Annotated in this window: 102 protein-coding genes, 2 pseudogenes and 1 riboswitch (2 of these 105 only partly in view); of the genes and pseudogenes, 68 read left to right on the plus strand and 36 right to left on the minus strand. The window is 72.5% G+C overall.

The window, feature by feature from the left end; genetic code table 11:
* Positions 1–276, plus strand: the 3' portion of a protein-coding gene (locus tag BS75_RS30685; protein WP_042439748.1) for a hypothetical protein. It extends 216 nt beyond the left edge of the window; the window shows 276 of its 492 coding nt (coding positions 217–492); the start codon falls outside the window, past its left edge; the stop codon is at positions 274–276.
* Between the two features lie 81 nt (positions 277–357).
* On the opposite strand, the gene BS75_RS30690 is transcribed toward BS75_RS30685, so the two are convergent.
* A complete protein-coding gene (locus BS75_RS30690; protein WP_042439772.1) occupies positions 358–981 on the minus strand; it encodes a chloramphenicol phosphotransferase CPT family protein in 624 nt (207 codons plus the stop codon).
* 274 nt (positions 982–1,255) lie between these two features.
* On the opposite strand from BS75_RS30690, the gene BS75_RS50730 reads away from it, so the two are divergent.
* The 3 genes from BS75_RS50730 to BS75_RS30700 are packed head-to-tail and all read left to right on the plus strand — an operon-like array spanning position 1,256 to position 2,232.
* A complete protein-coding gene (locus BS75_RS50730; protein ID WP_231607932.1) occupies positions 1,256–1,450 on the plus strand; it encodes a helix-turn-helix domain-containing protein in 195 nt (64 codons plus the stop codon).
* A 24-nt stretch (positions 1,451–1,474) separates the two neighbouring features.
* Complete coding sequence (locus BS75_RS50735; protein WP_231607933.1) at positions 1,475–1,762, plus strand: RNA polymerase sigma factor; 288 nt, start codon at positions 1,475–1,477, stop codon at positions 1,760–1,762.
* Positions 1,759–2,232: an SRPBCC family protein gene (locus tag BS75_RS30700; RefSeq protein WP_081982729.1), complete on the plus strand. Its 474-nt coding sequence runs from the start codon at positions 1,759–1,761 to the stop codon at positions 2,230–2,232. Before BS75_RS50735 ends, BS75_RS30700 begins: the two co-directional genes overlap by 4 nt.
* Positions 2,233–2,248: 16 nt before the next feature.
* Here the strand turns inward: BS75_RS30700 and BS75_RS30705 are convergent, their stop codons facing one another.
* On the minus strand, positions 2,249–3,151 hold the full coding sequence (locus BS75_RS30705) for a M56 family metallopeptidase (protein ID WP_042439746.1): 903 nt from the start codon (positions 3,149–3,151) through the stop codon (positions 2,249–2,251).
* Positions 3,152–3,155: 4 nt separating this feature from the next.
* On the minus strand, positions 3,156–3,524 hold the full coding sequence (locus BS75_RS30710) for a BlaI/MecI/CopY family transcriptional regulator (RefSeq protein ID WP_034090588.1): 369 nt from the start codon (positions 3,522–3,524) through the stop codon (positions 3,156–3,158).
* Positions 3,525–4,061: 537 nt separating this feature from the next.
* Here BS75_RS30710 and BS75_RS44960 point away from each other — a divergent pair.
* Positions 4,062–4,763: an ATP-binding protein gene (locus BS75_RS44960; RefSeq protein WP_052069803.1), complete on the plus strand. Its 702-nt coding sequence runs from the start codon at positions 4,062–4,064 to the stop codon at positions 4,761–4,763.
* An 80-nt stretch (positions 4,764–4,843) separates the two neighbouring features.
* Here the strand turns inward: BS75_RS44960 and BS75_RS30720 are convergent, their stop codons facing one another.
* Genes BS75_RS30720 through BS75_RS30730 form a run of 3 tightly spaced genes read right to left on the minus strand, consistent with a single transcriptional unit; the run spans position 4,844 to position 6,857 of the window.
* The gene (locus BS75_RS30720) at positions 4,844–5,749 is read right to left on the minus strand and encodes an RNA polymerase sigma-70 factor (RefSeq protein ID WP_034090589.1); all 906 of its coding nucleotides are present in this window, start codon (positions 5,747–5,749) and stop codon (positions 4,844–4,846) included.
* A 5-nt stretch (positions 5,750–5,754) separates the two neighbouring features.
* On the minus strand, positions 5,755–6,216 hold the full coding sequence (locus BS75_RS30725; protein WP_034090590.1) for a hypothetical protein: 462 nt from the start codon (positions 6,214–6,216) through the stop codon (positions 5,755–5,757).
* Positions 6,216–6,857 carry a MarR family winged helix-turn-helix transcriptional regulator gene (locus tag BS75_RS30730; protein WP_081982731.1) on the minus strand — a complete coding sequence of 214 codons (642 nt, stop codon included), beginning with the start codon at positions 6,855–6,857 and terminating at the stop codon, positions 6,216–6,218. The genes BS75_RS30725 and BS75_RS30730 overlap by 1 nt, the downstream gene beginning before the upstream one ends.
* Before the next feature lie 62 nt (positions 6,858–6,919).
* On the opposite strand from BS75_RS30730, the gene BS75_RS30735 reads away from it, so the two are divergent.
* On the plus strand, positions 6,920–7,651 hold the full coding sequence (locus BS75_RS30735; RefSeq protein ID WP_034090591.1) for an SDR family NAD(P)-dependent oxidoreductase: 732 nt from the start codon (positions 6,920–6,922) through the stop codon (positions 7,649–7,651).
* Positions 7,652–7,778: 127 nt separating this feature from the next.
* Here BS75_RS30735 and BS75_RS30740 read toward each other — a convergent pair whose 3' ends face one another.
* From BS75_RS30740 to BS75_RS30760, 5 genes are all read right to left on the minus strand, one after another.
* Positions 7,779–9,296: a carbohydrate binding domain-containing protein gene (locus tag BS75_RS30740; protein ID WP_052069804.1), complete on the minus strand. Its 1,518-nt coding sequence runs from the start codon at positions 9,294–9,296 to the stop codon at positions 7,779–7,781.
* A 340-nt stretch (positions 9,297–9,636) separates the two neighbouring features.
* On the minus strand, positions 9,637–10,038 hold the full coding sequence (locus BS75_RS30745; RefSeq protein WP_034090592.1) for an ACT domain-containing protein: 402 nt from the start codon (positions 10,036–10,038) through the stop codon (positions 9,637–9,639).
* Between the two features lie 43 nt (positions 10,039–10,081).
* A complete protein-coding gene (locus BS75_RS30750; protein WP_034090593.1) occupies positions 10,082–10,606 on the minus strand; it encodes a hypothetical protein in 525 nt (174 codons plus the stop codon).
* 199 nt (positions 10,607–10,805) lie between these two features.
* Positions 10,806–11,963: a phosphoribosylaminoimidazolecarboxamide formyltransferase gene (locus BS75_RS30755; protein WP_034090594.1), complete on the minus strand. Its 1,158-nt coding sequence runs from the start codon at positions 11,961–11,963 to the stop codon at positions 10,806–10,808.
* A 29-nt stretch (positions 11,964–11,992) separates the two neighbouring features.
* Positions 11,993–12,077, minus strand: a riboswitch (ZMP/ZTP riboswitch).
* A gap of 205 nt (positions 12,078–12,282) precedes the next feature.
* The gene (locus BS75_RS30760; protein WP_034090595.1) at positions 12,283–12,474 is read right to left on the minus strand and encodes an aroma-sacti cluster domain-containing protein; all 192 of its coding nucleotides are present in this window, start codon (positions 12,472–12,474) and stop codon (positions 12,283–12,285) included.
* A 613-nt stretch (positions 12,475–13,087) separates the two neighbouring features.
* On the opposite strand from BS75_RS30760, the gene BS75_RS30765 reads away from it, so the two are divergent.
* The 10 genes from BS75_RS30765 to BS75_RS30810 all read left to right on the plus strand — a co-directional run bounded on the left by BS75_RS30765 (position 13,088) and on the right by BS75_RS30810 (position 23,505).
* Positions 13,088–13,279, plus strand: coding sequence for an aroma-sacti cluster domain-containing protein (locus BS75_RS30765; RefSeq protein WP_052069805.1), 192 nt, complete (start codon positions 13,088–13,090; stop codon positions 13,277–13,279).
* Between the two features lie 143 nt (positions 13,280–13,422).
* Positions 13,423–14,568 (plus strand): radical SAM protein, encoded by a 1,146-nt coding sequence (locus BS75_RS30770; protein ID WP_231608200.1) that lies wholly within the window; start codon positions 13,423–13,425, stop codon positions 14,566–14,568.
* Complete coding sequence (locus tag BS75_RS30775; RefSeq protein WP_034090596.1) at positions 14,568–15,596, plus strand: radical SAM protein; 1,029 nt, start codon at positions 14,568–14,570, stop codon at positions 15,594–15,596. The genes BS75_RS30770 and BS75_RS30775 overlap by 1 nt, the downstream gene beginning before the upstream one ends.
* Before the next feature lie 5 nt (positions 15,597–15,601).
* Positions 15,602–16,417, plus strand: coding sequence for an iron-containing redox enzyme family protein (locus BS75_RS48645; protein ID WP_063771558.1), 816 nt, complete (start codon positions 15,602–15,604; stop codon positions 16,415–16,417).
* Positions 16,418–16,424: 7 nt separating this feature from the next.
* Positions 16,425–17,171: an adenylate/guanylate cyclase domain-containing protein gene (locus BS75_RS30785; RefSeq protein ID WP_034090597.1), complete on the plus strand. Its 747-nt coding sequence runs from the start codon at positions 16,425–16,427 to the stop codon at positions 17,169–17,171.
* A gap of 26 nt (positions 17,172–17,197) precedes the next feature.
* Positions 17,198–19,696 (plus strand): AAA family ATPase, encoded by a 2,499-nt coding sequence (locus BS75_RS30790; protein ID WP_231608201.1) that lies wholly within the window; start codon positions 17,198–17,200, stop codon positions 19,694–19,696.
* 2 nt (positions 19,697–19,698) lie between these two features.
* The gene (locus tag BS75_RS30795) at positions 19,699–20,532 is read left to right on the plus strand and encodes a S8 family serine peptidase (protein WP_042439736.1); all 834 of its coding nucleotides are present in this window, start codon (positions 19,699–19,701) and stop codon (positions 20,530–20,532) included.
* Complete coding sequence (locus BS75_RS30800) at positions 20,519–21,079, plus strand: GAF domain-containing protein (RefSeq protein ID WP_042439734.1); 561 nt, start codon at positions 20,519–20,521, stop codon at positions 21,077–21,079. Before BS75_RS30795 ends, BS75_RS30800 begins: the two co-directional genes overlap by 14 nt.
* An 83-nt stretch (positions 21,080–21,162) precedes the next feature.
* A complete protein-coding gene (locus tag BS75_RS30805; protein ID WP_052069808.1) occupies positions 21,163–22,545 on the plus strand; it encodes an MFS transporter in 1,383 nt (460 codons plus the stop codon).
* Positions 22,546–22,605: 60 nt separating this feature from the next.
* Positions 22,606–23,505, plus strand: coding sequence for a hypothetical protein (locus BS75_RS30810; RefSeq protein WP_034090599.1), 900 nt, complete (start codon positions 22,606–22,608; stop codon positions 23,503–23,505).
* A 27-nt stretch (positions 23,506–23,532) separates the two neighbouring features.
* On the opposite strand, the gene BS75_RS30815 is transcribed toward BS75_RS30810, so the two are convergent.
* Positions 23,533–24,771, minus strand: coding sequence for an MFS transporter (locus BS75_RS30815; RefSeq protein WP_042439729.1), 1,239 nt, complete (start codon positions 24,769–24,771; stop codon positions 23,533–23,535).
* A gap of 142 nt (positions 24,772–24,913) precedes the next feature.
* Here BS75_RS30815 and BS75_RS30820 point away from each other — a divergent pair, with 142 nt between their 5' ends.
* The 3 genes and pseudogenes from BS75_RS30820 (at position 24,914) to BS75_RS30830 (ending at position 27,400) form a co-directional block, all read left to right on the plus strand.
* Positions 24,914–25,387, plus strand: coding sequence for a MarR family winged helix-turn-helix transcriptional regulator (locus tag BS75_RS30820; RefSeq protein ID WP_034090600.1), 474 nt, complete (start codon positions 24,914–24,916; stop codon positions 25,385–25,387).
* 273 nt (positions 25,388–25,660) lie between these two features.
* Positions 25,661–27,026: pseudogene (locus BS75_RS43545) on the plus strand (enolase C-terminal domain-like protein).
* A gap of 62 nt (positions 27,027–27,088) precedes the next feature.
* The gene (locus BS75_RS30830; RefSeq protein ID WP_034090601.1) at positions 27,089–27,400 is read left to right on the plus strand and encodes an L-rhamnose mutarotase; all 312 of its coding nucleotides are present in this window, start codon (positions 27,089–27,091) and stop codon (positions 27,398–27,400) included.
* Positions 27,401–27,406: 6 nt separating this feature from the next.
* On the opposite strand, the gene BS75_RS30835 is transcribed toward BS75_RS30830, so the two are convergent.
* The 3 genes from BS75_RS30835 to BS75_RS30845 form a co-directional block, all read right to left on the minus strand.
* Positions 27,407–27,775, minus strand: coding sequence for an arsenate reductase family protein (locus tag BS75_RS30835; RefSeq protein WP_034090602.1), 369 nt, complete (start codon positions 27,773–27,775; stop codon positions 27,407–27,409).
* A gap of 105 nt (positions 27,776–27,880) precedes the next feature.
* Positions 27,881–28,747 carry an SAM-dependent methyltransferase gene (locus BS75_RS30840; RefSeq protein ID WP_042439948.1) on the minus strand — a complete coding sequence of 289 codons (867 nt, stop codon included), beginning with the start codon at positions 28,745–28,747 and terminating at the stop codon, positions 27,881–27,883.
* Between the two features lie 188 nt (positions 28,748–28,935).
* Positions 28,936–29,343, minus strand: a complete 408-nt coding sequence (locus BS75_RS30845) for a hypothetical protein (protein ID WP_034090603.1) — start codon at positions 29,341–29,343, stop codon at positions 28,936–28,938.
* 287 nt (positions 29,344–29,630) lie between these two features.
* Here BS75_RS30845 and BS75_RS52320 point away from each other — a divergent pair.
* Positions 29,631–30,353 (plus strand): annotated as a pseudogene (locus tag BS75_RS52320) (NUDIX hydrolase); the annotation flags it as partial.
* 38 nt (positions 30,354–30,391) lie between these two features.
* A complete protein-coding gene (locus BS75_RS47065; protein ID WP_052069810.1) occupies positions 30,392–30,607 on the plus strand; it encodes an NUDIX hydrolase in 216 nt (71 codons plus the stop codon).
* Between the two features lie 139 nt (positions 30,608–30,746).
* Here the strand turns inward: BS75_RS47065 and BS75_RS48655 are convergent, their stop codons facing one another.
* The 4 genes from BS75_RS48655 to BS75_RS30870 form a co-directional block, all read right to left on the minus strand.
* Positions 30,747–32,705 (minus strand): hypothetical protein, encoded by a 1,959-nt coding sequence (locus tag BS75_RS48655; RefSeq protein ID WP_052069811.1) that lies wholly within the window; start codon positions 32,703–32,705, stop codon positions 30,747–30,749.
* Between the two features lie 517 nt (positions 32,706–33,222).
* Positions 33,223–34,035 carry an ABC transporter permease gene (locus tag BS75_RS30860; protein ID WP_042439954.1) on the minus strand — a complete coding sequence of 271 codons (813 nt, stop codon included), beginning with the start codon at positions 34,033–34,035 and terminating at the stop codon, positions 33,223–33,225.
* A gap of 84 nt (positions 34,036–34,119) precedes the next feature.
* Positions 34,120–34,992 (minus strand): ABC transporter permease, encoded by an 873-nt coding sequence (locus tag BS75_RS30865; protein WP_081982735.1) that lies wholly within the window; start codon positions 34,990–34,992, stop codon positions 34,120–34,122.
* A 4-nt stretch (positions 34,993–34,996) separates the two neighbouring features.
* Positions 34,997–36,133: an ABC transporter ATP-binding protein gene (locus BS75_RS30870; RefSeq protein WP_042439947.1), complete on the minus strand. Its 1,137-nt coding sequence runs from the start codon at positions 36,131–36,133 to the stop codon at positions 34,997–34,999.
* Between the two features lie 163 nt (positions 36,134–36,296).
* Between BS75_RS30870 and fxlM the strand changes: the two genes are divergently transcribed.
* The gene (gene fxlM, locus BS75_RS30875) at positions 36,297–37,535 is read left to right on the plus strand and encodes a methyltransferase, FxLD system (protein ID WP_034090604.1); all 1,239 of its coding nucleotides are present in this window, start codon (positions 36,297–36,299) and stop codon (positions 37,533–37,535) included.
* Positions 37,536–37,562: 27 nt separating this feature from the next.
* Here fxlM and BS75_RS30880 read toward each other — a convergent pair whose 3' ends face one another.
* Positions 37,563–38,114 (minus strand): GNAT family N-acetyltransferase, encoded by a 552-nt coding sequence (locus BS75_RS30880; RefSeq protein WP_034090605.1) that lies wholly within the window; start codon positions 38,112–38,114, stop codon positions 37,563–37,565.
* A 48-nt stretch (positions 38,115–38,162) separates the two neighbouring features.
* Positions 38,163–38,717 carry a YceI family protein gene (locus tag BS75_RS30885; protein ID WP_042439946.1) on the minus strand — a complete coding sequence of 185 codons (555 nt, stop codon included), beginning with the start codon at positions 38,715–38,717 and terminating at the stop codon, positions 38,163–38,165.
* Between the two features lie 412 nt (positions 38,718–39,129).
* Between BS75_RS30885 and BS75_RS49545 the strand changes: the two genes are divergently transcribed.
* Positions 39,130–40,719, plus strand: a complete 1,590-nt coding sequence (locus BS75_RS49545) for a carbohydrate binding domain-containing protein (protein WP_081982737.1) — start codon at positions 39,130–39,132, stop codon at positions 40,717–40,719.
* Positions 40,720–40,780: 61 nt separating this feature from the next.
* Here BS75_RS49545 and BS75_RS50740 read toward each other — a convergent pair whose 3' ends face one another.
* Positions 40,781–41,893 carry an RIO1 family regulatory kinase/ATPase domain-containing protein gene (locus BS75_RS50740; protein WP_034090606.1) on the minus strand — a complete coding sequence of 371 codons (1,113 nt, stop codon included), beginning with the start codon at positions 41,891–41,893 and terminating at the stop codon, positions 40,781–40,783.
* Positions 41,894–42,165: 272 nt separating this feature from the next.
* Between BS75_RS50740 and BS75_RS30900 the strand changes: the two genes are divergently transcribed.
* The 15 genes from BS75_RS30900 to BS75_RS30970 all read left to right on the plus strand — a co-directional run bounded on the left by BS75_RS30900 (position 42,166) and on the right by BS75_RS30970 (position 62,405).
* Positions 42,166–43,215 carry a DUF2804 domain-containing protein gene (locus tag BS75_RS30900; RefSeq protein ID WP_034090607.1) on the plus strand — a complete coding sequence of 350 codons (1,050 nt, stop codon included), beginning with the start codon at positions 42,166–42,168 and terminating at the stop codon, positions 43,213–43,215.
* Between the two features lie 255 nt (positions 43,216–43,470).
* Positions 43,471–43,656, plus strand: coding sequence for a thiazolylpeptide-type bacteriocin (locus BS75_RS30905; RefSeq protein WP_034090608.1), 186 nt, complete (start codon positions 43,471–43,473; stop codon positions 43,654–43,656).
* Positions 43,657–43,718: 62 nt separating this feature from the next.
* On the plus strand, positions 43,719–43,904 hold the full coding sequence (locus BS75_RS30910) for a thiazolylpeptide-type bacteriocin (protein ID WP_034090609.1): 186 nt from the start codon (positions 43,719–43,721) through the stop codon (positions 43,902–43,904).
* A gap of 100 nt (positions 43,905–44,004) precedes the next feature.
* Positions 44,005–44,205: a thiazolylpeptide-type bacteriocin gene (locus BS75_RS30915; RefSeq protein WP_034090610.1), complete on the plus strand. Its 201-nt coding sequence runs from the start codon at positions 44,005–44,007 to the stop codon at positions 44,203–44,205.
* Positions 44,206–44,295: 90 nt separating this feature from the next.
* Positions 44,296–47,040 (plus strand): lantibiotic dehydratase, encoded by a 2,745-nt coding sequence (locus tag BS75_RS30920; RefSeq protein ID WP_034090611.1) that lies wholly within the window; start codon positions 44,296–44,298, stop codon positions 47,038–47,040.
* Positions 47,037–48,272 carry a lantibiotic dehydratase C-terminal domain-containing protein gene (locus tag BS75_RS30925; protein WP_034090612.1) on the plus strand — a complete coding sequence of 412 codons (1,236 nt, stop codon included), beginning with the start codon at positions 47,037–47,039 and terminating at the stop codon, positions 48,270–48,272. The genes BS75_RS30920 and BS75_RS30925 overlap by 4 nt, the downstream gene beginning before the upstream one ends.
* Entirely contained in the window at positions 48,269–50,140 is a 1,872-nt protein-coding gene (locus BS75_RS50745) for a hypothetical protein (protein ID WP_052069813.1), read from the plus strand. Before BS75_RS30925 ends, BS75_RS50745 begins: the two co-directional genes overlap by 4 nt.
* On the plus strand, positions 50,137–52,092 hold the full coding sequence (locus BS75_RS30935; RefSeq protein ID WP_231607934.1) for a TOMM precursor leader peptide-binding protein: 1,956 nt from the start codon (positions 50,137–50,139) through the stop codon (positions 52,090–52,092). The genes BS75_RS50745 and BS75_RS30935 overlap by 4 nt, the downstream gene beginning before the upstream one ends.
* 9 nt (positions 52,093–52,101) lie before the next feature.
* The gene (locus tag BS75_RS30940) at positions 52,102–53,889 is read left to right on the plus strand and encodes a thiopeptide-type bacteriocin biosynthesis protein (RefSeq protein WP_231607935.1); all 1,788 of its coding nucleotides are present in this window, start codon (positions 52,102–52,104) and stop codon (positions 53,887–53,889) included.
* 297 nt (positions 53,890–54,186) lie between these two features.
* Positions 54,187–54,951 (plus strand): nucleotidyl cyclase domain-containing protein, encoded by a 765-nt coding sequence (locus BS75_RS44985; protein ID WP_052069814.1) that lies wholly within the window; start codon positions 54,187–54,189, stop codon positions 54,949–54,951.
* Positions 54,948–57,230: a hypothetical protein gene (locus BS75_RS30950; RefSeq protein WP_034090613.1), complete on the plus strand. Its 2,283-nt coding sequence runs from the start codon at positions 54,948–54,950 to the stop codon at positions 57,228–57,230. Before BS75_RS44985 ends, BS75_RS30950 begins: the two co-directional genes overlap by 4 nt.
* Positions 57,230–58,966: a vWA domain-containing protein gene (locus BS75_RS30955; RefSeq protein WP_034090614.1), complete on the plus strand. Its 1,737-nt coding sequence runs from the start codon at positions 57,230–57,232 to the stop codon at positions 58,964–58,966. The genes BS75_RS30950 and BS75_RS30955 overlap by 1 nt, the downstream gene beginning before the upstream one ends.
* 92 nt (positions 58,967–59,058) lie before the next feature.
* Positions 59,059–59,742 carry a vWA domain-containing protein gene (locus tag BS75_RS30960; protein WP_034090615.1) on the plus strand — a complete coding sequence of 228 codons (684 nt, stop codon included), beginning with the start codon at positions 59,059–59,061 and terminating at the stop codon, positions 59,740–59,742.
* Positions 59,743–59,859: 117 nt separating this feature from the next.
* Positions 59,860–60,840 carry a protein phosphatase 2C domain-containing protein gene (locus BS75_RS30965; protein ID WP_152646149.1) on the plus strand — a complete coding sequence of 327 codons (981 nt, stop codon included), beginning with the start codon at positions 59,860–59,862 and terminating at the stop codon, positions 60,838–60,840.
* Positions 60,837–62,405, plus strand: a complete 1,569-nt coding sequence (locus BS75_RS30970; RefSeq protein ID WP_034090617.1) for a protein kinase family protein — start codon at positions 60,837–60,839, stop codon at positions 62,403–62,405. Before BS75_RS30965 ends, BS75_RS30970 begins: the two co-directional genes overlap by 4 nt.
* Here BS75_RS30970 and BS75_RS30975 read toward each other — a convergent pair.
* Together BS75_RS30975 and BS75_RS30980 are read right to left on the minus strand one after the other, a co-directional pair.
* A complete protein-coding gene (locus BS75_RS30975; protein ID WP_042439945.1) occupies positions 62,383–63,102 on the minus strand; it encodes a Crp/Fnr family transcriptional regulator in 720 nt (239 codons plus the stop codon). The two genes, BS75_RS30970 and BS75_RS30975, sit on opposite strands and share 23 nt — an antisense overlap.
* A complete protein-coding gene (locus BS75_RS30980) occupies positions 63,099–63,593 on the minus strand; it encodes a Pycsar system effector family protein (protein WP_052069815.1) in 495 nt (164 codons plus the stop codon). Before BS75_RS30980 ends, BS75_RS30975 begins: the two co-directional genes overlap by 4 nt.
* Before the next feature lie 452 nt (positions 63,594–64,045).
* On the opposite strand from BS75_RS30980, the gene BS75_RS30985 reads away from it, so the two are divergent.
* Complete coding sequence (locus BS75_RS30985) at positions 64,046–64,795, plus strand: maleylpyruvate isomerase family mycothiol-dependent enzyme (RefSeq protein WP_042439944.1); 750 nt, start codon at positions 64,046–64,048, stop codon at positions 64,793–64,795.
* Between the two features lie 236 nt (positions 64,796–65,031).
* Here BS75_RS30985 and BS75_RS30990 read toward each other — a convergent pair whose 3' ends face one another.
* Entirely contained in the window at positions 65,032–65,499 is a 468-nt protein-coding gene (locus BS75_RS30990; RefSeq protein WP_081982742.1) for a DUF4345 domain-containing protein, read from the minus strand.
* A 101-nt stretch (positions 65,500–65,600) separates the two neighbouring features.
* Here BS75_RS30990 and BS75_RS30995 point away from each other — a divergent pair, with 101 nt between their 5' ends.
* From BS75_RS30995 to BS75_RS31040, 10 genes are all read left to right on the plus strand, one after another.
* Complete coding sequence (locus tag BS75_RS30995) at positions 65,601–66,278, plus strand: TetR/AcrR family transcriptional regulator (RefSeq protein WP_042439943.1); 678 nt, start codon at positions 65,601–65,603, stop codon at positions 66,276–66,278.
* 41 nt (positions 66,279–66,319) lie between these two features.
* Positions 66,320–67,186: an alpha/beta fold hydrolase gene (locus BS75_RS31000; protein ID WP_034090618.1), complete on the plus strand. Its 867-nt coding sequence runs from the start codon at positions 66,320–66,322 to the stop codon at positions 67,184–67,186.
* Positions 67,187–67,812: 626 nt separating this feature from the next.
* Positions 67,813–68,277: a PNPOx family protein gene (locus tag BS75_RS31005; RefSeq protein WP_156164304.1), complete on the plus strand. Its 465-nt coding sequence runs from the start codon at positions 67,813–67,815 to the stop codon at positions 68,275–68,277.
* A 17-nt stretch (positions 68,278–68,294) separates the two neighbouring features.
* Positions 68,295–69,590: a radical SAM protein gene (locus tag BS75_RS31010; protein ID WP_174515080.1), complete on the plus strand. Its 1,296-nt coding sequence runs from the start codon at positions 68,295–68,297 to the stop codon at positions 69,588–69,590.
* A gap of 263 nt (positions 69,591–69,853) precedes the next feature.
* Positions 69,854–70,384 (plus strand): hypothetical protein, encoded by a 531-nt coding sequence (locus BS75_RS31015; protein ID WP_034090619.1) that lies wholly within the window; start codon positions 69,854–69,856, stop codon positions 70,382–70,384.
* Positions 70,381–71,691, plus strand: coding sequence for a HEAT repeat domain-containing protein (locus BS75_RS50755; protein ID WP_052069817.1), 1,311 nt, complete (start codon positions 70,381–70,383; stop codon positions 71,689–71,691). The genes BS75_RS31015 and BS75_RS50755 overlap by 4 nt, the downstream gene beginning before the upstream one ends.
* Positions 71,692–71,768: 77 nt before the next feature.
* On the plus strand, positions 71,769–72,530 hold the full coding sequence (locus BS75_RS31025) for a hypothetical protein (RefSeq protein ID WP_152646148.1): 762 nt from the start codon (positions 71,769–71,771) through the stop codon (positions 72,528–72,530).
* A 353-nt stretch (positions 72,531–72,883) separates the two neighbouring features.
* Positions 72,884–73,447: an SMI1/KNR4 family protein gene (locus BS75_RS31030; RefSeq protein ID WP_231607936.1), complete on the plus strand. Its 564-nt coding sequence runs from the start codon at positions 72,884–72,886 to the stop codon at positions 73,445–73,447.
* 42 nt (positions 73,448–73,489) lie between these two features.
* Positions 73,490–73,759, plus strand: coding sequence for a type II toxin-antitoxin system Phd/YefM family antitoxin (locus BS75_RS31035; RefSeq protein WP_231607937.1), 270 nt, complete (start codon positions 73,490–73,492; stop codon positions 73,757–73,759).
* Positions 73,756–74,022 (plus strand): Txe/YoeB family addiction module toxin, encoded by a 267-nt coding sequence (locus BS75_RS31040; protein ID WP_034090621.1) that lies wholly within the window; start codon positions 73,756–73,758, stop codon positions 74,020–74,022. The genes BS75_RS31035 and BS75_RS31040 overlap by 4 nt, the downstream gene beginning before the upstream one ends.
* 387 nt (positions 74,023–74,409) lie before the next feature.
* Here BS75_RS31040 and BS75_RS31045 read toward each other — a convergent pair whose 3' ends face one another.
* A complete protein-coding gene (locus tag BS75_RS31045) occupies positions 74,410–75,096 on the minus strand; it encodes a TerD family protein (RefSeq protein WP_034090622.1) in 687 nt (228 codons plus the stop codon).
* A gap of 590 nt (positions 75,097–75,686) precedes the next feature.
* On the opposite strand from BS75_RS31045, the gene BS75_RS31050 reads away from it, so the two are divergent.
* The 4 genes from BS75_RS31050 (at position 75,687) to BS75_RS31065 (ending at position 79,817) form a co-directional block, all read left to right on the plus strand.
* Complete coding sequence (locus tag BS75_RS31050) at positions 75,687–75,965, plus strand: ribbon-helix-helix domain-containing protein (protein WP_034094116.1); 279 nt, start codon at positions 75,687–75,689, stop codon at positions 75,963–75,965.
* Positions 75,962–76,384 carry a PIN domain-containing protein gene (locus BS75_RS31055; RefSeq protein ID WP_034090623.1) on the plus strand — a complete coding sequence of 141 codons (423 nt, stop codon included), beginning with the start codon at positions 75,962–75,964 and terminating at the stop codon, positions 76,382–76,384. The genes BS75_RS31050 and BS75_RS31055 overlap by 4 nt, the downstream gene beginning before the upstream one ends.
* Before the next feature lie 1,348 nt (positions 76,385–77,732).
* Positions 77,733–78,653 (plus strand): cytochrome P450, encoded by a 921-nt coding sequence (locus BS75_RS31060; protein ID WP_152646146.1) that lies wholly within the window; start codon positions 77,733–77,735, stop codon positions 78,651–78,653.
* 156 nt (positions 78,654–78,809) lie between these two features.
* Positions 78,810–79,817 (plus strand): JmjC domain-containing protein, encoded by a 1,008-nt coding sequence (locus BS75_RS31065; protein WP_052069820.1) that lies wholly within the window; start codon positions 78,810–78,812, stop codon positions 79,815–79,817.
* 45 nt (positions 79,818–79,862) lie between these two features.
* Here the strand turns inward: BS75_RS31065 and BS75_RS31070 are convergent, their stop codons facing one another.
* From BS75_RS31070 to BS75_RS31085, 4 genes are all read right to left on the minus strand, one after another.
* On the minus strand, positions 79,863–80,267 hold the full coding sequence (locus tag BS75_RS31070) for a type II toxin-antitoxin system VapC family toxin (protein WP_034094119.1): 405 nt from the start codon (positions 80,265–80,267) through the stop codon (positions 79,863–79,865).
* A complete protein-coding gene (locus BS75_RS31075) occupies positions 80,264–80,542 on the minus strand; it encodes a type II toxin-antitoxin system Phd/YefM family antitoxin (protein WP_034090624.1) in 279 nt (92 codons plus the stop codon). The genes BS75_RS31070 and BS75_RS31075 overlap by 4 nt, the downstream gene beginning before the upstream one ends.
* Before the next feature lie 393 nt (positions 80,543–80,935).
* Positions 80,936–81,217, minus strand: coding sequence for a type II toxin-antitoxin system RelE family toxin (locus tag BS75_RS31080; protein ID WP_034090625.1), 282 nt, complete (start codon positions 81,215–81,217; stop codon positions 80,936–80,938).
* 6 nt (positions 81,218–81,223) lie between these two features.
* Positions 81,224–81,493 (minus strand): type II toxin-antitoxin system Phd/YefM family antitoxin, encoded by a 270-nt coding sequence (locus tag BS75_RS31085; RefSeq protein WP_034094120.1) that lies wholly within the window; start codon positions 81,491–81,493, stop codon positions 81,224–81,226.
* Positions 81,494–81,941: 448 nt separating this feature from the next.
* Here BS75_RS31085 and BS75_RS31090 point away from each other — a divergent pair, with 448 nt between their 5' ends.
* A complete protein-coding gene (locus BS75_RS31090; protein WP_034090626.1) occupies positions 81,942–82,637 on the plus strand; it encodes a hypothetical protein in 696 nt (231 codons plus the stop codon).
* Between the two features lie 56 nt (positions 82,638–82,693).
* Here BS75_RS31090 and BS75_RS31095 read toward each other — a convergent pair whose 3' ends face one another.
* Together BS75_RS31095 and BS75_RS51655 are read right to left on the minus strand one after the other, a co-directional pair.
* Positions 82,694–83,338: a dihydrofolate reductase family protein gene (locus tag BS75_RS31095; RefSeq protein ID WP_034090627.1), complete on the minus strand. Its 645-nt coding sequence runs from the start codon at positions 83,336–83,338 to the stop codon at positions 82,694–82,696.
* 242 nt (positions 83,339–83,580) lie between these two features.
* The gene (locus BS75_RS51655) at positions 83,581–87,129 is read right to left on the minus strand and encodes an NEW3 domain-containing protein (protein WP_052069821.1); all 3,549 of its coding nucleotides are present in this window, start codon (positions 87,127–87,129) and stop codon (positions 83,581–83,583) included.
* A 331-nt stretch (positions 87,130–87,460) separates the two neighbouring features.
* Here BS75_RS51655 and BS75_RS31105 point away from each other — a divergent pair, with 331 nt between their 5' ends.
* Positions 87,461–88,351: a TIGR02452 family protein gene (locus tag BS75_RS31105; RefSeq protein ID WP_034090628.1), complete on the plus strand. Its 891-nt coding sequence runs from the start codon at positions 87,461–87,463 to the stop codon at positions 88,349–88,351.
* An 18-nt stretch (positions 88,352–88,369) separates the two neighbouring features.
* Here BS75_RS31105 and BS75_RS31110 read toward each other — a convergent pair whose 3' ends face one another.
* Positions 88,370–89,629, minus strand: coding sequence for a cytochrome P450 family protein (locus tag BS75_RS31110; protein ID WP_034090629.1), 1,260 nt, complete (start codon positions 89,627–89,629; stop codon positions 88,370–88,372).
* Positions 89,630–89,898: 269 nt separating this feature from the next.
* Between BS75_RS31110 and BS75_RS31115 the strand changes: the two genes are divergently transcribed.
* The 3 genes from BS75_RS31115 to recQ all read left to right on the plus strand — a co-directional run bounded on the left by BS75_RS31115 (position 89,899) and on the right by recQ (position 93,933).
* Positions 89,899–90,639, plus strand: coding sequence for a class I SAM-dependent methyltransferase (locus tag BS75_RS31115; protein WP_034090630.1), 741 nt, complete (start codon positions 89,899–89,901; stop codon positions 90,637–90,639).
* Positions 90,640–90,714: 75 nt separating this feature from the next.
* On the plus strand, positions 90,715–91,662 hold the full coding sequence (locus tag BS75_RS31120) for an aminoglycoside phosphotransferase family protein (protein ID WP_034090631.1): 948 nt from the start codon (positions 90,715–90,717) through the stop codon (positions 91,660–91,662).
* Positions 91,663–91,761: 99 nt separating this feature from the next.
* Positions 91,762–93,933: a DNA helicase RecQ gene (recQ, locus tag BS75_RS31125; RefSeq protein ID WP_081982743.1), complete on the plus strand. Its 2,172-nt coding sequence runs from the start codon at positions 91,762–91,764 to the stop codon at positions 93,931–93,933.
* Positions 93,934–93,967: 34 nt separating this feature from the next.
* On the opposite strand, the gene BS75_RS31130 is transcribed toward recQ, so the two are convergent.
* The 3 genes from BS75_RS31130 to BS75_RS31140 form a co-directional block, all read right to left on the minus strand.
* Positions 93,968–95,191, minus strand: coding sequence for an MFS transporter (locus BS75_RS31130; RefSeq protein WP_052069822.1), 1,224 nt, complete (start codon positions 95,189–95,191; stop codon positions 93,968–93,970).
* 38 nt (positions 95,192–95,229) lie between these two features.
* A complete protein-coding gene (locus BS75_RS31135; RefSeq protein WP_034090632.1) occupies positions 95,230–96,432 on the minus strand; it encodes a cytochrome P450 in 1,203 nt (400 codons plus the stop codon).
* 172 nt (positions 96,433–96,604) lie between these two features.
* Positions 96,605–97,102 (minus strand): peptidylprolyl isomerase, encoded by a 498-nt coding sequence (locus BS75_RS31140; RefSeq protein WP_034094124.1) that lies wholly within the window; start codon positions 97,100–97,102, stop codon positions 96,605–96,607.
* 366 nt (positions 97,103–97,468) lie between these two features.
* Between BS75_RS31140 and BS75_RS31145 the strand changes: the two genes are divergently transcribed.
* The 10 genes from BS75_RS31145 to BS75_RS45005 all read left to right on the plus strand — a co-directional run.
* Positions 97,469–101,467, plus strand: coding sequence for a type VII secretion protein EccC (locus tag BS75_RS31145; protein ID WP_042441015.1), 3,999 nt, complete (start codon positions 97,469–97,471; stop codon positions 101,465–101,467).
* A gap of 80 nt (positions 101,468–101,547) precedes the next feature.
* Positions 101,548–102,963, plus strand: a complete 1,416-nt coding sequence (gene eccD, locus BS75_RS31150) for a type VII secretion integral membrane protein EccD (RefSeq protein WP_034090634.1) — start codon at positions 101,548–101,550, stop codon at positions 102,961–102,963.
* Positions 102,964–102,979: 16 nt separating this feature from the next.
* Complete coding sequence (gene eccB, locus BS75_RS31155; RefSeq protein WP_034090635.1) at positions 102,980–104,323, plus strand: type VII secretion protein EccB; 1,344 nt, start codon at positions 102,980–102,982, stop codon at positions 104,321–104,323.
* Between the two features lie 5 nt (positions 104,324–104,328).
* Positions 104,329–106,947, plus strand: coding sequence for a hypothetical protein (locus tag BS75_RS45000; protein WP_156164305.1), 2,619 nt, complete (start codon positions 104,329–104,331; stop codon positions 106,945–106,947).
* Complete coding sequence (locus BS75_RS48665; RefSeq protein ID WP_156164306.1) at positions 106,851–107,624, plus strand: hypothetical protein; 774 nt, start codon at positions 106,851–106,853, stop codon at positions 107,622–107,624. Before BS75_RS45000 ends, BS75_RS48665 begins: the two co-directional genes overlap by 97 nt.
* Positions 107,621–110,896 (plus strand): right-handed parallel beta-helix repeat-containing protein, encoded by a 3,276-nt coding sequence (locus tag BS75_RS31175; RefSeq protein WP_052069826.1) that lies wholly within the window; start codon positions 107,621–107,623, stop codon positions 110,894–110,896. Before BS75_RS48665 ends, BS75_RS31175 begins: the two co-directional genes overlap by 4 nt.
* Positions 110,897–110,987: 91 nt before the next feature.
* Positions 110,988–111,332 carry a WXG100 family type VII secretion target gene (locus BS75_RS31180; protein WP_042439904.1) on the plus strand — a complete coding sequence of 115 codons (345 nt, stop codon included), beginning with the start codon at positions 110,988–110,990 and terminating at the stop codon, positions 111,330–111,332.
* 61 nt (positions 111,333–111,393) lie between these two features.
* Positions 111,394–111,681: a WXG100 family type VII secretion target gene (locus BS75_RS31185; protein WP_034090638.1), complete on the plus strand. Its 288-nt coding sequence runs from the start codon at positions 111,394–111,396 to the stop codon at positions 111,679–111,681.
* 45 nt (positions 111,682–111,726) lie between these two features.
* Complete coding sequence (locus tag BS75_RS31190; protein WP_042439905.1) at positions 111,727–112,242, plus strand: hypothetical protein; 516 nt, start codon at positions 111,727–111,729, stop codon at positions 112,240–112,242.
* 113 nt (positions 112,243–112,355) lie between these two features.
* A protein-coding gene (locus tag BS75_RS45005; RefSeq protein WP_052069827.1) for a WXG100 family type VII secretion target crosses the window boundary here: on the plus strand, positions 112,356–113,332 show its start. It continues 1,963 nt past the right edge of the window; only the first 977 of its 2,940 coding nucleotides appear in the window; its start codon is at positions 112,356–112,358; its stop codon lies beyond the right edge, outside the window.

The following is a 113,332-nucleotide window of genomic DNA, read 5'->3' on the forward strand; positions in this document are numbered from 1 at the left end:
ATCCTCTCTGCGGCCTCGGCGGCGGTGTACGCGTTCATCCTGGTGACGCTGGTGCGCGGCGGTGCCTCCGCGCGGAAGCTCGCCTTCTTCTGCTGTGCCGCCGAGCTGGCCGGCGTGCTGATCGTCGGCACCCTGACGCTGGTGATCCCCTCGGCCTTCCCGGACCAGACGGTGTGGTCGTACTACGGGCTGGGCTATGTCTTCATCCCGCTGGTGCTGCCGGTGACCGGGATGCTCTGGCTTCGGCGGACCCCCGCCGACGAGCAGCAGGGCTGAGCCGGAGCGACCGGAGCGACCGGGCGGGAACGACCGGGTGGAACGCACGGAGTGGAACGAACGGTGTGGAACGGCTCGGCGTCAGCGACGCTGGGCCGTTTCCGCGTCCAGGGACACCGGCGCCCCCGTTGTCGGGCGCAGGGCCCGGAGCCGCTCGAAGGCGGTCGGAGTCGGCCGGTGGCAGAGGAACTCCCTGATCTGCCTCGCGCAGTCGAGCGGACCGGTGGTGCCGGAGTCGACCTCGACGTCGTAGGCGCCGTGGGCGTGGACCTGCTCGATCTGCCGGGCGGCGAGGCCCGGCGGGCGGTCGCCGCGGACGAGCTCCCGGCGCTCCAACTCCGGCAGCGCGCAGCGTATGCCGACCAGGACGACGCGCTGCGGGTCGAGCAGTTCCAGGCAGTCCAGCAGCCGCCACTCCTCACTGAGGATGTGGTCCACCACGATGTTGTTGCCGGCGGCGGCCATGCCGGCGACGGCCCGGTGGAAGCCCATCCAGGTCTTTCTGAGTACGGTCGGCAACTCGTCCGGCGTGATCTGCCGGCCGCCGCGGATGGCATGGAAGCTGTCGACCGCCATGCGGTAGTAGACGTCGTCGAGCAGTGGGAGCAGTTCCTGGGCGATGCTCGACTTCCCGGAACTCGACGTGCCGTTCAGGAAGATCACCAGTCCACCGGGCTCGCCGGGGAGGTCTGCTGCTGTGGTCATGTTCCACTGCCCGTTCGATCGGTACGACACCTGCAACTGATCATGATCCAGGGCGGAGCGGCCGCTGTCCACGGGGTGTGTCCGTGAGCGGGTGGTCGAGGAGTACGGGGGGACGGGGTGACCGCGGGGTGTGGCATGGTCGGCCTCTCGGTGTGTGCTGACACCTCGAAGAGCAGGCCGGCCGACTGTTCGTTCCTGTGATGAGCGTCACTTGGAGCCGATGGAACATTCGGTCCTCCGGTCGCCTCCTGCTGTGTGTCGGAAGGAGACCGTCGTGGAGATGACACCCGTTCGTACCGCCGAGTTGGTGCGGGCCGCGCAGCACGGCGATCAGCTCGCGGTGAGCCAACTGCTCGAACTGCTCACGCCGTACGTACGTCGGCTGTGCGGACCGATCGCCCTGGCGGACGGCGCGGACGCGACCCAGGAGGCGCTGATCGCGGTGTTCCGGAAGCTGCGGCAACTGTAGCAGCCCGAGGCGCTGTTCGGCTGGGTGCGCGCCATCGCGGTACGTGAGGCAGTGCGCCATGCCCAGCGGGTCTCCCGCTCCGAGCCGGCCGACCTCGGCGAGGTCCCGGCGCCGGGCGACCCGCAACTCGCCGCCGACATCCGCGATGTCCTGCGGCGGCTCTCACCGGAGCACCGGGCCGTGCTGGTGCTCCGCGACCTTGAGGGCCTGGACGAACAGCAGACCGCACAACTGCTCGGGGTGGCCGCCGGCACGGTCAAGTCCCGTCTGTCCCGGGCCCGGCTCAGTTTCCGAAGGGCGTGGCAGGTATGACGTACGAGGCAGGAGCAGTGCCCGAGGACTGGCCGGTGGCCGACTTCGACCCGGTGCGACAGCTGCGGGTGATAGCTGCGGTCACCCCCGGGGCCAGGATCCATGAGCGTGTCATCGACGCACCCTTCGCGGCGGTCTGGGAGGTCGCCGCCGACCTGGAGCGGATGCCGCAGTGGCTGTCCGACATCAGGTCGGTCCGCTACCGCGGGACGGAAGCCCTGGTCGTCGGCCACTCCCGGCTGCGCGCCAGGTTCGACGTCGAGAACAGTTCCGGGTGGTGTCTGATGCGCAGCCGGTTCCTGCTCGGGGGCATGGCCGCCCGGCCCGAGGAGGAGGGCACCCGGTTCGCCGTGCTGGGCGCCCTGCGGATACCGCTGGCCGGACTGGTGGAACCGCTGCTGGGTCCGATCGTCTCCCGCACCGAGCCCCGTTCGGCTCGTCGTTTCGAGGCGCTGGTGCGGGCGCGTTGACGGATCGGTCGTCGGCTCAGTCGACGGCGCGGTGGGCTGCGACGGCCCCGTGGAACAGGTGGAGGGCATCCGTGCCGGCGTCCCCGAGGCAGGCGCAGCACAGCGCCAGCAGCAGGGCGAAGGTCGCCAGCGCCAGCATCCGCTGAGCCGGGCGCGGTGCCAGGGGCGGCGCGAGCAGTGACCGCACCCGGCGCGGCACGGGGCCACCGGTGGCGGCGAGGGCCGCGTTCCGCCAAGGCCCTGCCGGACTGCTCCCCTGTGCGAGAGCGGCCCGGGCCACCGCACGCGCCACCAGGCCCCGGTCGCCGACCGCCTCGGCCGCGTCCTCGTCGGCCCAGCGCTCCACCGCGTAGGCGCCCTCCTTGGCCAGCGGGCGCAGCAACGGGCAGGCGGCGGCGGACAGATGCAGCACGAGCAGGAAGAAGTGGTGCCGTTCGCGCAGATGGGCACGCTCGTGGGCCATCAGGGCCTCCCGCTCGGCCGGTTCCAGCGCGTGGAGCATGCCGGTGGTCACCACCACCCGGCCGGGTATTCCAGGCGGACCGGGCAGGGCGAATGCCTCCACCTGCGGATCGTCGACCACCAGCAGGTCGCCGCCGTCCGCGTCGGTCGCGGGCGACCGACGGCACTCGGTGAACGCGGCCAGCAGGACCCGTCCGCGTCGACGGGCCGACACGACGATTCCGACCAGGGCGCACAGCAGCGCCGCCGCACCGGCCGAGGCGACGCCGACCGGGATGGAACGGAGTCCGCTGACCGCCAGTAGCCCCAGCGAGCCGAGCCAACCCACCGCCGCCACCAGAGCCGCACCGGTCAGCACCCAGGTCTCCGCGCGCGGAGACAGCCGCCGGGCCAGTGCCGGGCCCACCACCGCGAGCAACAGGGCAATCAGGAGGGGGACATAGACATTGATCCGCACCGGACTACGACCCTTCGTCGCCGCGCAGCAACTGCTGGACCAGGCGCTCGTCCTCGTCGCTGAGCCGGGAGACGAACCGGGCCAGCACCGCCCGGCGGTCGGAGCCCCGGTCGAGCAGACCGAACATCCGCTCGGCGGTGTCGGCGGCCTCGTCGCGCAGCGGCGCGTAGGCGTACCCGCGGCCGGAGCGAACCCGGGTGAGCTGCCCCTTGGCGTGCAGCCGCGACAGAATGGTCAGCACCGTGGTGTGGGCCAAGGCGTCGGGCAGTTGCGCGCCGACCTGGGCCACGGTCAGGTGGCTGTCCGCCGCCCACAGCACGGCCATCACCGCCGCCTCCAGCTCTCCGGCGGCCCGCCGCCTGCCCGCCTCCATGTCGGCCTCACTCTCTGTGATCGTCCCCCTGGTACCGGAGCCGACGCCTCGAAGCAGAGAAGGCAGGGAAGAGGGAGGAGCGCTCCACGTTACTGCACGGTCGAGGCCGGACACGGGGAGGGAACCGGGTGTGACTGGAGGCGGCGGGGGCGGCGGGGGCGGCGTGCAGGCGCTCGCACCGCCGGACCGCTGCGCCCCAGGTTCCGGAGGGTACTACCGAGGCGTCCGCCCCGACGCGGTATCGCTCGGAGAAAATCCTTGTGTTCACTCGTCCGGGAGTCTGTCGCCACTGGTCCGGCAGAAGTGGCTACGTTGAGTGAGTGGCACGTTCCACAGCCGGGCCGAGTCCCCGAACTCGCTCTGTCGATCACCCTCGACGGGCCTCGGGGTCCCACCCGAGCCGGTTCTTCCGGTCGGTCTCCGCCTCGGATCCGCCGCCGTTGAACCGGTACAGCTCCGCCCTGCGGCTCGCGCGGTCGGACTGCCCGGCCAGGGCGCCTCGGCGGACCCCGCCGCCAGAGCAGTGGAGGAAGAGTCATGCGATTCACCGAGGGGATGCTGAAGGACGACACGGCTCTGCTCGTCCTCCAGGCCGTCCCGGGACGGTGGGGGGTGCGGGATCTCCTGCGAGGGGAGGAGCGACGCGAGGAGGAACGGCGCGTGGAGGTGTGGCGGGGTGAGGGACGTCGGGTTGAGGACCCGCGGGGTGAGGACCAGCAGGGTGCGGATCGGCAGGGTGCGGATCGGCAGGGCGAGGAACGGCGGGGTGCGGCCTGGCGCGGTGCGGAGGGCTGTACGGCGGAGCGGTGCTGGAGCCGCTGCTTTCCCGGGCAGCCCTGCGAGATCTCCGCGGCGCGGGCCTACCTGGCGGAGGTGGTCGGACAGGCGGGCTGCCGGGAACTGGCCGACGACGCCTGCCTCCTGGTCAGCGAGTTGGCCGGAAACGCGGTCCTGCACACTCGCTCGGGCAGTCCCGGCGGCTTCTTCGTCGTCGCAGTGGAGAGCTGTTCGGACGGTCTGCGGATCAGCGTCACCGACCAGGGCGGCCAGGACGTTCCGCAGGTGCTGCACGAGGAGCGGGAGGAGAGCGGACGCGGCCTGTCCATCGTGGAGGCACTGGCCCGCCGCTGGGACGCCTACGGCGACCGCGAGAGCCGGACCGTCTGGTGCGAGCTGGGCTGTCCGCAGCCCTCCGCTGCTCCGCAGCCCTCCGCTGCCGGCTGCCCGGACTGCGGCTGAGCCACGAGCGGGTCACCACCAACGCCGGCCACCACCGTCAGCACCACAACCGTCAGCACAACCGTCAGCACCAACGCCGGTCACCAACTCGCGCCGCCGCCGGTGGGCGGGGCCACGGCCCGGAGCTTGTCGGGGTTGAGCTGCAGCCGCAAGCCCTGGATGCGCCCGTCCGCCAGATCGAGCACCAGCACCCCGGTGGGCTGGTCCGCCAGGCCGAACAGTACCCCCGACTGGCCGTTGACCTTGGTGAACTCCACGGCGTGGTCCCGCACTCCGGGCTTGGCCAGCACTCCCAGCAGCCAGCGGGCGACGTGGTCGGCGCCGTACAGCGGCCGACGGGCAGCCGTGACCTTGCCGCCGCCGTCGGACCAGGCGGTCACGTCCGGCGCCAGCAGCGCCATCACCTCGTTGAGGTCACCACCGGCGCAGGCGGCCAGGAACTTCTCGGTGACCTGTCGGCGCTCTGCGTCGTCCGTGTCGTAGCGGGGCCGGCGGGCCTGCACCTGCGCCTTGGCCCGGTGGGCGGTCTGCCGGACCGCCGCCTCGCTGCGGTCGAGCACCTCGGCGATCTCCGCATGGGAGTAGCCGAACACCTCGCGCAGGACGAAGACCGCCCGCTCGATGGGGCTGAGCGACTCCAGCACCACCAGCATCGCCAGCGAGACCGAGTCGGCCGTCTCCGCCTCCTCGGCGACGTCAGGTGCGGTCAGCAGCGGCTCCGGGAGCCACGGGCCGACATAGGACTCACGGGTGGCCCGGGCCGAGGTGAGCCGGTTCAACGACAGGTTGGTCACCGTGCGGACCAGATAGGACTTGGGGTGGACCACCGTTCCACGGTCCACCCCGGCCCACTTCAGCCAGGCGTCCTGCAGCACGTCCTCGGCGTCCGCGACGGTCCCCAACATCCGGTAGGCGGTCGCGAAGAGAAGCCGCCGGTACTCGGTGAAGGGATCGTCCTGTGCAGGGGCTCGGAAGGTGTCGACCATGGATGTCACGCTGCCAGGCGACCCTCCGCCTCGGCAAGCCCCCGCACTCCCCGCCGGCTGCCCGCCGAGCTCGGCTCCCAGCCGAGCTCGGCCTTGGCCCTGGTGTTGCCGAGCCGCAGATCGGTGCCCATGATGCCGTGGGCCGGCGGGGTGGCCCGCAGTACCCACATGGGCACGGACATCGGGCGCGGGGTGCCGAAGGCCTCCGCGACCGCCCGTACGTGGTCGGCGAAGCTGACCGGGGTGTCGTCGGTGATGTCCAACAGGTCGGCCCGGACGTCGTTGCCCGCGCCGAGGCCCAGCCGGGCGACGTCGTGGCCTTCGCCGGTGAGCCTCTCGGCGGTCCGCTGTCCCAGAACGCCGCTTCCGCCTGCGATCAGAATTCTCAGGGTGTCCGTCCTCCGTCGGCGCCGACCATCGATCCTGCCGATGCTCGTGGGACCGATGTCCGGGCCCGGATGTGACATCAGTCGGAAGTGGCCCGGATCACCCGCGCGTCCCTCCCGGCCGTGCGCTCGGCGGCACTGGTGGCCAGCTTGTCCAGCAGCCCGATGAGCATGGTGCGCTCGGCCGGGGAGAGCCCGTCGACCAGCGCGGCCTCGCGTCCGAGTACCGCGTCGACCGAGCTTTCGATCAGCGCCTGGCCGGCCGGGGTGAGCGAGACCAGGACGGTGCGCGTCCCGCCGGGCCCCGGCGCCCGGCGGACGAGCCCCTCCCGTTCGGCGCGGGCCACGCGTTGGGAGACGGCGCCCGCCGTCACCAGGGTGCGTCGGGCGATCTCCCTGGTGCTGAGGGTGTACGGCGAGCCGGAACGACGGATCACGGACAGCAGGTCGAGGGTGGCCGCGTCGATCCCTGCAGCGCGCAGGACCCGACCGCGATCGTCGGCGAACAGCTTCGCGAGGCGCCAGATCGGGGTGACGATCTCGATCGATGCGGTCGGCGTGCCCGGCCGCTCGCGCTGCCAGGCGGCGGCGATCTCCGCAGCCGGAGTGGGCGGACTCCCGGGCACGCGAGCAGGGTCCCGAGCAGGGTCCCGAGCAGGGGCGGGGTCGGCAGCGGGGTCGGGGGCAGGAGCGCGGTCGGGTTCGGTCGTGGGCACGGACATGCTGCGGGTCCCTGTGGCTCTCGGCTATGTTTAGACCTAAACGTACAGCAGTAGGAGGAGCCTTGTCCCGCATCGTGCTTGTCACCGGAGGTACCAGCGGCATCGGCCGTGCCGTCGCGGCCCGGTTCGCCGCTGACGGGGCCCGGGTCCTCGTCACCGGACGCCATGCCGACACGGTCGAGCAGGCCGTCGAGGAGCTGGCGGTGTACGGCAGCGTCCGCGGTGCCGTCTGCGACTCGACCGTGCCCGCGCAGGTCGCCGAACTGGGCGAGCTGGTGGGCCCGGACCTCGATGTGCTCGTCAACGCGGCCGGAGGACTGCCCGACGTGCCGTCGGACGGCATGGCGCCGCTCGACGCCCTGCTCGCCCAGTGGCAGGCCAATCTGGCGCAGAACCTGCTGGGGGCGGTGCTGACCACGGCCTCGGTCCAGGAGAAGCTCTCCGCGGGCGGCACGGTCGTCAGCATCGGGTCGATCGGCGCGGAGCGCCGGGGCGGCTCCTACGGCGCGTCGAAGGCGGCGCTCGCCGCGTGGAACGCCTCGCTCTCGGCGGAGTTCGGCCCGCGCGGCATCACCGCCAACGTCGTCTCGGCCGGATATGTCGCGGGGACCGGGTTCTTCCGCGGCGGGATGACGGACGACCGGCACCGGGCACTGGTCGAGGAGACCCACACCAAGCGCCCGGGAACGGTGGCCGACATCGCCGAGACCGTCCACTTCCTCGCCTCACCCGGCGCCGGCCACATCACCGGGCAGACCATCCATGTCAACGGCGGGGCCTTCACCACGCGCTGAGCGCAGAGGCGGACAGCGGGCGGCGGGCGAACAGCGGACGGGCGGCGGGTCGACCGTGTCGGAGCAGCGCCACTCCCCGGCGGTGGGGGTCCGCGGGGGAGTGGCGCAGGCCGGCTGCGGGGGAAGGTCAGCCGGTGTAGGAGTCGAAGATCTTGGTGAAGTCCAGCGGCTGCTGGCTGATCTCCGAGCAGGCCGGGAGGCCGGAGGCCGAGCCGGCGCAGGGCTGGTCGCGGTCGACGGACCAGAAGGCCAGTCGGCCGAGGTGCGCGGTGTCCGCCCAGGAGACCAGGGTCTGGGCGTCGGCCTCGCTGAAGATCTCACCGGAGGTGTCGTTCTGACCGATCATCGGGGTGACCCCGATGTTGGCGTAGGTGTCGGAGGGCCAGTCGGCCTGGGCCTGGGCCAGGGTGCTCTGGGCGGCCTGGATGGCCTCCTGGCCCATGTCGCCGGTGAACGAGCCGCCGTAGTCCATGGCCATCACGTTGATCAGGTCGATCCGGGTGCCGTCCTGCTTGGCCAGGTTGAGGAAGGCCACGCCGTCCGCCGCGAGGCCGGTGGGCAGCACGGGCAGGGTGACCGAGACGACCAGGCCGGGGTTGGCGGCCTCAAGGCCGTTGATGGCCTCGAACCGGAGGTTGTTGTCGGCGGTGTAGTCGAGCGGGGCGCCCTCGATGTCGAAGTCGATGTGGGTGACGCCGAGGCTGTTGATCACCTCCTGGTAGGCCGCCTGGAGACTGGCCTCGGTGGTGCAGGCCATCGCCAGCTCGGTGCCGCCGGCCCCGCCGAAGGAGACGATCGGGGTGGCGCCGTCGGCCTGGGCGGTGGCGATCTCCTGGGTCATCGCCGGGTCGTTGTTCACCGGCAGGGTGTCGCCCCAGATCGGGTTGCAGCCGGAGGAGATCACGAAGGCGGCGGTGTAGTTCTTCAGCCCGGCCTTGGCCGCCGAGTTGAGCATCGGCTCCTGGTCGTTGCTCATGTCGACGTAGGGCGCGACCTTGCCCACGCTGCCACCGCCGCCGCCCGAGGTGGCGGTCGAGGAGGGCGAGGCGGAGGCCGAGGCGCTGGCGGACGCGGACGCGCTGGCCGAGGCGCTGGCGCTGGCGGAGGCCGTCGGTGAGCTGCCGCCGCCGGGGCCGGTCAGCGAGAAGTCGTCGGCGTAGTAGGCGGGCTGGGCGTACCAGCCGTGGACGTACACCTGGAGCGAGGTCTGGGTGGAGCTGGTGGTGATCGAGGTGGACAACTGCTGCCAGCTGGTCGCCGACGGCGTCCAGCTGTCGGTTCCACCGGTGATCCCGACGTAGACGTACGAACCCTCGACATAGCCGCTGAACGTGTACGTGGTGTTGGGAGTGACCGTCACCGTCTGGGTGCACTGGGCGTCGTCGGAGCTGGTCGGCGTCGCCTGGAGGGCGTGCGAGCCGGAGTGCACCGGCGAGCCGACCACGGCGGCGGTGCCCGTGTCGCAGGTCCAGCCGGAGAGCGAGCCCGCTTCGAAGCCGGGGTTGGCCAGCAGGTTGGTGGACGCGGCCGAGGCGGGTGAGGCGAGCACGGCGCTGGCGGCGCCGCCGACCGCGGTCAGGGCCATGGCGGCCATGACCGCGGTGAGGCGTCGGCCGGAGCGGGGCGGTGTGGGGGTAGTGCGCACGGTGTCGTGCTCCTGTCTGCGGTACGGCGGCAGGGGGCTGACGACCGGTCACTCATCCTTGGGGGTGGCGGAGTCACAGGTCGGTGGGGGAGCGGTGCCTGCCGGTGCGGATGTAGCAGTGCCGAAGGAGCAGGCGCCTCGCGAGTGGCGGCTGCTCCGTACCTGCCAGTGAATGTGGTCCAGACCAATGAGGTTGTCAAGGCCATGAAGGAATCTGTGCGGGCCTGTTGGTCCGGAACGGGAGCAGCACGCCGGGGGACGGCAAGTGCCCTGCCCCGGAAGGGAACAGGGGCCCGGGCCGGGGGTGTGGTGACCGGACGGAACGGGGGCGGACCGTCGGTCAGGCGTGGCGCTCGGCCAGGCTGGTCAGCAGGGCGACCGCCTCCGCCGCGCGCTCGTGCGGGACGAAGAGGTGGTCGTGGTGGAATCCGGCCACCACATTGCAGCTCACCCCGGCCTCGGCGAGCACGTGGGAGACGGCGGCGGTGAGGCCGACCGCCGCCAGCGCCGAGTGGACGCGCAGGGTGATCCAGCCCGCGACGTAGTCGTAGCGGAGCCCTGCGCCGTCGGCCTCGGACTGGAGCGCGACCAGGGTCAGCCCCTCCGGCTCCGCGACGGTGACCACCGGCGTGACGCCGGGAGGGACGAGGGCGTCCTCGACCGTGGTGAAGACGAAGCGTCCCGGGTTCAGCTCCGGTCGCATGCCGCCCAGCAGTCGTTCCAGGTCCAGTTCGCCGCTCACGGGGCTCAGCGTAGGCGGTCGACGGCCCTGTGGCCGGGAGCGGTCAGCCGTGGCGTCGGCGGACGGCGGCGCCCAGCGGCACGATCTGTCCGCAGGCGGCCAGTAGCAGCCCGCCCACGGGAACAACCGCGATGCCGATCAGGATGGTGAGGAAGCCCACGACTCCGGCGAGGAGCAGGGCGGAGCCCAGCGCCCAGGCCGCCCGGCCGGCCCAGGGGCCGGAGCGTCCGGCGGCGGCCGAGCGGAGCAGCAGGCCCACGAGGAGTGTTGCCAGCAGCGGGATCGCGACCAGCAGCAGCACCAGGTATCCGCTGTCCGCCACCAGGGTCACCTGCGCCGTCGGCAGCAGGGTGGTGGACGCGTGGAGCGCGCCGGCGCCCGCGCCCACCGGTGCGGTCGCCGTCGCATAGGCCGGAGGGCTCTGCGGGGTGACGATCGGTAGCACCAGGGCGAGGATCAGCAGGGCGAGGCTCCACGCGGCCGCCAGGCCGACCAGGAAGGCGGCGACACGCTCCGGGCGCGGGGCCGAGGGCGCCGATGAGACGCTGCTGTTCAAACCGATCGCCATGACGACCCCCGTCGCTGTGGTGGGGAACAGGCCGTACTGCCCCCGTCACCTCCCATCTTCTCCCTCCTGGACCGCCGTTGGTACCCGTTCGGCGCCCCGTGTGCTGTGCCCCGCGCCACAGTGCCGCCGTGCCGGGACGCGGGGAAACCGGGCGGGCGACCGGGGCGGGGGACCTGGGCGGGGCACCAGTGCCCCGCGCTCAGTGGTGGAACAGCCGGAGGCCGGTGCGGACCAGGGTGATGCCGTGCTCGCGGCAGGCGGCCTCGACCTCCCCGGAGCGGATCGACCCTCCGGGTTCGGCGATGTGGTCCACGCCGTGGCGGCGGGCGTGGTCGACGTTGTCGCGGAACGGCAGTGCCCCGTCGGAGGCGAAGGCCACCCCGCGCAGCGAGCCCTGCCAGGACGCGCGCTGACCCTCCGTCAGTGACCGTGCCGGTGCGGTGAGAACCTCCCCGAACCGGGCCCGCTCGTCGGCGGTGAGGTCGCCCTCGACGAACCGGATCTGCCAGTTGATCCGGTCCTGTCGGCGAACCTCGGGGCGGAACGTCAGGGACCGGACGGCGGGATGGCGGCGCAGCCACCAGGTGTCCACCTTCGATCCGGCCAGCCGGGTGCAGTCGACCCGGGACTGCTGCCCGGCGCCGATGCCCAGGGTGACTCCGTCGCGCACGTAGCAGACCGCATTGGACTGGGTGTAGCGCAGGACGGAGAGTCCCAGCAGCAGGTCCTCGCGGGCGCGTTCGGTCAGTGGGCGACCGTCGGACGCCGTGGCCAGGGAGTCGGGAAGCGGAGCCAGGTCGCGTTCCTGGGTCAGTCGGAGGCCGAAGACCTCCCGGGTCTCGTGCCGGGGTGACACGAACGCCGGATCCGCCTCGATGACCAGGAAACGGCCCCGCTTCTTCCGGCCGAGAGTGGCGACCGTGCCCGGCTCGAAGCCCGGGGCGATGATGCCGTCGCAGACCAGTCCGCCGAGCAGGTCGGCCAGTTCGGCGTCGACCGGGTGCGACACGGCGGCGAAGTCGCCGTAGGAGGACTTCGGGTCCGCGTCCCTGGCTCGCAGATACGCGGAGGCCGGACCGCCGACCGCCGAGCCGGTGAGGCCGTGCAGTTCGGCGGTGACGGCGTCGAGCGGACCGGCGACGGCGGCGCCGGCCGGTGAGACGTGCTTGAACGAGGCGGCGGCGGGGCGGCCGAGCAGGCCGGACGCCTCCCGCACCAGCTGCCAACTGTTCAGCGCATCGAGCAGGTTGATGAGCGACGGTGACCCGTTCAGTACTCGCACCGGCCAACTTCCGGGGGTCACCGGCTCGGCCGGAGCCGCCGCCTGGTGCGGGTTGGTGCCGTAACGCAGTTCCATGACATGCCTCCTCAGCGGGACTTCGCTGATGGAGGCGCCCAGGCGGTCGACGCTCGCATCGGAACGGGACCGCTCCCCGGTGGTCGTCCACCCTCGCCAGTCGCGGCCCGGCCCCCACCCTAGTGGGTGCGGGGACGGAATCCGCTCCGCCTCGTCCTGCCGGACGCCGTCGGGCCGCCCCGGAGTGAGTGGAGGCGGCCCGACGGATGCCCCGTTCGGAGCGTTCGGAGCGTTCGGAGCGGACGGAGCGGACGGGTGGATAGGTGGACGTCGGGCCGGAGAGGCTGGGCCGGAGGGCGCTGGGCCGGAGGGCGTGGGTCTAGAAGATGCCGGCCCCGACGACGATCTGGCCCTCGACGTCGGGGGCCACCGCAGCGAGGCGGCTCTGGACCGACGTCAGGGTGGCGACCTCGGACTCGGACAGGGTCGCGATCACCGACTTCTGCTCATCGCTGAGCTGGTCCACCGGGGTGCCGGCGTCACGCAGCGACTGGAGTGCGTCAAAGGGCATGGCGGATTCCTTCCGAAAGGTCGGCGGCTGGCGACAACCATCGTGCGGACGCCTCCCGGGTCGGGCAAGGTGTGCCGGACAATCGAACCGAGAAATCGTGGCGTTGACGACTGATCAGAATTCCTGCCGTTCCGGTTCTCGCTCGCCGCACTTTCCGGGCGCGGCCGACCGGCCGATCGAATTCCGATGATCGGACCGTTGATTTGGCCGCTGATTCGTCAGTCGATCCGGCTGATAGCCAGTGAAGCGGCGGATCGGGAGCGGATAGGGAGCGGATCCGGCGTGGGTCAGGAATGGATCAGGAATGGATCGGGAATGGAGTGCGGCGCCTTCGGGGCGGGTCCGGGAGGAGCTCCGGTCCGCGGTCGCGCTCCTTCGCCCGCCGCTGTCGCGACGGCGGCCGGCGCCGTCCCGGGTGGCTCCGCGCGGGCGGACGGCGCCGCTGTCGCTGGGGCGTGGCGGGCGTGACGGTGCCCGGGAGTCGTAACTGTCCGTGATCAGTCGTCAACGCCACAGTTCCTCGTTGCCCGGGCCCTACGAGCCTTGTGCCGTCTGCCGAGGGCCCGCATCATGAACTCGCCCACCTCTCCTGCTCACGGTGAAGGATTCTGCGATGTCCTTTGACGCACTTCAGGCCCTGCGTGATGCCGGTACCCCGGTCGACCAGCTCAGCTCGGAGCAGCAGGCGGTGATCTCCACCTTCGCCGAGTCCGAGGTGGCCACCCTGATCTCGGTTCAGGGCCGGCTGGCCGACGTGGCCGGCGACGTCGAGGGTCAGACCGTGGTCGGCGTCGGCATCTTCTAATGCCCGAGCGAGGATTTCGGCCGTCCCCGTCGAGCAGTTCGGGGGCGGCTGATTGCGCCACTGTACATGCCGCCCCTGCTGCTTCGCCGGCCTGAACGGATGCCTACGTGGTTCATATCGCCGATGTCCTCGCCAGACGCCACGTGCCAGCTGCGGGCCTTTTTCTCTCGCTCACCCGAAGATGCCCGCTGAGTTGCGCGCACTGCTCCACCAATTCCACGATCCGCAGCGAGGAGCACGCGGCCGCGCCGTTCGTGCGGCTGGTCGAGAGTTTTACGCCGCAATCCCGTCCTGAGTTCGTCTTCCTCACCGGTGGGGAGGCGCTGCTGCGGCTGTCGACGGTGCGTCGGATCGCCCGGGTGGCACGGGAGCGGGGATCAAGGACGGTGCTGATCACCGGGCTGTTCTTCGCCCGGGCGCGAGGCACGGTACCGGCCCGGCTGGCCGAGGTGCTGCGGACGGTGGACCACGTGGTGGTGAGCCACGACCGCTTCCACGCCCCCGAGGTCCCTCGGGCGCACGCCCTCGACGTGGTCGCCGAACTCCTCGGTCTGGGCGTCGACACCAGCTTCCAGCTGGTCGCGGACGGTCCCGACGACCGCTACATCGCCGAGACCGTGGCCGAGATCCGGGCCCGCTTCGGCGATCGCGTGCCCGCTCTGGTCGCCCCCCTCGGTGCGGCGGGACGCGGAGCCGCGCTGCTGGACGCCGTCGAACTGATCGACACCCTCCAACCCGGTGTCCGGCCCGGCGGCCCGCCGCCACCGAGCGGCCCGCCCGCGCCCGTTGCCGCCTCTGCCCCTGCTGCCGCCGCACCCGCGCCCTGCGCGATGGCCGCCTGGCCCACCGTCGCCTACGACGGAACCGTGGTCGCCTGCTGCAGCCAGGACGTGGTGGACGGCCCGGCCCCCGAACACCTGGTCCTCGGCCACGCGGCCCGGGACCCGTGGTCGTTGATCGCCGAGCGCTGCGCGGAGAGCCCGACCCTGCGCGCGATCCGGACCTACGGGCCGGAGCTGCTGACCGACCGGTTCGCGCCCGGCTGCGCCTCCGGGGGCTACTGCACGAGCTGCCTCCGGATCGGCGGCCGGCCCGAGGTGCTCCGGGGCGCGGAGCAACTGGTCCGCGAGCCGGTGTTCCTGGCGACCGAGGCGTTGGTGGTGTTGGCGCAGACGGCCGCCGGTCCGGAGGCCTTCGCCCGGCGCTACGGGGTCCCCGAGTACGCCGGGCTGCTCACCCTCGGGCGACCGGGCGGGACCGACCGCGAACCGGTCGGGGAGGCGGGCTGATGCGCAGACTCAGGCTCGACGACGTGGACCGGATCCGCTACCGGCGCGGCAACGCGGTGCTGCTGTTCCTCACCGACCGCTGCCCGGTCGGCTGCCTCCACTGCTCGGTCGACTCCCGCCGGGACAGCCCCAGCGTCCGCGACCACGAGCTGCTCCGCGACATCGTCGGATCGCTCGCCGACTACCGGCGGCTGTCGATGGTGGGCATCTCCGGCGGCGAGCCCTTCATCGAACGCCGGGCGCTGAGCCACGCGGTGGAGACGCTGTCGGACGCCGGCAAGAGTGTCGTGCTCTACACCAGCGGGCTGTGGGCCAGGGCCGATCCGGTGCCGCCCTGGATCCGGCAGGTCCTCGCCCGCACCTCCTGCCTCTTCCTGAGCACGGACGCCTTCCACGCCAAGGCGATCGACGACGGCCGCTTCGTCGCCGCGCTGCGGGCGGCGGCGGACCAGGGGGCACCGGTCGTGGTCCAGGTGCTGGACCGGCCGGACGACGTGGCCGAGGCCAACCGTCTGCTGGGCGCGGCCTTCGGTGCGTCCTGGCCGAGCCATGTCGACCTCAATCTGCTGGTGCCGCTCCCGTACGGCCGGGGTGCGGCGGTCTTCGGCCGCCCCGCCGAGGCGCGCGGCGACTCCTTCCCCCGCTGCCGGATCGCCGCGACCCCCGTGGTCCGCTACGACGGTGCGGTCACCGCCTGCTGCAACGAGTCGCTGATCGTCGGGCACGGACCGGAGCGGCTGCGCGAGACCCACGCCGACGGCGCGGCGGTGGTCGACGCCCTGGAGCGGATCTGGGGCGACCCCTTCCTCCGGATCCTGAACAGCAGCGGTGCCGCCGCCGTGACCGCGCATCCCCGCTACGCCCCGCTCGCGGAGCAGAAGTTCCGCGGGATCTGCGACTTCTGCAAGCACGGGCAGGAGCTGACCCCGGCGCTCGGCGCCGACACCGACCCGCTGCTGGCGGGGATCGCCTCGGTGGCCGAACTGACCGCGGCGCGGCCGCAGGCCGCCGGAATCCGGAACAGGTGACCAAGGTGACGACGACCGACCGGCCCGCCCCCGCCCCGGCAGGCCCCGCCGCCGAGAGCCCGAGTACGCGGCTGCGCGCCGCGATGGGGCTGCTGCTGCCGGCGCTGAGCGGTGCGGGCACCCGGCTCTGGTACCGGCAGAACCTGGCCGAGGTGTATCCGCGCTACCTGGTGGCGATGCATCAGGTGATCAGGGCCAGCGTGCCGTTGATGGAGGACGCCGTGCGCGCCCTCCGCGCAGTCGGCGACCGGGGAGCGGCCGGCGACCGCGGAGCAGCCGGGCGAGGCGCCGGGGACCGACTGATCGTCGACTACCTCGAACGCCACATCCCGGAGGAGCGCGACCACGACGACTGGGTGCTGGAGGACCTGGAGCGGCTCGGCCACACCGTGGACGGCGTCCTCCGCGTCCACCCCTATCCCGCGGTCGCGACGCTGGCCGGTGCCCAGTACTACTACATCCGGCACCACGATCCGGCCGCGATCATCGGCTACATCGCCCAGTTGGAGGGCTACCCGCCGGACGAGGCGCTACTGGCCGCGGCAGCCGAGCGGACCGGACTGCCGTTCGCCGCGTTCCGGACCATGCGCAAGCACGCCCATCTCGACCCGTTCCACCGCCGGGACCTCGACCTGCTGGTCGACGCCCTGCCGCCGGATCCGCACCGCAGCGCGCTGATCACCGGTAGTGCGCTGGAGGCCGGAGCCGCGCTGGTCACCCTGATCGAGCAGGTCTGCGCGCGTCCGCCGATCGGCATGCCGGCCCCCGCCCCTGCCAACGCCCCTGCCGACGCCCGGGCCGACGCGGACGCGAGGGGCTGAGTGGCCGATGACGGAGAACCAGGTCCAGCGGGGCACCCGGCCGGACAACGCCGGTGGTCCGGCCGCCGTCCACTGCCCCACCTGCGCCTCCGTGGTGCTCCCGGGCAGCCGCTACTGCCCGATGTGCGGGATGCCGATCGCGGTCGCCCGGCCGGAGCCCGGGCGCGGCAGCCAGGCCCGCAAGAACGTGGTGGTGCTCTTCACCGACCTGGTCGGCTTCACCCGGCTCGGTGAGCGGCTGGACCCGGAGGCGCTGTCCCGGCTGCTGGACTGCTACTTCCGCGCCGCCACCGACGCGGTCGCCGAGCACGGCGGCGTGATCGAGAAGTTCATCGGGGACGCGGTGATGGCGGTCTTCGGGCTGCCGGTCTCGCACGGGGACGACGGCGTCCGCGCCGTCCATGCCGCGCTGCAGCTGCACGGTGAGATCGCCCGGCTCAACACCACCGCGATCGGCGACTACGGGGCGGCGCTCGAACTGCGCACCGGCATCGGCGCCGGTGAGGTCGCGGTGTCGACCGCGCCCGACGGGACGTACCGGGTCGTCGGCGACGCGGTCAACACCTCCGCCCGGCTGCAGCAGGCGGCCGACCCCGGGCAGATCGTGCTCGGCCACACCTCGGCCTGGCTGGTCCGCGGTGCGGTCGACCTGGAACCGGTCGCGGAGGTCATGGTCAAGGGCAAGGCGGAGCCGCAGCGCCGCTGGATGGTCCGGGGGCCGGTCGCCGCGCCGACGGCCCCCGGACCGCCCTGATCGGCCGTGAGCGGGAGCGGGCGCTGCTGGGCGCGGCCTTCCGCCGGGTCGGTGAGCGGCGCCGGGGCGGACTGCTGGTGCTGTCCGGCGACGCGGGGATCGGCAAGACCCGGCTGCTGGCCGAGGCTGCGGCCGACTGGACGGACGCCAGGGTGCTGTCGCTGCGCTGCGCGGCCTGGGGCAGCCCGGGACCGCTGGAACCGGTCCGGTCCGCGCTGGCGGAACTGCTGGGCGCCGACTGGATCGGGGAACTGCCGCGGCAGTTGCCCGATGCCGCCGACGCCGGGCTGGTCGCCGAGCAGCTGGGCCGTGCCCTCGGCCTGCGCGAGGGCGGCACCAGTCCGCAGGAGACCGCCTGGAGCCTGCGCCGGGTGCTGGAGGAGTCCGCCCGGCGGCAGCCGCTGGTGCTGCTCTGCGACGACTTCCAGCACGCCGGTCCGGCCCTGCTCGACCTGGTGCGCGACACCGTCCCCGAGACCCGGGCGCCACTGCTGTTCGTGGCCGCCGCCAGGCCGGAGTTCAACGAGTCGGTGCCCGGCTGGGCCGACGCCGCCGGGGGCGAGCTGGTGGAGGTCGGGCCGCTGGACGCGGTGGACTCGTACCGGCAGGCCGTGCTGCTCTGCGCCGCCGCCCGCGCCGAGGCTCCCGCCACCGGGGCCGCGGCGGAGGCGTGCAACGCGCTGCGGGCGGCGGAGGTGGCGGCGGCGGCCGAGGGCAACCCGCTCTTCGCCGAGCAGTTCGTCTCCGCGCTGCTGGACGACCCCGGTCTGGCGGTGCCGCCGACCGTGCAGGCCCTGCTGGAGGCGAGGTTCGACGGGCTGCCGAGCGCCGAGCGGCGGCTGCTGCAGCGCGCCTCGATCGTCGGACGCGATTTCGCCGCCGAGGAGTTGGAGGCCCTGGCCGGCTTCGATCCGGCCGTGCCGCTCTACCCCGGTCTGGACGGGCTGCTCCGCCGCTCCGCCCTGGGCCGGACCGGCTCCGCCGCGGCGGGCCCGGGCGGCGGCCAGGCGCTGCAGTTCGTCCCCGGGCTGCTGCACGACGTCGCCTACGGCAGCCTGCCGAAGGCCGAACGCTCCAGCATCCACCAGCAGTTCGCCCGCTGGCTGGACCGGTGCCCGGACAGCGAGCCGGAGGTGATCGGCCATCACCTGGAGACGGCCTACCTGCTCGGCCACGCGGCCGGCTCGGCCACGGTGACCCCCGCGCTGGCGGCGGCCGCTGCCGGGCGGCTGATCGAGTCGGCCCGCCAGGCGGACGCCAGGGGCGATGTCAGCACCGGCGCGGCCACCCTGCGACGGGCGCAGTCGCTGCTGCCAGCGGGCGATCCCCGGCAGCGGGCGGTCGGACTGCTGCTCTGCGACCTGGAGTCCGAGCTCGGCGACCAGGCCGGCGCCGAACGGGCGCTGGACGCCGCCGACGCCGCGATCGGCGCGGACCCCACCTGGCCGGCCGTGGTCGAGCTGCAGCGGACGCTGGTGGCGGTGCGCAGCGATCCGGGCCGGCTCCAGCGGGCGGCGGAGCTGGTGGCCGCGACGCCCGCGCCGGAGGCCGCCCGGGACCACGACTTCGCCTTCCGCCGCCATCTGCTGACGGCCCACCTCCGGGTCTCCGACATGCGCTACGGCGACGCCGGCGCGGAGCTGCTGGCCGCGCTGGCCCATGCGGCGGAGAACGGCCGGGACCGGGACCGGGTGCTCACCGGCCTGGCCGAACTCGCCCTGTGGGGTCCCGAGCCGGTGCCGGTCGCGCTCGCCCGCTGCGAGAACCTCACCCAGCGGCTGGGCGGGGACCGGGGCCGACTGCTGCCGGTGCAGGCCGCGCATGCGGGGCTGCTGGCGCTGAGCGGGGACGTCGACTCGGCGCGGCGGCTGGCGGCGGTGGCCTTCGCGGGCGCCGAGGAGCTGCGGCTGACCCACGCCAGGGTCGTCCTGCGGCAGATGGCCGGGCTGATCGAGGCGCTGGCCGGGGACCACACGGCCGCCGCCACCGAGTACCGTACGGCGGCGGCGACCTTCCAGGACCTGGGCCGGCGCGGCGTCGCGGCCTCACTGGACGTACTGGCGGCCCGTCAGCTGCTGGAGCAGGGGGACGCCGTGGCCTCCGGCGCGCTGCTGGGGGCCTGCCGGGGGATGATCGATCCCGGTGACGTCGCGGCGCAGGTCTGCGCGGCCTCGCTCGGCGCGCAGCTGAGCTCGGCGGCCGGACAGCCCGAGGGCGCCGTGGCCGAGGCGACGCGGGCCACGGAGTTGGCCGAGCGGACCGACGACCTGCGCGGGCAGGGCGACGCCTGGCTGGACCTGGCCCGGGTGCTGCGGGCGGCCCGGCGCCCGGCCGAGGCGGGTGCGGCGGTGCGGCGGGCCACCGAGCGCTACCGGGCCAAGGGCGCGGCGGTGCTGACGGAGCAGGCGCAGCGGTTCGAGCGAGCGCTGCGCCTTGAACAGACGGGGCGGTCCGAGCAGGCTGGGCGGTCCGAGCAGGCTGGGCGGCCCGGGAGCCTCAACGGGACCGGGCAGGTGCGGCCGTGACGATGCCCGGGTTCATGCCGGCGTGGAGCACGGCCACCGACCAGCCGGGGCTGTCCTCGGTCTGGCCCGGCGCCTTGGACCGTGACTGGGCCTGGGGCGGCGCGGACGGCACGGGGGTGCGGGTCTGCATCCTCGACAGCGGCGTCGACACCGGGCATCCCCGGGTCGGGCCGATCAGCGGCACCTACGGGGTGGTCACGCTCCCGGACGGGACCACCGGCATCGACCACGACGACAGCGGCGACGGCGCAGGACACGGCACCGCCTGCGCCGGGATCATCCGGGCGCTGGCCCCCGGCGCCGCGCTGACCAGCGTCAAGGTGCTGACCTCGGGCCTCAGCGGGGCGGGCGCCGCATTGGAGGCGGCGCTCGGCTGGGCCGTGGCCGAGGGCTTCGACGTGATCAACCTGAGCCTGTCCACCCGCAAGCCCCAGGTCCGCGACCGGCTGCGCGAACTCGCCGACTCGGCCTACTTCAAGGGCTCACTGCTGGTGGCCTCGGCGCACAACTTCCCGGTGCTCAGCTATCCGTGGACCTTCTCCTCGGTGATCTCGGTGGCCAGCCACAAGCACGCCGACCCCTGGCTGCACTACTACAACCCGGAGCCGCCGGCCGAGTTCCAGGCCCACGGCGTCCAGGTGGACGTGGCCTGGGCCGGCGGCACGAGCATGCGGGCCACCGGAAACAGCTTCGCCGCACCGCACATGTCGGCGCTGGCCGCGCTGATCCTTTCCAAGCACGGAAATCTGACGCCGTTCCACGTCAAGGCGATGCTTCACCTCACGGCAGCAAACGTCGGAAAGCACGGAGAGGAGCCCCCGCATGGGCGCAGTTGAGCCAGGACCGCCCACCTTCACGGGCAGCGCCTCGGGGCGTGCGGTCCTGCAGCACACCGTGGAAATCGCCCGTACCGTCTTCGACGCCTACAGCGCGTCCATCCTGTTCCTGGACGAGGACACCGACGAGCTGGTGTTCGAGGCGGTGGCGCACCCCCAGGAGCAGCACCTGATCGGGATGCGCTTCCCGGCCGGGGCGGGGGTGGCGGGCTGGGTGCTCCAGTCCGGCCAGTGCATGATGGTCGACGACCTGTCCGCCAATCCGGCCTTCTCGCTGGAGACGGCGCGGTCCACCGGGCACATCCCGACCTGCATGATGGCCGCGCCGATCGTCGGGGCCGACGGCTGGATGGGCGTGATGGAGGTCATCGACCGCTCGGACAGCTTCCGGGGCTGCCTCTCCGACGTGACCCTGCTCGCGCTGCTCGCCGAACAGGCTTCGGCAGCCATGGAGTCGATCGTTCAGATGCACCGGCTCGGCGCCGCCGCCAGGGAGCCGGCGGCCGAAGTCCGGCCGGCGCCGCAGCGCCCGCCGCAGCCGCAGTAGGAAAGTGGCGCAGTGTCAGTGCTGAGCTCCCGGAAAGGCCCGCCGAACGTCCGTTGTCCGCCGTCGCATCCAGGGAAGGCATCGTGACCGACACCTCCTCCGCCGTCGCCCCGCCGACCGGTTCCGACCTGCCCCGGCCGACGTCCTCCTCCTCGCCCCTGCGCCACCGGGGCATCCGCGGGCTGCTGCTGTCCGAGATCATCTCCTCGGCCGGCAGTCAGATGACGATGCTCGCGCTGCCCTGGTTCGTGCTCGCCACCACCGGCTCGATCTCGCGGATGGGCTTCGTCTTCGCCGCCGAACTGCTGCCGGTGGCCCTGCTCGGGATCCCGGCCGGCCTGCTGGTGGCCCGGACCGGGGTGCGCCGGATCATGCTGGCCGGCGACGCGCTGCGGGCGGTGCTGATCGCGGTGGTGCCGGTGCTGCGGCTGTTCGGCGCACTGAGCTTCCCGCTGCTGCTGGCCATGGTCGCCGTGGTGGGGGCGGTGTCCACCCCCTATGTCGCGGCCCAGCGCCTGGCCCTCCCCGAACTCGTGGGCGAGGACGAGCAGTTGATGCTGCGCGCCGGCGGGCTGCTGGAGGCCGCGATCCGAGGCGCCTCACTGATCGGCCCGGCGCTGGCGGGCCTGGTGATCGGGCTGGTCGGCGCGGTCAACGTGCTCTGGGTGGACGCCGCGACCTTCGTCATCTCCTTCGCCCTGCTGACCACCCTGCCCCGGCCGGCCGCCGACCTGTCCGCCGCCGCGCGCAGCGAGGGCGTGCTCACCGGGGCCCGGGCCGTCCTCGGCGACCGGGTCCTGGCGACGGTGACCGGGGCCTCGCTGCTCTACGGTTTCTTCTTCCCGTTCGTCATCGCCTCACTGCCGGTGATGGCCGAGCTGCGGTTCGGGCACAACCCGCACACGGCGGGCCTGCTGCTCGGCGCCTGGGGCGGCGGAGCGCTGCTCGGGGCGCTGACCACGGGACGGTTCGCGGACCGGCTGAACCCGCTGCGGATGGGCGCGTACGCGGCGCTGGCCCTGGACGCGGTGCTGTGGTTCCTGCCCTGGCACTTTCCGGCGGCGGTGGTCGTGGTGGTCCTGGTCAGCTCCGGGTTCTTCACCCCGCTGCTGAACACCCCGCTGCTGACGCTGCTGCTGAGCCGGACCGAGCCGGCGGTCCGGGCCCAGGCGGTGACCTTCGTGATGACCGCCAATCTGCTGGCGGGACCGGTGGCCTTCGCCGTCTCCGGCTTCGCCTTCAGCGGGTGGGGTGTCGAGCCGGTGCTGGCCGTGGTCGCGGCCGGACTGCTGGTCTGCGCGCTGCTGCTGACCCGGCTCGCCTTCACCGTGCCGCAGCCGGAGCAGGAGGAGCAGCCGGGGGAGGAACCCTCGACCCGTCAGGAACCGCAGTCGCACCAGGAACCGCAGTCGCACCAGGAACCGCAGTCGCACCAGGAGTCGAAGCCGCAACCACTGCCGGAGTGACGCGGCCCGGCCCGCGGAGTCCCGGACCACCGTCCCCTCACCTCTCCCGGAATGGCCCCCATGGACGAGTCGACGCACAGCCCCGCCACCTGCCCCGCGCACGGTGCTGCCCGCGTCGTCCGCAACGGCACGGTCGTCCAGGCCCATGCGCGGCTGCAGAAGTACCTCTGCCAGCAGCCGGACGGCTCCCGGCACAGCTTCACCGGGCCGGTCCTCGGCGCGGCGGCCGCCGCACCGGCCCCGGGACATCCGCCGCGCCATCGCTACGCCGCCGAGTCGATCGCCCGTGGCCTGCTGGCCGTCGCCCGGGGCGCCACCTACCGGCAGGCCAGGATCGCGGTGCTGGGGGCGGGTTCGGCCGCCGGCACCGCCGACGGACAGCTGATCGCCCGCTGGGTGCGGTCCTTCGGCCCGGTGGCCGCGCGGCGGCTCGCCGGCGGCGACGGCCCCAGGGTGGCGGCCGCCTGCCGGCACGCGGTCGAGGGCCCGGGGGAGCGCTGGCTGCTCGCGGTCGTGGACGGGGCCTCGGAACGGCCACGCGTCTGGCCGGTGTCGGTCGAGCGCACGGTCGACGAGGCGGCCTGGCTGCGGCTGTTCGCCGACTACCGCTCCCGTCCGGACCTGGTGCTCTGCGAGGAGCCCGCCCAGCGCGCGGCCGCCGTCCACCGCTGGGGCAGCCCGGACGCCGAGTTCGGGGCCACCGGGCGGAGGGTGCTCTGGTTCGACTCCGGGGACGAGGGAGCGGAGATCGTCGGCCACCTGCTGCCGACCGACCTGGCGGGCACCGACCGCACCGACCGTTCCGTCCGCGCCGCCGAGCCGCTGCTCCGCCGGCTGGCCGTCCGTGCCGGGGCGATCCGCTCCTGCGAGCAGGCCCGGCTGATCGTCAACCTGATGGCGCTGGAGGCCGGCGGCGCGGTCACGGTGGAGTCCTTGGCGGCCGTGGTCCGCGATCCCTGAGCGGAGCGGCGGGCATGCTCCGCGGACTCAGCTCGCCGACCGCGTCCCGGCCGATCCCACCGGAACCGGTGGGGCCGTCGGGACGGCCGCGCCCCGAACCGCGGCCGCCTCCTCCGATGATTGCGTGCGGCGTTCGAGTCGGGTTGCCAGCAGGGCCAGGCCCAGGGCGGCGCCGGCGAACAGCGCACCCAGCCAGTCCGGCGCGGTCCAGCCGAGGCCGGCCGAGACCACCAGGCCGCCGGCCCAGGCGGACAGGGCGTTCCCCAGGTTGAAGGCGCCGATATTGACCGCCGAGGCGAGCGTCGGGGCCGCTGCCGCGAGGTCCAGCACCCGCTTCTGCAACGGCGGGACGGTGGCGAAGCCCAGCGCGCCGATCAGGTAGACCGTGACCGCCGCCGCGATCCGGTCGTGCGAGGTGACCGTGAACAGCGCGAGCACCACGGCGAGGGCGCCGAGGGTGATCCGCAGCATCGGCATCAGCGCGCGGTCGGCGAACCGTCCGCCCACCAGGTTGCCGGTGACCATGCCCAGGCCGAACAGCACCAGCAGCCAGGTCACCGAGGTCTCGGCGAAGCCGGTGACGGCGGTCGCCATCGGGGCCAGATAGGTGATCGCGGCGAAGACCCCGCCGAACCCGAGCACGGTCATCGCCATGGCCAGCAGTACCTGCGGATTGCGGAACACCGCGATCTCGTGGCGCAGTCGGACGCCGGCCGGCCGGGGCTGCTCCGGGACCAGCCGGGCCACGCCGAGCAGGCCGAGCACCCCCAGCGCGGCGACCCCCAGGAAGGTCACCCGCCAGCCGAAGTGCTGCCCGACCAGCGTGCCGAGCGGGACACCGACGACATTGGCGACGGTCAGGCCGGTGAACATGGTGGCGATCGCCCCGGCCCGCCGCTCCGGGGCGACCAGGCCGGCGGCCACGATCGTGCCGATGCCGAAGAACGCGCCGTGGGCCAGCGAGGCGATGATCCGACCGGCGAGCATGACGCCGAAGACGGGTGCGAGCGCGGAGACGACATTGCCGAGCACGAACAGGCCCATCAGCAGGACCAGCATCCGCCGCCGGGGGACACGGGTGCCCAGCACGGTCATCAGCGGAGCGCCGAAGAGCACGCCCAGGGCGTAGCCGGTCACCAGCAGACCGGCCGTGGGGATGGGGACGCCGTAACTGCCGGCGATCTGCGGCAGCAGTCCCATGATGACGAATTCGGTGGTGCCGATCCCGAAGGATCCGATGGCCAAGGCAAGGAGCGCCAGTGGCATGAGTCTGCCTTCCAGTGAGATTGCAGGGGCAGCTTGTACTCGTCAACAATAATTGCAGACGCTTCATAGTTGCAACCGCGCACTATCTCGCAACGAGGGGTACTCTGGGGGCACGCGAGGCGAACGGACGGTGAGGGCGACGATGACGGCGACGGATGCGGAGCTCACTGCGCTGGCCCAGGGCTGGTGCTCGCTCTCCGTGCTGCACGGGCGGATCGAGATGCACATCGAGCAGGCTTTGCTCGCCGAGCACGGTCTCAGCGTGCGGGAGTACTCGCTGCTGGACGTGCTGAGCCGGCAGTACGCCGGGGAGGGCGGACACCTGCGGATGGCCCAGGTCGCCGACGCGGTCGTGCTCAGCAAGAGCGCCACCACCCGGCTGGTCTCCCGGATGGAGGACCGGGGCCTGCTGACCCGCTACCTCTGTCAGACCGACCGGCGCGGGATCTACACCGAGGTCACGGACTCCGGCCGCGAGCTGCTGGAAGCCGCCAGGCCCACCAATCAGCGCGCCCTGCGCGAGGCGCTGGACGCGGCCTCCGGCGATCCGGAGCTGCTGCCGCTGGTACGGGCCCTGGCCGGGGCGGACGCCAGCGCCACCGCCACCACTCGCTGAGCCCTGGCCGCTCCGGCGGCTCGGCGGCCCCGCTCAGTGGTCCGACCTTCGGCGACCCCATTGTGCGGAGCTGGCCCTGATCCTGAGCCAGTGATGGCCGGAACTCTGTCATACATCGGATGTCTTGCTTGCCAAGGATGAGGCCCGCCGCATACAGTCCCCTGCGTCGGCCTATTCATCCGATCTTTCAATGGATCTTGCCGGCGTTCCGTGGGCCGTTCCGGTCCCACGCGCCGTGCTCGGTCCCTCGCGTGCACCTGAGGGGGCCCCGCAATGCCCGGAACCGCTGCTCGGATCATCGCCATGGACACGTTCGATGTTCGTTTTCCGACGTCGCGTGAGTTGGACGGTTCGGATGCGATGAATCCTGATCCGGATTATTCGGCGGCGTATGTGGTGCTGCGGACGGACGCGGGGGACGGGTTGGAGGGGTACGGGTTCGCGTTCACGATCGGGCGTGGGAACGATGTGCAGGTGGCGGCGGTGGAGGCGTTGCGATCGTTCGTGGTGGGGCGTTCGGTGGGGGAGTTGTGTGCGGATCCGGGGTCGTTGAGCCGTGACTTGGTGGGGGACAGTCAGTTGCGGTGGCTGGGGCCGGAGAAGGGGGTGATGCATATGGCGATCGGTGCGGTGGTGAATGCGGTGTGGGATCTGGCGTCGCGTCGGGCGGGGAAGCCGTTGTGGCGGTTTCTGGCGGATGCGGAGCCGGAGTGGTTGGTGTCGCAGGTGGATTTCCGTTATATCGGTGATGCGTTGAGTCCGGAGCAGGCGTTGGGGTTGTTGCGGGGGGTGCGGGCGGGTCGGGGGGTGCGTGAGGGGGTGTTGTTGGAGCGGGGGTATCCGGGGTACACGACGTCGCCGGGGTGGTTGGGGTACAGCGACGAGAAGTTGGCGCGGTTGGCGCGGGAGGCGGTGGCGGCGGGGTTCACGCAGATCAAGTTGAAGGTGGGGGCTGATCTGGCGGACGATGTGCGGCGGTTGGGGGTGGCGCGGGCGGCGGTGGGTCCGGGTGTGCGGGTGGCGGTGGATGCGAACCAGCGGTGGGGTGTGGCGGAGGCGGTGGGGTGGGTGGGGGCGTTGGCGCGGTTCGATCCGTACTGGGTGGAGGAGCCGACGAGTCCGGACGATGTGTTGGGGCATGCGGCGATTCGGGCGGCGGTGGCGCCGGTGCGGGTGGCGACGGGTGAGCATGTGCAGAATCGGATCGTGTTCAAGCAGTTGTTGCAGGCGGGGGCGGTGGATGTGCTGCAGTTGGATGCGGCGCGGGTGGGTGGGGTGAACGAGAATCTGGCGGTGCTGTTGCTGGCGGCGCGGTTCGGGGTGCCGGTGTGTCCGCATGCGGGGGTGTGGGGTTGTGCGAGTTGGTGCAGCATCTGGCGATGTTCGATTTCCTGGCGGTGTCGGGGACGACGGAGGACCGGGTGGTGGAGTACGTGGACCATCTGCACGAGCACTTCACGGATCCGGTGGTGGTGGAGCGGGTCACTACCGGGCGCCGTCGGCGCCGGGGTTCTCGGCCCGGATGCGGCCGGAGTCCGTCGCCCGTTACACCTACCCCGACGGCGAGTTCTGGGCCGCCGACCTCGCAGCCGGAGCAGCCGCCCAGGTGCTCCCCCCGGTCCCGGAGCCGGCGGCCTGACCGCCGGCTCCCCCTGATACGCAGTCACCCCGGCACGCCGGTAGGGAAACAGAGGAGCCGATATGAGAGTCGCCCTGCACACCCGGGTCCGCGCCGACCGGATCGACGCCTACGAGGCCGCCCACCGCGAGGTCCCGGCCGAGCTGACCGCCGCGATCCGGGCGGCCGGCGCCACCGAGTGGACGATCTGGCGCAGCGGCACCGACCTCTTCCACCTGCTGGAGGTCGAGGACTACCCGGCGATGATCGCCGCCCTGGAGGAGCTCCCGGTCAACGCCGCCTGGCAGACCCGGATGGCCGACCTGCTGGAGGTCGTCCACGACTACTCCGCCGGCGGCGCGGACGCGACCCTGCCCGTCGTCTGGCAGCTCTGACCGCACCTAGCCGGGGAGGACCGAGCGCAGGGCCTCGGGGGTGCGGGCGACGACGGCGTGGCCGTCGTCGGCGGTGATGATGGGGCGCTGGATCAGGATCGGGTGCTCCGCCAGCGCGGCGATCCACTTCGTCCGCGCCGCCGGCTCCTGGGGCCAGCTCTGCCGGTCCTTCAGGCCGAGCTCCTTGGCGACCGGCTCGTCCAGCCGGGCGATGTCCCAGGGCTCCAGCGCCAGTCGTCCCAGCACCGCCTCCAACTCGGCAGGCGTGGGCGGGTCCTCCAGGTAGCGGCGCACGGTGTATTCGGCGCCGGACGCGTCGAGGGCTCCGACGGCGGTGCGGCACTTGCCGCAGCGCGGATTGATCCAGATCTCCATCCGTCCAGCCTACGCAACCGGGCCGGTGCCGGGCCTGTGGCTCACCCGGCCTCCGGGCCCGGCGCGGGTGGCCTGAGGCCAGATCCGGCCGGTTCGGCCGTCCGGTCAGAGCTTGCGGCCCACGGCGGCGTAGATGCCGACGCCGTCGACCCGCAGGTCGCTCTCGTTGCGCCAGGCGTGGACCGGGACCAGCCCGGGCTCCAGCAGGTCGAACCCGGTGAGCAGTTCGCGGATGCGCGGACCGGAACGGAAGGTCAGGGCCGAGGCGGAGCGGCTCCGGTAGACCCGGCTCGCCTCGGCGTTGGCCTCCGCGACCAGCCTCGGGTCGCCGTCGGGCGCCGTGTCGGTCGTGGCGTGCGAGAGCACCAGGTGGCTGCCGGGCGGCAGGACGCCGGTCAGCTGCTTGAGGATCCCGTCCGGGTCCTCGTCCTCGGCGACGAAGTGCAGGACGGCGGCCAGGATCAGGCCGACCGGGCGGTTGAAGTCGAGCGTGGCGCGGACGTCGGGGTGGCCGAGGATCCCGGCCGGGTCGCGCAGGTCCGCCTGGATGACGCTGGTGGCGCCCTGGTCGCTGCCCGACATCAGGGCCCGGGCGTGGGCCAGCACGATCGGGTCGTTGTCGACGTAGACGACCCGGGCGGCGGGATCGGCCCGCTGGGCGACCTGGTGGGTGTTGTCGGCGGTGGGAATGCCGGTGCCGATGTCCAGGAACTGGTCGACGCCCTGCTCGGCGAGCAGCCGCACGGCCCGTCCCAGGAAGGCCCGGTTGGCGCGGGCGAACTCACGCACCTCGGGCGCCAGGGCGATGATCTTCTCGGCCGCCTCGCGGTCGGCCGGGAAGTTGTCCTTCCCGTGCAAGTAGTAGTCGTACATCCTGGCCGGGTGCGCCACGCTGATGTCTATCTGCGTGGGCGGGTGGTCGCCTTCGGTGACCGATCCCAGTCTCCCCAGCGGGTATTCCTCGGCAGACATCGTCAACTCCCCCTAGCTGCACAGATGTTCGCTAGCGTCCCAGGTTCAGGGTAGGCGGCGGCGCCGCAGGCTGTGGAGAAACAGGCCAATTGACGCGGACCTGGCACATCGGAAGGGAGTCCGTGCTAGGGAGCGTGGCGTCACGCCGGCAGTGGAAGCGGCTGGTGGACGGCCCGGCAGCGACGGGGTCAGCGGGGGCGGCTGCTGTGGTGGGTGTCGCCGGTGTGTTCGCCGTCCTCGTCGGTGAAGGACACCTGGAGCGTCAGCCGCACCTCCCACTCGCCCTCGACCGGGCCGGGGACGCGGGCCCAGGAGGTGGCGTGGATCTCGGCCCCCGGCGCGTTCTCCCACCACCGGGCAGCCTCCCGGAACGCCTCGGCGGGATTGTCGGCGGTGATCACCGCCACCGTGTAGGCGTCGAGTTTCACGTCCGCGCGCGGCCGTCTTCGCGGCGGCATCGAGCGGGCCGCCGCAGCGGCCTGGGCCAGATCCCGCTGCAGCGCCTCGACCAGCCGAGGCGGCGCGAAGAGCACGGCCTCGGTCGGGACGGGCGACAGGCCCCCGTCGGTCGTAGGAGCTGGAAGGTTGTTGCTCATCGCGCGGACCTCGGCTCGCTGTCGTTCATTGCCGTCGGAGACCGGTTCGGGTGCGGTCTACCGGTCAGTGTGCCCGGACCGGAACCGTTCCAGCAGTGATTCGCCCGTCCCGGCATGTGCCGATTTTCCGGAGCGGCTGCCGGCGCTGTCTGGGATCATGGCGAAGGGCTCCGCGCCGCTTCGAATGGTGCGGACACCGGGAAGAGGGACGGCCGCTCGCCATGGACGAGGAGACAGCGCAGACCGGGGCCGACGCCAGGGCCTACTACGCGCAGGTTCCCGCGCCGATGGTCTGCGGCACGGCGCTGGTCACCGACGCGGAGGGCAGGATCCTGGTGGTCGAGCCCAGCTACAAGCCGGGGCTGGACCTCCCCGGCGGCCTGGTGCTCGACCAGGAGAGTCCACGGCAGGGACTGGCCCGGGAACTGGTCGAGGAGCTGGGCCTGAACCTGGAGGTCGGCCGACTGCTGGCGGTCGACACCACCCCGGCCGCCGTCCACGGCCGGGCGCTGGTCGCGCACGTCCACGCCGTCGGGCCGCTCACGGCGGCCCAGGTCGCGGACATCCGGTTCGCCGACGGGGAACTGAGCTCGGCGTCCTTCCTGCCGCCGGCGGAGGCGGTCCGTCGGCTCCCGGAGCGCCTGGGCCGCCGGGTGCGCGGGGCGCTGGAGGCGATGGCGGCCGGGTCGATCGCGTACCTGGACGACGGCCGCCCGCAGCCCGGTTCACCGGCCGGCCTCCCGGCCGAGGAGCGGATCCGGCTGGAGGAGTCGGGCACGATCGGGCGGGGCGCCCATCTGGCGATGCGTCCCAAGGCGCTGACCAGTGCCAACGTCCTGCTCCACGACGGGCGGGGACGCGCGTTGATCGTCCGTCCGACCTACCGTCAGGACGGCCGCTGGCTGCTGCCCGGCGGTGGGATCGACAGCGACACCGGGGAGACCCCGCGTGCGGCCGCGCAGCGCGAACTCCGCGAGGAGCTGGGCTTCGAACGGCCGTTGGGCAGCTTGCTCGCCACCGACTGGAGCCCCCGGCCGACCGCCCGGCGATGGTCGCCTTCGTCTACGACGGCGGCCCGGTCACCGCGGCCGAGCTGGACGCCGTCCGGCTGCCGCCGGGCGAGCTGGACGCGTGGCGGATGGTCACCGTCGAGGAGTCCCGCGGCCTGCTGCTGGATCCGCTGGTCGACCGGCTCGCAGCCTGCCTGGACGCGGTGGCCGCGGGTGCGCGCGGACTGGAGCTGGTACGGGGACTGCCGGTCTGACGGTGCGGCTCACCGGCCGGTCACGGTGAGCGCAGTCCGGTGGGGTGGGACGACGGAGGCCGTCCCCGCCGCTGAGGGCGGGGACGGCCTCCGATCTGCTGCTACCTCGTCAGCCGGCCTCCAGCGGCCGCCGGGCGTATCAGCCGCGAACCTGGTCGATCGCGGCGCCCAGGGCCTCCTTGATGCGCGGGCCGAGCCGGCTGAAGCCGAACTCCTTCATCGCCGCGCGGAGCAGTTCCTCGGCGGAGCGCTCGGTGCCGTCGCCGTCGAGCCAGCGCACGACCGCGACCAGCTCCTCGGCGGAGTAGGCGCTGACGGGGCGTCCGGGCGTGAAGTCCGGCTTGCCGGGGACCTCGGTGGCGGCGGTCTCGGCCGGCGCGGGGGCGGCGACCTCGACGGGAGCGGTGGCCTCGGCGGGGGCGGCGGCGACGGCCTCGGCGACCGGCTCGGCGACGGCTTCGGGCTCGGGCTCGGTGACGGGCTTCTCCTCCGTCACGGCCTCGGCTGCGGGCTCAATCTCCGCCACAGGCTCGGCGGCAGGCTCGACCTCGGGCTCGGCAGCCGACTCCGGCTCGACCTCGGGCTCGACTGCGGCCTCGACGACCTCGGCCTCGACGACCTCGACCTCGGCGACCACGACCTCGACCTCAGGCTCGGCGGCGGCCGTGGCCTCCTCGTCGACGGCGATCTCGCCGATGGCGATCTCGGCGACCGGCTCGGACTCGGCGGCCTCTTCGTCGGCGGCCTCGACCTCGACCTCTGCCTCGACCTCGACCTCTGCCTCGACCTCGACCTCTGCCTCGACCTCGACCTCTGCTTCGACCTCTGCCTCTGCTTCGACCAGCGCCTCGGCCTCGACGGCTTCCGCCTCAGCCTCGACCTCGGCCTCGACGGCTTCCGCCTCTGCCTCGGCTTCCACCTCGGCCTCGACCTCGATGGCCTCGGCCTCGACCGTCGCTGCCACGGGCGCCGCAGGCGGCGTGCTGCTGCCGCCGTCCCTCGGGGCCGGGACGAACTCGGTCCGCTCCTCCGGCTCGGCGGGCTTCTCGGGCTGGGCCTGGACCTCGGCGTCAGCTTCGGTGTCCACCTCGGCCGTGGCCTCTGCCTCGGGCTCGGCCTCCGGCTGCGTCGCCGGCTCGGCCCGGAAGAGCGCGTCGACGGCGGTGTTCACCGCGTCGCTGTCGGCCTGGCCGACCGTCAACTCCTTGAGCAGACTGCCGTATCCGCGTGCCTCGATGCTGTCGCGCAGCGCCCGCAGCGTGGGCAGGCGGAAGAGCGTGCCCTCGTCGGCGGTGAGGCGGTCCACCAGCTCGGCCAGCTGCTCGAAGGTCAGCGTGGTCGCATCGCAGCCCGGAAGGGCCACGCTCAGCTCGCGCAGGCCGGTGCCGATGGCGACGACCGCCTGCGCCGTGCCGTCGAGCAGCTCGGCGTCGGCGGCGACCGCCGGCAGGGCCGGCAGGGCGTTGGCGGGGGAGAGCGCGGCCCACTCGGTGCGCTCCAGCGAGGCCGACCTGAGCGCGGCGTGCAGCTCGCCCCGGCCGATCCGGGGTGTGACGGCGAGTCGCCGGGCCGCCCGGGTCAGGGTGAAACGACGTCCCCAGGACAGCTTCACCCCCTGCTCCTTGCGCCACGAGGCGTCAGCGGTGGCGGCGGCGAGGGCGTCCAGGTCGGCGGAGGCGTAGACCTCGGGGACCAGCGTGGACAGCGTCGCCTTGACCCGGAGCAGCAGCGCGACCGACTCGGCGACGGCGACCACGGTGGTCGGCTTGCCGAGCGTGGTCGCGGCGAGCAGCCGGTCCGCGTCGGCGCTGGTGGCGGGGAGGTCGCGGCTGCGCAGCTCGGCGAGGACGGTCGAGGCGGCGCGGGCCTCCTCGGGTCCGGCGATGGTGTCGGCGGCGGCGTACCAGGCGTGGGTGTCGGCAGTCAGGCTGAAGCCGCCGGCCGAGGCGTAGGCGAGCAGGTCCTCGCGGAGGCCGGCGCCGGCCGCGTCGGTCGGGTCGGCGGGCGAGGCCGGTGCCGGGACCGTGGTCTGGGCCGGGTCGGTGGTCGTGCTCGTCGGGGAGGTGTCATCGGTGCTGGAGGGGTGGATCGTGGTCATATGAAGTCCGATTCGTGGCAGGAAGGACTGCAGCGTCGGGGCTGGAGGCAGCGCGGCAAGGGACCTGCTGTCGGACGGGTCCGTCCTGACGGACTGCCCGGCACAGGATGAACGCCCACGATACGGGTGTGCGATGACGCCATGCACGTACCCTGCTCGTCCGTACCGCCCGCGCCCAAGCCCGTCCGCACCTGTCCCGCCGCTACCCGGCCCGCCCCGCCCGGCTCCGTCACGTGCCGACAGCACGGCACCACTGACGGATACAAACGTTCCCTTGCCCCGCGTGGATGAGGATAGCGGCACGTGGGGACCTCCCTCGCCCGGGCCGCTGTCCGCCCGGTCCGCCGGCGCGACCCGACCCGGCCCGGCCCGGACGTCGGCGGTCCCGGCCGGTCGCGCCCGACCCGTGAGCGGCCGTACGGGTGGATCTGCCGATCCTCACCCGTCCGGCGGGGGTACCATGCCGCCGATCGGCCCAGCTCGGCCCAGCTCGGCTCGGCCGGGGCCGCAGCCCGGCTCAGCCGTTGACGCCCTTGTAGCGGCGCAGCGAGGCGTTCCAGAGCAGCCGCGCGGCGACGAACGCCGCCAGGCCGACGGCCGGAGCGGCGGCGGCGAGCGCGACCGGCACCCCGAGCGAGGAGGAGTGGCCGGTCAGCACGCCGATCGGCAGGTACGCGATGAAGGCGAGCGGTAGCACGAAGGTCAGCGCACCGCTCGCCAGCCTCGGCATGATGCTGAGCGGGTAGCTGCCGAAGGTCGAGGTGAGCTCGTCGACCCAGGAGTCCCAGTAGGTGGTCGACGGGTAGTGCAGTCCGGCGGCCGAGATGGCGGTGAAGATCGCGCAGGTGACCAGGGTGGCCCCGATCACGGTGGCGACCAGGTACGCGGACCGCCCCGGGGTCCAGTCCAGGGTGGAGCGCTCCAGCGCGCCGACGAACAGGGCGATGCCGACGGTGACGTCGCCCAGCGCGTTCACCGGGAACCGGGAGAGCAGCACCTGCCGGTAGACCGGCATCGGGCGCAACAGGAAGCCGTCGATCCGTCCGGCCTGGGCCAGGTTGACGACCTGTCCGACATTGCCGCAGATCAGCACGGAGAGCCCGTTGCTGAGCATCCGGACGGCGACGCCGAGCAGGATGTCCGGGCTGCTCCAGCCGCCCATCCCGGAGAACCGCGACAGCAGCACGGTGGCGAAGACGATGACGGACATCTGCCAGACGATGCCGACGCAGACCTGGAGCAGGAACTCGCCCCGGTACTCCAGCTGCGCCCGGAAGTTGAGCGCGGTGATCCGGAGCCCGACCCGCCAGGCGTCGGTGTACCGGCGCAGGGCGGTCCGGGGCGGAGCCGTCGGCCGCGCGGGGCCGGGCAGTGGCGGGCGGGTGTCGGTCGGCAGCGGGGAGTCGGTCACGGGTCAGCCTCCCTGGGCCGAGACACGTTGCGCGGCGCGGTGCCACAGCAGTCGGGTGAGGAAGGCGAGACCGACGATCCAGCATGCCTGGAGCGCCAGCTGGGCGGGCGCGCCGGAGGCCGGGATGCGTCCGATGTAGAGGGACAGCGGGGTGTTGAGGGTGGACTGGAACGGCATGAACGAGCTGAGGGTGACGAACCAGCCGGGGAAGTACCAGAGCGGGGCGTAGGCGCCGGAGAGCAGGTTCTGGGCGAACCGGATGATCTGCAGGGTGCTGCTGTTCTGCATGGTCCAGAAGCAGAGCAGGTCGGTGAGCAGCGTGAGCTGGTAGAGCACGACCTGTCCCAGCAGCAGCGAGACCGTGGCCGCGAGCAGTGCCGTCCCCGACACCGGCGCCATCAGCACGCCGGTGGCCAGGCAGACCAGCCCGCCGGCCAGCACCCAGACGCAGCCGTAGAGCTGGTCGCCGAGGGCGCGCAGGGCGTAGTAGCGGCGCGGCGGGAGCGGCCGGAGGAACCAGAACACGATGGTGCCGTAGTAGAGGTGCTGGAAGACGGTGTCCCGTCCGGCGTAGCGGTCCAGCCCCCGGATCCGGGTGGCGAGCACGGCCAGGACGGCGTAGCTGACGGCCTGGTCCCGGTCGAGCCCGGCGGTGCTGCCGGGGTCGTGCGCATACAGGCCCCGCCACAGGCAGGTGACCAGGAAGACCTGCACCAGCAGCCGGAACGCCGTTGCGGTCATCCGGGGCGGGGAGAGGACCTCGCCGAGGGCGGTGATCCGCGCGGTGTGCCAGGAGCGGCCGACCGAGGCCAGCGCGCTGCGGGCGAGTGCGCCCCGGGCCGGGGCGGTGGCGGGTGGGAGTGCGTCGGCGGCCATCCGTTCACCGCGCCGCTTCGGCGGCGGGTGCGGCAGTCTGCTCGGCCATGGCCCCTGCCCCTGCCCCGGTTCCTGCTCCCGCCTCGGCTTCCTCGCCCAGGTAGGCGGCGCGCATCACGTCCTCCAGGTCGCTCTCGCTGATCGTCAGGTCCGATATGTGGTAGCGCGACACCAGCCGGCGCAGCGCCTCGGGGACGGTCGGCGGTGTCGTCCCGGCGGGTCCGAAGACGGCGCGGTCGCCCTCGCGGGACAGCAGCCGGATGCCGGGCAGCCCGGCGGGGTCCGCCCGGAGCCCGCCCTGCGGGTCGAGGTCGGCGTCCAGCTCGGCGCCGGCGACGGTCGCGTGGATCTGCCAGCTGCCGCCGAAGCGCTCCCGCAGCTCCTCCAGCCGGCCGTCGAGGACGATCCGGCCGTGGTTGATCAGCACACAGCGCTCGGCGAGGCGCTCGACCTCGGTCATGTCGTGCGTGGTCAGCAGCACGGCCCGGCCGCGCTGTTCCACCTGGTGCCGGAGGAATCCCCGGACCTGCTCCTTGACCACGACGTCCATGCCGATGGTCGGCTCGTCCAGGAAGACGATCGCGGGGTCGTGGAGCAGCGCCGCAGCGAGGTCGCAGCGCACCCGCTGGCCCAGCGAGAGGTGCCGCACCCGGGTGTCCCAGAACTCGGAGAGCTCCAGCAGCTCGTCGAACTCCTTCAGCCGGGACCGGTGCTCGTCGGCCGGGACGCCGAAGATGTCGCGCAGGATCGCGAAGGACTCCCGGGCCGGCAGGTCCCACCACAGCTGGGAGCGCTGGCCGAAGACCGCGCCGATGTTCCGGGCGTTGCGTTCGCGCTCCCGGTAGGGCACGACCCCGGCCACCAGCGCCTCGCCGGAGGTGGGTACCAGGATGCCGGTCAGCATCTTGATGGTGGTCGACTTCCCGGCTCCGTTCGGCCCCAGCAGGGCCAGCAGTTCACCGGGCGCGACCGAGAAGGAGACGTCCCGGACGGCGGTCTTCGACGAGCGCTCGGGCGCCACCAGCGCCCGCAGCGCACCGCGCAGCCCGGGGCTGCGCACCGTGGTGCGGAACGTCATCGTCAGTCCTTGCGCCACGATCCCGCCGGTCGCGGCGCTGCCACTGTCCCGCTGAGTCACCATCACGCGGGCATGCTCCCGCAGCCGCACCCCCGGGGCGACCCAGTTTCGCAGGCTGGGACGCGGAGCCGCGCCACCCCGGGCCGGGGTCGTTCACGCGGCGGGGTCGGCGGGGGACGATGGACTGCCCGTCAGCGGACGGGCGCAGCCTCCCGGAAGGACCACCATGGGCCGGCAGTCCGACGCCGACTTCGGCTACACCGACGAGCTGCGCGAACGGATGGTGCGTCAGCTGCTGGCGGTGGAAGCCATCCGCACGCCCCAGGTGGCGGCGGCGTTCCGGGCCGTGCCCCGGCACCTGTTCGTGCCCGAGGTGTCGGCCGCCCAGGCGTACCGGTCCGAGGACGCGCAGGTCGTCAAGCGGGCTGCGAACGGCAAGGTGACCAGCACCGTGTCGGCCGCGCGGATGCAGGCGATCATGCTGGAGCAGGCCGGTGTCCGCCCCGGGACGCGGGTGCTGGAGATCGGCTCCGGCGGTTGCAACGCCGCGCTGCTCGCCGAGCTGGTCGGCGCGGACGGGGAGGTCACCACCGTCGACATCGACCGCGACGTCACCGACCGGGCCCGCCGGCTGCTGGCGGAGACCGGCTACCCGCAGGTGCGGGTGGTCCAGGCGGACGGCGCGCTCGGGGAGGTGCTGCACGCCCCCTACGACTGCATCCTGGTCACCGTGGAGTCGGCCGACCTCCCTCCGGCGTGGACGGAGCAGCTGGCCGAGGGCGGACGGATCGTCCTGCCGCTCCGGGTCCACGGCACGACCCGGTCGCTCGCCCTCGAACGCGAGCGGGACCGCTTCGTCGGCCGCGACTACCAGCTGTGCGGCTTCGTGCCGATGCAGGGCGCGGGCGAGAGCCGGGTGCGGAACGTCGTGCTGGACGACACCCACGGGGCGGAGATCACGCTGCGGCTGGACGGCGACGGGGCGCGGACGATCGCGGTCGGGCCGCTGCGGGCGGCACTGGCACAGCCGAGGGTGGAGGTGGCGACTCCGCTGACGGTCGACGGCTTCGAGGAACTGGACCGGCTCGACCTGTGGCTGGCCGACACCCTGCCCGGGTTCGCACTGCTCGCGGCCACGCCCGCAGCCCGCCGGATCGTCCTGACCGCCTCGCCGGGCGGCGCGCCGGCGCTGCTCACCGACGACGGCCTCGCCTACCGGACCCTGCGCCGGACCGGTCCTGACCGTGGGGAGTTCCGCCTGGGCGCCTGCGGCCACGGGCCGGACGCGGCGGCGCTGGCGCACCGGGTGGCCGAGCAGATCCGGGCCTGGGACCAAGGCCACCGGCACGACCGCCCGCGCTTCGAGGTCTACCCCGCGTCCACGCCGGACGACCGGCTTCCGCCGGGGCCGGTGGTCGAGCGGCGGCACAGCAGGATCGCGGTCACCTGGCCCGCCCGGCGGTGAGCGCACCGGCGTGCCGGTCGACTGCGGCTACCTGCGGACGGTGCAGCGCATCACGGTGCGGCGGCGGCCCGGTGGGGTGACGTCCTGGAAGCCGGCGGCCAGGAACGTCGCGGGGGAGCCCATCCAGGTGTAGGAGCGGGGGCCGGGTTCGACCGGGTAGCCCTCGACGATCCCGGCCCCGGCCTCGGCCGCGTAGCCGACGGCCGCGCGGAGCAGCCCGAGCGACAGCCCCCGGCGGCGGACGGCGCTGTCGACGAAGAAGCAGACGACGGACCAGACGACCGCGTCGTCGACACGGGCGAGGACCCGCGAGCGCTCCAGCGCCGGATAGCCGGTACGGGGCGCGATCGAGCACCAGCCGACCGGCTCGCCGTCGTCGTGGGCGAGGACCCCGACCGGCGCTCCGGCGCGGACCAGTGCGGCGAGCCCCTCGGCCCGGGACTCCTTGGTCGAGGCCCGGAACTCGGCGCTGGTCAACCGCCAGCGCATGCAGGAGCAGTAGCGGAACGTGCCGTGGCGCTGCGAGAAGCGCTCCAGGTCGGCGCTGCGCCCGGCGGTGACCGGCAGGAACTCGAACACCCCGCCATCCTTCCACCGGGCGCGCCCCGGCCGGGTCCGGCGCCCGGGTCAGTCCGCCACTCGGGTGAAGCGGGCGGTGATGGCGACGGCGGTGTCCGGCTTGATCATGCCGGCCTGGTTCCAGGTGATGCCGAAGTCGGCGCGGGCGATCACGAGTTCTGCCGTCAGGGTGACCGCGTCGGCCGAGACCTCCGAGGTGCGGGCGGTGAAGGTGTAGGGCTTGCTGGTGCCCCGGACCGTCAGTTCGCCGCTGACGGTGGCGGTACCGCCGGCGCCGGCGGTGACCTCGGAGGCGGCGAAGCCGAGGGTGGGGTGCTTCTCGACGTCGAAGAAGTCCTTGGACCGGAGGTGGGTGTCGCGCTTGCCCTGCTTGGTGTCGACGGAGGCGGCGTCGATGGTCAGGGTGCCGTGCGCGCTGCCGTCGGCGCGCACCTCGCCCTCACCGCTGACCCGGCTGAAGACGCCCTTCACGTTGAGTAGCCCCCAGAACGTCGGGGTCCCGATCGAGACGGTGGAGCGGGCGGGGTCCAGCACCCAGCGACCGGGGCTGACCGGCGGTTCGACGGGAGCCTGCTGGGTGCTGCTGCTGTCGGTGTCTGACATCGTGATGGAAAGCCTTTCCCGAAAATGACCTGTCGTCACATTTTCTGAATGAATGGATCCGGTTGGCGCCGGTGCCCTTTGCGGTCGTATGCACGGCTTCGACTGCAGGGTATGACGGCCCGACAGAATCCGTATGCGGACGAGCGGGTGGCGGACTTCGTGGCTTCTGTCGCATCCGTCCGGGGTGGCCGGTGCGGTGGTGCGGGACAGGGGGTCGCCAGGGGTTGACATGCCTTGTGGTCTAGTCCAATGCTTGATCGGCAACACCGGCCGCGACCGGGCACTGCGGCCGCGCACAGCCACCGTGGCGAGTCGCGACCGTGCCCGGCGCGGCCGACGGCCGTGCCGCCTCCACCCCCACAGAGTCGGGCCCGGATGCCCCCACTGCCGCCGGGCCCCGGGAGGATCAGCCATGGCACGTAAGAGCATGCGCGCGCCCGCATGGACCGCCGCACTCGTCCTGGGCGCCGCCGCCACCGGCGCCCTGTCCCTGACCGGCGGGGCCTCGGCCGCGACGGTGAACCTGCTCGGCAACCCCGGCTTCGAGACCGGTGACCTCACCGGCTGGACCTGTGACGCCGGAACCGCGAGCGTCGTCACCGCCCCCGTCCACTCCGGCAGCCACGCGCTGGCCGGGACGGCCACGGCCACCGACGACGCCCAGTGCGCCCAGACCCTCAGCGTCCAGCCGAACACCGCCTACACCCTGTCCGGCTGGGTCACCGGGGACTACGTCTACCTGGGCGTGACCGGCGCGGGGACGACGGCGGCCAGCACTTGGACGCCGTCGGCGACCGGCTGGCAGCAGCTGTCCACCGGGTTCACCACGGGTGCGTCCACCACCAGCGTCACCGTCTACGTCCACGGGTGGTACGGCGAGGGCGGCTACGGTGCGGACGACCTGGACCTGGTCGGCGCGTCCGGCGCGGGCGCCTCCGGCAGCCCGAGCGCCGGCGCGTCGCCGAGCGCGTCCGCGAGCGCGTCCGCGAGCGCGTCCGCGAGCGCGTCGCCGAGCGCCAGCGCCTCGCCGAGCGCCAGTGCCAGCGCGTCGCCGAGTGCCAGCGCCGGCGCCGGCCCGACCAGTGGGTCCGGTGGGACGACCGTCCAGGTGTCGAACGCGAGCCAGCTCTACCAGGCGCTGAACAAGGTGGTGCCGGGCGAGACCATCCAGCTCGCGGCGGGTGTCTACAACGGCGAGTTCACGCTGCTCACCGGAGGGACGGCGGCTGCGCCGATCACCCTGGAGGGTCCGGCCGGGGCGGTGATCACCGGGACCGGGGTCGACAGCGCCTACGGCATCCACCTGGAGGCCGACTACTGGAACCTCCAGGGCTTCAGCGTCACCACCTTCCAGAAGGGGGTGGTGCTGGACGGCGCCGACCACGACACCGTCAACGGCCTGAGCGTCTACAACATCGGTGACGAGGGCATCCACCTGCGGTCGTTCAGCAGTGACGACACCGTCGAGAACAACGACGTCCACGACACCGGCAAGTACGACGCCGGCTACGGCGAGGGGATCTACGTCGGCTCGGCCAACAGCAACTGGGGCCAGTACAGCGGCGGCCTGCCGGACGCCTCCGACGACGACGTGATCAGCGGCAACACCCTCGGCCCGAACATCGCGGCCGAGAACATCGACATCAAGGAGGGCACGGTCGGCGGCACCGTCGAGGGCAACTCCTTCGACTCCGCCGGGGAGGCCGGCGCCAACTCGGCCGTGGCCTGGGTCGACGTCAAGGGCAACGACTACACGGTGACCGGCAACACCGGCGCCGACGCCTACCAGCAGGGATTCCTGGTGGAGCAGCTCTGGCCCGGGGACGGCTGCGGCAACTCCTTCGCCGACAACACCCTGAACATGACCGGGGCGCCGGGCTACGGCTTCGACATCACCGACCAGACCGCCTGCGCGAGCGTGCCCAACATCGTCTACAGCTCCAACGCGGTCACCGGCGCCGGATCCGGCGTCAGCACCGTCCCGATCACGCCCGACAGCTGAACCACGGCGGCGGTGCCGCGCTCTGCGCCGCACCGCCGCCGTCACCGCTCCCGCCGGGACCTCAGTCGAGCCGGGCGTCATAGGCGAGTTCCCGTGCCAGTTCCTCGACGCGCTCCTCGGCCAGCCCCCGGGAGACGAACCAGGCGCCGACGTTGCGCACATCGCGCTCCAGGAACGAGCGACCGCGCGGATTGGCGACGATGTCGACGATCTGCGGAACGTCGATGATCACCATCCGGCCCTCGTGCACCAGGATGTTGTAGGCGGACAGGTCGCCGTGGGCGTAGCCGTCGCGGGCCAGCAGCGAGAGGTTGTGCCCGAGCTGCTGCCAGAGGTCCTCCAGGTCGATCTCCTCGGAACGCAGCTGCGCCAGTCGGGGCGCGGCCTTGCCCGACTCGTCGCCGATGAACTCCATCAGGATCTCGGTGCCGAGGATCTGCACCGGGTAGGGCACGGCCATGCCTGCGGCCCAGAGCCGGGAGAGCGCCGCGAACTCGGCGCCGGCCCACTGCCCGGCGATGGCCTCCTTGCCGAAGCTGGAGCGCTTGGCCATGGCCCGGCTGACCCGGGACTCCTTGTGGGACCGGCCCTCCAGATAGCCGGAGTCGCGGTGGAACATCCGGTGCTGTCCGTCGCGGTAGCGCTTGGCGGCCATCAGCGTCCGCCGGCCGGTGCCGGGCACGGCGCGCTCCAGCAGGAAGACGTCGGCCTCCTTGCCGGTCTTCACGATGCCCAGCTCGCTGTCGACGGCGGCCAGTTCGGTCACCACCCAGTCGGGGCGGGGTTCCGGCCCCTTCTCGGTCGGGGTCGACTGGTCCCAGGTGGACCAGCGGTCGCCGACGGGCGGCCCGTCGGAGGAGGCTCCGGCGTACTCGTAGCCCTCCGCGAACGAGTCCGGGTCGCCGTCCTCGGCGTAGTCGTACTCGCCGTCGTACTCGGGGTTGTACTCAGGGCTGTACTCGCTGTCGTTCTGGACGTCGTACTCGGCGTCCTCGTCGTACTCGACGCCGTCGCCGTACTCGGCGTAGGCATCCTCGTACTGCGGCTCGAAGCGGGCCGCGTACTCGTCGAAAGCCTGCCCGTAGGCGGCCTCTTTGTGGTGCTGGCTACGTTGCTTGCTGCTCTTGGAACGGATCCGGGAAAAAGACTCGGTGTCGGCAAAGCGCTCGCGCACTGTGATGATCTCCTGTGGTGAGCCCACCGGAGGGCGCGTCAGGCGCGCCGAGTCAGCCGGTAGGCAGGTGACGAGAAAGGGCGTATGGCGCGCATGCAGCAGCGCGCCGCGTCATCGCGGCAACCATCAGGGCGCACCCCCTTCAACTCACTCGTCACGACCGGGCTGTGAGTGCCCGGTGTTGCAGGAACGACAACATGTTATCCGTCGTCGGGAACGGTGCAACCTATTTATTTCGCCACCCCGGCGCGGCGGCCGGATACGTTGGGGCGATGGTCACGCACGAGCACGAGATCACTGCCCCGGTCGACCTCTGCCTGTCCGGTGGCCGGCTGAACCTCGCCGCCGTCGGCTGGTCCCGGCAGCCGCTGCACCGGGCCAATCTGCGCGGCTGGGGGCGGAACAAGCGCTGGGAGTACTGGTGCGTGACCAGTCCGACCCACCTGGTCGCGCTGACCGTCAGCGACCTGGACTTCCTGGCCGTCAACACCGTGCACTTCCTGGAGTTCGGCGGCGCCGAGCCGCGCGAGCTGGAGTGCGGTGCGCTGGTACCGCCGGCGCGCGGGGTGGCACTGCCGGACACGATCGCCGGAGCGGCGCCCGGAACCGGCGTCGTCGTGGGCCCCGAGCGCCCGACGCGGGGTCAGGTGCGGGTGGAGATCGCCCACGAGGTCGGCGGGACCCGGCTCCGGGCCCGCGCGCTGACCCACGACCGGGTTCCGCTGACCGTGGACCTCCTGGTCCGGATGCCGGAGCAGCACGAGACGCTGAGCGTGGTGGTGCCCTGGGACGACCGGCACTTCCAGTACACCTCGAAGCACACCGCGCGTCCGGCCGAGGGGCGGGTGCGGCTGGGCGACGAGGAGTTCCGCTTCGGCGAGGACGCCTGGGGCACGCTGGACCACGGTCGGGGCCGCTGGCCGCGCACGGTGTCCTGGAACTGGGGCGCCGCCTCCGGGCGCACCGACGGGAGCGTGGTCGGACTCCAGTTCGGCGGAGCCTGGACGGTCGGCACCGGTGCGACCGAGAACGCCCTGTGCGTGGACGGACGACTGCACAAGATCGGGGAGGAGTTGGCGTGGGACTACGACCCCACCGACCTGCTCGCCCCGTGGCGGCTCTGCACGACCCAGTCCGACCAGGTGGACCTGCTCTTCACCCCGTTCCACGACCGCCGCAGCCACACCGGGGCGGGCCTGCTCGCCAACCGCACCGACCAGTGCTTCGGTCACTGGTCCGGCACCGTCCGCACCGACGACGGGCGCCCGGTCGCGGTCGACCGGCTGCTCGGCTGGGCGGAGGCCGTCCGCATGCGCTGGTGAGCAGGCTCGGCAGGTCCGCCGCCGTCCACTGAATGCCAGTCAAGTCCCGTGTGCATTAAGGATGTTGTTGCCTACGACACACTCCGGCAACGAATGGTCCGTGGACAATCGGGGAAGTACCAGCCCTGCAACGGTAGTTCTGTTCCGGATTCAAAGAGGCTTCGGGACCGATCAGCGCATGTGGAGGTTCCGCAGCCGTCCTGCACCACGCAAGATGCACCTCGGCACCCGTCCCTACTGGCAAGGGAGAAGGCAATGTCCGACAGCACCGCGAACGTGGGGTTCGACCTGCAGGAGCTGGATCTCGGTGACCTGACGGTCACCTCGATGCGCGACACCGTCGCGCTCCCCGAGAACGGCGCCTCCACCCAGAGCTGCTCCTGCGAATCGTCCTCGTCGTGTACGATGCCGCACCCGCAGGTCGTGACCACCCTGCAGTGAGGGCGGTCCCCGGCGATCACGGCACAGCTCGGATCATGTCCGCACCGACAAGGGAGATGGCAATGTCCGACAGCACCGCGAACACGGGTTTCGACCTGCAGGAGCTGGATCTCGGCGACCTGACGGTCACTTCGATGCGCGACACCGTCGCGCTGCCCGAGAACGGCGCCTCCTGGGGCGGCTGCTCCTGCCAGGGGTCCTCGTCCTGCGCTTCGCCGACGCCGACCCCGGGCCCCGTCGACCTGTGACCTGCGCCCGCACCCGGCGGGCGGCAGGTAGGTCTCCCAGCACCTCCTGGAATCACGGCGCATCTCGGCTCGTATCCCCTCATTGGCAAGGGAGAAGACAATGTCCGACAGCACCGCGAACACCGGTTTCGACCTGCAGGACCTGGACCTCAGCGACCTGGCCGTCACCTCGATGCGCGACACCGTCGCGCTCCCCGAGAACGCCGCTTCCGCCGGTGCCTCGTCCTGCCAGGCCTCCTCGTCCTGCAGCGTGTACGCCGTCCCCGAGCGTGAAGTGACGTTCGACCGCAACCAGCAGTAGGCGCCCTCGCCGGTCGCGGACCCCACGCATTCGCGTGCGGCCCGCGACCGGTGCCGCACAAGCCACTTCGAGCGGAACGGGATCACTGTCATGCCCTACGCCGCAGCGGTCGGCACCGAAGGCGTCCGTTCCGACACCGTCGATCCCCGCTGCTCCGGCAACGGTGGCTACACGGTGCAGTTGGCGCCGTACGCGCTGATGCGTTCCACCGTGCTTCGGCATCCGGCCCAGAGCCCGCCTGCCGCGGCGTTCCGCACCGAAGTGGCCGCACTGGCCGACCTGGAGGCGCGGACCGCCGCACTGCTGCCGGAACTCTGTGACGCCCTGTACGCCGGACAGGGAAGCCACTCCCCGGCCTTCCACCGGGACGTGGTCCTGCCGCTGCGCCGCGCGCTGCACAACGGGCGGGAACCGAGACCCGCGCTGCTCGACCGCCTCGGAGACCTGCCCGACCGAGTACCGCAATTGGCCGCCTGGCTGGTCCTGCGTCGCCGCCGGGCCGGTCTGCTCGCCGACCTGGCCACCACCGGCGAAGCCGCACTTGCCGCCGAACGGGAGGCGTTGTCCTCGCTCTGCCGGGAGCCCGCGCTCGGTCGCGCCATCGCGCTCACCAGCTCCGACCTGCTGCGGGCGGTCGAACGCGCCGGTACCGGCGTCCACGACCGCAAGGCGCGCAAGGAGGAGCCCAGCGTGCTGCGCCACGTCCTGCGGGCCAGCACCAGGACGAGCCCGCTGTCGTGGTTCACCGCCGTCGGCTGGGGGCTGCTCCCCACGGACGCCGACCTGCTCGCTGCAGCCGGTGCCGCCGACTGGGGGTCCGCCGGACTGCCCGCCGACGCGCTGATCTCGGTGGTCAAGGCCAATCGGACGCTGGTGACGGCCCTCTCCGAGGCGCTGGTGGGCGACCCGGTCCGCCGGGCCGGGCTTCCGTACCGGATGACCAGCAGCGCCCGGACCGCCGACGGCGTTTCGAGCTACACCCGCAGCCGGCTGCAGTTCGTCGGCGGACGCTTTCTGGTCGCGGCGGAGGACGAGATCGCCCTCGCGGCCCGGGGCCCGCTGGCCCTGGTCGCCACACGCTGCGAAACTCCGTCCACCTGGGACGAGTTGGTGGAGGAGCTGGCCCCTGCCCTGCGCGCGTCGGGTGAGGCGGCGAGCCGGGCGGCGGCTCGGGCGTTCCTGGACGCCCTCGCCGAGGCGGGCCTGCTGGTCCCCACCGAACCCCTGGATCCGCAGAGCGACGCACCGTTGGCGGGACTCGGCGACTGGCTGCGCCGCAGTCAGAGCGAGGAGGTGACTGACGCAGGGTCACTCCTCTTGCAGATCAGGGACATCGACCGCATGACCGGGGAGTTCGCCGCCGCCGACCCGACCCGCCGGGCCGCCCTGCTGGCCGACCTCTCGACCTCCTGGCACACGCTTCTCGCCGATGCCGGACGGCCGGTGCCGACGCGTACGGTGCGGTTGAGCGTGCTCTCCGAGGACGTGGTCGCTCCGCAGCCGGTCCGGCTGGAAGGGCTCCTCGGTGGCGCCGACCATCAGGCACTGGTCGAGCTGGCTCCCCTGGCGGAGCTCTTCGACCTGGGCCATCTGATGCGGCGGGTCATCCGTGACCGATTTGTGGCGCGCTACGGGGTCGGGGGCTGCGGTCCGCATCCGTGGGAGTTCGGCGGCGAGTACGCGCCGGCCTGGGAGACGGCCTGGCGGGCCGCCGCGCCCGGCGCCGGCCTGGCCGCCCTCCCCAGCGGCTGCGCCGAACTCGCCGAACTGCGCCAGGCGTTGGTCGAATCCGCGCACGGCGGCGGCTCCCGGTCCGCCGATGCCGACGCGGGTCCCGACCCCGCCGACACCGACGTGGTGCTGCCCGTGGACCTGGTGCGCGGACTCGGCGACCGGCTGCCGCGCTGGATGGTGCGCCGCCCGCTGAGCTACTCGTACTTCCTCCAGCGCGCCGGCCGCGGCGACCTGCTCTGCGTGAACCACGCCTACGGCGGCTGGGGCCGGTTCACCAGCCGGTTCCTGGACGCGATGGCCCCGGGGGCCGGCGCCGAGGTGGCGCGGCAGATCCACCGCGGGCTGGGCGAGGGCGCCAGGCCCGCCCAGTTCCGTCCGGTCGGCGGCTTCAACGCCAACCTCCATCCGCTACTGGTCGCGGACGAGATCGGCCCCGACCGTCGCTGGACCCCCTGGGGCGAGGACGAGTTGGACCTGGTCCACGAGGAGGCCGACGACCAGGTCCGGCTGCGGCTGCGCGCCACCGGCGAGTTGCTCGACGTCCTCTACAACGGCTTCCTGGCGCCGACCATGCTGCCCCAGCGGAGCGCACCACTGCTCGCCGACCATCCGCTCGGGGCCGTCGACTTCCAAGCCCTCGTCCCGCAGTACCGGAGCGACGCGCCGGGTGGCCGGGTGGTCCGCACGCCCCGGCTGCGCCATCGGCACCTTGTGCTGCGCAGACGTCGCTGGCACGTGGACGCGGGCGTGCTCCGGACACTCCGCACCGACCTCGCCGCCGAGCCGGGGTCGCCGCCGGCAGTCGTCTCCCGCTGGCGCGCCCTGCTCCGACTCCCCGAGCAGGTCTTCCTGCACCCGGTCGCGGCTGCCTCCCGGGAGGGCCGCGCGACCGAGGACTTCCTCGCCCGATTGGCCCAACCCAAGCCGCAGTTCGTGGACTTCGGCAACGCGCTGCACCTGCACTCGCTGGCCAAGTGGCTCTCCAGGCACCCGGACGGCGTGGTACTGGAGGAGGCTCTTCCGGCGCCCGGCGGCCGGGAGCAGGCCACCGGCTCCGTGGAACTGGTGGCCGAGGTCTACCGTGCCGGGCGGACGACATGACCGAGACGAACGATCAGGAGACCATCGTGGCCGAGCCCGCCACCGCGCTGACGACGTCCGGCCCCGGAGCAGCCACCGACCCCGGGGCAGCCACCGACCCTGGGGACGCCGCCGCCCGGGACGTGGTCGCGTACTACCACCACCCGATCAAGGGTTCGCTGCTGCGGGATGCGGTCCTGCCGCTCGCCGAGGGCTGCACGGCCCAGGGGCTGCGCGTCCATGTGGAGCGTCACTGGCTGCACGGACCGCATCTGCGGCTGCGGCTGCGCGGGCCGGCCGGGCAGGTGGTCGAGGCCGCCGAGCAGGGCGCGGCCGAGCTCCGGCGATGGGTCGACCGGCATCCGTCGGTCAGTGACCTCGGCACCGGGGAACTGCTGACGCAGGCGGCCGAGGCGGGCCGGGTCGAACTGATCCCACCGCCCTACGAGCCGGTCGTGCCCGACAACACGGTCTGCGTCGAACGGGTCGACCTCGCCCCGCTGCGGGCCCTGATCGGCGCGGACAGCGCCGTCCTGCGCGACGACCTGCTGGGCCTGGGCCTGCCCGCGCTGAGGGCCGGATCCGCCTTCCTGGGCGAGCACGGCGACGCGGCCCCGGCGCGGGTCCAGCTGGCTGTGGCCGCGTTGGCGGCCCACGCCGCCGCCCACCCCGGCGGGCTGGTCGGCGGGCACTACTCCTACGTCTCCCACCTGGAGGACTTCTTCGTCCACGACGACCGGGACGGACGGCTCCGGCAGACCTTCGAGGGCAACTGGCAGGCCGTGCGCGAGCGGGTGACCGCCATGGTCGGCCGGATCGCCGAGGGCGGGGCCGACGGCTGGGAGCAGGATTGGGCCGCCTGGTCCGGAGCCGCCTGGGACCTCACCCGGAGCCGCCTGGACGCCGGGGCGCACCTCTCCGGCGACGCGGACGAGTACCGCCGCCGGGCCGCCGCCACCGGGGACTTGGACACGCTGGTGCGCTGGGACCGGGACCGCCGCACCCGGTACAGCGACTTCCACCGGCTGCTGACACGCTCCGATCCGGAGGGGACCATGTGGACCCGCCCCGACTATCTGGTCTACCGGGCCTGCACCAACGCGCTGTACCGGCTCTTCGCGGTCTGCGACCTGCTGCCGCGCGAGCGGTACCTGGCCGGCTACCTGGTCGTTCAGGCCGTGCCGGTGCTCACCGGGCACGACTGGCGCACCGAGATGACCGCGGCCGTGGACGCCATGGAGCGGGCCTCGTGACGACCCCCGCGACCGACCACGGCGCAGCTGCCACGTCGGCCACGTCGGCCACGTCGGCCACGTCGGCCACGTCGGCCATGTCGGCCATGTCGGCCACGGAGCCCGACGCGGTGGCCGCGTTGGCGGGCTGGCAGCTGCGGCCCGGGATCGCCGTCACTCCCTTGGTCGAGGGCATCCACCTGCGGGGCCGACGCTCCAGGGTCACGCTGGAGGGCAGCCGGGCGCTGCCCCGGCTGTGGCGAATGCTGGAGACGTCGCTGCGCACCGGTGACCACGCGGCGCTGCTGGGCGAGGCCCCGGCCGGCTCCCCGCTGCGCAAGGCGCTCGGCACCGTCGTCGACCAGTTGCACGCCCATGACCTGTTGGTCGAGCGGACGGCTGCGGCGGCGGACGGCCCTGTCGCCCGCTGGCTGCAGGCGACCGCCGACCATCCGGTCCCGGCAGCGGCGGCCATCGCCTCCGCGCGCCCGGAGGTGCAGGCCGCCGACGCCCGAAGCGCGCTGGCGCAGGCCGCCGGACGGGCGCTGGAGCGCTGCGGCTCGGCGCCCACGTACGTTGCCGGGAACGGCGTCGCCCCCGGTCGGATCGTCCTGGTCGCCCCGGCCGGGGGTGCGGCCGAGAGTGTCGCAGCGGGCCGGGAGCGCCGGTTGGCCGTTGCCGCCGGGCTGTCCGGCGGTACCGCGTTCGTCACCGCGCCCGGCAGTCCGGAGCAGGTGCGCGCGGACGCGGCGGCGCTGTCGGCCCGGCTCGGCCTGGTGCCGGACGCGGACCCGGCCCCAGCTGCTCCGGGCGCGCTGACGGCGCTGGTCGCCGGGGCCGCCGTCCAGCGGCTGCTCTGCGCCGTCGCCGGGCTGGCCGACCCGGCGGACGAGGGCGACGACCATCGGATCCTGCCGCACCGGCCGACCGTCCTGGTGGCCACCGACCGCCCCTCGCAGGCGGGTTACCACCCCTGGCTCGGTCCCGACCTGCTGGACCCGGATCGGGCGGCGGTGTCGGCCCCGCCCGACACCCTGGCCGAGGCGCTACGGCGGACGGCTGCTCTGGGCGACGAACTGGTCGGGGTGCTCGCCCTGCCGAAGCCGGGGGCGCTGCCCCAGCTGCCGGCAGCACTGGCGGCCTGCCCGGTGCCGGGTGGCGTCCTGGTCGCCGGCGCGGCACGGCTCGACCTGGCCCGACTCGACGCCGTCTGCCGGGCGGCCGAACTACGGCTGGCCGCAGAAGGGTTGAGTCCGGACGCGGCTCCGGGCGGCAGCCCCGGGATCGCGGTCGGCGTGGACGCCGGCCATGCCTGGGGACGTGCCCTGCGGCGGTCTGCCGGACTGACACCGCCGCGAGCCGATGGAGACCTGCCGGAGGGGGAGTGGCTCGCGCATCCGCAGGCGCGCCACTGGTGGACCACGCTCACTCGACGGCTGGGTGTCGATGCCGGGCTGCGTGTGGCACGGTGTGCCCCGGACGAGGACGTGTTCAACGCCGCTGTCCGCGATCGTTCGGGAGAGCTGCTGGGTCTTGCCGTGGAGGCCACCCCTGGTGACGCCGCTGCCTTCGCCGCGCTCGCCGCCACGGTGCACTGTCAGGTCTCGGCGCTGGATTTGACGCCCAGTCAACTGAGCTTGCCCAGTGGTGCTTCGGCTCCGATCACCGCAGCCGGGGCGGAGTACGCCGGATGGGAGGACGACGGCTGGACCAGCGGGTGGCTGGCCGGTGTCGCGGCCCGGGAGCCGGCGTTCCAGAAGGCCCTGCGCAGGCTGACCGGGTTGCGCGCCAGGCCGTGGGTGCCCGTCGCCGTGGACGCACGCACGGTGGCGGCCGGACTCCACGGCTGCGGCTTCGCCGTCCTGAGCACCGAGGAGGGTGCCCGGTGACCGTGCACACCGGACCCGCACCGATCCCGCCCGCGCCGGTTCTGGCCGGACTGCTGCCGGAGGTACCGGTGCTGGACGCGGCGGCCGCCCTGGCGTCCACCGGCGGCACCGCGGTGGTCCTGCTGGAGGAGTGGACGCTGGGCCTGGCCGAGGAGTTGAGCCGCCATGCGCTCGGCCACCCGGTGGTGCACGTCCCGGTCTGCTCGGACGGCGCGCTGACCGTCGTCGGCCCGGTGCTGCGTCCCGGCGCAGCAGCCTGTCTGAGCTGTACGGAGTACCAGCGGCTGGCCACCACCGGGGGCCGCGTCCCGTGGCGGAGCCCGACACTGGCCCTGGCCGGGCTGCCCTCACCCGCCCTGGCGGAGGCGATCGGCGCACTGGCCATGGAACTGCTGGCGGCGGAGTTGCCCGTGGCGGAGCCGCCGGCGGCCGGGTCCGGGGCCGACCGGGGTTCCACCGTGTGGATCGTGCACAACGGCCGCGCCACCTGGACCAGTCACCGGGTCCGCCCGGTCGGCGGCTGCGAGGTCTGCCGTCCGCTGCCGGCCGACAGCGAACAGCGGGCCGCGATCCCTGACGTGCCGCGCCCGCTGCCCGACCCGTCCGTGCTGCGCGGGGCCAACTCCCTTACCGGACATGCGGAGCTGCGGGACTTCCTGTACGACGAGCGCTTCGGCCCGGTCCGCCGGCTGGGCCGGAACGAGCAGGCCGGCTTCGGTCTCAGCAGTGCGTACGTCACCGACGGCCGGATGGCGGAGGACGGCGGCTACGGCCGGGCCGCCGACTTCGAGAGCAGCGAGCGGGTGGCTCTCTTCGAGGCCGTCGAGCGGCTTGCCGGGATGAGCCCCACCGGCCACCGCACTGCCCTGCGGGCCTCGTTCGCCTCGCTGGGCCCGGAACGCGCGGCGGACCCGGAACGGCTCGGCCTGCCGGACCCCGCCTATCAGGGACATCCGGCATCGGTGACGGTGCCGTACCACCCGGAGCTCGAACTCGACTGGGTTCACGGCTGGTCGCTCACCCGTGGCCGCTCGGTGGCGGTCCCCGAGCACGTCGCCCACTGGGACGTTCCGGGGCCCGACCGCCCGCGCGTGGTCTACGAGTCCTCCAACGGCTGCGCTCTGGGCAACAGCCTCCAGGAGGCCGCTCTGTACGGACTGTTCGAGGTGGCCGAGCGCGACGCGTTCCTGATGGCCTGGTACGCGGCCACCCCGCTGCGTCGGGTAGCCGTGCCCGACGGCGATCCCGAGACCGTCCAACTCGTCGACCGGGCCGCACTGCTGGGATACGAGACGGTCCTGCTGGACGCCACCAACGACTTCGGCGTCCCGGCGGTGCTCGCCGTCTGCCGCTACCGGGGCAGCCACCCGGATGCCCCGTTGGCGTTCCTGGCGGCCGGGGCGCACCACGACCCACGCACCGCCATCCGCTCGGCCCTGGTCGAGGTGGTGGTCAACGTCCACGAGGCCGCCCAGCGGGCGCTCGCCCCCGGACGGCCGCGAGCCCCGGAACGGCTGCGTCCGATGCTGGAACAGCCCGAACTCGTGGTCTCCCTCGACGACCACGTCGGCCTGGGCACCCTCCCGGAGACCCAGGACCGGCTGAACGTCCTGGTCGCCGATGCTCCGGAGCTGGACTGGCGTCGGGCCTGGCCGGGGGCGCCGGAGCCGGTGACCGACCTGACCGCACTGCTGACCGGGACCGTGCGGCGGCTGGCCGGAGCAGGGCTTGAGGTGATCGCCGTCGGCGTGGACGAACCCGGTGCGCGCGACCGGCTCGGTCTGCACTGCGTCAAGGTCGTCGTGCCCGGTTCGCTGCCGATGACCTTCGGACACGTCAACCACCGCACCCGGGGGCTGCCCCGGCTGCTGGAGGTCCCGCATCGACTGGGGCGTGCCGAACGAACCTTGCGCTACGAGGAGTTGACCATCCACCCGCACCCCTTCCCCTGAGGACTCCGCGTGACTCACGGCCCCGACACCGGCGACCGCGTTGCGGACCGCCCCATCGCCGACGGCTCCCTCGACTGGCAGAGCTTCCATGTGTTCCTGCACACCGACATCGCCGAGGCCGATGCCTTTCTGCGGGAGGACCTCGCCCCGCTGCTGGACGCACTGACCACCGGCCGGGAGGGCGCCGGGTGGTTCTTCATCCGCTACGGCGAGGGGGGTCCGCATGTGCGGGTCCGCGTGCGCGGCCTGGGTGCCGCCGTCGCCGGACTGCCGGCGGACCTGTCCCGGCTGGCCGGGGCGAGGACCGCCGTCGACGGCCCATGGCCGTCCCGCCACGGGGAGGTCCGGGCGGTGCCGTACGTCCCGGAGACCGGACGCTACGGGGGACCGCTCGCCCTCCCGGTCGCCGAGGAGGTCTTCGTCGGATCGTCCCGGGTGGCGGTCCAGGCGCTCCGTCAGATGGCTGCTGGCGAGGCCAGGTTGACGCTGGCCAGCGACATCGCACATGCCACCGCCCTGGCTCTGGGCCTGGATCGGCTGGCCGCCGCCCAATGGCTGCGACGGCACGCGTCCGGCTGGCGCTGGGCCGCCGAAGTCGCCCTGCTGCCGAGCCATGTGGTGCACTCCAAGGTCAACTCGGTCTTCGCGCTGCAGCACGGGGCGCTGTTGCGTCGGGAGGAGACGCTGCGGGAGAGCCTGGAGCTCGGCACCGGCGCGCCCTGGCTGAGCGACTGGGCGGAGCAGGTGCGTGCCGCCGACAGGAGGTTGCGCGAGATCCGCTCGGCGACGACCCGGACCGAAGCCGGGGCCGAAGCCGAAACCGGGGCCGAGGCAACGCTGCTGTGGGTCTGGGGGTCCCAACTCCACATGCTGCTCAACCGCCTCGGGGTCACCCCCGACGAGGAGCGCGCCGTGTGCCGCCTCGCCGCCCGGACCCTGCTCGACCCGGGCGAGGAGCCCTCCTTCTTCCCGAGCGGGCACCTGGCACCTGACCGCCAGTACCTGGAGCGGAGCAAGTTCCAGATCGGGCGGATGACGGACAGCGCGGTACGGTCCCTGCCGACGTCGCCTCCGACCTCCTCACTGACCGTCGGCAACGGCCGACTGGCCCTGGCGGAGACCGCCCTGCCCGCCGAACCGCTGCCCGAGATGTCGCTGCACGCGGCGCTGACCGGCCGCACCTCCGCCCGTGGCCCGCTCACCGGCCCGCTGACCGCCGCCCAGCTCGGCGCCCTGCTGTGGAGCGCGTACGCCGAGAGCCACCGCTCCCGGCGGCAGCTGCCCGACGGCACCGCCTGGACCTCCACCCACCGGCCCTACCCGAGCGCGGGCGCCCTCTACACCGCGCGGTTGCGACTGGTCGTCCTCGACGTGGACGGCCTGTCGGCGGGCACCTACGAATGCGTCCCGCAGCGCCGTTCGCTGGCCCGGGTCGGTCCGGCGCCGTCGGTGGAGGAGGTCAGGACGCTCTCCTCGTACTTCAACCGCTCCCCGGACGACCCCGACTGGATCGGCGTCGACGGGATTCCCGTCCTGATCGGCCTCTACCTGGACCTCGACCTGCTGCGTCGGCGCTACGGCCTGCGGGCGCTCCGGCTGGGCCTGCTGGAGGCCGGGCACCTCGCCCAGACCCTGCTGCTCACCGCCACCGCGCTGGGCCTGGCCACCACCACCATGAGCGGCTTCCACGACGACCTCGCCCATGAACTGCTCGGGCTGGACGATCTGGACCACCCCCTCCAGTACCTCCTCCCGCTGGGCCGCCGGACGGCCGAACCCCGGGCAGTATCGCGCTGACGGGCCGTTCCGCGGCGGCCCGCTCCTCCGGGGGCGGGCACTGTGCATCCCGTGCAGCACCGTCCGGCACCGTCCGGCGGCGGCCGCCGTACTGGAACTGACAGTGACTCAATATCCTTTGCTGGCAACCGTGTACGCCGGAGCAAGGTAGTCTCGTCACCCCCGAGTCGCGGTAGGTTCCGGCGACTCGGAGCGCTGTGCGCCAGATGGCGTATACATGCCGCCGTAGCCGCACTTCCATAGGTACGGGCCACCGAGGCCGAGGAAGACATTCAGCCACGCACGGGGAGAACTTGCATGACAGTCGACGCGTTGCACCGATGGATCATGGTGCTGGACGTCGAGGGCTTCAGTACCCTCCTGGACCCGGCACAGGGGATGCTGCGCGAGGAGATGTACCGGGTACTCGACGAGTCCCAGGCGGAGGCCGGACTCGCCGCGGGCGACCTGGACGTGGAGGACCGCGGGGACGGGGCCCTGCTGGTCGCCCGCCCGGACCTTCCGCCCCGCCTGCTCGCAGGGCGCTTCGTCCGCGCCCTGCACGACGTCCTCCAGGAGAGGTCACAGGGCACCGACTCCGGACACGGCCTCCGGCTCCGGCTGTCGATGCATCAAGGGCTGGCGTCTCCGGACCCACGGGGGTGGTCCGGAGACGCCGTCAACATGGCCTTCCGCCTGGTGGACTGTGAGCCGCTGCGGGAGGTGCTGCGGTCGGCCGTCGGCGCGCCGCTGGTCTTCGCCGTGTCCGACACGGTCTTCCACGACGTCATCCGACACAGTTACCGCTCGATGGACCCGGCGGCCTACCTTCCCGCGGACATCGAGGTCAAGCACGGCGTCCGGACGCGTGTCTGGATCACCGTCCCCGGCTGCCCGGCACCGCCCGGCCTGGACCGGCCCGTTGCGCGCCCCGGCACCGCCACGTCCGAGTCGGCCCCGCCCTCGGCGGCGCGCAGCGGGGGCGCCCGGTCCACCATGTTCCACATCGGGACCGTGCAGGGGGACGCGGTCGGCCACAACAAGTACGTCGGTGTGGAGCCACCGCACCGGGGTGACCGATGAGTCCCGCCGCGGAGGCCCTGACCTCCGGCGCCGCGGCCGGCGGCGCGTCGGCGGACGGTGCCGGCACAGGTGCCGACCCCGGCGGGGCCGGCCCGGGGGGCGCGGGCGCGGGGGAGAAGCCCGGGGGGTCCGGCCCGGGGGCGACGGCGTCCGGCTCGGCGCAGGAGAAGCCCGACACGGCCGAGTCGGACGCCGAGGCCTCGGACGCCACCGGGGGCTTCGGCCGGGGCGCCTTCCGTCACGAGGCCCGGCAGGACGCCTACAGCAATGTCGGCGGCGACTTCATCGCGGGCGACAAGTACGAGTTCTTCGCGGGCAACGCCCGGCGGCGGCCTGCCCGCCTCTCGCCACTGCTGGTGGACCGGGCGCAACACGCCTTCGTCGAGCCGGCGGGCTGGCCCGAGGTGCGCGCCGCCCTCGCCAAGCGGCGGATCGTGATCCTGCGCGCGCCCGAAGGCTGGGGCAAGACCACCGCGTCCATCAGGCTGCTCCTCGGCCGCACCCACCACCAGCTCTTCAGCCTGGGCCGGGACACCCCTCCGTCCGAGCTGCCGCAGCTGGTGGACGCCAACGTGGACCAACTGCGTGGCGCCGGGATGCTGCTCGACCGGCCCGCTCGCAGCAGCGGTCTGACCGTCGCCGTCCTCCACGCCATGGAGGACAGCCTGGAGCGGATCGACGCCCGGATGGTCGTCACGCAGGTGACGGACTCCGGGATGGACGACGCGGAGCTGCTCGACCACGTCGTCACCCTCGAAGGCCGTCCGGACCTGTCCGTTCTGGTCGAGCGGTTCCTCAAGTGGCGGCTCGGCCCCGACCAGGCCGCCCGACTGCACGCCGACCCGGACGTGAAGCAGCTGCTGGAGAGCCACCTCGGCCCGGAGTCCACCGCCAAGCTCGCGGCTGACCTGGCCTCGGCGCTGGTCGACGAGGTGGAGGCGGCCGACGCCGAGCTGCCCGACCTCGGGCGGGTCCGCAGCCGGCTGGCGAGCCGCAGCGTGGAGGACTTCGAGATCTGGATCGAGGGGCTGCGCGATCCCCGCCTGCACAGCCATGCCATCGCCCTGGCCGTGCTCAACGGCCTTCCGCACGAGCAGATCGCGGCTGCCACCCGACTGCTGCAGCGGGCGCTGCTGCGCAGGGACGACCCCCTGGCCCAGGCCCCGCAGGACGACGAGAGCGCCGCCCGCGCGGTGCCCGATCCGTACGGGCTGCCGCTGCGGCGCCGACTCGCCCTGCTGCGGGCACAGACGAGCACTACCCCGGTGCGCACTGCCGTCGGCCGGGTGCCCGCCACCTCGGTCGACTATCAGGACCCGAGCTATCCGGCCCAGGTCATCCTGCACACCTGGTGCGAGTACCAGGTCCAGGACGTGCTGCTCGGCTGGCTCGGACGACTGGCCGAGGACGCCTCGGAGCAGGTGCGGATCTACGCCGGGGTCGCCCTCGGCCTGCTGGCCTGCCGGTCGTTCGAGTACGTCACCGACCACCTGCTGCGACCCTGGGCACACCGGGGCGACCGCAACCAGCGGAACACGGTCGCCTACGCCCTGTCCGTGTGCGTCCACGACGAGCGGCTACGGCCGGTGGTCGAGGACCTGGCGCGGGCCTGGCACCGCGACGACGACCTCAACACGCAGGCCACGGCCGCGCGGGTGTACGGCGTGGCCCTCGGCGGGGCAGCCCCGATGGCCGCCATCGACGCGCTCGTCCGGTTGACCCCGGTCGAGAGCATCGGGGTCGCCGTGGCCGTCGGCGACAGCCTGACCGACGTCCTCACCGAGCACACGGCTCTGGCGACCGCGGTGCTGATGCGGCTCCACCAGTCGCTGGCAGACCGGCAGTCCCGCCCGAGCGCCCTGCTCGCCTTCCTCATCGTGGCGGCACAGCTGGTCGCCCCGGTGGGCGGCGAAGGCGCGGAGGCGGGCGGAGCGGCCGAGGTGCAGTGGCCGGGCCTGCTGCGCCACGCGGATCTCCGTCCGGAGTCCCGCGCGCTGCTCGTGGAGCTCTGGCGCACCGCCCTGAACGAACCGATCCACCACGTCGAGGCGGCCCAGGTGCTGCGTACCTGGGCCGCGCGGTCGGGCACGGACCGCCCGCTGAGCGAGGCGTTCCTGCGCCTCGTCGAGGCCGCCACCCACGACAACGCCCGCACCACGGCGATCATCCAACGCTGCGCGGCCGAGTGGGCGCAGGAGATCGGATCGCCCCAGGCCGCCTGCGCCGCAGAAGTCACCGCTCGGCTCTCCGGGAGCCGGGCCGCCCAGAAGGTTCCGTGATGCCACCCCAACTCCCACTCATCCTCAGCCGGCAGCCCGTCCGCCGGATCGGGCCCACCGCGGCGATCGACCCCAGCCGTGCGGTGGTGTACGCCAGCGCCGTCGGGCAGCTGTACTGGCTCCAGGGCCGGCTGCCGTCGCTGTCCGACCAGTTCCTGGGCCGCTTCAGCACCCGCTACGAGGTCGACATGAGCGACCACCACCGCAGGGCGCGACTGGAGAGCTCGCCCCTGCCCTGCAGCGACCAGGTCCACTTCTTCCAGGCGAGCCTGGACATCGGCTTCCGGGTCGTCGACCCGACGGAGATCGTGCGGCGGAACATCCAGGACGCCCTCGTGGTGGTGTACGGGCAGGTGGCCCAGGTGCTTCGCGGCATCTCCCGGCGGTTCGCCATCGAGGAAGCGGCCGGGGCCGAGGCGGCGATGAACCAGCGCCTCGCGCAGCAGCTGCGACTCGACGAAGGGATCACCGTCCACCGGTGCCTGGTCGAGCTCAACACGGACGAGGCAGCACAGCGTCACTTCACCGGCCTGACGCAGGCGAAGCGCGACCGGGAGCGGGGGTACGCGGCGCACGACCTGGCCAAGGACGCGGTGGCGAGCGACAACGAGCTCGAAGCCGAACGGCAGCGCGGCCAGTTGGAGCGCGACCGGCTGGCCGAGGAGGCCCGACTGGCGGAGCAGCAGCGGCGGATGCGGGCGCTGGCCGGTAGCGGCATGGACGTCAAGGACCTGCTCCGCGCACACCTGGCCCAGCATCCCGAGGACACCGCCGGGGCGATCGCCCAGGTACTGCGTCAGATGGAGATCCAGGCGGAGTATGCCGCGAACCGTGACGCGCGCAGTGACGCCCGCTTCCAGACCATCCTCAAGGAGGGCCTGCTCCAGCCGGTCGACGTGGAGCAGTGGCGCAACGAGGTGCTGGGCGGCCTGCCGTACGGCGGAGCCGCGACACCGGCGGTCTCGGAGCTGCCGCCCGTCTACTGGGGCAAGGCGACCACCGGCAGCCCCTCGGGGTCCGCTTCCGGAGCGGGACCCGGACCGGACAGCCCTGCCGATACGTCCCGGCGCGACGCCTCCCCGGGCGTCGGCGTGCTGCCGATCTACGTCGTCCTCGACGAGTCGCCGGCCGCCGCCCCGTGCGCCCAGGCGCTCGGCAACGGTCTGCGCTCCCTCCACACGACCCTGCTGACGGTGCCCGGGATCGCGGACCGTATCCGCCTGTCGGTCCTGACCGTGGCCGAGGACACGCGCGTCGCGCTGCCGATGACCCACGTCGACTGGGGCACGGTCATGCCGGTACCGGACGTGCGCAACGGCTCCCGCTACGGGACTGCGTTCGAGCAGCTCGCCAAGGTCGTGCCGGGCGACATCGACCGGCTCAAGGGCGACCATCCGACCGTCCACCGGCCGATCGTCTTCCTGCTGGTCGCGGGCGTTCCGGAGGACGGTTCGCTGTGGCGGAGGCAGGCCACCGCGGTGTCCGGCCCCGGAATGCCCTACCCGCCGGCGATCGTCGCCGTGGGGATCGGCCAGGCGGGCGAGGAGACCACGGCCGCCATGGCGAGCCGGAGGGAGCTGGCCTTCGTCGCCCAACCCCACCTCGATCTGACGGTCGCGGCGGAGGAGTTCGCGCTGCTCCTCAACGACACCGTGCGGGAGCTCGGCAGCGGGCTGCTCCGCGGGCGGCTCGAACTGGCCCCCATCTGCCCGCCGAGACTGCGACAACTGGGCTGAATCCGCTCCACGTTCCGACCACGCGCACCGTACGGGTCGACCCCTGCACCACCGATGCACATCCGCACTCCTGAGAAGGCAGGTCCGCCTCCATGAATGACAACAGAGGCAATCTCGTCCCCATGTACGTGCTCGCCGACGAGTCGGGCTCCATGGCACCGCACATCGCCGAGCTCAACGCCGGGCTCTCCTCCCTGCACGCCGCGCTGCTCGGCGAGCCCATGGCGGCGGCCAAGGTCCGCTTCTCGGTGATCGGCTTCTCCCACCGGGCCACCGTCCGACTCCGCGCGGCCGACCTCCGTCGGGAGAACGAGCTCCCGCTCCTGAAGAGCGACGGCGGCGGCACCAGCTACCGAGCGGCCTTCCAGGAGCTGCTCGCCTCCATCCCCAGGGACATCACCGAGCTCAAGCAGCAGGGCTACACGGTCCACCGCCCGGCGGTCTTCATGCTGACGGACGGGCAGCCGAACAGCCGCGAGGACTGGACCACCCCGCACCACGAGCTGACCGACCGCGGGATCACCCGTGCGGCGCCGAACATCATCGCCTGCGGCATCGGTGAGGACGTGGAGGCAGCCACCATCGTGCAGGTGGCCACCGACCCGGACTACGCCTTCGTCTCGATCCCCGGCACCGACGTCGGCGCCGCGATCGCCAAGTTCTGCACCGCGCTGACCACCAGCGTCATCGAGTCCGGCCTCTCGCTGGGCGGAGACTCCCCCGAACTGGTCGTGGAGAAGCCGGTCGGCTTCCGCATGGCCATCGACGTGGTCTGAGCGGGGCGCGGCGTGAACTTCCGAGCCTTCCGCCCGGACGAGCCGGCCGCACCCGGTCCGCGTGAACTCCCCCCGGGCCGGCACCGGTCGCCCGACCAACGGAATGTCGACGACTGGATGGACGACTGGAGCAACGTCCTGGGCCCGCAGCCGCTCTTCGTCCCGGCGCCTTCGGCAGCCGACGGCGCCGGGCCCGAGGGCTTCCCACGACGGGCCTCGGTCGGCGTCCCCAGCACCGTGTTCGAGCCGCGACCGCCTGGTGCGACCTCCCTGTCGTACCGGCCCGACACCATCGTCGACGGCTGGTCGACGGACGCGTTCACCGTCCGGATGGCGTCCGTGCGCGGAGACGGCCATCGCTACGGTGATCGTCCCCGCGAGGACGATGTGGCGCTCGCCGTGGATCCCCGTACCGGGGCCCTGGTCTTCGCCGTGGCCGACGGCGTCTCCAAGGCGCGGCAGCCGCATCTGGGCGCCACTCTGGCCTGCCGCACCGCCGTGGACACTGTTGTCGCCCAGCTCGACGGGAACCGCGCGCACGCCGACATCGACCTGCCGCAGGTGCTCAGCGCCGCCGCGTACGCCCTTCGTGACCACGCCTCCCGGGTGCTGGAGCGCGCCACGGCCGGATCTGTCACCGTCAACGAGACCGCGCAGCTGCTCGCGACGACGCTCGTGGCCGGGCTGGCCACTCCCACGTCGACCGGGCTCCAGGTCGCGGTGGTCCGCATCGGGGACTCCAACGCCTGGGTGCTCAATGGCGGCGCCTACGAGGCGGTCTGGGAGCCGCCGCCGCCCAAGGCGCAGGAGGTCGCCTCGTCCGCCGTCCGTCCGCTGCCCTATGTGAGCAGCGGGCTCACCCCGCGCGGCTTCGTCCTGCCGGAGCACGCGGTCCTGCTGGTCGGCACCGACGGGTTCGGCGGGCCGCTCGGTGACGGCGTCGGTCACGTCGGCCGGTTCTTCGCCGAACGACTGGCAGCGCCGCCGCCGGCACTGGAGTTCGCGCACCTGCTGGACTTCTCCAGGGAGACCTTCGACGACGACCGGACGCTGCTCGCCGTCTGGCAGCGCCGGCAGCCCGCCGGAGGCTGCACATGACGGCACCGCGGGTGACGGCGCCGGTCCGGGAGGAGGAGCTGGACCTCGGCCAGGAGCCGCTCGGGAAGGGCGGCCAGGGCGAGGTCTTCCGAGTGGCGAACCGGCGGATCAACCAGCAGTGGGAGGTCGCCTACAAGCGTTACAAGCCCGAGATCCGGCCCAGGCTGAACGTCAGTGTGCTGCGAAAGATGGCGGACCTCCCGGCCGAGCTGGACGAGGCGGACGCGCGCTGGCTCTGCGAGAACACCTGCTGGCCGGCGGCGGTCGTCGAGGACGGATCCGGCAGCACCTGCGGGTTCCTGATGCGGTTGGTGCCGCGGGACTTCTTCGTGACCGCGGCCGGCGCGGAACGGGTGGCAGGACTGGAGTTCCTGCTGAACCCCGACGAGTACGTCCACCGCGCGCAGATTCCGCTGCCGGGAACGGAGCAGCGGCTGCTCCTGCTGGCCGAAGTGGCCGAGGCCATGGACCGGCTGCACCGACTCGGCATCGTGGTGGGCGACTTCTCGCCGAAGAACGTCCTCTACCGGCTTCGACCCAGCCCCAGCAGCTTCTTCATCGACTGCGACGCCATGCGGCTGGCTGGATGCGACGCGCTGCCCCAGGTGGAGACACCCGGGTGGTCCTCGGCGGCAGGGGAGCTGATCGCGACCCAGGCAACCGACGCCGCGAAGTTCGGCAAGCTCGCCACCCGGCTGCTGGCCAAGGAACAGGACGGGTTCCACGCCGACGTGCTCCGCCGAATCTCGCCCAGGCTGGGCGAGTTGGCGGATCTCAGCGCGCACGCCGACCCGTCCCGCCGACCGCGGCCGGGTGGCTGGACGGGGCCGCTCCGTGAGGCGGCGGGCAAGGCCGGCACCCCGCCGCCGTCCCCGCCCCGCCCTGCCCCGGCGCCGTCGGTCGGCGGCGCACAACCGACACCGTCGGCGCTGAAGAAGCCTCCGCCGACGGCGCCGGCCATCAGGCCGCGGGTGCTGCTGCAGGTACTGGGCGCGCTGGTCCTGCTGATCATCGTCTGGGCCGTCGCCACCCACCACGGAGCCGCCGCCACGGACTCGGGCGGGAGCTCGGCGGCCAGTGCCACGACCGGTGCGTCGGACACGGACGGAGCCCAGCAGCAGGCCGCGGCGATCGACCAGCTGCTGTCGCAGAACGACGGCACCCGGAGTCAGGTGACCAATGCGGTGACGGACATCGACGACTGCACCAGCGGTGGGGACCTGAGCAGCGACGTGTCAGCGCTGCAACAGGCGGCGCAGACCCGGGAGAACCTGCTCGACCAACTGGGCCAGCTGGACGTCTCGGCACTCCCCGACGGCAGCCAGGTCGTCAGCGACCTCGAACAGGCCTGGACCGACTCGGTCCAGGCCGACCAGGCGTTCGCGAACTGGGCCCAGGACGTCCAGAACCAGAGCTGCGGCAACGGGGCCGTTCACACCTCGAACTGGGACACCGCCTCCAGCGACAGCCAGCTGGCAACCGCCGACAAGCAGACGTTCGTCACGGTCTGGACGCCCATCGCCCAGCAGTACGGCCTGACCGTCAGGACGGCTGACCAGTTGTGAGGGCCAGTTTCTGCAATACGTCCACGCGCAGCAGCAGCACCTCCAGCCGACCGGTGACCACCCAGCCGTTCTGGCGCCACTGCTCGAAGACCCGGCTCACGGTGCGGCGCGAGCTGACGACAAGGCCGGCCAGGTCGTCCTGGGACAGCGGCAGACGGATGCGTACCCGCCCGTCACCGCTGTCGGACCCGTAGCGGTCCCCGAGTTCCAGCAGCAGCGCGGCAAGCCGGGTCTGCACCGGCTCTGCCGCTGCCGCGCGCATCCGGTCCGCCTCCCGCAACCGCTGGGACAGGACCCGCTGCAGCGCTGCGCCGATGTCGGCTTCGGCCTGCTGGAGCCGACGGAACTCGGCCAGGGGCAGCGTCCAGCAGGTGACGTCGGTGAGGGCCAGCAGTGTCGCACTGCGGGTGGTCGCGCCGATCCCGGCCTGTTCGCCGAGCAGGTCACCCGGGCCGCGCAGTGCCAGCACCGCGCTGTGTCCGGAGCTGGAGTCCAGCACCACCTTGACGCAACCGGACCGCACCACGACCAGGTGGTCCGAGTGGTCACCGGCACGCAGCAGCGTGTCCCCCGACCGGTAGCGGACCGGGCGTGCGCCACGGACCAGCGCGTCCCGGGCGTCCTGCCCGAGCCACGACCAGAAGGTCGCACCGCTGTCCTCCCCCCGTGCCCGCCACGCAGTCCTGGTGCCCGTCATCCCACCACGTCCGCCAGCGCGATCAGCACGCCGCCGAGACATGCCAGGGACAGGGAGTGCCGCACGCCCCGGTCCTTGATCCAGGCGATCCGGCTCAGCGCAACCAGCTGCCGGCTGAGCGCGGGCAGCGCGTCGCCGTTGCTGAGCCGGACGGTCAGCTCCTCCGGTGTCCAGTGGCGCAGGTCGCCGTAGTAGATCCAGCCCCTCGGCGCGGTACGGTCGCGGCCGTCTCCGCCACGTGGTAGCACCACCAGCACGGCGGCCAGCGCGCCCAGCCCCAGAACGGTCACGCCGGCCCAGAAGAGCACCTGCGCCGGCCACCCCACCAGCTGCCCGAGCCGGTGACCGCTCCCCGACAGGGCCACCACTCCGCCCAGGGCGCCCGACTCCAGCGCCAACGCGAAGGACGCCTTGGCGTCGATCTTGCTCGTGAGATCGTTCAGGTGGCCGTGGATGTGCCAGGCAGTCTCGATCGCGCGCTCGTCCGACACTGAACCCCCCGTGGTGAGAAGACCCGTCAACTCCGACGTGCAGTAAGCCAGTTCTTCAGCGCAGGATATCTGCGAAGCGGGGATGCAACAGCCTGTGGCGGATAGTCGCAGCTACTGGGGGTGAGCCGTCCCCACGGAGCGAGTTCCCCGCCGGGCGAGTCCCCTGCCGAGGGAGTCGAGCAGCCGGCGCAGGCGGACGGGGACGCCCACACGGGGATGACGTCGAGTCCCTGCCCCAGCCCCTTGAAGTCATCGGCGTTCCGCGTGAAGAGCGGGAGTCCATGGGCGGCGGTGGCAGCGATCATGAGGTGCATCCGACGGGGGCAGGGGCTGCGATTCGCCGTGACGCTGAGCGCCGTGCTCGGCCGGGGCATTATCGGCGAACGGGTCGTCGCCGATGGCAGCACCTCGATCAGTGTCCCGCTCACCGGGCTGTCATAGAGTGCGGGTCCATGACCGACACTGCCTATCTCGGCCGGGCAGACCTCGCCGACCTTCTCGGAGCCGTCCGTCGCTCCGTGGCGCGGCTCACGGCCACCCTCGACAAGCTGAACGACACTGCGGCCCGCGAGCCGTCCGCGCTGCCCGGATGGAGCCGAGGGCATGTCCTCACTCATCTGGCCAGCAGCGCCGACGTCTACCGGTGGCTGCTGACGCTGGCCCGCACCGGCGTCGAGCCCGGACCGCGCGCGGACGGCCCCGCGCTGGAGCGCGCGTTGCGCGACGGCGCCGGACGAGACGCTGCCGAACTCGTCGCCGACGTACTGGACGGCATGGGGCGGATGCTCGACGAGGCCGAGTCCATGGCCGCCGAGCGCTGGCCCACGATGGTGACCGCCCTCGCCGGCTGGCGGCACCCTGCCTGGTTCGTCCTGCACCGTGCCCGACGCGAACTCGAAACCCACCACGTCGACCTGAGTCTCGGCTACACCGCCGCCGACTGGCCCGAGGACTACGTCGGGTGGGCCCTCGACGCCACGGTCGCCACGCTCCGTGCCCGCGACTTCCCCGTCTCCCGCATCGAGGCCACCGACCTCGACCGCATCTGGACCCTTGCCCCGACCGGCCCCGGCGTCAGTGGCGCGGGCCACGCCCTCCTCGCCTGGCTGGCCGGCCGCGACACCTCCGGGCCGCTGCAGGCGGGACACCCGCTGCCGACCCCGCCGAACTGGCCGCTCCCGCCGTCCCCCGGCTGGTCCTGATCCGGCCATGGCGCCGCGCCGCCCGAGTCCCCGGCGCCCGCGCGCCTGCCTCGGCCTGCAGTTCGCCCTGCGCGAGTCGACCGTCCTGCTCGAACACCCGCTGCCCGCTCACGCTCTGACTTTCCAGTCCATTCCTGCGAAGGCCTCCTACAGCATCACCGTCCGACCCGACGGCCCGACGGCCCGACGGCCCGACCCCGGCCACGCTCTCCGCCAGCCGCAGGTCGTGAGAGCCCTCACGCGCCGGCCGCCTGCTTCGTCCCCGTTCCTGTTCCTGTTCCTGTCCTCGTCCCTGTCGTCGCTGTCGGACCGCCGTCCGTGGCCCCGGCTGCCCGCTCGTCGGCCTTCGCCAGCCAGAAGTAGACGGGAGGCAGCCCGAGCTCAAGTACCGAGAGCACGATCTGGAACCACTGCGGCCAGCCGTGCAGGGCGAGCGAGAGGACGCGGCCGAACCCGCCGAGCAGGAAGACCCCGGCGAGCCAGCGCACCGCGCTGGCCGGGATCGGCCGTTGCCGGGCGGCCCAGAGCCAGGCCAGGCCGTACCCGGTGAAGCTCGCGCCCATGAAGCGGCCCCAGCTGTCGATCGTGGTCCCCGCGTTCCCGGCGCCGGGGATCGCCGCATTGCCGAGCGCGAGGTGCCACAGCCCGATCGCCACGCAGGCCCACCCCATGAGCTGGACGAGCAGCCGGAGTGTTCTGGCCATGGTCCACCACCATCCCGTCGTCAGGCTAGTTGACACGTGTCTACTAGCTCTGCCATCAGGATAGGACCGGTAAGTAGACGCGTGTCAAGTAAGCTGTCCGCGTGCCGCCTCCCCGCAAGCGCCTCGACCCAGCCGACCGCCGTGCCCAACTGCTCGCCGTCGGGGCGCGGATGTTCGCGGAGCACCCCTACGAGGACGTGCTGATGGAGGAGGTCGCCCAGCAGGCCGGCGTGTCCCGGGCGCTCCTCTACCGTCACTTTCCGAGCAAGCACGCGCTCTTCGCCGCCGTCTACCAGGAGGCGGCCGACCGGCTGCTGGCGGAGACGCGCCTCGATCCGGCCGACTCGCTCCTCGAACAGCTCAACCAGGGCATGGACGTGCACCTGGACTACTTCGTTGCCAACCGCCACGCCGTGCTGGCCGCGAACCGGGTCCTGGCCGGCGACCAGGTCATTCAGACGATCATGAACGGTGAACTGGACTCCCTGCGTGCGCACTTGCTCGTCGGCCTGCCGATCGTCGACGCCGCCACCCGGGAGGCGGTCTCGGGCGTGCTGAAGAGCTGGCTGGTCTTCGTCCAGACCCTGGTCGTCGACTGGCTCACCAAGGAGACCTGCACCCGCGACCAGCTCCGCGACGTCTGCGTCGGCGCGGTCCTCGGCGCCCTTGGCCCCCTGCTCCCGACGGAACCGGCGCTCGGCGAGTCCGCCTCCGGCGGGTCCGCCCCGGGCGGGTCCGCCCCGGGCGGGTCCACCCCGGGCCTGTCCGGCACCCCATAAGTGCGTGGCGGGTGTTGGGCGGCCGGTGCCAGGATGGCCGGATGCCTATATTTTCAGCTCCGGACGGAACCCGTCTCGCCTACCGCACCCTGACCGTGGGGGAGGGCGCTCCGCTGGTCTGCCTCCCCGGGGGGCCGATGCAGGCCTCCGCCTACCTCGGTGACCTGGGCGGCCTGTCGGCCGTCGCAGGGCGTCCGCTGGTACTGCTCGACCTGCGCGGCACGGGGGAGTCCGAGACCCCGGCCGACCCGTCGAGCTACCGGGTCGACCGTCAGGTGGACGACGTCGAAGCACTTCGGGCCCACCTCGGGCTGGACCGGATCGACATACTGGCCCACTCCGCCTCCGGCGATCTCGCGCTGCTCTACGCCGGCCGGTATCCGGAGCGGGTCCGGTCGCTGGTGCTGGTGACCGCCCGGGCCCGGGCGGCCGGGATCGACTTCCCGCTCGAAGGACGGCGCGAGGCACTCGCGCTGCGCAGCGGCGAGCCCTGGTACGACGAGGTGGTGCCCGCCTTCGAGCGGGCGATGTCGGGGGCAGGCACCGAGGACGACTGGCAGTTGCTGGACCGGCTCAGCTACGGCCGCTGGGACGCGGCCGCAGCCGCGCACGCCGCCGCCGGCGAGGACGGCTACAACGAGGAAGCCGCGCAGGCCTACCCCGGTCCCGGGGCGTTCGACGACGCGGCGGAGGTGCGCGAGGTGCTGGTCAAGCTCGACGCGCCGGTCCTGGTGCTGGCCGGTGAGCTGGACCCGTCGCCCCGCCCGGACAAGGCGGCGGAGGTCGCTGCGCTCTTCCCGCGCGGGGAACTCGTCGTCCAGCCGGGCACCGCCCACTTCCCGTGGCTGGACGACCCGGAGTTCTTCGGCCGGACCGTCGGCGAGTTCCTGAGCCGAGGCGGCGCGTAGCGGGCGGTCGGCGTCGGAGGCGACGGCGTCCGTCCAGTTGATCCCCGGGGCGGCAGCGGCGTGCCGCCCGCTGGCGCCCCGGCGAGGGCGGGTGACGGCCGCTGGGCATCGCCTTCCACAGCGAGGGGAACCTGTGGGTGGCCGACAGCCGGGTGCTGCTGGTGCCCTGCGAGGGTGGCACGAGCGCGGCACCAGCGCGGCGTTCGATTCGGCGCTGAACACGGCTGCCGCACGGAGAGTTCGTCGAGATCCACGAGCAGCTCCCGCAGCTCCCGCAGCTCCCGCAGCTCCCGCAGCTCCCGCAGGGCGAACGTTTCCGGCTGACCGTACACGAGCAGCCCGCACCCCTCGAACTGCCGGCCGCGGTGGACGAGAATGGAGTCAGAGGCAGGACGAAGCCGCTCGGTCGGCTCCGTGCCCGGCTCTCCAGCGCTTTCGGCCCGCAGAGCCAGATCGCCAGGCCGACCGCCGAGGAGCACGCGGAGCTGACCGGGCACGGACACGGACACGGACAACACGGCGACCAGTGAACCGGCGGCCACCGATCCCGGCCACCAACGCCCAGCGGCCAATGACCAGCGATCAATGCCCAGCGACCAGTGACCCGCGACCTCGGGACGGACGCCATGACGCCGAACAGGAACCAACTCACCCCGTCGTACCCGTACCGTATGGCCGACAGCAAGCACGTGCTCCTGACCACGTACGAACCCGACGGAACGCCCCGGCAGCACGCCTGCCGGGTGATCGCGGACGGACCCGCCCTCGGCATCGTGCTGAGCACCCGCTCGCCCGAGGCCGACCGGATCCGCCGCTGCCGGGGCGTCCTGGTCGCCGCATGCGACGCCAACGGCGTCCCCACCGGTCCGAGGTGGCCCGCGAAGGCCACGATCTGCGCCGCCGAGCGGACCGTCGACTACCGCATGGCCCTCATCAACAAGTACGGACTGTCGACCATGCTCGCACTGGCGGTCCGACGCTTCAGGCGCGGCCTCGACGGCACCACCGGGGTTAGGCTCACTCTCACCGGCCAGAACTGGCCGCTGGTCAGCCCCACCTGGTTGCCCACGATCACCTACAGCCCCAACTGAACTTCCTTGGATGGCCAATGACTGAGAGCACGACGATCGGCGAGCTGGAGCGGATGATGACCGCCTTCCCGGACCTGCCGCCGGAGGCGATCGTCAAGCAGGACATCCTCCGCCAGGGCCTGGCCTTCAGCCCGGACGCGCTGCGGCTCGCGAGCGGGTACAAGCCCAAGGACTACTTCATCTTCACCTTCGACCTCGTCCCGGTCGCCGAGATGGCCGAGCACGCCGGCTTCCGCGCCCCGGAGGAGATCAAGCTGACCGGTGGCCCCTACGAACTGCGCCAGACCGTGGTCTCGACCCGCGTCGCCCCCGACAGTCCGTACCGCGTGGAACTCGTCGCGGGGAAGCTCACCCTTACCTGCGAGGGCCGATCCCTCGCCGACCTCGAATTCCCCCCGATCCCGGCCTACTACGGACAGACCCTCAGCTCGGGCCGCAAGATCAGCGAGATCGCCCCGGCCATCGAATGGGGCTACCTGGTCTACCTGACCGTCTACCGCCTCTGCCAGTACTGGGGACGCGACGAGGAATGCCGCTTCTGCGACCTCAACGAGAACTTCCGCCAGCAGCGGGCGAACGGCCGCGAGTACACCGCGGTGAAGGAGATCGACGACATCGTCGAGGCGATGGCGCACATCGACGCGCACGACACGGTGTCCAAGGCCTACACCGTCACCGGCGGCTCGATCACCCGCAAGCTGGACGGCATGCGCGAGGGCGAGTTCTACGCCCGCTTCGCCGAGGCGATCGAGTCGCGCTTCCCGGGCCGCTGGATCCCGAAGGCGGTCGTGCAGGCACTGCCGGTGGACGAGGTCCGGATGCTGCACGAGGCCGGCTACCGGATCTACCACCCCAACTACGAGGTCTGGGACAAGGACCTGTTCAGCTGGATCTGCCCCGGCAAGGACCGCTACGTGGGGCGGGACGAGTGGATGAAGCGGATCCTGGACGCCGCGGACATCTTCGGCCCCACCCACGTGATCCCCAACTTCGTCGGCGGCGTGGAGATGGCCCAGCCGCACGGTTTCACGTCGATCGACCAGGCGATCGCCTCCACGGCGGAGGGCCTCGACTTCTTCATGAGCCGTGGCGTGGTGCCCCGGTTCACGACCTGGTGCCCCGAGCCGACCAGCGACCTCGGCCGCCAGGAAGGCCCGCCGCTGGAGTACTTCGTCAAGCTGCTCCACACCTGGCGCGACATCTTCGAGGGGCACAACCTGCCGGTTCCGCCCGGCTACGGAAAGCCCGGAGTCGGCAGCGCCGAGTTCTCGGTCAGCGCCTTCATGGACGTCATCCGCGTGGACCGGCTGTAGGCCCCGGGCCGACCCAGGACCGCGACGCACGCTCGGAAAGCGTGTTGCGGGCAACCCCTCACGAGTTCGAATCTCGTATCCTCCGCACCCGCCCGCCAGGGCAGATGAAGGGCCGGACGCCTAGCGTCCGGCCCTTCATCATCGTCGCTCACCCGTCGTTGTCCTGATTTTTGTCCACACCGGGCCGACGCAGGTGCCTGGCTCCGGCGAGGCTTGCCACTACCCGCAGCGGGCTGTCAGTTCCCCTCACTAGGGTGCGACACATGCAATCGCTGATCACCGCCGTTCGCACACACGACGATGCCGCCGCCTATCTGGCCTGGCCGGGTGACTTCGACCTCGACCGAGGCGACCACGGCGAAGAGGTGCACCTTGCCTCAGGGGCGGCGCTGGAGGGCTTTGCCGGTCACGGGGCCGGGGGCACGTACTTCTTCTGCGGTGCAGGCGGCGAGGAGCGGCCGATCCTGTTCGCGGACTCTGAAGGCCGTGCGGCTCTGGTCGCCGTCGGGCTGCCCGAGTTCCTGCGGCTGCTGTTGGTGGTGCCATGGTGGCAAGACTGCCGGACGTTCACTGCGGAGGAGAGCCGCGAGCTCGCTGCCGAGTACCTGGAGGACATGCCCGATCTCTGGGCTCGACGAGACAGGGTGGCAGCCGCCCTCGGTCTCTCTCTTCCTGCGGAGGCTGATGCGTTGGCCCGGCTGCGCGAGGCCGTCACTGTGACGGGCAGGGATTTCGTTCTGGTCTTCACGCCGGAGGACGAACCGTACGACGCACTATTCAAGGACCTGGCATGACCGTGCGGCAGTTGGTTCTGGCTCTGTCAGCCAGCGAGGAGGCGGAGCGGCTCGCCGCTGTCGCCAACCTGGTCGCACTCGGTCCTGCGGCGCTGCCCGCCCTCATGAGCGAACTGCGCGACGACGCTTCCCCGGTAACGGAGACCGCGCTGCTTTCGGCGCTGTGCAGCATCAGTGCCTCGGCCTTCGATCCGGTGCTCGGTGTCCTGCAAGGCGCGGTGCCGGGATCGCATTGGCGGGCACTGCGGGTGTTCACGCGGTTGGGAACCCCCGCGCTGGAGGGTTACCTGCGGGCGCTGGCCCACGACGATCCTTTCGTACGCCGGGCGGCGGTCATGGGCGTCAACGGCTGCGGCGAGGACGCGCTGCGCGTAGCGAACCTGCTGGTACCACTGCTGGGTGACGGTGACGAGGGGGTACGCCGGGTCGCTGTCCGCGCCTTCTGCTCGTGGGGAGCAGCTGTAGTGCCACTGCTGCAGTCAGTGCGTCGTGACGGGCCTGGTGCGGCACGCGGGGGTGCCCTGGAGTGCCTGGCGGAGATCGGCAGCGAGGCGGCGGTCAGTGCGCGTGACCGAGCAGCGTTGGAGCGTCTTGTCCAGATCAAGCTGATGGACGACATACCAGTCCCCATCTCGTGCTGCTTTCTCTCCTGGATCGCGGTGAGCACCGGCGACCAGGCCGGCATCATGGGGATGCTGGGCCTGTCCGATGCGTATCCGGTTCCGTTCTCCGCCGGGGTCAACACCGCGGACTGTGACAGCCACGGCGGGCTCGACGACGACCCGCACGACCGGTACCGAAGAGTTTTCGTCACGCCCGAACTCGCGGGCTGGACCCTGGTGGTCGGCTCCTGGTGCGACCCCAGCGCGGCTGAGCGCGAGGCCGCAGTGCTGGAGGCGTGCGAACGCCTCAGCGCCCGGTACGGGCGTGCCCAGGCGTACTGGTATGGAGCCCAGAACGACGGATCGGCCGTCCTGGTCGCCGAGCACGGCGATACCGTACGCCGCCTCGCCTACATCCCGGGCGACGACACACAGCACCTGGAACTCGGAGCACCGCTCGCGTACGAGCAAGAGCGCCGGACCGTTCTCGGGCTGCCCGCGTTGACAGCGGCGCACCTGGAAGTTGACGAGGACGACGACGAATGGATGTGGGAACTGCTCGAAATGGCCACCAAACTGGCGGGGGAACTGAGCATCGACCCCCTGTCGATCGACGCCAGCACCCCGGCACAGGGAGTCGGCCTGCTGGCCCTCACCGAATACGGCCGCCGTCTCGGCGCCCCGTGCGGAGCGCTTCGCATGTGACAGCGTCGATCGCCTTCGTTTCCTGGATAGCTTCTTCGGTGATCACGGCAATGGTGGCGCCCTCATACGCTTTGCGGGTGACCCTTCCCGACTTCGAGGCCGACACTGCCGCTTCATGCCTACCTGATCCGCAGGTGCTGCTCCGCGACACGGACTGGCAGTCGCTGCAGCACGCGCACCCGGGCCAGTGGGACCCCCGACCGCTGCTGACCGCGCTACTGGATCCCGACCCGGTCGTACAGGCGCAAGCCCTGAACAACCTGAAGCCGGTGCGTCACCAGAACTCGACCTACGAGGCAACTGTGCCCGTGGCCCTCTACGTCGCCGGCATCCTGTCCGATCCGCGTGCTGCGTCTCCGGTACATGTCCAGACGCATCCGGGGACGGAACTGAGGCCGAGAGCGTTCCGCGCAGCCTTGCTGGACTGGCTCGGCGAAGTCGCCTATGACGCTGACGACTCGTGCGTGGAAATGGGGCGTCGCTGCGGTTTTGAGCCCTACCCGGCCCAGGAGGCCCTGCGCTCGCTACGACAGGTGTACTTTCGCGCGGTGGCGCCATTCCTCACCGACGCCGACCAGGAAGTGCGGGACGCCGCACTGATTGCAGTGGTTCCCATGGTCGAAGCCCCGGAACTCGCCCAGCATCGTGAGGCACTGATGCCGTTGCTCCACAGGCTCCTGGCGAGCAGCCAGGACCGTTGGCACCGCTCTCGGGCCGTCGACGCCTGCACAGCCTGGGGATGCCAAGCTCATCGGCGGCCTGGCACCCTCGGAGCACCGTTGCAGAACGCGGAGCCACCCTTGTGGAACGGCGGCTTCCGAGAAGACCCGCCGTTCTGATCACGGTGGCAATGTCCAGGCTGTGCTCCACTCAGAGCAGCGAGCCAAGGCTACGGCGAGGGTTGCAGTTGGGGTTGCATTCAGCCTCGTTCGCAGGGGTCCACAGGGGGTGGATGGCCTCACTCAGCGGCAGGTCAGGACGCGGATGCACCCCGCTGGACACCCGGACGAACAGCTGGAAAGCGTGTTGGGGGCAACCCTTCACGAGTTCGAATCTCGTATCCTCCGCAGGCCAGAGTGCCCGCACCGTTCCGACGGTGCGGGCCCTCTGCATTTTTGTCTCAGTTGCAGTCTCATCGGCGGCGGCGCAGCCACAGGTCACGCTGTCAGTGGCTATCGCTATGTTCCAGGCCATGACAGGCATGGACGATCAGCACGGTGCAGGAGCCGACGGCATGGGCGCCCTCTCGGACATCGTCGCTCGCGTCCGCGAATGCGCGCTCCAGGAGAGGGGCGAGCTCCCTGCTCGGGTCGGCGAGCGAGAGGTCGCCGCAGCCGAGCGCGAACTCGGCTTCCCATTGCCGCGATTGCTGGTCCGGCTGTACCAGGAGGTGGCCAACGGGGGCTTCGGTCCCGGGTACCTCCTACTGCCCCTGGTCGGCGAGGGCCGGACGGTGGTTGCCGAGTGCGGCCCTTGCGAGTACTGGCCGCACGGCATCCTGCCGATCCTGGACTGGGGCTGCGGCATGTACGCCGCGGTTGACTGCCTGGACCCCGATGCTCCGGTCCTGCTCTTCGAGCCGAACGCCGGCCCCCAAAACTGGGCGGAGGCGTGGTTCACCGACTCGCCGTCACTCGCGCAGTGGCTGAGTTCCTGGCTCGACGGCACTGGCTGGTGGGAGGAGGAGGTCATGATGGCCGAGGACGCACTCGAGCCCCAGCCCTGGCCCGAGGCCACGAAGCGGCTCGCCTCCTAGTTCAGGCAAAAAGCGTACGCTATTCTGTACGCTATGAAGACGATGAGTGCGACTGAGCTCCGCGGCAACCTCGCTGCCGCGCTCGACTCTGTCGAGAACGACGCCGAAGAACTCGTCATCACCCGGGCCGGCCATGAACCGCTGGTCGTCGTCCCCCTGGCCGAGTACGCCTCGCTCCGTGAGACCGACTACCTGCTGCGCTCCCCGGCCAACGCCGACCACCTGCGTCAGTCCCTTCGGGACTACCAGGAAGGTCGCACCCAGAACCGTGAACTGATCGACCCCGAGGACGCCACCGAGCAGTCCGCATGAAGATCCAGTTCACCGACGGCGGCTGGACCGACTACCTCTACTGGCAGGCGAACGACCGCCGCCTACTCAAGCGCATCAACCAACTGATCGACGACATCCGCCGCAACGGCCACGAGGGCATCGGCAAACCCGAACCCCTGCGCCACGAACTCGCCGGGGCATGGTCCCGCCGGATCGACCAGGAGCACCGCCTGGTTTACGTCCTCGACGAGCAGGCCGACACGGTGTGCGTCATCGCCTGCCGCTACCACTACAGCAAGTAGCCCGTTTCGCTCCGATCGCCACGACGCGTTGGACCCGGGCGGATGTCAGCCAGTTGCAGTTCCAGTTCCAGTTGCATTCATCCCCGTCCGCGAGTGTCCGGCCAGCCCTCGTCTGGGCACTTCTCCGCAGGTCGGGACGGTGGCGTACTCAGCTGAACCCCCGGACGAACAGTTGGAAAGCGTGTTGGGGGCAACCCCTCACGGTTCGAATCTCGTATCCTCCGCAGGTCAGCGGGCCCGCACCGTTCACCGGTGCGGGCCCTCTGCGTTTCCAGTCTCAGTTTTCGTCTCATGAGACTTTCGCCGGGTCTGCTGACGAGGCCGCGTCGCGTCGCCATCGCGGCCTACGCCCCGGGTCCAACCGCTCGCGGCCCACCCACGCGGCCGCTATTTCCGGCCCGGGGACCAGCTCAGACCCCAGCCATAGGCCTTGTCCAGCGCGTCTTGGGCCCCGTTGATGTAGCGCACCTCGCGCTGGACGGACAGTTCGCCACCAGTGTGTTCAATGAGTGCGATCGCGCAGATCTTCGCCTGCCCTCCCGCGTCGTCCAGATGCAATTCGACCGGGGCCGCTCCGGGAGACACCAGGGTCACGACACCTTGAGCCTGCTCCCAGTTCGGAGTTCCCTCATAGATGAGCGCGAAGACCAGGATGCGCCGAATGGCATCGGCCTGGGACAGGTCGATGCGCATGTTCTCGCCTCCGGCCGTGGATCCGGAACGGTCATCACCGTCCAGGGAGATTACCGCCCGGCCGTTCGTGTCGCGTGCCTCGAAAGCGTTTCCGAGTGCCTGGACCACGCCCTTGGAGCCGTCGGTGAACTCCCACAGGCAGCCGAGGTCGAGATCGATGCCGACATCGGGCTGCAGAGCGGACTGGAGCTTGCCCAGCCAGCCGCGCTTGCCCTGCGGTGCGGCTGCGTCCTGTGAGCCTCTGGCGTTCCAGTTCAGATTGACCGTGAGGAGGCCGGCGTGCGCCGACTTGTCGAGGGATACCCGGGGGGAAGCCTTGGTGAGCGTCACCTTGGCCAGTGGGACCGGTGCTACCTCGTTGGGGTTACCGAAATCGCTCATTTCGTCTGCTGTCCTTCCCTTGACGGACCGTGAGGTCACCTCGCCGCAGTCGGCTGGTTGAAGCCGCATCGCAACGACTCTGGCCTGGCGACCGTTTCCGCCATGAACCGGAGGGCGTTCCGCGGGGCTCGACGGCGCATCGGGCTGCGGGGCGCTCCAGCACGGCTACGACAGCGAGGACCTGGGCACCATGTGGCAGGCCGGTTTTGACTCCATCGGATAATGGACTATACGTAACATATGACCACATTTCGGTGAGCCGGTCGCGGAGTGGTGGAGCTGCCGTCCGGCCTTTCTGGTCTCAGTCGGGATCGTGGGCCACGGACCCGGGCGCTTGGGCCAGATCCTGCTCTGCCCCGTCTCCCAGAGCCGACCGCCGAGCTTCCGACCTTCGTCGTGCGGCATCGGGTCGGCCACGTGCTGGTGGTGCTTGGCCGTCGAGACCGAGGACCAGCTCATGATCGCCATGCCGATCCGCTCGGGACGCCGAGCAGGAGCGGGTTCGTCGAGGTGTGCATGCGCACGGATCGCGTGGCAGCGCCGAGCCGGCGCCATTGCAGGCTGGATATACGGCGAGTATGGTCATCTATATGGCATCGAAGAAGGTGACAGTGACCATCCCCGAGGATCTCCTCGAAGAGATCCGCAGCGAGGCGGACGAGCGTGGTATCTCCGCCTACGTCACTGAGGCGCTGCGCGCGAAGCGGGACCGTGACCGACTCCTGGAACTCGTGCAGTGGCTCGAAGAGGAGCACGGGCCGGTCACCGAATCCGAACGCTCCGCAACCTACGACGCACTGGACGACTTGGACGCCGAGCACGAGCGCCGCCAGGCCGCTGCTGCCAGGCGAGCCGGCGAGGCCGCATGACCCCGAAGCGCGACCACGAGGCGAAGCCGCTTCGCGTCTTCGTACTGGACTGCGAGGCGCTCTCGCTCGCCGTCCGCGGGGATCGCACAATGATCGGCTGGCTCGACCTCGCGGCACGCGGAGAGGCCGACGTCGTCACCTCACCCATGACGCTGGTCGAGGCGTACGACGGCAGGACCACGGAACAGCGCTGGGACTGGGTTCTCTCCCGGGTGAAGGTCGCGGACCTGGGTAAGGAGGAAGCCCGACGCGCTCGTAGACTCCTGGCCGACACCAAGTTGCACGGTCACAAGTACGCGATCGACGCCATGCTCGCTGTCGTCGCGCTCTCGCAACGAGGCCACGTCACTGTCTTCACTTCCGACGTGGACGACCTGGAGAAGCTGCTGCCGGACCGGATCGTCGTCAGGAGAGTCTGAACTCACCTGCGCAACCGATCTGCCGCTGCAGCCGAAGCCGGCTCCCAGACGCTTGGCAGTCGCTGACCGAAGGGTTGCGGTTCGGGTTGCATTCAGCCCCGTTCACGACGGTCCATGCGAGCCATTGCCGCAGTCGGCCCTGCGGGCCGGGACCGTGGCGAACCCGCCCAACCGCCCGGACGAACAGTTGGAAAGAGTGTTGGGGGCAACCCCTCAAGAGTTCGCATCTCGTATCCTCCGCAGGTCAGCGGGCCCGCACCGTTCGCCGGTGCGGGCTCTCTGCGTTTCCGGGTTGCAGTTGCCACCGAGGCCGGCAGCCGGCGAGCGGCGTGCGCCCCACCCGGGCGCACTGCGGCTCGATTCCGGCCGTCGCCGGCCTGGTCTCCGACCGTGCTTCCGAAGGGTGATCACCCGCCCGACAAGGCTCCAGGCCAACACGCCCCGATCTCGATCGCGCACCACGTCGTCACTTCCCGACCGCGGGCCCTGGGGCGAGGCCTTCGCGCCGGCCTGGCAACGCCTCACCCGACTCCCGGTCGTCACCTGACGGCTGGTCACCACTCCGGCAGGCAAGGAAGGAGAGCAGTCCGGGACGCCCGCCGCCGACCGGACGCTGAAGGACCGAGGTCGGCCGTCCCGGGAGATGCGCCGTGAATCGAAACTGACGGGCACGCTCGAATTCCGGTGTTCTGACAGGTGCTCTCACTGCGGCCTTGGCGCCGGAGTCCGTGGACGGAGCGATGCGCACGGCACCGCGGCAGTATGGCCCGGTGAAATTCCCGGACGAAACCGGACAAAGATCGACTACTGCGGGATCATGTCGTCAAGGGCGTGTAAGGGATACTCGCCTTCGGGCGGAACCTTGGGTTCTAATGAAGTCGTTCGGTTTCCGGCCTGGAATACCGAATTTCGATGATGGCGCGGACACGCCTTTTGTCGTGTCCGCAACCTTGGAAAGGAGTGGTCATGAAGATGATCAAGGCGCTTGTGCGGAAGTTCAAGCAGGACGAGGACCTCGCCAGCTACGCGTGGGAAAACCACCTCATCTGACGCACCGTCGTCGGCGGAGAAGGCGGCCGTGCCGCCGCCTCCGCCGGCGCCGCGGAGTTCCCAGCCGGGCTGCGACGCGGCGTTCCGGCCGCTACCGGCCAGTATTTCCCCGCCTGCCGCAGGGGACGTATTTCATCGCTATGCCAGTGGAGGCGGGATTCTCGTGGAAGAAATAGCGCCGACGGCGGTGCGCGGCCTTTCCGTCGTGTACGCCCCGCGGATTCAGGACCTGCTGTCCAGGGAAGAGAAAGTCTTTCGTCTGGACGCGGCCACGGTCGGCGTCTCCGACTGCCGGCTGATGGCCGAAATCGTCGCGGCGCGTCCCTTGCTGGCAGCGGAGCGCTCGGTCTACAAGCCCGCCGCAGGAGCCGATATCCAGCACGAAAGCGCGACCCGGACGATCCGCGCGCTGGGACAGGACGTCATGGCGGGCATCCGTACTCCGCCGCCCCCGGCCCGCGGGCTCTCCGGCACCTGGCCCTACGCCGGCACCTCCTACCTGCGCCAGTGGCTCTTCTCCGCCGACCCCCTGCCGGTCTCCCTGCTGTCGAAGCGCGGCGTGACGCGCTCCGACGCGATCTCCCGGATGGTCGACCGTGCCGTCACCGTCTGGCCGGGATCCGCTGCCGGGGAAAAGAGCACCACGCTGGCCGGGCAGATCCGGGACGCTTCCGGCACCCGCAACAGGCGGCAGGCCATCGCGCTGTACCGGCGGGCGACGGCCACCCTCTGCGACGGCGTGGCCGCACTGGCCGGCAACGCCCTGTGGTTGATGAAGTCGACACGGAAACCCGAGGGTGCCCCCGCCGACGTCACCGCGGTCCTGTGGGAGACACTGCGGCTGCTCCCGCCCGCTTGGATGCTGTTCCGCAGGGGCGGGGGCGCGTTCGCCGGGCTGCACCCCGAGATCGGCGCCCAGGACCGGGTCGCGCTCTTCCCGCTGCTGATGCACCGTCACCCGGACTACTGGTCCGACCCGCTGGAGTTCCGGCCCGAGCGATGGGCCGGAGTGGCGGACCCGGAGAACACGCCCGCGTTCATGCCGTTCGGCTTCGACGGGGCCCGCTGCTGGGCCAAGCACCTGATCGTGCCGCTGGCCGAGCGCCTGGTGAAGGTCGCCCTCGACAGCCGACTCGTCATCAGCAGCCCGCCACAGGAGGCGCACATCCCGTTGCGCTCCCTGCTCTCCGTTCGGTTCGACGCGGCAATCGGGGTATGACCGGGCGCCGCGCCCTCGCGCCGCCCGCCGTTGCCGACGAGGGCGGTGCGGCCACCACACAGAACCCGCCCACGCCGCGGAGCCCGCGCACGCCCCCTGGTCGGGCGGACGCCGCCGACCGCGCGCATCGAGCACCCTGACCACACGGGAAACACCATGGAATCGCCCACGCTGGCCGACTGGGTCGGCGACGTCGAGAGCTTCGCCGACCGCCAGTGGCAGCGCAAGCCCGCGGTCTTCACCCCGGAGGCGCTCGCCTCGCCGTTCGACCTCGACGAGCTGGACGCCGCTTTCGAGAGAGGGCTGCTGCGCACTCCCTACCTGGAGATGGTCCGCTCCAACAAGGTCGTCGTCCCACCCGATGCCTACACCACGTCACGGGTGGTCAACGGCAAGACGCACCAGGGCTTCGCCGACCGTACGAAGGTCGTCGCGCTCCTGCGCACCGGAGCGACGCTGCTCCTGCGCCACGTCGAGCAGTGGCACCGCCCGACGGGTGATCTGGTGGCGCGGCTGTCCGAGGAGCTCGACCGCTGCGTGGAGGCGTTCTTCTTCGTCACGCCCGTCGGCGGACAGGGTCTCGCGGTGCACCGTGACGACGCCGACGTGTTCGTCCTCCAGGTGGCCGGACGCAAGACTTGGTACGTTCACGACGCGCCGGCGGTGGCGGACTGGTCGCCGGGAGAGCTCCCGGACGACGAGCGCTCCTCGCGGCTCCTGAACAGCGTCCTTGCGCCGGGCAATGTGCTCTACGTCCCGCGTGGTTTCGCGCACCGCGCGGTGGGCGCCGCCGGACTGTCCGCCCACCTGTCACTGACGATCCGCGACATCTCCCTGCAGGACCTGCGGACAGCCCTGGAGCAGCGGCTGTCCGAAGGGGTGGACCTCCCGGCGCGCCCGCTGGGTGAGGCGGCGATCACCGACGCCTGCGCGGCGCTGCTCAGCCACGCCCGGGCGAAGCTGGCCACGATCGCACCGGAGGACCTGCAACTCGCCGCGCGGGCCGCCCAGGTCCGGCCACCGGTCACGACGACGCAGGCGGAGACGCTCGCCGGGACGGCCCGGAACTGGGAGACCGGCGACCCCGGCGCCGGGGTCGCCGGGTCGGCCTCCGTCGGCCGCACCTGGCGCAGGCTGCGCGAGGCGGCACGCGGAGCGCAGTGAGGGCGGACCGCTCGGGCGACGCCTACATCGTCTTGCGGGGGACGCTCACACGGGGATGATCTCGACGCCCTGCTCCAGTCCCTTGAAGTCATCGGCGTTCCGCGTGAAGAGCGGGAGTCCCTGGGCGGCTGCGGTAGCGGCGATCATCAGGTCCATGCGCCGGGGGCGAGGGTTGCGATTCGCTTTGACGGTGAGAGCGACCAGCGTGCCGAACCTGCGGGCGGCCTCCCGGTCGAAGGGGATGGCCGCGAACTCTGCTTCCACGTCGGCCAGGCGCTGCGCTCGCGCCATCATCTCCACCGGGTCCTTCGTCATCGCCACGCCCTGGGCCAGTTCCGCCAGGACGATCGAGGAGACAGCTGCCTCCACGGGCAGAAGGTGGGCGTCGATCAGCGGCAGATCGATGACGACACAGGTGTCCAGTAGCCCGCGCGGCAGCCTGCCGGTCACGCGCGGTCCCACGGATTGCCGTCCTCGTCAATACGGTCCTCGGAGCCGAAGAACTCGTTTGCCTCCGCCCGCAGCCGAGCGGCGTTGACCTGAGGCGCGTGGCGCCACTTCCGCTGCAGTTCCTCCACCGGGACGAAGCGGCGTCTGCTGCTGAGTGGGCGCACTTCGGCGATCTCAGTCCCATTGCGGGTGACGTGGTAGGTCTCACCCGCCTCCACGTCATCGAGTACAGCCTTGGAGCGCGCGGCGAGCTCCCGCTGGGTGATGGTCTTCATGAAGCCATCGTATCGCGGTGTAATGCACTGCGCTACACCATGGCCGGGTGGAGTCGAGGCCCGCCCCCGGCCAGTTCGGTTCAATGCCGTCCTGCCTGTCGTCGAGCGCTCCTCCGGTTGCGTTCACCGATGTCCAGCGGGGTCCAGAGGTGGTCCCGCGAGGCACTGCGGACCAGTTCAAGACGTAGCTGAAGCCGCTCGGACGCCCGGACGAACAGTCGGAAGTGTGTTGGGGGGCAGCCCTTCGCGAGTTCAGTCTCGTACCCTCCGTACCCTCCGTACCCTCCGTACCCTCCGCACCCGCCCACCTGGGCAGACGGGAGCGCCGACCGCACTGCGGTCGGCGCTCCCGTCGTATCGGAACCACCCCGGGTCTGAGAACCTCCTGCTCCGCTAAGGGATCTGGCGGTGGACGTCGCCGCGGTTGCCCACGGCCAGGACCCAGATGATCAGTTGACCGTTCTCGACGGTGTAGACCACCCGGTGGTCACCCACCCTGAGCCGCCATCGGGTCGCGTGCCCCTGTAGTGCCTTGGCGTCGAACGTTGTCGTGTCGCCGGCATCCATCGCCTTCTGCAATTCGGCGAGGCGGCGCAGGATGCGCAGGGCGTCAGACCGGTCGATCTTCAGCAGTTCGCGCTGCGCGTGCGGAGTGAAGCGTGTGACGTAGCCCATCGGACGTCAGCCCTCCTGGCCACGGAGGAGAGCCGCCATTTCCTCCAGTGAGACGGATCCCTGGACCCCCTCCGACTCCGACTCGTCGGCCAGCCTGTTCAGCCACGCCTCCTCGGCATCGTCCGCTATCCGGCGGAGGCGCTGGTACTCCTCGATATCGATCACCACGGCCTCCTGCCTGCCCCGCCGGGTGATGATCGTCGGAGTCCCCTCCCGACGCGCCCGGTCAATGACATCGGCGAGGTGGCTGCGGACCTCGGCCATGGACTCAATCATGGGCTCGCTCATGTCTTCAATGTAATAGATGTACATCAAATCGGCAGTGCCTTGCCGAACTCGCCGAGCGGTGCCCTCGGCGCCGGGGAGGCCCGCTTGCGACGGTTTGGCGGACCGGACCGGAGCGACTTCTTCACCTCGCTGTCCAGTGGGCCGTTCGCGCAGGTCCAGGCGAGCAGATCTCCGAGCCCACCCCGCAGGTCAGCCCGCGCCCACCTGGGCAGACGCGGGACTCGACGCGCGGCCGTCTCCGGCTGTGATCCGCGTCTCGCGCACCTGGCCACGGGGGCCGCTGGGGCCCGCAACTGCGGGCCGCGGCGCCGACCGGCGGGGGTTCCCCGCCGGTCGGGGGCGTTGACGGTTCCGCGAACCTGTACGAACACTGTGCGGGTCTTCCCGGAACCGCGCCCATGCCTCGGGGAGGACTCCGGTCCGCAAGGGGAGCGATGTGTCCAGAAGGTACCGGCTGACCTACAGCCCCGAGATCCGCGCGCTGGTCGAGTCCCTGCCTGCGGAGCAGCGCCAGGACGTCTCCCGCAGCTTCACCCTGCTGATGCGCGACCCGATCAGCCACGCGGTCATCCATATCGCGATGCGCAACACCGTGGAGAACCGGTACGCGGCCTATCTCATGCCCGGTTTCACGCTGGAGGCCGAGTACACCGTCAGCGGCCGTGACCTTCACGTCGTGAAGTGGACCACCCGGTACCCCCTGATCGTGTTCGACGCCGACCACCGCGTCGTCGTGCCGCCCGTGGTCGCCCATGAGGCTGCCGCGACCGTCGGCGACTGCTCTTCCCCCGAGGGGCGCCGGCTCCGGGGCGAGTGGTGCCTGCGGGCGCGCACGCAGGTGTTGGACTTCCGCGACCTGCCGGACGCGGAGCGCGCGACGGCGCTGTACACCATGGCCCATTCCCTGGGCTCGCGGGTGAAACAGGCCGTCGGACACCCGGAGCTCATCGAGACCGCCTCGCACGAGCGGCTGGCGCAGGCCAACTACGGGCTCACCGCCCACCTGCACAAGGCGGCGCGGCTTGCCGAGCAGCAGGCCAACGGCGCCTACGAGCCGCTGCACCGCCGACTCGGCACGATGCCGTGGGAGGAGCCGGAGTACATCGCGAGGATGGCGGAGCGCTACAGCTGACGCCCGGCGGCACGCGGCGGCGCGGCGCACCGGCACTGCTCGGCGGGGCGGCGGGGCTACGGCCGGGTGAAGGTCATATGAGTGGTGCCGCCGGGTGTCGTCACCGACTCCATCCGGAACCGCTGCTCCAGCCCTTCCAGCCCGTCCCACAGCCGCTCACCGCGGCCGAGGACGATCGGGACGACGGCGATGTGGAGGTGGTCGACCAGGTCCTCCGCGAGGAACTGCCTGACGGTGGTGGGGCCTCCGCCGATCCGCACATCGAGGCCGCCCGCGGCCTCTCGGGCCTGCCGCAGTGCCTCCTGCGGCGAGGCGTCGACGAAGTGGAAGACCGTGCCGCCCTCCATCTCCAGCGACGGTCGCGGGTGGTGCGTCAGCACGAACACCGGGGTGTGGAACGGCGGGTTGTTCCCCCACCAGCCCTTCCACTCCTCGTCGGTCCACGGGCCGCGCTGCGGGCCGAACTTGTTGCGGCCCATGATCTCCGCGCCGATCCCGGGCCCCCAGGTCCAGGCGAGGGCGTCGTCGACGCCGCTGCTGCCGCCGGCCTGGCCGTGCATCTCGTTGAAGGCGCGGGTCTGCATGAACCAGTCGACCAGCCGAGTCCCGGCATGCCCGAACGGGGCATCAGGCCCCTGTCCCTCCCCGGCGGCGAACCCGTCCAGCGACACGCTGAAGTTGTGCACTCGAACACGCGACATGACACTCACGTCCCTCACTCGGACTCCATCGTCGAACCGAGCCTAGACGTGCCCACTGTCATCGGCCGGATCACGCGCCGCGCGAACGGGCCCGGCCTCACCTCCGGGCCTCACCTCCGCACGATCTGCTGCAGCTTCCAGAACCGCCCTGGCTGAACGGGCAGGCAGACGTTGGGGGGACGGGCGCGTGGGCCCGTCCCCCCAACGGTGTGGCGCGTGGCGCTTGCGCGGGGCCGGTGGTGTCAGCCGCCGATGCCGAGGGCGAAGACGTGCATCGCGGTCTGGCCGCCCGCGACGCCGTCGCCGACGTCCGGGAGGGTCACCGAGGCGACCGTCTTGCCGGCGGCCAGCGCCACCGTCTGTTCGAAGACATTGACGGTGGTGTGGTCCTGGGTGTTGCCGGGGCGGTTGCGGTAGGCGCAGACGATGACCGCGCCGGAGCCCGTCGGGGCGGTGCCGTACCAGTCGGGGACGGTGAGGGTGAAGCTCTGGGTGCTGCCGTCCGTGTAGGTGATGACGCCGCTGCCGGAGGCGGGGCCGTAGGTGGCGGTGGTCAGGAAGCCGAGGTCGGCGCCCGAGCCGGAGACGTCGACGATCTGGCCGCCGGCGGTGACGTTGTCCGGCTGGCCGCCGGCGGCGGTCGGCCAGCTGAAGCCGATGCCGCCGTAGGTCAGCTTCGCCCCCGGAGCGACCCCGGCGGCGGCCAGGGCCTCGGCCGACAGGCTCGACTGCGAGCCGTCGATGTCGGCGGCCCCGGTGGCGCTGTCGTCGGAGATGCCGGTGTTGTCGTAGGCGCCCGCCAGCGAGGTGTACGGCTGCTGCACCTGGACGCCGGTGCTGAGCAGCGTCCGGCCGGTGCCCCGGGCGCCTCGGTAGTCGGCGGTGACGGTCAGTCCGACCGGTCCGGCGGGCGCCAGACCGGCCGGTGCGGTCACGCTGAAGGTCGCCTTCGCGCTGCCGTGCGCCGGGACGGCGGTCGGCTGCGGCTGCTTGCGGACGGTCCAGCCCTGCGGCACCGAGATCCCCAGCCGGAGGCCGGTCAGTGCGGTCGGGCCGGGATCGGCGACGGTCGCGGTCACCGTGAACGCGGTGCCGGGGTGGAAGGTGGTCGGTGCGCCGCCGACGCTCAGCGAGGGCTGCGCCGGAATTTGGAAGGAGTCGAGGGTCAGCCGGCCGGAGCCGGTGGCCACGACCTGGACGGTGTGCGGACCGGCGGCGAGGCGGGTGTCGGTGAACACCGTCTGCCCGGTCTCGGGCGAAGCCGAGTAGGTGTTGACCGTGCCCTGGGCGACGCCGTCGATCAGCACCTGGGCGCTGCCCTGGCTCGGTCCCTCGGCGGCGACCAGCGCGATGCTGCTGCCGGTGAAGGCGAGCGAGACCGCGGCCCCCTGGGCGGTGGTGCTGTGCTGGTCGTCACCGCCGGGGGTGCCGGCGGCGCTCCAGCTGCCGGTGTAGTCGAGCAGTTGGCTGTCGTTGTCGACGACCCCGGCCGTCGGTGCGGCCGGTACCGGTCCGGCGCTGTTCATGATCGCCAGCGCGGCGGCGGGCCAGGCGCCCGCACTGACCAGGGTGGGCGGGGTGTAGGTGATGTCGGTGCCGTTGTTGTCGGTGTTCGGGTTGTCGGTGTAGTCGGCCGGGCCGACGGTGATGTTGTTGATCGTCGGCGTCCACATGCCGATCCAGTTGCTGCCGCCCAGGCTGGTGACGTTGTCGAAGGTGTCCCAGTAGGAGCTGCCCTCGTCCTGGTAGACCATGTTGTTGGTGTGGTTGCCGACGGTCAGGTAGTTGCCGGAGAAGACCGAGTCGATCCCGGCGCCGTCCTCGCCCTGGCCGCCGTTGGTGTAGATCGGGCCGCCGTCGTACAGGACGTTCATGACGTCGTGGACGTAGTTGTCGGTGATCCGGTTGCCGCCCGCGTAGTTGGTGCCCCGGGCGCAGGTGGAGAGTCCTTCGGCGGCCTGCATGGAGCAGGGCGACGCCCAGCCCCAGCCCCAACCCAGGGACATCCCGGAGTAGGAGGTGTGCCCGATGTCGTTGTGGTCGATCGTCAGGTTCCGGGTGAAGCCGGCCCAGATGCCGACGGCGTCGGTGTAGTCCTGCCCGACGTGGGAGATGGTGTCGTCGGAGACGGTGTCGCCGTCGTTCATCAGCGCCGGGTCGTTCTGGAAGTAGTCGTCCACGTCGCCGACCGAGATCCCGCCCGCCGCCGTGTCGGTGACGGTGCTGCCGGTGACGGTGGAGTTCTGCGTCCCGTCCGCCAGGTCGACGCCGGTCGCGCCGAGGTGGCTGAACGAGTCGCCGCTGAAGGTGATGTCGTCACCGCGCGAGACCGCGACCGCGCCGGGGGTGACCAGCGGGGTGGTGACCGGGCCCGAGGTGTTCCAGAGCACGGCGGCCTGGTTGTCGATGTAGCCGGTGGTGACCGGCAGGTTCCAGGTCGAGTAGGCGAAGCCGATGCCCTGGAAAGCGATGTCGTGGACCGGTGAGACCGCCTGCGGGGTGGCCTCGAAGGCGTTGATCACCAGGTAGCTGCCGCCGGTCTTGGTCAGCGTCACGGTGTGCGTGCCGGGTGCCAGGCCCTGGACCGAGTAGAGCACCTGCTGGGCCAGCCGGGTGCTGCTGTAGCCGGTCCAGCTCTGCCGGGTGTCGGGCACGCCGTCGACGGAGGCGCTGATGGCGCCCTCGTCGGAGTTGGTCTCGCCGAGGACCTCGACCCCGCTGCCGGTGAAGGTGTAGCTGACCGAGTCACCGTCGGCGGTGGCGTAGGCCACGGTGTTGCCGAGGTCGCCGTAGGTCCGTCCGGCGGAGGTGCCCCAGCTGCTGCCGGTGTAGCTCGCGCCGGGGGCGTTCTGCGGCACCGGGGTGAGGTGGCCCGGGGTGCCGTTCAGCGACACCAGGGTCTGCAGGACCGGGAGTTCGACGTCGGCGGCGTACATGTCCTGGCCCGGCAGGGGGATGTAGTAGAGCCGGTCGGCGGTCTTGTCCAGGTAGAACTGGCCGGGACGGCTCAGCAGTTGGTAGGCGTTCTCGACGTAGGAGACGCCGTCCATGGCGGGCAGTCCGGCGCCGTTGAAGGGGAAGCCGAGGTTGGGCACGTCGACGTGGTTGGCGGACCAGCAGCTCGGCAGGACGTTGATGTCGGAGCCGCCGGCCGGGTCGGCGGTGATGCTCTGCACCGGGCAGCTCATGTGCTTCCAGTCGTTGTCCTGCACCACCTCGATCTGTGACTGGTCGGTGAACCCGGCGTAGGAGGCGTCGGAGGTCCGGAAGCCGGTGGCGGTCGTCTGCAGGCCGGCCGGGCTCCCGGCCGAGCGGGCCAGGGTGGCCCTGGTGCCGTCGACGAAGAGCTGCTGGCCGCCGGTGGCCGCGGCGGAGGCCGGGACCGGCGCCTCCCACACGTCGGAGCCGGCGGCGGCCGGGGTGAAGCCGCCGACCCTGACCGCGCCGTTCAGCACCGGCTGCTGGTCGCGGACCGGACGGTAGACGACCTGGAACCCGTTGCTGCCGGAGTCCTGCGGCCCCAGCTGGAGCGGGGCGGTCAGCCGGTAGTCGCCGCCGTAGAGGTCGACGTCGATGTCGGCGGTCATGTTCCGGTCGAGGCCGCGGACCTCGGCGGCGGCGGAGCCCAGACTGCAGGGTGCGGCGGCGGTGCAGGCGCTGCCGCCGCCGGTGGGGGAGGCGAAGAGGGTGGTGGGGCGGGGCGGGGCGGCGGCTCCGGCCGGGGCTGCGGCGATGCCGCAGACCGCCAGTCCGAAGCTGAGAAGTGCCGCTAGCCGTGCGGCAGTTGCCATGGGGGGACCTTTCCGACACAACGGGGTGGGTGGGAACGATCGAAGGCGGCGGGTGGCGGGGGCAGGTGTCTCCCGGCGGCACCGCCGGTACGCAAGCGAAAGCTATACATCCGATGAATCGGTGTCAATGCGTCGCGCAGCAGCATTCGACGAAGGGGTGTCAGGTCGCCAACGGGTGGCAAATGTCCCTGCATGGCGGTGACTGACGGGGTATTGGATCGAGCGCTGGGCGCCGCGCTGCCATGGCTCGGGCGGTATGCATCCGATGTATGCCCTGGTGGCCAGGAAAAACGATCGACGATGTCGAACTCCTGTCCTAAGGTCCGGACGCATGAGCAGTCGATTGCGGCGCATCGCCGAGGTGAACGAGGAGGCGGTGGCGCGCGGCCGTTACACGGCCGTGGACGGCAGCGAGGTCCTGATCGGGGACGAGGTGGAGGCGGCGGCGTCCGGGACGCGCTGCTACGGGCCGGAGGAGCCGCTCGGCCCGCCGCCGACCGTGCCGCAGGGCGGTGGACGGCAGGGCGGCGATGGGCCGCTGCTGCAGGTCACCGGTGAGGGCAGCCTGGAGGCCGCACGACGGATGTGCGGCGAGCGGGAGGGCGAGGTCGCGGTGCTGAACTTCGCCTCGGCCCGCAACCCCGGCGGCGGCTACCTCGGCGGCGCGAAGGCCCAGGAGGAGGACCTGTGCCGACAGGCGCTGCTCCACACCTGCCTGCTGCGTGCGCCGGAGTACTACGCCGCGCACCGGGCCGACAGCGACCTGCTCTACAGCGACCGGGTGATCTGGTCACCCAGGGTGCCGGTGCACCGGCGCGCCGACGGGGAACTGTCGGCCCGCCCGCTGCTGGTGTCCTTCCTGACCAGCCCGGCGCCCAATGCCGGGGAGGTGCTGCGGCGCGACCCGGCGGCGGGGGAGCGGATCCGGGCCGCGTTGCGGCGGCGGGCCGCACGGGTGCTGGGCGTGGCCGCGCAGCAGGGCGTCCGGCGGCTGGTGCTGGGGGCCTGGGGCTGCGGCGTGTTCCGCAACGACCCCCGGGAGGTGGCGGAGGCGTTCCACGTCCACCTCGGCCCCGGCGGCGGCTACCGCCCCGCCTTCGACGAGGTGGTCTTCGCCATCCTGGACCGGGCCGGGACCGGGCCCTCGGCCAACCGGAGGGCCTTCGACGACCGCTTCCCGGACGACCGCTTCCCGGACGACCGCCTCCCGGACGCCCGCTGAGCCCTGCGGACCTGTGGATCAGGCCGGGGCCGCCGCCTCGGTGGACTCCAAGGGTTCCAGGACGACCGGCAGTTCGACGTAGCCGTTGACGATGACCGAGGTGATCCGCTCCGGCGACCGCTCCGGCTCGGCCAGCGCCAGCCGCGGGAAGCGGGCGAGCAGCGTGCCCAGCGCGATCCGGGTCTCCAGCCGGGCCAGCGGCGCGCCCAGGCAGAAGTGCGGGCCGTAGCCGAAGGCCAGGTGGTCCTTGTCCGGGCGCAGCGGGTCGAAGGTGTCGGGGGCGTCCGGGTGGGCCTCGGGGTCCCGTCCGGCGGCGGCGAAGTTGGTGATGATCGCCTCGCCCTTCCGGATCAGCACGCCCTCGCCCAGGTCGATGTCCTCGACCGCGTACCGCAGTGGCACATAGGTCACCGGGCCCTCGTGCCGCAGGGTCTCCTCGACCACGGCGTCCAGGGTGATGTCGCCCCGCTGGAGCAGGTCGAGGTGCCCGGGGTGGGTGAGCAGCTCGTGGACGGCGTTGGTGATGAGGTTCACGCTGGTCTCGAAGCCGGCGCCGATCATCAGGAAGAACACGGCGTGCAGCTCGTCCGGGGCGAGCCCGGGTTGCTCCGAGTCGGACGGGGCGATCAGGTCGCTGGTCAGGTCCGGTCCCGGGAACCGAAGCTTGTGGTCGACCAACTCGGCCAGCGTCCGGTGCAGTTCCTCCAGCACGGCGATGTTCCGCTCGGGCGGGAGGGTGCTGTCCAGGGTCTGGTCGATCACCCTCCCCAGGGGGGCCCGCATGGGCGTGGGGACGCCGAAGAGGTCGCAGATGACGGTCATCGTCAGCGGCAGGGCGAGCCTCGCCCGGATGTCGACCGCTGTTCCGGCCGGGAGTTCGGCGAGGCCCTGCACCAACTGGTCGGCGGTGGCCTGGATCTGCGGCTCCAGTTCGGCCACCCGGCGGACGGAGAAGCCGGGCGCGACCCGGCGCCGCTCGCGCCGGTGCTCCTCGCCGTAGAGGTTGACGAAGTTCTCCTGGAGGGCGATGGCCGCCAGCGGCCAGCCGTCGGGCACCTCGGCCAGGGCGGCCCAGTGCCGGCGCGGGTCGCGGGAGACCCGGGGGTCGCTGGTCAGCGCCCGGATCACGCTGTGCCGGGTGACCGACCAGGCCGTCATCCCGGCCGGGAGCCGGACCAGGACGGCCGGCCCGGCTGTGCGAAGCCGCGCGGCCTCGTCGTGGGGCGTGCGGGAGTTGACGTCCAGGATCGGGCAGGAGCGGTCGGAGGACGGCGTCAAGGGAGGCTCCTCGGGGCGAGAGCGCGACGGAGCAACGGGGTCCGGGACTCCTTCCCGGACCTGGACCGTTCGTACAGCAGAGCGACCGGTCCCTCACTTTCTACGACCCCTCCTGATGGGCTGTCAACGAGGCCCGGACCGGGTGGGGCACAGGGGTCGGCAGTGGACGAACGAGGTGCGGGCGGGGTGCGAACGAGGTGCGGACGGGGCGCGGGCGGGGCGTTGAGGAGGGCTGGGCGAGGCACTGGGATCGGGGATACTCCTCGGTCATGACGATCTACGACACCATAGGCGCGACCTACACCAGCACCCGGCGGCCCGACCCACGGATCGGCGCGCAGATCCACGCGGCGCTGGGCGACGTCCGGACCGTGGTCAACGTCGGTGCGGGCACCGGCTCCTACGAGCCGGAGCAGACCGTGCTCGCGGTCGAGCCGAGCGCGGTGATGATCGCCCAGCGCCCGGCCGGCTCGGCACCGGTCGTCCGGGGCGTGGCCGAGGCCCTGCCGCTGGCCGACGGATCGGCCGACGTGGTGATGGCCCTGCTCACCGTGCACCACTGGACCGACCTGGAGGCCGGCATCGCCGAGCTGCGCCGGGTGGCCCGGCGCCGGATCGTCCTGCTGACCTGGGACCAGGCCGTCACCCGGGAGCTGTGGCTGCTGCGCGACTACCTGCCGGAGGCGGCGGCCTTCGACGACGACCGGGCCGTCCCGGTGGACCGGCTGGCCGAGCTGCTGGGCGCGCAGCGGGTCGAGCCGGTGCGGATCCCGCACGACTGCACCGACGGCTTCGGCGCGGCCTTCTGGCGGCGGCCGGCCGCCTACCTCGACCCGGTGGTCCGGGCCGGGATGTCGATCCTGGCGCAGACCGGTGAGGACGTGATCGCGCCGGGTCTGGCCCGGCTGGCCGAGGACCTGTCCTCGGGACGCTGGCAGGAGCGCCATGCCGAGCTGTTGGAGCTGGACGAGACCGATGTCGGCTACCGGCTGCTGATCGCCGACCTGTGAGCCCGGTCCGGGCAGCGACGTCCGCGCACCGTGAATCCAGGGGCCCGGCGGGCGGCGCTCTGGCAGGATCGGCGCATGCCGCGCCACGACCCAGTGCCTCCGCCCGTCGTCCCGCCCGGTCTCGCCGCCGCCTGGGGCGGGGACGAGTGGCGGGCGTGGATCGAGGCGCTGCCCGGTCTGGCCCTCGCCTTCCTCGACCGCTGGCAACTGCGGCCGGACGGCCCGCCCGCGCACGGGGTGATCGCGATGGTGCTGCCGGTCGTCGGCGCGGACGGGAGCCCGGCGGCGCTCAAGCTCCAGCGGGTGGACGAGGAGACCCGGGGCGAGCCGTCGGCGCTGCGGACCTGGGACGGCCGGGGCGCCGTCCGGCTGCTCGACAGTGACCCCGAGTCCGGCACCATGCTGCTGGAACGGCTGGACGCCGGGCGGTCGTTGGAGACGGAGCCGGACGAGCTGACGGCGCTGGGCACCCTCGCCGGGCTGCTGGAGCAGCTGTCCGGGTACCCGGCCCCGGCCGGGCTCCCGCGGCTGGCCGACCGCGGTGCGGCCATGCTCGACCGGGTGCCGCAGGTGCTGTCCCGGCTGGCCGACGCCGCCGACCGGCGGCTGACGGCGGACTGCGCCGCCGCGCTGCGCGAGGTGCTGGACCGCCCCGGCGACCGGCTGCTGCACTGGGACCTCCACTACGGCAACGTCCTCGCCGCGCCGCCCGAGGCGCAGCGGGCCGGACGGGCCCCGTGGCTCGCCATCGACCCGAAGCCGCTGGCCGGCGACCCGGGCTTCGAGCTGATGCCGGCCCTGGCCAACCGCTGGGAGGACGTCGTCGCCACCGGCGACGTGGCCGCCGCCGTCCGCCGCCGCTTCGACCTGCTCACGGAGGCCGTCGGCCTGGACCGGGCGCGCGCACGGCGCTGGACGCTGGCCCGGGCGCTGCAGCGAACGCTCTGGAAGGTCGAGTCCGGCGAGACCGCCCTCTCGACCCGGGACCGGGCCGTCGCCCTTGCCCTGCGGGCCGGTTGCTGATCGGCCGCTGATCGGCCGCGGTACCACCGGAAGGTGAAGTCCGACCTGGTCCTGGACACTTCGCCGGTCCGGGTCGGCCGGAGCTCGTAGAATCGGCGGATGAGCGCTTCCGATCTCCCCGCAGCCGTTCCCGCTCCGGACGCTGTCGCGCCCGACGCCTCCGACGCCTCCACTGCCTCTGCCGCGCCCGTCGCGTCCGTCGAGGCGGAGGACGGCGAGGCGCTGCGCGTGCTGCGCCGGGTCTTCGGCTACGACGCCTTCCGGGGCAGCCAGCAGGAGATCGTCGAGCATGTCATCGGCGGCGGCGACGCGCTGGTGCTGATGCCGACCGGCGGCGGCAAGTCGCTCTGCTACCAGATCCCGGCGCTGGTCAGGCCCGGTGTCGGGGTGGTGATCTCGCCGCTGATCGCGTTGATGCAGGACCAGGTGGACGCGCTGCGGGCGCTCGGGGTGCGGGCCGGCTTCCTCAACTCCTCCCAGGACTTCGAGGAACGGCGGCTGGTGGAGGCCGAGTTCCTGGCCGGTGAGCTGGACCTGCTCTACCTCGCCCCCGAGCGGCTGCGGGTGGATGCGACCGTCCGGCTGCTGGAGCGCGGGAAGATCTCACTCTTCGCGATCGACGAGGCGCACTGCGTGGCCCAGTGGGGCCACGACTTCCGCCCCGACTACCTGGCCCTGTCGTCGCTGCACGAGCACTGGCCCGAGGTGCCGAGGATCGCGCTCACCGCGACCGCCACCGAGGCCACCCACGCGGAGATCACCTCCCGGCTGGGACTCCAGGACGCCCGCCACTTCGTGGCCAGCTTCGACCGGCCCAACATCCAGTACCGGATCGCGCCCAAGGACGAGCCGCGGAAGCAGCTGCTGCACCTGCTGCGCACCGAGCACCAGGGCGAGGCCGGGATCGTCTACTGCCTCTCCCGGGCCTCGGTCGACAAGACCGCCGCCTGGCTCTCCGAGCGCGGGATCGACGCCCTGCCCTACCACGCCGGCCTCGACCAGCGGGTCCGCGCCCGGAACCAGTCCCGGTTCCTCCGCGAGGACGGTCTGGTGATGGTCGCCACCATCGCCTTCGGCATGGGCATCGACAAGCCGGACGTCCGCTTCGTCGCCCACCTCGACCTGCCGAAGTCGGTCGAGGGCTACTACCAGGAGACCGGCCGGGCCGGCCGTGACGGCCTGCCCTCCACCGCCTGGCTCGCCTACGGTCTGCAGGACGTGGTGCAGCAGCGGAAGATGATCGACACCTCGGAGGGCGACCAGGCCCGCCGCCGCCAGCTCTCCGCGCACGTGGACGCGATGCTCGCGCTCTGCGAGACGGTCGAGTGCCGCCGGGTCCAGCTGCTGGCCTACTTCGGCCAGAAGAGCGAGCCCTGCGGCAACTGCGACACCTGCCTCACTCCGCCGCAGTCCTGGGACGGCACCGTCCCCGCGCAGAAGTTCCTCTCCACGATCGTGCGGCTGCAGCGCGAACGCCGGCAGAAGTTCGGCGCGACCCAGATCGCCGACATCCTGATGGGCCGCAAGACCGCCAAGGTGATCCAGTTCGACCACGACGGCCTGAGCGTCTTCGGCGTCGGCGCCGACCTCTCGGAGACCGAGTGGCGCTCGGTCGCCCGGCAGCTGCTCGCCCAGCGACTGGTCGCGGTCGAGGGCGACTACGGCACGATGGTGCTGACCGAGGAGAGCGCGGACGTCCTCGCCGGACGCCGTCCGGTCGCGCTGCGCCGCGAGCCGGAGAAGCCCGCCCGCGCGGCCAAGGCCGACCGCGCCACCGGCGGCTCCGGCCGCAAGGCCGCCCCGGTCGACCTCCCGGCCGAGCTGCTGCCGGTCTTCGAGGAGCTCCGCGCCTGGCGCGCCGCCACCGCCCGCGAGCAGGGCGTGCCCGCGTACGTGGTCTTCCACGACGCGACCCTCCGCGAGATCGCCGCCACCGCCCCGACCACCCTGGCCGAGCTCGGCACCGTCGCCGGCGTCGGCGAGAACAAGCTCGCCAAGTTCGGCCAGCCGATCCTCGACCTCCTCGCCGCCCTCGACCCCGCCGCCCCGGCCCCGGCCCCGACCGCAGCCGCCCCGACTGCAGCCGCCCCGGCCCCGGCCGCCGCCCCGGCGCCGCAAGCCGCCCCGGCCGCCGCCCCCTCGGCCGCGCCCCGCACCCGGCCGAGGTCGGCCCCCGCCCGCAGCGTCCCCGCCCCGGCCGCCCCGGCCCCCGCCGACGACCTCTGGGGCGACGCCTGGGGCGAGGAGCCCGACGAGGAGTACGGCGAGTGACCCCACCGGCGACGCCGCAGCGTCGGGCGGCGCATCAGACGGACGCGGTGCTGCGCCGCCACCGCCACTCGCCGAGACACGACAGCACCGTGACGGCGCTGAAGCCGGCGCCCAGGGCGCACACTCCGCTCCACCCTGCGTGGGCCCACACGACGGAGGTCAGCGCGGACCCGACGACACCGCCGAGGAAGTACGTCGTCATGTAGACGGAGTTCAACCGGCTGCGCGCCTCGGGTTCGAGCGCGTACACCACGTTCTGGTTGCTGATGTGGACGGTCTGCACGGCCAGGTCCAGCACCAGGACCCCGATGAGCAGCCAGACCAGGTCGTGGCCGCCGGCGGTCAGGAGCGACCAGGAGGCCAGCAGGACGACGGCGCCGGCCCTGGTCACGGTCTGCACCAGGCCCCGGTCGGCCAGTCGTCCGGCGGCCGACGCGGCGGCGGCTCCGGCGGCCCCGGCCAGGCCCATCAGCCCGATTTCCGCGGTGGACCAGCCGTACGGCGGTCCGGACAGCAGGAAGGTCAGTGACACCCACAGCACCGTGAACGCCCCGAAGCTGGACGCGCCGGTCAGCGTCCGCCAGCGCAGCACCGGGTGCTCGCGCCACAGCCGGGCCATCGAGCGGAACGCGGAGCGGTAGGAGGCCTGCCCGGCGGCGGGGAAGGGCGGCAGGGCACGGCGGAGCAGCAGGGCCATGGCGACCATCAGCACGGCGTTGACCCAGTAGACGGTGCGCCAGCCGCCGAGCGAGGCGAGGCCGCCGGCGGCCGTTCTGGCCAGCAGGATGCCGAGCAGCAGTCCGGTCATCACGGTGCCCACGGCCCGACCGCGCACCTCGGGCGCCGCCATCGTAGCGGCGAACGGCACCATGACCTGGGCGCCGACCGAGCACAGCCCGGTCAGCGCGAGTCCGGCGAAGAGCGCGGGGGTGTTCGGCGCGGCGGCGATGACGGCCAGGCCGACGGCGGTGGCGGCGCACAGGGTCGCGGTCAGCCGCCGGCGCTCCAGCAGGTCGCCCAGGGGCACGATCAGGACCAGACCGCAGACGTACCCGATCTGGCTGACGGTCACCACGAGCGCGGCGGTCCCCGAGCTCAGGCCGAACCGCCGGGCCATGGTGTCCAGGAGCGGCTGTGCGAAGTAGTTGCCGGCCACCGAGAGGCCGGTGGCCGTGGCCATGAGCACCAACGTGGGGCGGGTGATGCCGCCGGTGCCGTGCCCGGCGCCCGGCACCGGCGGTGTCGTCGGGGAGTTCATGGGGCCTCTGCTGGGAGCGTGCGGGGGTGGGTTGTCCCTCACCAGGTGACCGGGAGGCTGGTCGGGCAGGCGAAGAAGCCGCCGTCGGCCTTCTGCACCTGCTCCGGCTCCACCGAGAGCCGCAGCCCGGCGAGGCGTTCGAAGAGCACGGTGAAGACCGTCGCCAGGACGACGGGGGCCAGCACCGAGCCCAGGCAGAAGTGCGGGCCCGCGCCGAAGAAGACGGACCCCTTCTCCGCCCGGTGGATGTCGAAGACCTCGGGATCGGTGAATTCGCGGGGGTCGTGCGCTGCGGCGAGCGTGGAGGTTATGACGCCCTCGCCCTTGGATATCTGCAGGCCGTGGCGTTCGGCGTCCTCCAGCGCGACCCGGGGGAAGTTGGTGATGCCGTTGTTGTGGTAGCGCAGTACCTCCCGCACCGCCTCGGGCCAGAGCCCGGGATCGCGTTTGCAGTCCGCCAGTTGGTCGGCGTGCAGCAGCAGGGTCATGATGCCCACGGTGAGCGGGGGGACGAGCGGGTCGGTCACGTTCATCAGCAGCAGCCCGGTGGTGCCCACGGCCTCCTGCCTGGTGATCGTCCCCTCGCCCGCCGCTCGCGCCAGCGTGGCGACCAGCCCGGAGGCGCCCGCGCGGTCCACCAGGCGGCCGGCCAGCTCCGACAGGTCGGCAGTGGCCGAGGCGATCTGCCGCCGGCTGCCGAGCAGGTCCAGCTGCCGGCGGATCCGCTCCCGCATCCAGGCGTGTTCGTCGAGGCTGATGCCCATCACGTCCCCGGCCAGTCGGGCCACCAGCGGCTCGCTGAAGTCGCTGACCAGGTCCGCGTCCGAACCGCGCGCCTCGATCCGGTCGAGCAGGTCGTGCGCGTGGCGCTGCGCGGTGACCTTCCACTCGTCGACCGAGCGTCGGGTGAAGTAGGAGCCCAGCACGGTGCGGACCCGGGTGTGGTCGGGGCCCTCCATGTTGAACAGCGAACCGTCGACCGAGGTGAGGTCGTCCCCGGCCATCCGGGGGGCCTCGGGAAAGACCAGGTCCCGGGAGAACCGCGGATCGTGCATCACGAAGCGCACGTCGGCGTAGCGCGTGACCAGCCAGAGCCGGGTGCCGCTCGGCATCTGGACCGGGCAGAGCGGGCGGTGGTCGCGTAACTCGGCCAGGACCGGCGGAACAGTGAAGAGCGGTCCTGGCGGGAAGTCCTGGGGAACCTTCAGGACATCCGCTTCGGGCAGGTCGATGACAGCCACAGCGCCTCCGCACCAGATCCGTACGTACCGGGAGCATCACTCTAGGTGATCAACTTTGGGTCATCAAGGTCCCCCGGGTCGCCACCCGGGCGGCGCCGGAAAAGGGCTGTGGCCCGGCAGGGAGTCCTGCCGGGCCACAGGTGCTGTGGATGGTGCCGGAGCCGGTCCGGGCCTAGAGGGCGCCGGAGTCGGCGATGGTGATCTTGGCCTTGGTCTTGCCGCTCTGGGTGCCGTAGCCCTCGATCTTCATGACCAGGTCCAGGCTCTCCTGGTCGGCGGTCTCGCCGAAGACGACGTGCTTGCCGTCGAGCCAGCCCGGGGCCATGGTGGTGATGAAGAACTGCGAGCCGTTGGTGTTCGGCCCGGCGTTGGCCATCGAGAGCAGGCCCGCCTTGGTGTGCTTGAGCTGGAAGTTCTCGTCGGCGAACTTCTCGCCGTAGATGCTCTTGCCGCCCGTGCCGTTTCCGGCGGTGAAGTCGCCGCCCTGGAGCATGAAGCCCGGGATGACGCGGTGGAAGGAAGAGCCCTTGTAGCCGAAGCCGTGCTCGCCGGTGGCCAGCGCGCGGAAGTTCTCCGTGGTCTTCGGGACCACGTCGTCGAACAGGTTGAAGGTGATGCGCCCGGCGGGGACGTCGTCGATGGTGATGTCGAAGTAGACCTTGGTCGTCATGTGTCCCATTTTCGCACTCTCCGGCCCCGGCGGTCGCTCCGGGTGTCCTGTGTCGCGCCGACTGTGCCCGGGCGGCGCCTTCGGGCCGTCCGTTCGGACGGCTTTCGGCGGCCCGTCGGCCGCCGAACCGGGATTGGTCCGTACCAAGGGTTAAGGTCGGCCGTCCGGACCCCGTACGAATGATGGCGATCGCTCAAACACCTTGCTCAGAGCCCTGGATGGGCTCGCGACGGTATGTACGTGCAGGCCACACTGGTGGCCATCCGGAGCGCGGGACACCGCCGGGCACCGGATCCCCGCACGCCCCGGCCACCGCCGAGGGGGTCGGCGGTCGCGGTGGACGCCCACGCCAGAAAGGGGACGCGAGTGAGCACGCTTCCCGCCAAGCGCGGACCCCGGGCCACCGGCCCGGAGATGCCCGAGGGGCAGATCGAGCTGGCCGAGCCGCCGGTCATGGGCGAACCGGCCGGGGCCGACTTCGGCTCGGCGCTGATGTACCTGCCGATGGCGCTCGGCACCGGTGCGATGGTGCTGATGTTCTCCATGCGCAGCGCCGGGACCACGACCTACATGATGTCCGGGATGATGGGCGTCTCCATGGTCGGCATGACCATCAGCCAGATGGGGCGGACCAGCGGCGAGCGCCGCCGCCGGATGCGTGCCGAACGCCGGGACTACCTGCGCTACTTGACGCAGAAGCGGAAGCAGGCCCGGCAGGCCGCGAGCGAGCAGCGGGCCGCGCTGCTCTGGGACAACCCGCCCCCCGCCGAGCTGTGGGCGCTGGCGCGCGGGCCCCGGCTGTGGGAACGGCGGCCGGGACACGAGGACTTCGCCCGGATCCGGATCGGACTCGGGCTGCGCCGGGCCGCGTTGGAGTTCCTGCCGCCGCAGACCCGGCCGGTGGAGGACCTGGAGCCGCTGACGGCGGTGTCGCTGCGCCGCTTCACCAAGGCGCACCAGACCGTGCCCCGGCTGCCGATCCCGGTCTCGCTGCGCCGCTTCACCAGCGTCGAGCTGGCCGGGGACGCCGGCTCCGCGCTCGGCCTGCTGCGGGCGCTGGTCGGACAGCTGGCGGTGCTCCACTCGCCGGACGAGCTGCGGATCGCGGTGCTGGGCAGCGAGGCCGGGCTGGCCGAGTGGGACTGGCTGAAGTGGCTGCCGCACAACGCCCACCCGGACGAGGAGGACGCCGCCGGACCGGTCCGGCTCGCGGCCGGCAGCCATGACGCGCTGCTGGAACTGCTCGGTCCGGACGTCAGGGACCGTCCCGACCACGACCCGGGCGCCTCGCCCAGCGTGGCCGAGCCGTTCGTGGTGGTGCTCGCCCAGGGCGTGCGGATACCCGAGTCCTCCCGGCTGCTGACCGGGGGGCTGCGGAACGTGGTGCTGCTGGACGCGACCGGGGCGATGACCGGCGGACCGAAGGTGCTGCGGCTGACGGCGCGCGAGGGCGTGGTGGAGTTCCCGGCCGGCGAGGACACCGTCTCGGCCGCCGCCGACTCGCTCAGCGCCGCCGGGGCCGAGACGCTGGCCCGGGCCCTGGCCCCGATGCGCACCGGCGGCAGCGTCGACCTCTCCGACCGCGCCCTGGACGCCGACCTCGACCTGGTCACCCTGCTCGGCATCCGCGACCCCCGCAGCTTCGACGTGGCCGGCAAGTGGCGGCCCCGCCAGGCGCAGTCGGCCCGGCTGCAGGTGCCGATCGGGGTGACCGAGGACGGCGAGGTGGTCGAGCTCGACCTCAAGGAGTCCGCCCAGGGCGGGATGGGCCCGCACGGCCTGCTGATCGGCGCGACCGGCTCCGGCAAGAGCGAGCTGCTGCGGACGCTGGTCATGGGTCTCGCGGTCACCCACTCGTCCGAGGTGCTGAACCTGGTCCTGGTGGACTTCAAGGGCGGTGCGACCTTCCTCAACATGGACCGGCTGCCGCACACCTCCGCCGTGATCACCAACCTCGCCGACGAGATCCACCTGGTCGACCGGATGCGGGACTCCATCAACGGCGAGATGATCCGCCGTCAGGAACTGCTGCGCGAGGCCGGTTTCTCCTCGCTCTTCGAGTACGAGAAGGCGCGCGGGGCCGGAGCCAACATCACCCCGCTGCCCTCGCTGCTGATCATCGTCGACGAGTTCTCCGAACTGCTGGCCACCAAGCCGGAGTTCGTCGACCTCTTCGTCTCCATCGGCCGCCTCGGCCGCAGCCTCGGGGTCCATCTGCTGCTCGCCTCGCAGCGGTTGGACGAGAGTCGGATCCACAAGGTGGAGGGCCACCTCTCCTACCGGCTCGCCCTGCGGACCTTCTCCTCGATGGAGTCGCGCAGCGTCATCGGCGTCTCCAGCGCCTACGAGCTGCCCTCGGCCCCCGGCAACGGCTATCTGAAGATCGACACCACCAACCTGGTCCGCTTCAAGGCGGCCTACGTCTCCGGCGCCGCGCCGGAGCCGAACGGCCCGGCCGAGGGGGCGGGGGAGTGGACGGCGCAGCAGGAGGTCGTCCCGTTCACCCTGGAGCAGCAGGGCGCGCTGCTGTCCGAGCGGCTCGGCGAGCAGGCGGCGGAGCGCGCGGCGGCGGCCGAGCTGAGCCGGCAGGCGGCGCGTCCGGCGGCCCGGGAGGAGGGCCAGGGCGAGGACCAGTCCGGCGCCGAGAGCCTGCTGGACGTGCTGATCGGACGGCTGGAGGAGGCAGGACCGCCGGCCCGCCAGGTCTGGCTGCCGCCCTTCGCCGAGGCCCCCAGCCTGGACCAGCTGCTGCCCGGGATCGTGCCGGACCCGGTGCGCGGCATGGGCGCGCTGGACTACCCGGCGCTGGGCTCGCTGCGGGTCCCGCTGGGCATGGTCGACCGGCCCTTCGAGCAGCTGCGCGAGCTGCTGGTGGCCGACCTCTCCGGGGCCGACGGCCACCTCGGCCTGGTCGGCGCGCCGCAGACCGGCAAGTCGACGCTGCTGCGCACCCTGATCCTGTCGCTGGCGCTCACCCACACCCCGGCCGAGGTGCAGTTCTACTGCCTGGACTTCGGCGGCGGCGGCCTGGTCTCCACCTCCGGACTGCCGCACGTCGGCTCGGTCGCCACCCGGCTGGAGCGCGACCGGGTGCTGCGGACCGTGGCCGAGCTGACCCAGCTGCTGGAGCGGCGCGAGCAGGAGTTCACCGGGCGCGGCCTGGAGTCGATGGCCGCCTACCGCGCGCTGCGCGCCCGGGGCGAGATCGACGACCCCTACGGCGACGTCTTCCTGGTCGTCGACGGCTGGTTCACGCTCCGCCAGGACTATGAGGACCTGGAGCCCCGGGTGATCGAACTCGCCTCCCGGGGGCTGTCGTTCGGCATCCACGTGATCGCCTCGGCGACCCGCTGGTCGGAGATCCGGCCCCGGCTGCGGGACCTGCTGGGCACCAAGTTCGAACTGCGGCTCGGCGACGCCACCGAGTCCGAGGTCGGTTCGCGGCTCGCCGCCGCCGTGCCGCACCGCCCCGGACGCGGGCTGACCGGCTCCGGGCACCACTTCCTCTCCGCGCTGCCGCGCCTGGACGGCTCCTCCGGGACCGCCGACCTGACCGAGGCCACCAAGGCCGCCGTCGCCGAGATCGACACCTTCTGGACCGGCGCCTCCGCGCCCGGCGTCCGGCTGCTGCCGACCCGGCTGCCGACGAGTGAACTGCCGCCGCCCGAGGGCGACCGGATCTGCCTGGGCTGGGACGAGCAGCGGCTCGAACCCGCCTGGCACGACTTCTCCGCCAGCCCGCACCTGATGGCCTTCGGCGACGGCGAGACCGGCAAGACCAATGCGCTTCGGCTGGTCATCCGCTCGATCACCGCCCGCTTCACCGCCGACCAGGCCCGGATCATGGTCGCCGACCCGAGCCGGGCGCTGCTCGCCTCGGTGCCCGAGGAGTACCGGGTCGGCTACGCCGTCGAGCGCGACGCACTCTCCCAGCTCGCGGCCAACGCGGCGGTCTCGATGGGCAAGCGGGTCCCCGGCGCGGACATCAGCCCGGAGCAGCTGGCCGAGCGCGACTGGTGGACCGGGCCGCTGCTGTTCATCGTGGTCGACGACTACGACCTGTTCGCCGGCTCCGGCACCGCCTCGCCGATGACGCCGCTGATCCCGCTGCTCGCCCAGGGCCACCAGATCGGGATGCACCTGATCGTCGCCCGCTCCACCTCCGGTGCGATGCGGGCGATGATGGACCCGCTGCTGCGCCGGCTCTGGGAGCTGGGCAACCCGGCCCTGCTCTTCTCCTACCCCAAGGAGGAGGGCAAGTTCCTCGGCGAGGCCAAGCCCCGGACGCTGCCGGCCGGGCGCGCCCAACTGGTCACCCGCCGCTCCGTCCGGCTGGTCCAGACGGGCCTGGTGACGGCCCCGTGACCATCGCCCCCGCCCCCACGTCCGGCCCCGCGTCCGGACCCGCCACCGCCCCCGCGTCCGCAGCCGAGCACAGGAGCTCCATGTCCGCCTCCGCGCCCCCGGCCGCACTGGCCGGCCCGCTCGCCGGTACCGAGGTGTGCCGGCTCACGGTGGTCGGTCCGGCCGGCCGCGCCGACCTCGCCGTCCCCGTCGCGACCAGCGTCTCCGTGCTGATCCCGGTGCTGCTGCGGCAGGTCGCCGAGGCGCCCGGGGAGCGCGGTCGGCCCTGGGTGCTGCAGCGGCTCGGCGAGGACCCGCTCGACCCGGACGGCACGCCCGAGAGCCTGGGCCTGCACCACGGCGACGTGCTGCACCTGCTGCCCGCCGAGGTGCCGCTGCCCGCCCTGCACTTCGACGACCTCGCGGACGGGGTCGCCCACGTGATCAGCGGCCGGCCCGGCCGCTGGCGGCCCGAGGCGACCGGGCGGCTGGCACTGGCGCTGGGTGCACTGACCCTGGTGGCACTGGCGGCGGCGCTGCTCGGCGCGGGCCCCGGCGCGACCGCCGCCGGCTGCGCCGGGGCGGTCGCGCTGCTGCTCACCGCCGGTTCCGCGGTCGCGGTCCGGGCGGCCGGTGCGGCCGGCGGCGGCCCCTCCGCCGTGGCCGGTCTCGGCGCCCTCGGCTTCGCCGCCCTGGCCGGACTGACGCTCCGCCACGGCCCGCACGGCGACTACGCGCCCGACCGGGTCGGGGTCCTGGTCGCGGCGGGCGGCGTGGCGGCGGTCGCGGCCGTCCTGCTGGCGCTGCGGGCGCTGCCCGCCGTGCTGCCGGGGACCGCGCTGCTGACCGCGCTCGCCGCGGCGGCCGGAGCGGGGGCGGCCGAGGCGGCGCGCTGGGACGGCGGACGGGCGGCCGCCGTGGCCGCCGTCGCGCTGTTCGTCCTCGGCCACTTCGGCCCCCGGCTGGCCCTGCGCGCCGCCCGGCTGCGGGTCCCGGCACTGCCGCACAACGCCGAGGAACTGCAGCAGGACATCGACCCGGAGCCGCTGGAACGCGTCGAGCAGCGGGTGACCGTCGCCAACACCTGCCTGGACGCGCTCAGCCTGGCCTCCGGACTGGTCTACGCCGCCGGCTTCTGGGCGATGGCGCACGCCGACGGCTGGATCGGCTGGGCGCTGCCGCTCGCCTTCGCCGGCGCGGTGCTGCTCCGCTCGCGCGGGCTGAGCGGCACCCTCCAGCGGGTGCCGATGGTGCTGGCCGGGGTGCTCGGCCTGGTGCTGCTGCTGATCGTCCGGGTCGCCCCGGACGGCACCGGCGGCCGGGTCGCCGTCCTCGCGGTGCTGCTCGCCGCCGCCGGGCTGCTGCTGCTCGGCGCCCTGCGGCTGCCCAGCGCCCGGCTGCTGCCGGTCTGGGGCCACAGCGGCGACCTGCTGGAGAGCGCCGCGACGGTGCTGCTGCTGCCGCTGCTGCTGCAGGCCCTGCACACCTACGCCTACCTCCGCTCGCTGGCCGGCTGAGGGGCGGGCGGCACCGATGCAGACCCGGAAGGACCACCTCCAGGCCTACCGCTTCGCCATGGGCCGGCTCGCGACCGCACTGGTCAGCGGCGACCCGGGACGGGGCGAGAGCCCGACCAAGCGGGCCGCGCTCGGCACCTTCCTCGGAGCCGGGCTGGTGGTGCTGCTCTGCGTCGGCTTCGGCGTCTACGGGATCATCTCGCCGCCCACCAGCGCGAGTTGGCGCACGCCGGGCTCGATCCTGGTGGAGCAGGACACCGGCAGCCGCTACCTCTACCTCGGCGGTGAACTCCGGCCGGTGCTCAACTACGCCTCGGCGCTGCTGATCGAGGGCAAGGGCGCCACCGTGCGCGACGTCTCGGCCGCCTCGCTGGGCCGGACCCCGCACGGCTCGCCGGTCGGCATCCCCGGTGCGCCCGACTCGCTGCCCGCCGGTCCGGGGCTGCTGTCCGGGGCCTGGACCCGCTGTCTGCGGCCCGACCTCTCCGGCGGCCAGGTGGTGGACTTCGCCCCGGCCGGCCTCACCTCGGCCCTGCCGTCCGGGCGGCAGCTGCTGCTCAGCGGACCCGACGGCCGCCGCTACCTGCTCTGGCAGGGCGTCAGTTACCCGGTGCCGTCCGACTCCACGCTGATCGCGCTCGGCCTGGACGGCGACCAGGCGGTGGCCGCCCCGCAGAGCTGGCTCGCCGCGCTGCCCACCGGCGTTCCGCTGGCCGCCGCGCCGATCGCGGGCAGCGGGCACCCGGCCGGGCAGGTCGCGGGCCGGCCGGTCGCGGTGGGCCAGCAGTTCGTGACCGCCGAGGGCGGCGCCGACCACGACTACGTGATGACCTCGGCCGGCATCGCCCCGGTCGGCGCGACCGAGTCGGCGCTGCTGGCCGCCCGCCCCGGCGCGTCGGCGATCCGGCGGGTGGACGCCGCCGCGCTCGCCTCCGCCACGGCCGGGGACAGCGGGAGCGCGCCGGGCGGCAGCCTGCCGGACGTCCTGGACGCGCCCGCGTTCACCGCGCCCGGCCAGGTCGTCTGCCTGCGGCAGAGCTCCGACGGAGCCGCGCTGACCACCGCCGTGGTGGTCGAGCGCGGCCAGGCCGCCACCGGTGGCCGGAGCGTCCTGGTCCCGCCGACCGGCGGCGTACTAGCGGTCGACCAGCAGCAGTTGGCGGCGCAGGTGTCCGACCCGCAGACCTACCTGATCACCGATCAGGGCGTCGCCTACGCACTGGGCGACGAGCAGGCCGCGCCGACCCTGGGACTGTCCGGGGCGGCCACCGTCGCGCTGCCCCCCGCCGTCCTGGCCGCGCTGCCGCAGGGGCCGGTGCTGGACAGCAGCGCGGCCGACGCCACCGTGAAGGGCGGGTGACCCGGATGGCCATCGGAGTCAGGCCGGAGCGGACCGCAGGCGCGCCGCTGCGCTGCCGCCCGGCCGGGAACGCGCTGCTGATCCACCCCAAGGGCGGTCCCGACCCGCAGGCCCTGGCCTTCGCCGCCGGGCTGGCCGCCGACCACCAGCACACCCTGGTCGTCGTCGACCTGCCCTTCGGCGCCCTGGACGACGCGGGGGAGCGGATCGCCCGGCTGCTCGCGCCCCACCCCGGCAGCCTCCGGCTGGTCTTCGGCCGGGCCACCCCGCAGCAGGCCCGCGCCGCCGGACAGCAGATCGCCGACCGGCTCGACCGGCTGGTGCTGGCCCCCGACGGCGAGGTGCTGCCCACCGCCGGCGGCGGCCTCTTCATCCCGGCCGACCACGGCTCCGGCTGGCTGCGGCTGCGCCCGGGCCGCCCGCCGGAGCGCGACTCGCCCCGGTTCCCCAAGCCGATGTGGGAGTTCTCCACCCTGGACCGCCCCTGGGAGACCAGCCCCCACGGCGTGGTCGAGGCGGTGCCCAGCGGCGTCTGGGTGCGCAGCGCCCACCCCCGGGAGCCGGTCAGCGGCTGGCGGCGGCTGGTCGACAGCGTGCCGAGCCACCCGAACATCCTCACCGTGGTCCTCGGCAGCCCGGGCGGCCCGGCGGTGCCGCTGGCCGACGTGGTCCGGCTCTGGGGCACGCTGCTGCACACCGCGCGCTCCTGGGTGCGCTTCGTCCACTTCGGTCCGGTGCTGCTGCCCGAGGGCAGCGTCTCGCTGGGACAGGAGCTCGCCGACGCGGTCCAGCAGCAAGTGGTCCTCTACGCGGGCATGCTGACCGAGGAGGGCGGAGCGCCCGGCTCGGCCGTGGTGCGCGGACTGCGGGAGGACGGCTCGCCCGGCTGGCTGCCCTTCGCCTCCGAACTGGTCTACGCGCCCACGGCCGAGGGCGCCGAGCCGCGCCCGCCGCTGCTGGCCGGCCTCCGCGTCCCGCTGCCCGGCGTCCCGGTCCTCGGCCCGGGGCTGTACGAGTACACCGCCGACGCCGTGCTGGAGGTCCTCCAGTGCGGACTGTGGATCCGCCCGGCGGCCGAGCCGGCCAACGGCGACGACGTCCGACGGCTGCCGGCCGGTCCGGGGCGGCCGGTGATCCTCTACGACCGGAGCAGCCCGCAGGGCGCGGAGCGGATGCACGCCCTGGCCCAGGACCTGCTCTGGCGGCTCGACCCGCTCAGCCGCGGCGCCTTCCGGATCGCGGCCGCGGACGCCTCCGGCCTCGCCGCCACCGTCGGCGACGAGGAGGGCTGGTCGCTGCCGGAGCCGACCGCCGACAGCTGGAAGACGGTGCTGGCGGCGCGAGCCGCGTACCGTCGCCCCGCGCACGAGGCGGTGTGGTCCACCCCCGCGACGCGGACCGTGCCGGCGGCACCGGTCGCGGTGACGCCGGTCGCGGTGACTCCGCCGGAGGAGGCATCGGAACAGCAGTTGGGAACGGTCGTCGAGGCGCAGTCGGGCCGGACGGCGGCGTACCCCGCGACGGACGACAGCCCGATCGGGCAGACCGCTGCCGGGACGGCGCGGCGGCAGGAGGCGGCTCCGTCGCTGCCGACGCTGACCGCCGGGCCGGAGCCGCTGCCGCCCACCTGGTCCGCGCCGGAACCGCAGGAGCGCGCCCGGACCGAGTCCGGCCGGAGCGAGTCCGCCCGGACCGAGGAGCCCGCTGTCGCAGCGGGCGCACCGGGCCCCGGCGTGGCCGTGGCCGGGCCGCCCGCACCGGCTGCCGTTCCGGAGCGGACCGAGGAGGAGCGACCGGTCTCCGGCCCCCGGACGCCGCAGCCGGAACCACCCCGTGCGGAGCCCGCCCGCCCCGTCCCGCCGCCCGCGCCGTTCCCGGCACCCGCGCCGTTCCCGGCGCCCGCGCCGTTCCCGCTGCCCGGGCCGTTCCCGGCGGCGTCGCCGGTGCCCCGGCCACGCCCCGGCCGGCCGCGCCGCCGCTGCCCGTCTCGGCGTTGCAGGCGGCACCGCCGCCCGCCGGGTCGACCGGGCCGACGCCGACCCTGGTCCCGCGCGCGATGCTCGCCATCGGGGCCGAACCGCCGACCGCGCCGGGTCCGGCGCCCGACCCGGTCCCGGGGCCGGTCCCTGGTCCGGTCCCTGTTTCGGTCCCTGTTACGGTCCTCAGTCCGGTTCCCGGCACGGGCATCGGCGGTGGAACGCCGCCGCCGACCCCGGACAGCACACCCGCGCCCCCTGAGTCCGGCGCGTCCGGCGAGACGTCGCCCACCCCGTCGGCGCCGCCCGTCGTCGCGCCTGCGCCGGCGCCCGCGCCGCTGCCGCCATTGGCCTCCCTCGGCATCCCCAGCATCCGGATGGAGTCCGACGCCCCCGCGCCGGAGCCCGCCCCGACCCCCGGGCCACCGTCCGCCGACCCTGCCGCCACGCCTGCCGCCACGCCCGGCGTCACCCCCGCCGCCGCGCCCGCCCCGGCCGCCCGCGCCGGCGCGGTGCGGGTGCAGCCGGTGCCCAAGGGCGCGGCCTGCGCCGTGCCCCCGGCGCGCGGGATCGACAAGGAGCGCGAATGGGTCCGGCGCACCTTCAGCTCCCAGTACAACGCGATCGCCGGGACCGTCTCCCGGGTGATGTCGGAGTCGCCCGGACTGCGCGGCATCTCCCGCGCCGTCGCCGCCGACGCGCTCACCGACCTGGTCGCGGTCCGGCTCTACCTCTCCGGGGAGAGCGCCGCCGTGGACGCCGCCGTGCGCGGAGCCACCGTCGGCTCGCACGTCCCGCTGGCCCGCTGCGTGGCGTCCGGGCTGCGCCGACTGCCGTCCTTCCGGGGGACGGCCCTGCTGCGGGCCCGGATCGCTCCGGCCGAGCGGGCCTGGTACCGGGAGGGGCGGCTGGTCACCGAGTGGGGCTTCTGCACCGCCCGGACCGAGGCCCACCCCGCGCCCCAGGGCGGCACCGACTTCCTGATCTGGTCGATGACGGCCCGTCGGACCAACCTGCTCGACCCCTCCGTCCCGGACCGGGTGCTGTTCCTGCCCGGCACCGCCTTCAAGGTGCTGCGCGCGGCGGGCGACGAGGGGGACCGGCCGCTCGTGCTGCTCCGCGAGCTCTCCGCCTCGGAGATCGCCGAGGACGGCCGGGTCGACGTCCAGCGGGTGCCGCTGGACGAGATCGCGCTGGAGAGCCTGGAACGGTCCATCGCCTCGCCCGTCCTGGACGACGGTCCGCGCGCGGCGGAAGAGACGGCCGCCCCGGTCGCCGCTCCGCCCGGACTGCTCCTCGCGCCTACCGAGGGAGTGAAGTCGTGAGCCGCCAAGTCCTGCTGGTGTCCCCGGAGCGGGCGGGGGCCTACCGCACCATCGGTGCGGCCCTGGCCGACGCCGTCGAGGGCGCACTGATCACCGTGGCCGCCGGCCAGTACCGGGAGGCGCTGGTGATCGCGGTCCCGGTCACCCTGGCCGCCGAGGACGTCGGCGGCGCGGGCGGCGGCGTGCGGATCCACTCCGCCTCCGGCAGCACGCTGGTGCTCAACGCCGAGGCGGTGCAGCTCTCCGGACTGCACCTGTCCGGCGCCGACCGGGAGGCGCCGGTGCTGGACGTCCGGCGCGGCCAGGCCGCGCTGGACGGCTGCGGCGTCTCCGGCGAGGCGTGGGCGGCGGTGCTCGCCCGCCAGGACGGGGTGCTGGCGCTGCGCGGCTGCCGGGTGACCAACAGCCAGGGCGCGGGGATCGTGGTCACCTCCGGCGGCGCCAACGTGGTCGAGCGCTGCGAGATCACCCAGGTCGGCTCGTCGGCGGTGGTCGTCGCCGAGCAGGGACGGCTCACCGTGCGCGACTGCTCCTTCGAGGGCACGCGCGGCAACGGGATCTGCGTCAACGGCCAGGGCACGGCCCTGGTGGAGTCCTGCCGGATCGACGGCAGCGGCAAGCCGGCCGTCGCGGTCGAGCAGCAGGGCCGGGCGGACCTGCGCCGGGTCACCGTCACCGGCAGCACCGTCCTGGACGCCTATCTGACCAGCCGGGGCGAGACCTCGCTCACCGACTGCTCGTTCGCGGGCTCGGGCGGCGGCTCGGTCCATGTCGGCGGCGGGGCCGCTCCGCTGCTGCGCGGGTGCACCATCACCGGGGCGGCCGGCAGCGGGGTGCAACTGGCGGCCGGGTCCCGGGCACGGCTGGAGGACTGCACGATCGCCGACACCCCGGTCGGTCTGCTGGTGGAGGAGGGCAGCGAGGCCGACTGTTCCGGACTGACCGTGCGGGGCGCGACCACGGCCGCCGTCCGGGCCTCCGGCGCGGCCGGAGTGAACCTCCGTCGGTCGGCGATCGCCCTGGCCGCGCCGGGCAGTGGCATCGAACTGGCCGACCGCGCGGGCGCGCAGCTCACCGGGGTGCGGCTGACCGCCGACGGCGGCACCGGGCTGGCGCTGGACGGCGGCGCCCGGGCCGAGTTGGCCTCCAGCACGGTGCAGGGCTGCGCCGTCGTGGTCGGCGCCGAGTCCGAACTGACGGCCAAGGAGAGCGAGTTCACCGGCTCGGACACCGACGGCATCCGGGTGGGCGGCGGGGGCGCACTGCTCGCGGTCGGCTGCCGGATCAGCGGTGCCCGGCGGCACGGGGTGAACGTGCAGGCCTCCTCGCGGGCCGAGTTGGACAACTGCACGGTCTTCGACAACGCCGGTGACGGCGTGCGCTGCAACACCGACGAGCCGGTGCGGGTGCACGACTGCGAGGTCCGCGACAACGGCGGCCGGTCAGTGCACCAGCTCAAGGCCGACAGTCGGCTCTCGGTCGAGCGGTTGGAGACCGGCGGAGAGCAGCGGTCCGACGGCTCGGCCGCCGCACCGGCGGCGGCCCCGGCCGCCGTCCCCCCGGCGCACTCGGGCACCGGCCCGCTGGCGGACCTGGAGGCGCTGGTCGGACTGGAGAGCGTGAAGCGCGAGGTCACCGGGCTGATCAACCTCAACAAGATCACCCAGCGGCGGCAGGAGATGGGTCTGCCGATGCCGCCGATGAGCCGCCACCTGGTCTTCGCCGGTCCGCCCGGCACCGGCAAGACCACCGTCGCCCGGCTCTACGGCGCGGTCCTGGCCGAGCTGGGGATCCTCAGCAAGGGCCATATCGTCGAGGTCGCCCGCGCCGACCTGGTGGCCCAGATCATCGGCGGCACCGCCATCAAGACCACCGAGGTCTTCAACAAGGCCCTCGGCGGGGTGCTGTTCATCGACGAGGCCTACACCCTGACCAACCAGTCGCGGGGGAACGGCCCGGACTTCGGCCAGGAGGCGGTCGAGTCGCTGATGAAGCTGATGGAGGACCACCGGGACGAGATCGTCGTGATCGTGGCCGGGTACTCCGCGCAGATGGACCAGTTCCTCGCCTCCAACCCCGGTATGGCGTCCCGCTTCTCCCGTACCGTCGCCTTCCCCAACTACAGCCCGGACGAGCTGGTCACCATCGTCCGGGGGCTCTGCGCCAAGCACTACTACCAGCTCTCCGACAGCGCGCTGGCGGCGCTGAGCCGGTACTTCGAGGAGGTGCCGAAGGGGGCCACCTTCGGCAACGGGCGGGTCGCCCGGCAGATCTTCGAGGAGATGATCAGCAAGCAGGCCTCCCGGCTGGCGGCCGGACCGCCGCTGGACGACAGCGACCTGTCCACGCTGACCGGGGACGACGTGCTCACGGTCGCCCCGTCGGAGGGTGCGGCGGTCTCGCCCGTTGACGCCGCCGCCGAGGAGAAGCGGCAGGCCGAGCTGCCCGGGCTGCGCGCCCTGGCGGCGATGACGGGCCTCGACGACGCCCGGCGGACGCTGCGGACCCGACTGGAGAGCCTGGCCCGGATGCGACAGGCCGGCGAGCCGACCGAGGGGCTGGCCAACGTCGTCCTCCAGGGCGCGCAGGGCAGCGGTCGGCGGGCGCTCGCGCAGGTCTACGGCCGCTGTCTGGCCGAGCTCGGGCTGCTGTCCACCGGTGCGGTGCGACGGGTTCCGCTGTCGACGGTGCCGGTGCGCTGGGCCGAACAGCCGCTGTTCCGGCTGGCCTCGGTACTGGAGCAGTGCGAAGGCGGGCTGCTGTTCGCCGAGTTGGACGCAGGATTCGCCGGCCGCAGCGCGGCCCAGCGGAGCGCCGTCCTGGACGCGCTGGCGCGGCTGTCCGAGCGTCCGCACGGCGCGGCACTGGTGCTGGCCGGCAGCGGGCCGGAGGTGATGGAACTGCTGGGCGAGAACGCCGATCTGGCGGCCGCGTTCGCGGACTACGTCGAGCTGGCCGACTACACCGCCGAGCAGGCAGTGCTGCTGACTGATCGTCAACTACGCTCCTTCGGTTTCCGGCTGGCCGAGGACGCGGCTGCCGCGCTGGCCGCCGACTTCGCCGAACACCAGCCGCAGGGCGGGGCGTTCGCGGTGCACCGGATCGCGGAGCGGATCGCCGCCACGGCCCGCTCGCGCACCGTCACCGCCGCCGACCTGCCGCGCCCGCCGACCTCCGCGACCGTGCCGGACGGCGCGCGTCCGGCGTCCGGCCCCCCGCCGGGGGTCGCACCAGTCCACCGCCCGGAGTCCGCACCGCTGGTGCGGTCATGACTCCGGTCGGCGGTCCACCCGACGGGAGGCGGAGACGCCGCCTCCCGGACGACGGCCGGCCCCCGGCCGGCCAGCGACGAAGGGAAACGACATGGCTCTGACGTCAGTCGAACTGCAGGGAATGACCGCCGCCCAGAGCAGCTTCCAGAGTGCCCTGGACGAGGCGACCAGCTCCTACGCGCAGATGGACGGCCAGATCGAGGGACTGCAGGCCAACTGGACCGGCGACGCCGCCCGGGTCTACACCCAGGCCATGGGCCAGTGGCTGGAGGACTTCAACACGGTCAACCAGGCGCTGCGGACCATGCTGGAGAAGCTGTCCGCCAACACCAACGTGTACGCGAACACCCACGAGAACACCCAGCAGACGGCCAACCAGGTCGCGCAGGCCATCGGTTCGGGCAACGTCGGCGGCCTGGCCGGCTTCCCCTCCTGACCCACCGACCCCACCGCGCTGGGACCCACAGCGTGCTGAACCCCACGAAGGAGCCACCGGCATGACCACCTACACCGTGCAGATGGAGCAGGTCGACTACATCGTCGGCGAGATGAACTCCATCACCCAGCGGATCAACCAGACCCTGGCCGAGCTCGACTCCCAGTCGAAGATCAACCTCCAGGAGTGGAGCAGCGACGCCCAGCAGACCTACGCCGTCGTCAAGGCGCAGTGGGACTCGGCCGCCGCCGACATGACCGAGAAGGCCGCCACCGCGACCCAGCTGCTCGGCAGCATCAACGAGTACTACTCCAACGGTGAGCGCCAAGGCGTTCAGCTCTGGGGCTGATGCGCCATGCCTGCCGTCTACGTACCGCCCAAGAAACCGCCGCATGTGGCACAGTCCTACGGCGGCGGCACGACGCTGCCCGCCGGTCAGGGCACCTTTGAGAACCCGAACCCGGTCACGCCGCCGAGGGTTCCCTCCTCGTCCGGCTCCGGCAGTCCGGGTACCTCGGTCGACACGCCGTCGATGGACACCTTCGCCGACAACATCGACCTGCTGATCGCCCCCACCAACACCGCGTCCACCACGCTCGGGGACGTCGACGTGGAGCCGGGGGCGTTCTACCACGCCAACAAGATGCGCACCTCCGTCAACGGCCCCAACGCCGACGACGGACTGAAGGAGCAGTACATCAAGGTCCTCTCGGACCTGGGGCAGGGTCTCGGCGACCTCCGTGACGGGGTCCGGCAGCTCAGCCAGAAGTACCGGACGATCGAGGACGCCAACACCATGACGGCCACCGATCTGCAGACCGCCATGGATCTCTCCCAGGGCGACTTCAGCACGATGATGACCGACGCCGGCGGTACCGGCGGCAGCAGTTCGGGGCCGAGCGGCACCTGAGCGGAGCCGAACGGCCGGGCTGCCGGCCACCGGCCGCGCCCGTACCCGGGGCGCGGTCGGTGGCCGGCGCCCGCCGCAGGCGCGGTAGGCGACAACGAGAGTGGGGGCGGGTCATGAGTAGCGGTACGGACTACAACAGCAACGGGTTCAACCAGGGGGGCGACGGCACTGTCTTCGGCGACCCCGGCTCCGATCCGGGTTCCGTCTCCGACTACGACACCTGGGACTGGAAGCAGATCGAGGCCGCGATCAACGGCATGTCCGCGGGCGTGGACAACAGCAGCAACCAGTCCCATGCCGAGTCGGTGTCCGACCCCAACTCGCTGCAGACCGCCGCCAACGCCTTCTACTCGGTCCAGGAGACCCTGAGCATGATCGCGCAGAGCCTGTCGGACCAGGCCGCCGCGCTGGCGGGGCCCAACGGGCCGTGGACGGGCGATGCGGCGGACTCCTTCGTCGACATGATCAACACCTTCTCCAAGCAGGTCACCGCCGCCGCCAACGTGCTCTCCGGCGGCTCGGGCACCCACTCCGTCCCGCAGCAGCTCGCGGACAACGCGGTGAACCTGCAGAACGCCCAGACGAAGATCTCCGAGATCGACACCTGGTACGCGAACCAGGCGACCCTGATGGGCGTCCAGCCCATGAGCAACGGGCTGATCCCGATCAGTCAGAAGCCGCAGCTGGTGCAGATGATGACGGACGACATGCGGGCCGTCCTCAAGAGCCTGGCCGGTGAGTACCAGGTCACCATCGACGCCGTCCGTTCACCGGAGCCGATCACCTCGCCCGGGGACAACAACCCCGCCGACACCAACGACCCGAACGACCCGGACTCGGCCGACGACCCGGCCCTGCTGGACCAGGGCGCCCTGACCGACGCCGGCCTGTCGCCCGAGACCGCTGCCTCCCCCTTCCCGCTCAGCGATTCGACGGACGGGTCCGGCGACCCGCTGAGCCCGGCCGAACTGGACTCGGCGGACGCCCTGGACCCGGCCGGCCTCAGCCCCACCGGCCTCGACCCGGCCGCCCTGGACCGGGCCCTCAACCCCTCGGACGCCGCGCTCGACGACCCTGCGGCCTTCCCCGG

This window comes from Streptacidiphilus albus JL83, assembly GCF_000744705.1.
GTDB lineage: Bacteria > Actinomycetota > Actinomycetes > Streptomycetales > Streptomycetaceae > Streptacidiphilus > Streptacidiphilus albus.

Bases quoted from the DNA above. Each gene is read 5' to 3' on its own strand.
- BS75_RS31120 (WP_034090631.1), top strand. From the start codon at position 90,715: ATGCCGCGCCACGACCCAGTGCCTCCGCCCGTCGTCCCGCCCGGTCTC.
- BS75_RS31080 (WP_034090625.1), bottom strand. From the start codon at position 81,217: ATGGGCTACGTCACACGCTTCACTCCGCACGCGCAGCGCGAACTGCTG.
- BS75_RS31050 (WP_034094116.1), top strand. From the start codon at position 75,687: ATGGCATCGAAGAAGGTGACAGTGACCATCCCCGAGGATCTCCTCGAA.
- BS75_RS31040 (WP_034090621.1), top strand. From the start codon at position 73,756: ATGAAGATCCAGTTCACCGACGGCGGCTGGACCGACTACCTCTACTGG.
- BS75_RS30765 (WP_052069805.1), top strand. From the start codon at position 13,088: ATGTCCTTTGACGCACTTCAGGCCCTGCGTGATGCCGGTACCCCGGTC.
- BS75_RS30760 (WP_034090595.1), bottom strand. From the start codon at position 12,474: ATGCCCTTTGACGCACTCCAGTCGCTGCGTGACGCCGGCACCCCGGTG.
- BS75_RS31180 (WP_042439904.1), top strand. From the start codon at position 110,988: ATGGCTCTGACGTCAGTCGAACTGCAGGGAATGACCGCCGCCCAGAGC.
- BS75_RS31105 (WP_034090628.1), top strand. From the start codon at position 87,461: ATGAGCAGTCGATTGCGGCGCATCGCCGAGGTGAACGAGGAGGCGGTG.
- BS75_RS30690 (WP_042439772.1), bottom strand. From the start codon at position 981: ATGACCACAGCAGCAGACCTCCCCGGCGAGCCCGGTGGACTGGTGATC.
- BS75_RS50755 (WP_052069817.1), top strand. From the start codon at position 70,381: ATGACCGTGCGGCAGTTGGTTCTGGCTCTGTCAGCCAGCGAGGAGGCG.
- BS75_RS31075 (WP_034090624.1), bottom strand. From the start codon at position 80,542: ATGAAGACCATCACCCAGCGGGAGCTCGCCGCGCGCTCCAAGGCTGTA.
- BS75_RS30775 (WP_034090596.1), top strand. From the start codon at position 14,568: ATGCGCAGACTCAGGCTCGACGACGTGGACCGGATCCGCTACCGGCGC.
- BS75_RS49545 (WP_081982737.1), top strand. From the start codon at position 39,130: ATGGCACGTAAGAGCATGCGCGCGCCCGCATGGACCGCCGCACTCGTC.
- eccD (WP_034090634.1), top strand. From the start codon at position 101,548: ATGTCCGCCTCCGCGCCCCCGGCCGCACTGGCCGGCCCGCTCGCCGGT.
- BS75_RS30870 (WP_042439947.1), bottom strand. From the start codon at position 36,133: ATGGTGACTCAGCGGGACAGTGGCAGCGCCGCGACCGGCGGGATCGTG.
- BS75_RS30710 (WP_034090588.1), bottom strand. From the start codon at position 3,524: ATGGAGGCGGGCAGGCGGCGGGCCGCCGGAGAGCTGGAGGCGGCGGTG.
- BS75_RS31130 (WP_052069822.1), bottom strand. From the start codon at position 95,191: ATGAACTCCCCGACGACACCGCCGGTGCCGGGCGCCGGGCACGGCACC.
- BS75_RS31065 (WP_052069820.1), top strand. From the start codon at position 78,810: ATGGAATCGCCCACGCTGGCCGACTGGGTCGGCGACGTCGAGAGCTTC.
- BS75_RS30820 (WP_034090600.1), top strand. From the start codon at position 24,914: ATGACGGCGACGGATGCGGAGCTCACTGCGCTGGCCCAGGGCTGGTGC.
- BS75_RS30835 (WP_034090602.1), bottom strand. From the start codon at position 27,775: ATGGAGATCTGGATCAATCCGCGCTGCGGCAAGTGCCGCACCGCCGTC.
- BS75_RS30990 (WP_081982742.1), bottom strand. From the start codon at position 65,499: ATGGCCAGAACACTCCGGCTGCTCGTCCAGCTCATGGGGTGGGCCTGC.
- BS75_RS30755 (WP_034090594.1), bottom strand. From the start codon at position 11,963: ATGGAACTGCGTTACGGCACCAACCCGCACCAGGCGGCGGCTCCGGCC.
- BS75_RS31005 (WP_156164304.1), top strand. From the start codon at position 67,813: ATGACGCCGAACAGGAACCAACTCACCCCGTCGTACCCGTACCGTATG.
- BS75_RS30720 (WP_034090589.1), bottom strand. From the start codon at position 5,749: ATGGTCGACACCTTCCGAGCCCCTGCACAGGACGATCCCTTCACCGAG.
- BS75_RS30700 (WP_081982729.1), top strand. From the start codon at position 1,759: ATGACGTACGAGGCAGGAGCAGTGCCCGAGGACTGGCCGGTGGCCGAC.
- BS75_RS30845 (WP_034090603.1), bottom strand. From the start codon at position 29,343: ATGAGCAACAACCTTCCAGCTCCTACGACCGACGGGGGCCTGTCGCCC.
- BS75_RS31095 (WP_034090627.1), bottom strand. From the start codon at position 83,338: ATGTCGCGTGTTCGAGTGCACAACTTCAGCGTGTCGCTGGACGGGTTC.
- BS75_RS30925 (WP_034090612.1), top strand. From the start codon at position 47,037: ATGACCGAGACGAACGATCAGGAGACCATCGTGGCCGAGCCCGCCACC.
- BS75_RS31140 (WP_034094124.1), bottom strand. From the start codon at position 97,102: ATGACGACCAAGGTCTACTTCGACATCACCATCGACGACGTCCCCGCC.
- BS75_RS48655 (WP_052069811.1), bottom strand. From the start codon at position 32,705: ATGACCACGATCCACCCCTCCAGCACCGATGACACCTCCCCGACGAGC.
- BS75_RS30920 (WP_034090611.1), top strand. From the start codon at position 44,296: ATGCCCTACGCCGCAGCGGTCGGCACCGAAGGCGTCCGTTCCGACACC.
- BS75_RS31035 (WP_231607937.1), top strand. From the start codon at position 73,490: ATGAGTGCGACTGAGCTCCGCGGCAACCTCGCTGCCGCGCTCGACTCT.
- BS75_RS30830 (WP_034090601.1), top strand. From the start codon at position 27,089: ATGAGAGTCGCCCTGCACACCCGGGTCCGCGCCGACCGGATCGACGCC.
- BS75_RS30975 (WP_042439945.1), bottom strand. From the start codon at position 63,102: ATGACGGGCACCAGGACTGCGTGGCGGGCACGGGGGGAGGACAGCGGT.
- BS75_RS30810 (WP_034090599.1), top strand. From the start codon at position 22,606: ATGGACGAGTCGACGCACAGCCCCGCCACCTGCCCCGCGCACGGTGCT.
- BS75_RS30915 (WP_034090610.1), top strand. From the start codon at position 44,005: ATGTCCGACAGCACCGCGAACACCGGTTTCGACCTGCAGGACCTGGAC.
- BS75_RS31000 (WP_034090618.1), top strand. From the start codon at position 66,320: ATGCCTATATTTTCAGCTCCGGACGGAACCCGTCTCGCCTACCGCACC.
- BS75_RS31115 (WP_034090630.1), top strand. From the start codon at position 89,899: ATGACGATCTACGACACCATAGGCGCGACCTACACCAGCACCCGGCGG.
- BS75_RS30950 (WP_034090613.1), top strand. From the start codon at position 54,948: ATGAGTCCCGCCGCGGAGGCCCTGACCTCCGGCGCCGCGGCCGGCGGC.
- BS75_RS31055 (WP_034090623.1), top strand. From the start codon at position 75,962: ATGACCCCGAAGCGCGACCACGAGGCGAAGCCGCTTCGCGTCTTCGTA.
- BS75_RS30985 (WP_042439944.1), top strand. From the start codon at position 64,046: ATGACCGACACTGCCTATCTCGGCCGGGCAGACCTCGCCGACCTTCTC.
- BS75_RS30900 (WP_034090607.1), top strand. From the start codon at position 42,166: ATGGTCACGCACGAGCACGAGATCACTGCCCCGGTCGACCTCTGCCTG.
- BS75_RS30885 (WP_042439946.1), bottom strand. From the start codon at position 38,717: ATGTCAGACACCGACAGCAGCAGCACCCAGCAGGCTCCCGTCGAACCG.
- BS75_RS44985 (WP_052069814.1), top strand. From the start codon at position 54,187: ATGACAGTCGACGCGTTGCACCGATGGATCATGGTGCTGGACGTCGAG.
- BS75_RS31085 (WP_034094120.1), bottom strand. From the start codon at position 81,493: ATGATTGAGTCCATGGCCGAGGTCCGCAGCCACCTCGCCGATGTCATT.
- BS75_RS47065 (WP_052069810.1), top strand. From the start codon at position 30,392: ATGGTCGCCTTCGTCTACGACGGCGGCCCGGTCACCGCGGCCGAGCTG.
- BS75_RS30785 (WP_034090597.1), top strand. From the start codon at position 16,425: ATGACGGAGAACCAGGTCCAGCGGGGCACCCGGCCGGACAACGCCGGT.
- BS75_RS30970 (WP_034090617.1), top strand. From the start codon at position 60,837: ATGACGGCACCGCGGGTGACGGCGCCGGTCCGGGAGGAGGAGCTGGAC.
- BS75_RS30815 (WP_042439729.1), bottom strand. From the start codon at position 24,771: ATGCCACTGGCGCTCCTTGCCTTGGCCATCGGATCCTTCGGGATCGGC.
- fxlM (WP_034090604.1), top strand. From the start codon at position 36,297: ATGGGCCGGCAGTCCGACGCCGACTTCGGCTACACCGACGAGCTGCGC.
- BS75_RS30965 (WP_152646149.1), top strand. From the start codon at position 59,860: ATGGACGACTGGAGCAACGTCCTGGGCCCGCAGCCGCTCTTCGTCCCG.
- BS75_RS31045 (WP_034090622.1), bottom strand. From the start codon at position 75,096: ATGAGCGATTTCGGTAACCCCAACGAGGTAGCACCGGTCCCACTGGCC.
- BS75_RS30840 (WP_042439948.1), bottom strand. From the start codon at position 28,747: ATGTCTGCCGAGGAATACCCGCTGGGGAGACTGGGATCGGTCACCGAA.
- BS75_RS30910 (WP_034090609.1), top strand. From the start codon at position 43,719: ATGTCCGACAGCACCGCGAACACGGGTTTCGACCTGCAGGAGCTGGAT.
- BS75_RS31015 (WP_034090619.1), top strand. From the start codon at position 69,854: ATGCAATCGCTGATCACCGCCGTTCGCACACACGACGATGCCGCCGCC.
- BS75_RS30865 (WP_081982735.1), bottom strand. From the start codon at position 34,992: ATGGCCGCCGACGCACTCCCACCCGCCACCGCCCCGGCCCGGGGCGCA.
- eccB (WP_034090635.1), top strand. From the start codon at position 102,980: ATGCAGACCCGGAAGGACCACCTCCAGGCCTACCGCTTCGCCATGGGC.
- BS75_RS45000 (WP_156164305.1), top strand. From the start codon at position 104,329: ATGGCCATCGGAGTCAGGCCGGAGCGGACCGCAGGCGCGCCGCTGCGC.
- BS75_RS30730 (WP_081982731.1), bottom strand. From the start codon at position 6,857: ATGTCCGTGCCCACGACCGAACCCGACCGCGCTCCTGCCCCCGACCCC.
- recQ (WP_081982743.1), top strand. From the start codon at position 91,762: ATGAGCGCTTCCGATCTCCCCGCAGCCGTTCCCGCTCCGGACGCTGTC.
- BS75_RS31030 (WP_231607936.1), top strand. From the start codon at position 72,884: ATGACAGGCATGGACGATCAGCACGGTGCAGGAGCCGACGGCATGGGC.
- BS75_RS30725 (WP_034090590.1), bottom strand. From the start codon at position 6,216: ATGTCACATCCGGGCCCGGACATCGGTCCCACGAGCATCGGCAGGATC.
- BS75_RS30750 (WP_034090593.1), bottom strand. From the start codon at position 10,606: ATGGCGATCGGTTTGAACAGCAGCGTCTCATCGGCGCCCTCGGCCCCG.
- BS75_RS30795 (WP_042439736.1), top strand. From the start codon at position 19,699: ATGCCCGGGTTCATGCCGGCGTGGAGCACGGCCACCGACCAGCCGGGG.
- BS75_RS31060 (WP_152646146.1), top strand. From the start codon at position 77,733: ATGGCCGAAATCGTCGCGGCGCGTCCCTTGCTGGCAGCGGAGCGCTCG.
- BS75_RS44960 (WP_052069803.1), top strand. From the start codon at position 4,062: ATGCGATTCACCGAGGGGATGCTGAAGGACGACACGGCTCTGCTCGTC.
- BS75_RS30960 (WP_034090615.1), top strand. From the start codon at position 59,059: ATGAATGACAACAGAGGCAATCTCGTCCCCATGTACGTGCTCGCCGAC.
- BS75_RS30955 (WP_034090614.1), top strand. From the start codon at position 57,230: ATGCCACCCCAACTCCCACTCATCCTCAGCCGGCAGCCCGTCCGCCGG.
- BS75_RS31010 (WP_174515080.1), top strand. From the start codon at position 68,295: ATGACTGAGAGCACGACGATCGGCGAGCTGGAGCGGATGATGACCGCC.
- BS75_RS30905 (WP_034090608.1), top strand. From the start codon at position 43,471: ATGTCCGACAGCACCGCGAACGTGGGGTTCGACCTGCAGGAGCTGGAT.
- BS75_RS51655 (WP_052069821.1), bottom strand. From the start codon at position 87,129: ATGGCAACTGCCGCACGGCTAGCGGCACTTCTCAGCTTCGGACTGGCG.
- BS75_RS31185 (WP_034090638.1), top strand. From the start codon at position 111,394: ATGACCACCTACACCGTGCAGATGGAGCAGGTCGACTACATCGTCGGC.
- BS75_RS30800 (WP_042439734.1), top strand. From the start codon at position 20,519: ATGGGCGCAGTTGAGCCAGGACCGCCCACCTTCACGGGCAGCGCCTCG.